Raw genomic sequence first — 115,343 nt, 5'->3', positions numbered from 1 at the left:
TCGCGAGACCTACCACGTCCCGCACGTGGTGGCCCGCATCTACGATCCGGGACGGGCCGAGATCTACCAGCGCCTGGGCATCCCCACGGTCGCCGCGGTCCGCTGGAGCTCGGACCAGGTGCTGCGCCGGATCCTGCCCGAACACTCGCTCAACGGGGACTTCCGCGAGGCCTCCGGACGGCTGATCCTCGGCGAGGTCAACGTCCACGAGGGCTGGTACGGCTCCGGGCTCGAGGAGCTCGAGGCCGCCGCCCCGATCCGCATCGCCTACCTCTCGCGCTTTGGCGAAGGGGTGCTGCCGGTGCCCGGCATGCGGCTGCAGCAAGGCGACATCGTGCACGCGATGATGCCGGTCAATGCCGACAAGGACATCGAAAAGGTCCTTTCCGTCGCCCCCAAGCCAACCACGGAGCAGAACGCACAATGAAGGTCATGATTGCCGGAGCCGGCTCCGTGGGAAGTTCCATTGCCAAGGAATTGATCACCAACGGGCACGAGGTGCTGCTCATCGACGAAAAGCCCGAGGTCGTCTCGCGGGCCGGGGTCCAGGGCGCGCGCTGGCTCTTCGGGGATGCCTGCGAGCTCTCGGTGCTCAAGGAGGCCAAGCTCGAGGAGGTCGACGTGGTGGTCTCGGCCACCGGCGACGACAAGGTCAACCTGGTCGTTTCCCTGCTGGCCAAGAGCGAGTTCGGGGTCGGTCGCACCGTGGGGCGGGTCAACAACCCGAAGAACGACTGGATGTTCGACGACGCCTGGGGCGTGGACGTCGCGGTGAGCACCCCGCGCCTGATGACCGCATTGGTCGAGGAGGCGGTGGAGATCGGCGACCTGGTGCGCCTGATGACCCTGCAGTCCGGGGTCGTGTCGATGGTGGAGTTCACCGTGCCACACGATTCCGCGCTGATCGGGCGCACCCTGGGCTCGGTGCCGTGGCCGGACGACGCCACGGTGGTGGCGATCCTGCGCGACGACGTGCCCCTGACCCCCAGCCCGGACGACGTCGTCGAGGGCGGGGACGAGCTGTTCTTCGTGACCACGATCGTGGCCGAGGACCAGCTGCGCGCGGTGCTGCGCAACTCGGATTCCGAACAGCCGTAGCCGGCGGCGGCGCCGCCCCGGCCTATGCGGCAGGGTCGGTGGCCGGGGTGCCGGGTTGCGGGCGGGAAACCATCCAGGCGACCCACAGGCCCGCGGCATACAGCGGCACGCCCATGGCCAGGCGCGCGGCGCCCAGCGCCGGGACGTTGTCGGCGAAATACAGCGGAACCTGCACGGCCAGGCGCGCGGCGAAGACCCCCACCACGATCCAGGTCGCCCAGGCGTAGGCCTTGGTGCGGGACTTGCTGGAGCGCCACTTCGTGTTTTCCGAACGGATGAACCCGAAGATCACGCCCATCAGCGGCCAGCGAACCAGGATCGACACGACCAGCGCGCCGCCGTAGGCCAGGTTCGTGTAGAAACCCGGGACGTAGTAGTCCTTGGCCTCCCCGGTGACGCGGGAGAAGATCGCGCAGATTGCCACGCCCACTAGCCCGGTCAACGCCTGGGTGAGGACTCCGCGGCGCACCAGCCGGGCCACGGTGAACACCACCGCAACCGCCACCGAGGCGATCAGCGCCGGGTTCAGCTGCTGCCAGAGGGTGAAGATGACCAGGAAAACCAGGCCTGGAAGCAGCGACTCGAGAAGCCCGCGCACCCCGCCAACGGTCTTGAGCACGTCGATCTGCCCGTTGTCGCGGCGTTCGATCCCGGCATTGGCACCGATGCGCCGGGCCACGTCCTCGGCGCTCGGGCCGCTGTCGGCGCCGGGGCCCTCGGGCTTGGGGGTGTTTTCGCTGTGCTCGCTCATGGCCTTGTGTTGTCCTTGGGTGGCGTGGTGCTGTGGATGGGGGCGCCGCCGGGTGCCCGCTTATTTGGCGGCGGTGCGTTCGGGAAGGATCTCGTAGCGCGGGTTGAAGATCGTGGGGACCAGGTCGATGGGCGCCACCATGCCTTCGTAGCGGATCCTTGACCCGGCCAGGAGCCCCGGCACCCGGCGCTGGCCCACGAAGACCAGCCGCAGGTGCGGCACCGCGTTGCGGCGGCCACCCGGGGGTGCGGGGTGGTCCACGATCGTCACGGTGAAGGCCGGGGCCTGCTGCGGGGGAAGGATCGTGATGGATTCGACATAGCCGCGGTGGGCGATGCGCCCGCGCACCGGAAGTTCGGCCAGCGAGGCCAGGCGCTGGAATCCGGTCTGCGGCATGACACCTGCCGCGGCCGCAGACGCGGCGGGTGCCGGCTGGCCCGGCTTGGCCTTGGGCGCCTTGTCCTTAGGCACGTCGCTAGCCGATCTGGGTGATTTCCGGGCCGCGATCGGGGCGCTCGGTGCCAGGGACCTGCTCCGCGGCATCAGGTGACTCGTTCGCGCGGGCCAGTGCGCCGGCGGGAACCGTCAACGGCAAGAGCTCGGTCGGGGGCATCGGGGTGTCTCCGCGCACCACCACGACCTGGGCCAGTGCATCCTCCATGGCCTTGGCTTCCTCGATGTCGGTCAGCGCGGCGCCGCCGATCACCGCACGCAGGAACCAGCGCGGGCCGTCGACGCCCAGGAAACGCAGCACCACATGGCCCTGGCGTCCGTCGGGAGCCACCTGCGGAACCCGGGCCAGCAGTTCGTTGCCGAAACGGCCCGGGACCATTTCGGTTTCCCCGCCCTGGTCGGCGATCCCGGTGGCGATCTGCGTGGAGATCCCCGGCCACAGCTCATCGGTCTTGGGTGCGGCAAAGACCTGCAGCTGCATGCGCGAGCCGCCGATCTCCAGGGCCACGGCGATGACCCGCTGCGTGGATTCCTCGACCTCGAGGCGCAGCTGCAGGCCGGGGACCGGCTTGATCAGCAGGGCACCGAGGTCCAGGTAGCCGTCGTGGTCCTCGAAGTCGTCCCCGTCAAAGGGGCCCTGGGCGGTGTCCCGCACGGCGGCCGGTGCCGCTGCGCTGTCCCCGGCCCCCGGGGCGGACGCAGGTTCGGCGGCGGCCGGGACCTCCGCGGCCGGTTCCTTGGCCTGCTCGGCCGCGGCATTGAGCTCGGCGATCGTCTGCTCGGGCTGCGCCTGGGCTTCGGCCTTCTTCTTGCGCTTGAAAATCATGGAAGTAGCTCTCTTGCTGTGTCGACCGCGGAGATTCGGCGGCCGTACCTAGTGGCTGGTGGTTGCGGTTTCAAAACCGCCGGTGGAGCCAAAGCCGCCGGCGCCGCGCGCGGTGTCATCAAGTTCCTGCACCTGGATGAACCGGGCCCGTTCGACCCGCTGGATCACCAGTTGGGCGATGCGGTCCCCGCGCTTCAGCACGATCGGGGTGGTTGCATCCGTGTTCAACAACGTGACTTTCAACTCACCACGGTACCCGGCATCGACGGTTCCGGGCGCATTGACCACGGTCAAACCGTGCTTGGTCGCCAGTCCGGAGCGAGGGTGGATGAGTCCGACGAAGCCCAGCGGCAGCGCCAGGGAAACACCGGTGGGAACCAAGGCGCGCTGCCCCGGCTCCAATGTGACGTCCTCGCGGGCGCACAGGTCGGCTCCCGCATCCCCTTCGTGTGCATAGCTTGGAACCGGAAGATCGGGATCAAGCATTTTCAGGGCGATATCGACACTCGATGCGGACATGTGTTTTCCACTCCAGGGGTTCGGGTTGGGGTGTGCGCGCCGTCGGTGCGAACGCGCGCGTTTCGCCATTAACTCTAGTCCCTTGCGGCGGTTTCCGATGGCCTCGGGACAACGGCCCACCGCCTATGCTTGTGGGTATGGCCGAGAACCCTTCCCCAACGCAACCCGCCCCCGTCCACTTCCGAGAAAAGCTGTGGCCCGCCTGGTGGATCTGGGTCGTGACGCTGGGCCTGGGCGGCACCGCCGCCGTCGCCTTCATGCCCATTGGCATCTCCTGGGGCGTGGTTGCCGGCATCGTCGCCCTGGGCCTGATCGCCTTCGCGCTGGTCATGAGCACCCCCGTCATCGAGGTTACCGACCACTCCGTGCGCGTGGGCCGGGCCACCATCGAGCGCGAGTTCGTGGGCGAGGTCACCGGCTACCGCGGTTCGGCCGCCTACCACCAGCGCGGCCCGGGCCTGAACGGCATCGCCTTCATGTGCATCCGCGGCTGGATCGACCCGGTGGTGCGCATCGAGATCACCGATGAGCGCGACTCCACCCCCTACTGGCTGGCGTCCACCCGCCGCCCGGAGGAACTCACCGCGGCCCTGGGCGGGCTGATGGTGCAGTTCCGCGAGGCGCAGGAGGCCGGGAACGAGCCCGGCAGCGCCCACACCCCGGACTCCCCCGCCGGGTCGGAAACGGCCTAGGCCCCACCGGTCCCCCGCGGCAGCCAGAAGCGCCCGCCGTCTCCGTCCCCCGCATAAACACGGGGCAAGCGGAAGCGGCGGGCGCTTTGTCGTTCGCCGAGGGACCCGGCCCTCGGCCTAGCCCTCGCAGTCGGTGCAGTACAGCAGCCCGTCCTTTTCCAGGGCGATCTGCGAGCGGTGCCGCACCAGGAAACAGGAGGCACAGGTGAACTCGTCGGCCTGCGCCGGAAGCACCATGACCGCCAGCTCCTCGCCGGAGAGGTCGGCGCCGGGCAGCTCGTAGCTGTCGGCCAGTGCCGCTTCGTCTTCATCAATGAGGTTCGAGGCATTGGTGTTCGTGTTGCGTTGCGCCTTCAGCTCGGGCAGTGCCTCGGGCTTCTCATCGTCTTCGGCATGCTTTCGAGGTGCATCGTAGTCGGTTGCCATAATTGCTGCTTCACACTCCGCTTGGTTCAAGCTGTCGTTCGTATCGGGGCTGCACGGGGGGCCATGTTGGTGCCCCGGTCAACCCGCGCGTTTGGATGCGCCTATGATTCAACGCAGAACAGGTCGTTTTTGTGCCCGGTTCCCCACGGCCTGATTATCATTGCACCTTCCGGCCCGTAGTCTGGATTTATTGCCCGGTTTTACCGGTTTTAGCGTTCCCTTGAGGGAATAATCATGAAGCCGCCGCGCGCCACACCAAGGCGCCTCTTAGGTATTTGGCGGTGCAGGTGGCAGAGTTTTACCCATAACACGACGGTTTGTGGAGGATAGTCATGCGTCAACTCCGACTGGTGGGCATCCACGAGAACGGTGAGAGCCTGCACCTGAGCAGCGAGGATGGCAACAGCTTTGTGCTGCCCATCGATGAAGCGCTGCGCAGTGCAGTGACTCGAGCTGCCCGCGCCGATCGTTCCCAGGAGCCCGTTGCCCCGCTGTCGCCGCGCGACATCCAGACCCGGATCCGCTCCGGGGCCACCGCCGAGGAAGTCGCAGCCGATTCGGGGATGCCGCTGGAACGCATCATGCGCTACGAGGGCCCGGTGCTGGCCGAACGCGAATACATCGCCGCCCAGGCCCGCAACGTCGAGGTCTCAGCCCCGCAAACCCACGACGGCTACCGCAGCATCTTCGGCGAAGAGCCGGCCAACCTCGGCGAAATGGTCGCCTACCGCATCCACTCGCTGGGCATCGACAACGAAACCCTTGCCTGGGATGCCTGGCGTGCCTCCGACGGATCCTGGGACGTGGTGGCCCGCTTCGAGCTGCCCGACACCGATGCGAGCATCGCCCTGGATTCCGGTTCCGAGGAATCGATGGCCAAGTGGGCCTTCCACCCCAGCCGCAAGTCGCTGCAGAACGCAAACCGCTGGGCCCAGGTGCTCAGCGAGCTCGAGCCGCTCGACGCCCCGGTCGGCGCCCGCCGCCTGACCGCCGTCGCCGACGCCCCCTTCGATGTCGAGGCCGACGGCGACGAGGTGGACTTCGAGTCCGCCGTGGCCGACTCCGAACAGCTTCTGGACGTGCTCAGCGCCCGTCGCGGGCAGCGCCTGGGCCTCGACGAGGAGGGCGACGACGCCCTGGCCGCGATGCTCTCCCGCTCCCCGCACCCGGACGACGACCCGCGCCTGGCCGGCCCCGCCCCGCTGGACGACGGGCTGCCGAAGCTCTACGACGGCATCAGCACCCGCACCACCTCCATCTCCCTGGTGCCCGGCCCCCGGCACGGCACCGACGAGGAGAAGGACCCGGAGAACGGGGCCGAGTCCGGCGAAGACGAGGCCGGCGGCAAGAAGAAGGCCAAGCGTTCCTCGGTGCCCAGCTGGGACGAGATCGTCTTCGGGCGCCGCAACAACAACGACTGATATCCCCGGGTTTCGCCCCGGCACCGTCCGGCGGACGGTCCCGGCGAGCCACGGACCGCACAGCGAAGGGCCCGGACCCGGCATGTATCCCATGCCGGGTGCGGGCCCTTGGCGTTGGTGCCGCTACTTCTTCGCGGGCTTCGCCAGCACCAGCAGCGGGACCTCGCACTCGGCGCGGGTCAGCGAGCCGTGCTGCCCGACCATCGCAAACGCCGCGGGCTTGACCCTGCGCCCGTCCAGGAACGCCACGTCCTCGGCGGCCAGGATCAGCAGGTCCCCGATGCGGTCGCGCACCGCCTCGGCCACCGGCCCGAACAGCCCGTGCGCAATGGCCTCGTCGCGGGAAAGGACCCAGGCCTTTGCGCCAAAGCGTTCGCGCCAGGCCTCGGCCACGGCCTCGCGCCGTTCTGCGGAGGTGCCGGCATCGAAGTGCAGCTGCACCCCGCGCGGTTCCCCGGCGGTCAGTTCCACCCCGTCGACAAGGTCGGGGAACCCGGAGTAGTCGATCCGCCACTTCTCCTCCACGTCGACCATCCCGTGGTCGGCGGTCAGCAGCAGCAGGGTGCCGGCCGGGACGCGGGCGGCCAGGGTCCGCATGAGCGAGTCCAGGTCCTCCAGCGCGTTGCCCCATTGCGCGGAGCCCTTGCCGTGGCGGTGCCCGGCCTTGTCCAGCTCGTTGAAGTAGCAGTAGACCAGGGCGCGCGGGTTGGCCGCCAGGACCTCGCAGGTGGCCCGCACGCGGGCGTGCGTGGATTCGGCCGGCATGAAGACCGGGCCGCGCAGCGCCGCCGCGGTCAGCGCCGAGCCCTTGAACTGGGACAGGGACACCGTGGCGGTGTGCACCCCGGCCTCGGCGGCCTTCTCGAAGACCGTCGGGTGCGGTTGCCAGGAGTGCGGGTCAAGGTCCTTGGGCCAGCCGCCGAGCTGGTTCACCACGCGGCGGCGGGCCGGATCCACGGAGTCGTAGCCGACCACCCCGTGTTGCCCCGGAGGCAGGCCGGTGCCCAGGGACGCCAGCGAGGCCGCGGTGGTGGAGGGGAAGGAAGACAACAGCGTCTGGGAGTTCTCCATGAGCTTGCGCAGGAACGGGGCGTGTCCCCCGCGCGAGCGCAGCAGCGCCTTGCCCAGCCCGTCGACCATCACCACGGCGATGCGGTTGGCCGCCGGAAGCCCCAGGTGGTTTTCGAAGCCCGGCACCCCCAGCGCGGCGGCGGCGCTGGGAAGCAGCTCGGCGATGGTCTTGCTGCCGTAGGGCGGGGCCGCCGGAAGTGCGGAGGCCGGGGTCTTGCGGGTGCTGGTTGCCAAGATGCGTGTGCCTTTCCGGGGCCTTAGCCCTGGTGGGTGTTGCGGCCGAAGCGCGAGCCTACGCGGCCGCGGACCTCTGCCGCGGGTGCCGGAAGGACGGTGCGCACCTCGGTGCCGCGCGGGGCGGAGGCCCGGCGCATGGCCTTGGCGAAGCTGCGGGCGGCGGTCACGGCCTTGACGCCGTCGGCCTCGGCGCTGACGCGCAGCACCAGGTCCTCCTGCTGGGAAGTGCCGGTGTAGCCGTGGTCGGCATCGCAATTGGGGTCCGCGCACCCGGCCGGGGCCAGGTCGATGCGCTGGGCGCCGGCCCAGGCGATGCCCAGGGTCAGTTCCTTGACCATGTCGCCGGTGCGGTAGTTCTGCGGCTGGTGGTAGACGTAGCTGGTGGCCACGGTGGCGACCTTGGACAGCTGGACCAGCTCGGTGGAGATCTGGGCCATGACTTCCTTGCCCTTTTCGTCGAGCTGCTGGTCATCGACGTGGGTGACCAGCAGGACGTCCTCGGCCAGCACCAGCACGGTGATGTGGCGGTGGACCTCGTGCTGGTCGAAGTGGGTCTCCAGGTGCACCAGGTGGCCGCCGGGTTCACGGCCGTCGAGGGCCTCGTCAATGACGTCCGCAACGATCTTAGGGTAGAAACCCGCGCGGTTGAGGTCAGCTTGCAGGTCCGGGTCCGAGGCAGAAGAAAGGGGGGTCATGCCCTCCAGTCTACCCAAGGGCGCCGACGGGTCAGTGGCTCATGGCCCGCCGGGCCGAATCGGTGCGTTGCTCCGCATTGCCCAGCCAGGTGTCCACGCCGAGCACCACCGTGCCGCTGGCGGTGGCCATGACCGGATTGATCTCCAGCAGGGACACCTCCGGGTGGTTGTCCTTCAGCGTCGCCACGCGGTTGACCAGGTCTTCGATCGCCGCCAGGTCCACCGCGGGAAGCCCCTGATAGCCGCGCAGCCGGGCCGCGGCCCGCGGGGTGCCCACCAGGTCCGAGAGGTCCGTGGTGGTCAGCGGCGGGATCCCGTGCGCCCAGTCGTCAAGCAGGTTCACCGCGTCCCCGGCCAGCCCGAAGGAGACCACCGGGCCCAGCAGCGGATCCTCGACGGCGCGGATGACGCAGCCCTGGCCGGCCGGGGCCATGGACTGGATCTCCAGGTCGGTGGCCCCGTAGGGGTCCAGGACCTCGCGCATGTGCGCGATGTTCGAGCGCAGCGAGGATTCATCGGTGATGTTCAGCCGGACGCCGCCCAGATCCAGGCGGTGGCGCAGGTGTTCGTCGCGGGCCTTGATGGCCACCGGCCAGCCCAGCCGCGCGGCGGCGGCAACGGCCTGGTCCGCGGTCTCGAATCCGGCGGATTCCAGCACCCGGATCCCGTAGTGGCCCAGCAGTTCCGCGGCCTGCGCCTTGGACAGGTGCAGCAAATCCACCCCGACCACCGCGCCCAGCGCGTCCTCGATGAAGTCCGCGGCCGCCGCCACGTCGATGCCCTCCGGGGCGATGACCTCCCCGTGTGCCCGGGCTACCCAGCGCGCATAGCGGACAATGGCCGCCAGCGCGTTGACCGCGACCCCGGGGCTGGAGTAGCAGGGCAGGCCGTAGCCGCGCCCGTGGGCATCCGTGCCGGCGTCGAGCAGCCCGTCGGCGGTGGACACCGGGTCCAGCAGGCCGGTGAACACGGCCACCACCGGCTTGCCCGAGGGTGCCGCGGCCTCGCGGATGGCCCCGGCCAGCATGGCGTTGGTGAGCCCGGGTTCGGGCAGCAGCGTGATGATCCCGCAGTGCACCGCCGGGTCGTCCAGCGCCCGCACCAGGGCCGCGGCCAGCCGCGGCAGGGCGCGGGAGGCCCCGTCGTGCAGGGCAATGTCCGCATCGGAAACAGTGACATCGAGCCCGTTCTGCCCGGCGGCGTCGGCGACCACCGAGGCCAGGGCCGCGGAGTTGGCCAGCACCGCGATCCCGTTACCCGCCGGCAGCGGCTGGGCGGCGACGACCTGGGCGACCTCCATCAATTCCTCGTTGGTGCGCACCCGGATCACCCCGGACTGGCGCAGCATCGCATCGACCGCGGCGGTGGGCGCCTGGGTGGTGCGCACCGCGTGGCCCGGGGGCAGGCGCAGTCCCATGACATCGGACTTGGCCACGATCACGGGCTTGGAGTGCGAGAGCCGGCGGGCGATGCGGGAGAACTTGCGCGGGTTGCCGAAGGATTCAAGGTACAGGCCGACCGCGCTCGTGGCGGTGTCGTCCTCCCAGAACTGCATGGCGTCGTTGCCCGAGACATCGGCCCGGTTCCCGGCCGAGACGATCGAGGAGACCCCGACGCCGCGGCGCACCGAGGCCGCATAGAGCAGCACGCCCACGGCGGCGGATTGGCTGAACAGCCCCAAGGTTCCGCGCTTGGGCATGGCCGGGGCCACCGAGGCGTTCATGGAGGTGGCCGGATCGGTGTTCACCAGGCCCAGGGAGGCGGGGCCGATCACGCGCATGCCGTTGGCACGGGCCAGGCGGACCAGGTCGCGCTGGCGCGCCAGCCCGGATTCGCCGTCCTTCTCGAAGCCGCCGGTGGCGATCAGCAGCCCCTTGGCACCCACCGCCGCGCATTCGGCGATGACCTGGTGGATGGATTCCTTGGGAACGGCAACCACGGCAAGGTCGATGGGTCCGGGTACTTCGGCCACGGAGGCGTAGCTGGCCAGCCCGCCGAGCTCGAAGGCCTGCGGGTTCACCGCGTACACGGTTCCGGTGTAGCCGCCCTCGATGATGTTGTGCAGCAGCGTGTGCCCGATGGTGCCCCATTCGCGGCTGGCGCCGATCACCGCGATGGAGGCCGGGGCCAGCAGCCCGGCCAGCGACTTGGCCTCGGCGCGGTGCTCGCGCGATTCCATCACCGCCCGGGATTTCTCCGTGGGGTCGATGGGGAACTCGAGCATCACCACGCCCTCGTCGAAGTGCCGCGCCACCGCATAGCCGGCCTCGGCGAAGACCGTGAGCATCTTCCGGTTCTCCGGCAGCACCTCGGCGGAGAAGCGCTCGATGTCGTTCTCGCGCGCCGCCGCGGCCAGGTGTTCGAGCAGGATCGAGCCCACGCCCATGCCCTGGTAGGCGTCGGAAATGTTGAAGGCGACCTCGGCCTCGGCGGGGTCGTCGAGCCGGTCGTAGCGGCCCACCCCGATGATGTCCTCGCCGCGGATCACCACGAAAGCGACCCGGTCCACGTGGTTCACTTCGGTGAAGCGTTTAAGCTCTTTGGCCGTTAGCGCGGATTTGTACGTAAAATAGCGCATGTAGACGGAGGATTCCGACTGGCTCCGATGCATTTTTTGCAAATTGTCGGCGTCGGTTGGTTGAATCGGGCGTAGATGTGCCGTCGAGCCATTGCGCAAGACAACGTCCGCTTCCCAATGGGACGGATATTCACCGGGTTTACGACCATCCACCATAGGCTTAGCCTAGCGGCCGCCGCGACTCGGGCACTTGGATCGACGCGCCGGAACCGCAGCACGACATGAAACCTGGCCTTGCCAAAGGCTGGGCATCAGTACCGAATCGAGGATTCACACCCAATATGGCGCGCAAAAAGCCTGAACCACTGCCCGCGGATTTCGTGGAACACATCGTTGACATCGATGTGACCAAGGAAATGGAAGGCTCCTTCCTGGAGTACGCCTACTCGGTGATCTACTCCCGCGCCCTGCCCGATGCCCGAGACGGGCTCAAGCCGGTGCAGCGACGCATCCTGTTCATGATGTCCGAGATGGGCTTGCGCCCGGAGCGCGGGCACGTGAAGAGCGCCCGCGTGGTCGGCGAGGTCATGGGCAAGCTGCACCCGCACGGCGACACCGCCATCTACGACGCGATGGTGCGCATGAGCCAGGGCTTCGCGCTGCGCCTGCCGCTGATCGACGGGCACGGGAACTTTGGTTCGCTGGACGACGGCCCGGCCGCCCCGCGCTACACCGAGGCGCGCCTGGGTGCCTCGGCGGTGGCAATGACCGCGAACCTGGACGAGGACGTCGTTGACTTCGTCCCCAACTACGACAACCAGTTCATGCAGCCGGCGGTGCTCCCCGCGGCCTTCCCGAACCTGTTGGTCAACGGCACCACCGGCATCGCCGTGGGCATGGCCACCAACATGGCACCGCACAACCTCGGCGAGGTCATCGCCGCGGCCCGGCACCTGATTGCCCACCCGGACGCCGACCTGGCGGCCATCATGAAGTTCATCCCGGGACCGGACATGCCCACCGGCGGCCGAGTCGTGGGACTTGACGGGATCCGCGACGCCTACCGCACCGGCCGGGGCACCTTCAAGACCCGGGCCAAGGTGGAGCTGGAGCAGATCACCGCGCGCCGGCAGGGCCTGGTGGTAACCGAGCTGCCCTACATGGTCGGCCCGGAAAAGGTGATCGAGAAGATCAAGGACGCGGTCAACGCCAAGAAGCTCACCGGCATCGCCGACGTGGTGGATTTGACCGACCGCAACCACGGGCTGCGCCTGGTCATCGAGCTGAAGAACGGCTTCAACCCCAACGCGGTGCTGGCCCAGCTGTTCAAGTTCACCCCGATGGAGGATTCCTTCGGCATCAACAACGTGGCCCTGGTCGAGGGCCAGCCGCGCACGCTGGGGCTGCTGGAGCTGCTCACCGTGTACGTGGAGCACCGGCTGCTGGTGGTGCGCCGCCGCACCAGCCACCGGCTGGCCAAGAAGCTGGACCGGCTGCACCTGGTCGAGGGCCTGCTCATCGCGATCGTCGACATCGACGAGGTCATCGCGATCATCCGCTCCTCCGACGAGACCGCCCAGGCCCGCGAGCGCCTGATGACCATCTACGACCTGTCCGAGCTGCAGGCCAACCACATCCTGGAGCTGCGCCTGCGCCAGCTGACCAAGTTCTCCCGGCTGGAACTGGAGAAGGAAGCCGAGGAACTGCGCGCGGCCATCGAGGAGCTCAAGGCGATCCTGGACTCCGACACCCTGCTGCGCGAGATGGTTTCCGGCGAGCTGGCTCAGATGAGCGAGCAGTTCGCCACCCCGCGCCGGACCGTGCTGCTGGAATCCGAGTCCGGGTCCCCGCTGAAGGGAACCGCTTTGCCGGCGGTGGCCACCACCGGCAAGGCCGCCCCGCTGAGCCTGGAGATCGCCGACGACCCGTGCCGGGTGCTGCTTTCGGCCACCGGCCAGGTCGCCCGCATGTCCTCGGCCGATCCGCTGGACGGCGCCGGGGCACGGGTGAAGCACGATGTGCTGGCCTCCGTGGTGGCCACCAGTGCCCGCGGGGAGATCGGCGGGATCACCTCCACCGGCCGGATGCTGCGCCTGCAGGTCGTTGACCTGCCGCTGCTGCCCCCGGCCCACGGATTCCCGCAGCTCACCGGCGGGGTGAAGGTCGACGAGTTCGCCCAGCTGGGCAAGGGCGAGAAGATGGTCGCCCTGGTGCCGCTGAACAAGGTCGTGGCGCTGGGCACCGCCAACGGCGTGGTCAAGCGGCTGGCCCCGGACTACCCGCTGAACCGCGACGAGTGGGAAGCGATCACGCTCAAGGACAACGACGCCGTCATCGGCGCCGCCGTGGGCGAGGACGATGCGGAACTGGTCTTCGCCACCCGCGGTGCGCAGCTGCTGCGCTTTGCCGCCTCCGCGGTGCGCCCCCAGGGCCGCACCGCAGGGGGCATGGCGGGGATCAAGCTGGGTGCCGATGACGCGGTGATCTTCTTCGGCGTCCTCGAATCCGACGCCCAGGCCCCGGTCTTCGTGTCCATCGCGACCGGGTCGAACACGTTGCCGGGCACCGCCTCGCACTCGGTGAAGGTCACCGACTTCGCCGAGTACCCGGCCAAGGGCCGGGCGACCGGCGGGGTGCGGGCCCACCGCTTCCTGAAGGGCGAGGACCACCTGGAGCTGGCCTATGCCGGTGCCGGCCCGGCGCGGGCCTCCTCCGCCGCCGGCGTGGTGCGGGCCCTGCCGACCGAGTACGCCAAGCGCGACGGCTCCGGGGTCCCGCTGGCCCAGGGCATCGACCTGCTCGGCGGCACCCCGGTGGCCGAGGGCAACGAGGCGAACGGCGCCGCGGCGCCGGAGGGGCAACTGCCGCCCCCCGGATCCTCGAAGCGCGCGCCGCTGGTCGCGCCCGACCAGGACTCCGTGCCCTTTGCCGATTCGGGCGTGGTCGAGGTCGAGCCCGCCCGCCGGGTCGCGATCCAGGACTCGCTGCTCGACGAGTAGCACCGCTGAACCGCCAACCGCGTGGTCCGGGGGCACGCCCTGGACCGCGTAGGCCTCCCCGGCCAGGTCGTGAAGGCCGGGAAACTCCCGGCGTTTGGGCCCCCGACAGATAGAGGTATCCCCCATGTCCGAAGACCGATGGATCCTGCTGGGGATCGTGATGTCCGTCGTGCTCCTAACCACTGCCGTGGTCCGGTGGTCCAGGCGCCGGCCGAACCGGGACCCGGACAACGCCGAAACGCTCCGCCTGCCGAAGATCACCGCCGTGGCGGGCTGGCTGGTAGCCCCGGTCGGGCTGCTGCTCATCCTCTCCGCCGGATCCGGCGCCATGGACCCGGAGGACCGGACGCCGATGCTCATCTTCGGCATCGTGCTGTTCCTGGTCGCGGCTCTGCTGGTGGCCGGCTACGTGAACTGGTACATCATCATCCGCGACGACGAGATCATCCAACGCACCGTCACGCGCAAACTGCGCACCATCCGCTACGACAACCTCGACAAATGCCGGAAGTCCAGCAACGGTGCGGCGTCGATGCTCAAGCTGTGGGGCTACGACGGGGTGGTGATCACGTTCAATGCCGGTGCCTTCGACGCCTCCCCGGTATTGGCCGCCCTCGAGCGGCGCCAGACCCCCGGCCGCTGAGGGTTCCCCCCCGCGCCCGGGCCGGCGGCCCGGATCACGCCGGGACCGGGGCCCGGTGCGCCGGATCCGCCAGGTCCCGGACCGTGTCGCCCAGCGCTGCCACCGCGGCATCGTGGGTGACCAGCAGCACCGCCTGCCCCGTCAGCGCGGCGCGCAGGTCGGAGACGAGTTCCACGGCCTCGTCCGCACCCAGGTGCGCCGTGGGCTCGTCCAGCAGCAGCACCCGGGCGCGGGCCACCACGGCGCGCGCCACGGCCAGGCGCTGGCGCTGCCCGCCGGATAGGTGGTGGCCCCCGGAGCCGATCCGCGAGTCCAGGCCCTGCGGCAACGTGGCCAGCCAGGGACCCAGTCCCACGCGGTCCAGCACCGCCTCCAGCTCCGCGTCCCCGGGCTGGTCCCCGCTGTCCCGGCCCAGGGCCAGGTTGGCACGCACCGAGGAGTCGAAGAGGTGCGCCTCCTGCGGGCACCAGGAAACCCGCGCCAGGTCGGCCGTGCGGGCCCCGGCCCAGTCCCCGGTCCCGCGCCGGGCTTCCAGGGTTCCGGACAACGGCTCCAGCGCGCCGAGCAGTGTCGCCAGCAGCGTCGATTTCCCCGTTCCCGAGGGCCCGGTCACGGACACCCAGCGGCCGGGTTCCAGCTCCACGTCCAGTCCCCGGAGGACCGGGCTGCCGGCGGCCCAGCCGATGTCCGCGCCGCGCAGTCGCAGTCCCAGGGCGCCAGCGTTGTCCGTCTCCGTGGTGTTCGTGTCCGTGCCCGCTGTGGCGGGGGCCGGCTTCCCCTCCGTGAGGTTTGACCAGACGCGGCGCAGCACCGCGTCGAGCTGCGGCAGCTGCTGGATGGAGATCGCGGTGTTGGCGATCGGCTCGCCGAGGGCCAGCAGCAGCAACCCGGCAACCGCCGCCTGCTCTCCCCCGGTGCCGACCATCAGCACGGCCAGCACGGCCGCCGCGGCGGACAGCAGCGCCGCGCCGCCCTGGGCCAGCCCGGCTCCGCGTGCCGCGGCCCGCAGCGATGCCGTGGCGGCGGAATCCACCGTGGTGAAACCGGCCAGCGCGCGATCCGTTGCCCGGTTGGCGCGCAGGTCCACGGCCGCACCCAGCAGCGTGGGCACCCGGGAACCGAGCCAGATGCGGTGTTCGGCCGCCTCGGTGGTGCTGCGCCGCTCCACGGCCAACACGGCCAGCGGCAACCCGATGAAGGCCGCAAGGCCGAGGCCGAGCGCCAGCGGCAGCGCGGCGGGCGCCCAGCTGCCGATGCCGATGGTGACGGCGGCCCAGGTGGCGATCCCGGCCACCGGTGGCACCAGCACGCGGGGAACGGCGTCGCGCACCTCGTCGACCTCCGCCACCAGATGGCCCAGCGCGGCACCGGAGCGGGTGAGCCGGCCCCAGCTGGTTGGCCGGGCGACCAGCGCGTCCCAGAGCCGCTGGCGGAGGTTCGAGGCGAAGCCCAGCACCGCGTCGTGCACGCGTAGTTGTTCGGCGTAGCGCAGCACGGAGCGGCCGATGCCGAAGGCGCGCACGCCCACGATGGCGACCATCAGGTGCAGCATCGGGGGTTGGTGGCTGGCGGTGACGATGAGCCAGCCGGAAACGCCGGTGAGCCCGGCACCGAAGATTGCCGCGGCCGCGGCCAGCAGCAGACCGCCGAGCATCCCGCGGCGGAACCAGGGCATGGACCCGAGCAGCCGCCAGTGCCCGCCGCGCCGGGTGCCCGCGGGCCGCGCGGCGGAGGCGGACGGGGCCGAGGCCGTCGGTGCCGTGCCCGTCCCGGCCCCCGGGCCCGGGTCCGCGGCGGCGCGGTGCCCGGCGGCCGGGAGCGCCCCGGTGTCCTGGCCGCGAAGCATGGCGGCCAGCTCGCGGTCGTGGGAGGCGACCAGCAGCGCGCATCGGGGGCGCAGTCCGGACAGCGCCTGGCGGATGCCGGCGGCGGATTCCTCGTCCAGGTGCGCCGTCGGTTCGTCGGCCAGCACCAGTTGGAGCCGTGGGTCTGCGGTGGCCCGGGCCAGCACCCGGGCCACGGCGACGCGGCGCAGCTCCCCGGGGCTGCAGTCCACCAGGTCCCGGGAGGCCAGGTGGGCGATGCGTGCGTCGTGCAGCACGCCGCCGAGCATCGCGGCGGTCAGCGGTTCCCCCGCGTGCAGGCGGATTTCCTGCTCCACGGTGGCCTCGGTGAACCGGGGGTGCTGGGAAATGTACGCGGTGCGGGAGTGGTCCACCCGAATCCGGCCGGTGGTTTCGGCCCCCGGTTCCAGCTGGCCGAGCACTGCATGCAGCAACGTGGTTTTTCCGCTGCCGCTGGCGGCATCCAGCACGTGCGCCGAGCCGGCGGCCAGCGCCAGGTCCAGGCCCTTGACCACCGGTTCGCTGCGTTCGGCGTGCCGGATGGAGAGGTTCTCTATTTCCAGCACCCGGGAGGTCTGGGCGGGGTCCTGGCCCGTGGCTTCGCGGGCATCGCCGGGTCCGCAGCCGATGAATCCCTCGCTGCGTTCCAGGGCCTGGACCCCGTCCTCGGAGGCGTGGAATGCGGCGCCCAGCGCGCGCAGCGGCAGGTAGCATTCGGGGGCGAGGACCAGGGCCAGCAGCCCGGCCTCGAGTCCCATGTGCCCGTAGACCAGGCGCACGCCGATGAACACGGCGACCACGGCCACGGAGATCGTGGCGATCAGTTCCAGGGCGAGCCCGGAGAGGAAGGCGGTGCGCAGCGTCGTCATGCTGGTGGCCCGGTAGTCCTCGGAGACCTTGGCCATGGCCCGGCCCTTGCCCTCGGCGCGGCGCAGCCCGATCAGCGCCGGCAGCCCCTGGGCCAGTTCCAGCAGGTGGTTGGAGAGCCGGTCCAGCCCGGCGGCGGCGGCCTTGATGCGGTCCTGGGTGTGCAGCCCGATCAGGATCATGAACACCGGGACCAGCGGGATGGTCAGCACCACGATGAGGGCCGAGACCCAGTCGGCCACCAGGATCCGCACCCCCACGACCGCGGGGATGACCGTGGCCGAGACCAGGGCGGGCAGGTACTTGGTGTAGTAGTTGTCCAACCCGTCCAGGCCGCGGCTGGCCAGGGCCGCCAGTGCCCCGTGGCCGGGGTCCTTGCTGCTGACGTTCCCGTTGAGGCCGGCATCCATGAGCCGGGAGCGCAGCTTTTCCTTGGCGCCCAGTCCGGCGCGCTGCGCGGCGAACTCGGTGGCCCACACCGCGCCGGCGCGCAGCAGCGCCCCGCCCAGTCCCCAGGCCAGCAGCCGGCGGGCATCGAGGTCGGTGCCGGCGGCCAGCTGGGCGATGGCCGTGGCCAGGGCATCGGCGATCAGGATCAGCCCGACGGCCTTGAGCGCCGCCAGCCCGGCGAGCAGCGCCAGCACAATACGCGATCCGGTTCCTGCGGGCAGTACGGGTTTCATGGTGTGGGTCTTCTCCTGCCGGTGGTCAGACAATCGGGGTCACGGCGTGGGCGTCGGGGATGTGGGCCTCGCTGATGCGCTTGCGGAACACCCAGTAGGTCCATCCCTGGTAGGCCAGCACCAGCGGCAGCCCGAACGCCGCCACGATGCTCATGAGCCCCAGCGTGTAGGGGCTGGAGGATGCGTTGGTGACGGTCAGGTTGTAGGCGGCGTCGATGGTGGAGGGCAGCACATTGGGGTAGGCGGCCACGAAGATCGCCGCCACGCCCGCCAGCAGGAAGATGCCCATCCCGGTGAAGGCCAGGCCCTCGTTGGTCTTGCGGGCATGGATCCAGGCGAACACCAGTGCGCACACGGCCAGTGCCAGCGGGGCCAGGGCCGTGGCGCTGTGGTTCAGCAGCACGACTGCCACCGCCCACGCGGCCAGCGGCAGCAGTGCCACCGGGAGCCAGCGGGCCAGGATCCGGGCGGCCCGCGTGCGGATCTCCCCGTCGGTCTTCAACCCGAGGAACGCCAGGCCCTGGACCAGGCAGAAGGCGACGACCCCGATCCCGCCCAGGACCGCATACATGTTGAACCAGGCGAAGGGCCCGCCGACGCGGTCCCCGTTGGCGTTCAGCGGCAGTCCGGTGGTGCTCAGCGCGAGCATCGCCCCGACACCGAACGCCGCGGTGAAGGAGCCGAGGCAGATCGCCCAGTCCCAGGCGTTGCGCGCGGTCCGGGTGTGGGCCTTGCCGCGGTATTCGAACGCCACGGCACGGAAGATCAGTGCCACGAGCACCAGCACCAGCGGGACGTAGAGGGCGGAGAAGAGCGAGGCATACCAGTACGGGAAGGCGGCGAAGGTCGCGGCGCCGGCGGTGATCAGCCACACCTCGTTGCCGTCCCAGACCGGCCCGATGGTGTTGAGCAGCACGCGGCGTTGCTTCTCGTTCCGGGCGAAGGTCTTCATGAGCATGCCCACGCCCAGGTCGAAGCCTTCGAGGAAGAGGTAGCCGCCCCAGAGCACGGCTATCAGGATGAACCACAAGGTGGGAAGGAATTCCACGGTAAGTGTCCTAACTCGTTGGTCGGCTGGTCAGTAGGCGAAGGACAGCACATCGGTGTCCTTCTGTCCGTCGTCGGGGCGGTCGTGCAGTTCGGGCATGGCCGATCCGATGCCGCCGCGCACGTAGCGGGTCAGCAGGACGACCTCGACCACGAGCAGGACCGCGTAGATCAGCGTGAGGACGATCAGCGAGAAGAGCATCTCCCCGGCGCTGACTCCCGGGGAGACTGCGGCGGCGGTGTACATGAACACCTGGTCGATGCCCTCGAAGCTCGGGTTGGGTGCCACGACGAAGGGCTGGCGGCCCATCTCGGTGAAGATCCAGCCGGCGGAGTTGGCCCCGAAGGGTGCCAGCATGCCAAACAGTGCCAGCCGGGAGATCCATTTGCTGTGCGGCACGGTTCCCTTGCGGGTCAGCCACAGGGCCACCGCGGCGGCTACCGCCGACAGGCCGCCAAGGGTGATCATCAGGCGGAAGCCCCAGTAGGTGACCTCCATGACCGGCAGGTAGTTGATTTCGGTTCCGGCGCGGTCGCCGTAGATCGGGTTGTCGGGCAGGTGGGTCCCGTACTTTTCCTGGTACTCCGGCAGGAGCGTGTTGACGCCCTTGACCTCGGTGGTGAAGTTGTCGTGCGCGAGGAAGGACAGCAGCCCCGGGATCTCAAACACCCCGACCACGTCGTCGCAGGTCGTTGCCCCGCCGCTGCGCAGGTCCCCGATGGACAGCAGGGAGAATCCGGTGCCGTCGTGGCATGCGGCCTCGGCCGCCGCCATCTTCATGGGCTGCTGCTGGATCATCAGCTGGGCCTGGGCGTGGCCGGAAAGGGCCACACCCGCAAAGGCCACCATGGCAACGACGGCACCGATGCGCAGGGACTTGATCCAGACCCTGTAATCGACCTTGTCGCGGTTCCTGCCCAGGGTGGCGGACTCCCCCACCACGACCTTTCCGTCGGCATCGACGGTGTCGATCCCGGAGTGGCGGCGCTTGTACAGGTGGTACCAGGAGATGCCAAGCAGGAATCCGCCGGCCACCGCGAAGGCGCCGAAGATGGTGTGGGGGAAGGTGACCAGGGCGGTGTTGTTGGTGAACACGGCCCAGGCGTCGGTCATCACGGCCCGGCCGTTGATTATTTCGGTGCCCACCGGGTGCTGCATCCAGGAGTTGGCCACGAGGATGAAGTAGGCCGAGAGGATGCTGGCCAGGGAGGCGATCCAGATGGCGGCCAGGTGGATGCGCCTGGGCAACCTGTCCCAGCCGAAGATCCAGAGCCCGAGGAAGGTTGATTCGACGAAGAATGCCAGCAGGGCTTCCATGGCCAGCGGTGCGCCGAAGACGTCCCCGACGAAGCGGCTGTATTCGCTCCAGGCCATGCCGAACTGGAATTCCTGGACGATGCCGGTGGCCACGCCCATGATGAAGTTGATGAGGAAAAGCTTTCCCCAGAACTTGGTCATGCGCAGGTACTCTTCCTTGCCGGTGCGGTGCCACGCGGTCTGCAGCACCGCGACCACCAGGCCCAGGCCAATGGTGAGCGGGACCATCAGGAAGTGATAAACGGTGGTGATACCAAATTGCCATCTGGCAATTTCCAGTGCATCCATGCCAAACCCTTCAATGCCGGAATTCGCGGGCGCAATGTCGGCCCGTCGCCCCAAGTTCTACGCATCGTAGAACTCGTTTCTACCCACTGTAGAACATTTGGGCCGAACACGGTAAACTGGGGCCTAACGGGAAGTACCGATGGTGCAGCCCGTCGGCCCCTGCGTTAGCTGCACGGGGCCTGGAACACTTTGTAAGGAATTAGATTGGCCACTCTTGGCGACCTTGAACGCGCAGTAATGGATCTACTTTGGGATGCCGAAACCCCGCTCACGGCCAATGAACTTCGCGACCTGCTTGCGGCGCCCGGCGGCGTCGACGGCAAGGAACTTGCCGTGACCACCGTCCTGACGGTTCTGGCCCGGCTGGAAAAGAAGGGCTTGGTGGCGCGCGAACGCGACATCCGCCCGCACCGCTACACCTCGGTGACAAGCCGCGAGGAACACACCGTGTCCTTGATGAACGAAGCACTAGGTACCGTGCTGGATCGCGAAGCCGTGCTGGCTCGCTTCATCGGCGGCATCTCCGCCGAGGAAGCCCAGTCCCTGCGCCTGCTCCTCGATACCCCACGTAACGCCTAGCGACGATCGGCACGGTCACCGAACGTGCTGCTGACGTCCTATCTCCTGGCGGGTCTAGCCTTGCTTCTTGCATGGCCGATACCCGTCGCACTTTCGCGCGCCCACTGGACCGCCAGATCCCCCTTTGCCGCGATGGTCGTGTGGCAGGCCATCGCCCTGGCCGGTGGACTGTCGATGATCGGCGCGCTTCTTTTTTGGGGCCTCGATCCGCTGGGCGACACCCTGATCGGCGCGCTCCGCGGCGGGCTCCAGCTGGTCCTGGGTGACCCCGAGGCCAACTCCCCCGGCACCATCCACATCTTTGCGCTGAGCACCGCGGCCCTGTTGGGTTTCCACCTGGTCCTCACCCTGATCCGGGCGGCCTGGCGCATCACGCGCCAACGGGCACGGCACCGGCACATCCTTTCGCTGCTCACCGAGGAATCCGCCGGCACCCCCGGCACGCTGGTCCTTGACCACGAGACCCCCATTGCCTACTGCCTGCCGGGCTTCACCGGCTCGGTCACGGTGCTCTCCCGCGGCCTGGTCAAGCGGCTGAGCCCCGAGGAGCTGCGCGCGGTCCTCGCCCATGAAAAGGCCCACCTGGAACAACGCCACGACCTGCTCCTGCTGGCCTTCGCCTCATGGAACGACGCCCTGCCGTGGCTGCCGACCTCGAAGTTGTCGCTGGCCGCCGTCCAGGAGCTGGTCGAGATGCTTGCCGACGACGCCGCCCTGCGCGAGGTCACGGCCCCGGTGCTGTTGCGGGCCCTGCTCACGGTTGCCACCGGCGCCCTGGGCGAACCGTCCGGCAAGTCCCCGGCTCCCCTGCCGGCCGCCGCAACCGGCGGCGCCCCGACCGAGGAGCTTTCCTCGCATCGCCTGCGCCGTCTGCTCACGCCCAAGCCCCCGCTGCCCGCGGCCCTGCGCGCCACGATCCTTGCGGCGGCGCTGCTGCTCCTGGCGCTGCCGACCACCATGCTGGTGGCCCCGGGCCTCTTCAGCTGACCACCCGGCCCCAAGCACCACCCATTAAGCAAAGGTCGGCGGACTCCCTCGAAGGGAACCCGCCGACCTTTGCTTGTTGCCCTAGGCGTCGATGCGATCGCGTTCGAGGCGTTCTGCACCGGAGATGATGAACTCCTTGCGCGGCGCAACATCCGAACCCATCAGCAGGTCAAAGACCCGCTCGGCCGATTCCGCATGCTCCAGCCCCACCCGGCGCAGCGTCCGGTGGCGTGGATCCATGGTCGTTTCCGCCAGCTGGTCCGCGTCCATCTCACCCAGGCCCTTGTAGCGCTGGATCGGCTCCTTGTAGCGCTTGCCTGCCTTTTCCAGGGCGGCCAGCACCTCGTGCAGCTCGTTCTCCGAATAGGTGTACACCATCTCGTTGTCCTTGGCACCGTGGTTGATGACCTCGACCCGGTGCAGCGGCGGCACGGCCGCGTAGACCCGCCCGGCCTCGACCATGGGGCGCATGTAGCGGAAGAACAGCGTCAGCAGCAACGTGCGGATGTGCGCGCCGTCGACGTCGGCATCGGTCATCAGCACGACCTTGCCGTAGCGGGCCGCGGATATGTCAAAGCTGCGTCCCGAGCCGGCCCCCACGACCTGGATCAGGGCCGCGCATTCGGCGTTGGAGAGCATGTCTGCCACCGAGGCCTTCTGCACATTGAGGATCTTGCCGCGGATCGGCAGCAGCGCCTGGAAATCCGAGGAACGCGCCAGCCGGGCGGTGCCCAACGCGCTGTCACCCTCGACGATGAACAGTTCGGTCTTCTCGGTGTCGGTGCTGCGGCAATCGGCCAGCTTGGTGGGAAGCGAGGAGGTTTCAAGGGCGTTCTTGCGCCGCTGGGTTTCCTTGTGGACGCGCGCGGAGATGCGCGACTTCATTTCGCTGACGACCTTTTCCAGGAGCATCGCTGCCTGGGTCTTGTCGCCCTTGGCGGTCGAGTTCAGCTTTGCCGCCAGGCTCTTTTCCACGACCTTGGCCACGATCTGGCGCACCGCGGAGGTGCCCAGGATCTCCTTGGTTTGGCCCTCGAACTGCGGTTCGGCCAGGCGAACAGTCAGCACTGCGGTGAGCCCGGCACCGACGTCGTCCTTCTCGATCTTGTCGTTGCCGACCTTGAGCTTGCGGGCATTGGCCTCGATGACCTTGCGGAAGGTCTTCAGCAGGGCCTGCTCGAAGCCCGTCTGGTGGGTGCCACCCTTGGGCGTGGCGATGATGTTCACGAAGGAGCGCAGGGAGGTCTCGTAGCCGATCCCCCAGCGCAGGGCAATGTCGACTTCACAGGTGCGCTCGACCTCGGTGATCCTGCTGTGGCCGGACTCGTCAATGACGGGCACCGATTCCTTGAACGTCCCCGAGCCGTGGAAACGCCAGATGTCGGTGACCGCTGCGTCGTTGGCCAGGTACTCCACGAACTCGGAAATCCCGCCGTCGTGGTGGAAAACCTCCTCGTAGGGGCCGTCCGCCCCCAGGGTGTCGGCCAGGCCGCGCTCGTCGCGCAGCGTGATCTTCAGGCCCGGAACCAGGAAGGACGTCTGGCGGGCACGGGCCTGCAGCTCGGTGTAGGAGAACTTGGCATCGGGCGTGAAAATCTGGCGGTCGGCCCAGTACCGCACGCGGGTTCCGGTGACCCCGCGCTTGGCCTTGCCCACCACGTCGAGGACCGAAGCCGTGGAAAACGACTCGAAGGTCGTGTCGGGCTTGGGCTTGCCCGAGTCGGTGAAGCGGCCGGGCTCGCCGCGGCGGAACTGCATCCCGTAGGTCTTGCCGCCGCGGTCCACCTCGACGTCCAGACGCGCCGAAAGCGCGTTGACCACGGAGGCGCCCACGCCATGCAGGCCGCCGGAGGCGGTGTAGGAGCCTCCGCCGAACTTGCCGCCGGCGTGGAGCTTCGTGAAGACAACCTCGACACCGGAGAGCCCGGTCTTCGGCTCGATGTCCACCGGGATGCCGCGGCCGTCGTCGTGGATCTCCACCGATCCGTCCGGGTGCAGGAGGACCTTGATGGACTGGCCGTGGCCGGCGAGGGCTTCATCGACAGAGTTGTCGATGATTTCCCACAGGCAGTGCATCAGTCCACGCGAGTCGGTGGATCCGATGTACATGCCCGGACGTTTGCGAACCGCCTCGAGCCCCTCCAGGACGGATAGGTGTCGGGCGTTGTAGTCAGCGCTTTTGGCCACGGTTGTTAAAACTCCTCAAATCGTCGGAACGACGCTATCCACAATAGTCTCTGGCCCCGACAAATCGCTGAAGCGTGCCGCCAGTGAGCGGTAGCTCACCCCGCCCGGGGCTACGCGGTCAGCGAAAGCGCAATTATTCAAGAAGAAAACGGCCGGATTGCTGGTTGTATTGGATACACATCGAATAAGGAGGTCATCATGACAACGACGACGGTAACCCGAGAGCTGAATGCACTCGATCGTTGCGACCGGTGCGGTGCACAGGCTTTCGTGCGCGCGGTATTGGAGACCTCCGGTGGTGAACTATTCTTCTGCGGACACCACGCACGCGCCGTGGAAGAAAAGTTGCGCCCCTTGACCAATGAATGGCAAGACGAAACGGCTCGCCTCTACGAGAAGCCCGTTTACGACGACGAGGACTAATCGGGTCATCGGCCACCGGCCGCATCGACCACTTCAGCGGGACCCCGGCATCGCGCCGGGGTCCCGCTGGCGTTAAGCCGAAAACACGTGTGCCAAGCACCTCTTGGTGAGTGGCCTCGCCCGGGTGAAACAAAAGGTGCCGGTGTCAACCCAGCAACGCTGGATGCAACACCGGCACCTTTTCTTGGCCCTGGGGCCGGGCTCTTAATCGAGGTAGTCGCGAAGGACCTGCGACCGCGACGGGTGGCGCAGCTTCGACATCGTCTTCGATTCGATCTGGCGGATGCGTTCGCGGGTCACGCCGTAGACCTTGCCGATTTCGTCCAACGTCTTCGGCTGGCCGTCGGTCAGGCCAAAGCGCATGGCCACGACACCGGCCTCGCGCTCGGAGAGCGTGTCGAGCACCGAGTGCAGCTGTTCCTGCAGCAAGGTGAAGGACACGGCATCGGCCGGGACAACGGCTTCGGAGTCCTCGATGAGGTCGCCGAACTCGGAGTCGCCATCCTCGCCCAGCGGGGTGTGCAGGGAGATCGGCTCGCGGCCGTACTTCTGGACCTCGACGACCTTTTCGGGAGTCATGTCCAGTTCCTTGGCCAGCTCCTCCGGGGTGGGTTCGCGACCCAGGTCCTGGAGCATCTGGCGCTGCACGCGTGCCAGCTTGTTGATGACCTCGACCATGTGCACCGGGATGCGGATGGTGCGGGCCTGGTCGGCCATGGCACGGGTGATGGCCTGGCGGATCCACCAGGTGGCGTAGGTCGAGAACTTGAAGCCCTTGGTGTAGTCGAACTTCTCGACCGCACGGATCAGGCCCAGGTTGCCTTCCTGGATCAGGTCCAGGAAGAGCATTCCGCGACCGGTGTAGCGCTTGGCCAGCGACACGACCAGGCGCAGGTTGGCCTCGAGCAGGTGGTTCTTGGCGATCTTGCCGTCATGCACGATCTGCTCGTAGTCCCAGCGCAGGCGCTTGTCCATCTTGTTGCCGGTGTCGGCAACGAGCTTCTCGTTGGCGAAGAGCCCGGCTTCGATGCGCAATGCCAGGTCGACTTCCTGTTCGGCATTCAGCAAGGCAACCTTGCCGATCTGCTTCAGGTAGTCCTTGACCGGGTCTGCGGTGGCGCCGGCGACCATGACCTGCTGCTGCGGGGCATCGTCTTCGTCGGCGGTGAGGACAAATCCCCTGGAGTTTTCGTCAACCGGCGGGGCCTTGGGAGTTTCCTCGGCATCTTCGTCCGTCTCGACCTCGTCGGTCTCGACTTCCTCGTCGGCCTTTGCGGCCTTGGCACGGGACTTTGCAGGAGCCCGCTTGACGGCAGGCTTCTTCGCGGTGGCGGCCTTTGCGACAGCCGGCTTTGCAGCTGCCTTATCCGTAGTTGCATCCTGCGGATCGGCGGCAGCGCTTGCTGCCTTGCCATTGGTGGTCGTCTCAGAAGACACGAAATACCTTTCTCACGGTTCGTCCGCGATGCCACCTACCGGTAACACCACTATGACCCTGTCAAGTCCGCGTCCCGCCGGATAAAGGCGAGTCGGGAATCAGGGTCCAATAAATGGAACGCCTTTTTCCCGCCATTTGTTCCCATCGAGAACCTCGATGGTGCTGGCTTGAGAGCCATGGAGCACGAACCCAACCGGGTCTGTTGATTAATAGTCTCTCACGTTTCGACCACACGGGGATTCATTTGACCCACGTGCCGGATGCAATGGGCCCGACCGGCACCGGTCTGTGCGGCTCAGGCGCTAAGCCGGCCTTCCAGCCGCAACCGCCAGGCGCGCTGCGGATCGGCCACCCACCCCGGCATCTCGCCGGTTTCCAACAATTTCTTCATGAGCAGTGCCAGCCGGTATTCCGGGTCCTTCCCGAGAGCCGCGACAAAGAGCGCCAGCGCGGAACTTCCCTTGCCCTTGGCCCAATTGATCCACCCCAGCAGGCACAGCAGCGCCGCGGCCTCCGTGCCCTCGGCGATTCCCAGCAGGTCCCGGCAGAAATACCAGAGACGATCGATCCGGGCCCAGTCCGGGGTGCAGGATGAGGTGCCCAGCAGGAAATCGGAGAAGTCCCGGGATGCGGGCCCGAAGTCTTCGGCACGGCTGACCTCCTTGAACGCCTCGACGGCACGCACCGCGCCACGTCCGGCCAGGAAGGGAAGGATGTCGCGGACCATCCGGTCGTCGAGCGATACCAGGAGCGAGGCGCAGAACGCCTCGTCGGTGCGCATCCTGCGTTCGGCGACCACGGGATCGGCTTCCAGCAGCTGGGCCCAGTCCCGGATCAGCGTTTCGCGCGGAACCTTTCCGTCGTACTCCTGCACCAGGATCCCCGCGAACTGCCGGATGGTTGCCTTGTTGGACCACGGGGCCACCCCGCTACCGTCCCAAATGGTCTCTTCGGGAGCCGATCCGGCCACGACCATCCTGAGGTGAGTCTCGGTCAGCGCCAGGTCCGGCAGGTCAAAGCCCTCGGCCGGACAGCAGTTTTCGCTGGCGCAGAAATAGCTGTGCCAGCGCTTGGCGCCCACGTACCACGCATCGCGAACGTGGATCCCGGAGCGCACCAGGGCGGGGGCGAGCCGTCGGACAAGATCGTGCTTGGGCAGCGAGTCATGCCCGTCCCCCGGGATTTGCCCCGTGTAGAGGGCCATGAACACCGCCGAGGCCTCCGGGACCTTGTGCACCAGCTGGACCAGCTGCTCTGCCCACTGGAGAGCTTGGTCCTGCCCGTTTTCGGGCCGCGGCAGGTCCACGCGCAGCGTCGCGGCCAGGCCCTGTCCCTGCATGATCAACAAGACCACCGCGTTGCGCGGGTAGAACCCCAAGGCGTGGGGAATGTATGCCAAGACCTCTTCGGGGCTGGCCAAGGAAAAGCTGGAAGCTGAAGGCGTAGTAGTCATGCACACCATGCTTCCCTCGTGGCGCAGGGCTCGGCAGGGGGCATCCGGGCATCTGTGGATGCCGCGGTTCCCGGCCCCCTGCTGCGTGTGCGGAACAGTCGAGGGACGGTCCGTTGGTGTCGGCGGGACCGGGGAAATCTGCTACTGGTTCCCGGAGATGTTGCCCTGGCGTCGTTGGCTGCGCGGCGTGTATTCGCCGCGCAGGGCCATGGCCCGGCGCGCCTTGTTGCGGGTGACCACCATGCCGATGATGCCGCCAAGCATCACCACGAACTGGAAGGACAGCGCCCACCTGAAGGCATCGAGGCTGTAGAGCTCGGCGCCTGCACCGGCGGCCCGCTGCTGGATGTCCAGCAGCCAACCCACCACGTAGACGGTGACCAGCGCGGCCAGGAACCCACCGACGTTCACGATCCCGGTTGCCGTGCCGATTACGTGGGCGGGATTGAAGGTCCGCACGAAGTCGAAGCCGATCATCGACGCCGGCCCGCCCAAGGCGACACAGACGATCAGGATGACCAGCATCCAGATCGGTGCCCGGCCGGGCCAGAGAATGACCACGAGCCAGGTCAGTGCGATCATCCCGATGACGTCGAACGCGATCGCCGAGCGTCGGTGGGGACGGCGGGCCACGGCCGCCCCGAGCAGCGGGCCGGCCAGCAGCGCAACCACCACGAAGATCGACAGCAGCCCGGAGGCGACCGCGGGGCTGACCCCCTGGCCCGAGACCAGGAAAGGGTATCCCCAGGTCAGCAAGAAGACGTTGGTGGTGAACTGCGTGGTGAAGTGCGTCCAGAATCCCAGCCGGGTCCCCGGTTCCCGCCAGGCGTCGGCCAGCAGCGTCCGGGCCTTGACCGGTGCCGGCCGGGCTTCGTCGGTGCGCGGCCCGTTGCTGACCAACACCAGCGCCAGGGCAAAGCCCACCACGGACAATGCGGCCAGGGAGAGGAAAGCAGGGGTCCAGCTCCACAGGTGGAGCAGCGCCACGAACGGGATCAGCGAGAGCAGCTGGCCCAATTGCCCGATCATGCCGGTTACCTGGGTGAGCATGGGGATCCGGTAGCCGGAGAACCAGATGGGCAGCAGCCGGATGACCGAGACGAACGTCATCGCGTCCCCGGCCCCGACGAAGAACCTGCCCACCAGGCCAGAGGCGACGGAATCGGCCATGGCCAGCAGGAACTGGCCGACGATCATCAATGCCGCTCCCCCGGTGATCATGGCCCGCGGGCCCCACCGGTCCACCAGGATGCCCACGGGGATCTGCAGCCCGGCGTAGACCACCAGTTGCACCACCGAGAAGGTGGCCAGGATCGAGGCCGAGGCGTCAAAGCGGTCGGTGGCCTCCAAACCGGCCACGCCAAAGCTGGTGCGCTGCGTGACGGCAATGAGGTAGGCGGCGAGGCTCGCTGCCCATACCACCCATGATCGGGCGGAGTCGAGATGTTCGGCCTTGGTCACTAGGATTCCTTGGCAGCCGTGCCACCTTGTTCGGGGAAGCCGGAGAGGAATGCCTCCGCGGCCAGGGCGAGTTCTTCGCCGTCGGGGACCTCGGCATCGGCGGTCACCAGCAGCGAACGCCGCTCGATTTCCGGGACGTGCTGGTCAAAGCGCGTTTCGAAGTTCTCCACCATCCGGGCCACGTCCGGGGTCGCGGCAACCTGCTCGGCGATCTGCGATTCGAGGTTGCGGCCGGCTTCGCGCAGCCGGTCCGTGGGAAGGCCGAGTTCCATGGCGGCTCCCACGTATTCCAGGATGCCGACGGCGACCTGCGGGTATTCTGCCTCGGAGAGGTAGTGCGGCACGTGGATGGAATATCCCACCGCGTCGCGGCCCGCCTCGATCAACCGGACCTCGATGAGGGCCGCCAGGCTCGCCGGCAGCTCCGCAGTGGGGGTCCAGGTGGAGATCCCCTCGATCAGGTCCTTGCGGTTGCCGTGGGCGGTGACGCCCAGCGGGCGGGTGTGCGGGACGGGCATCGGCACCGCGTCGAATGAAACGGCCAACCGCACATTGAAGGCCTTGACCAGGGCGATGACGGCGGCGGTGACCCGTTCCCAGGCCAGGTCAGGTTCGGGCCCGGTCAGGAAGAGGAAATCCCGTTCCAGCCCGTCGGTCAGCCGGTACAGTTCCAGGCGCGGCGGCTGGTAAGCAGCAAAGTGGTCGCCAAGGAAGGAAATCTGGGGGCGCCGTTCGCGGTAGTTGATCAGCTGGTCGATGTCGAAGGAGGCGATCAGCCGCGGTTCGAGCGAGTCCAGCAGTTCGGTGCGGACTTGGGACAGCGCGTGTCCGGCATCGGCGTGGCCGCGAAGGCCAATGAGCAGGTCAAGGCCCTGAAGCTCGAGTGAATCCAGGTCGTGGTCTTCGAACCTGATCAGGGATTGGGGGTCAAGCATTGCCGCTGCTCCTTTCAGGTTGCGTCATGGGTTCCGCCGGCCACACCGCCACCGTCGGCCAAGGCCGTCGTGCGGCCCTCGCCTGTTCCTTGCCGCAGCACCCGAATCGGTACGGTGCAAACCACAAGAAAGCCGGGGGCAGGTGCGGGGCCGGGTGAACCCGAAGATGATTCGTTTGGTTGCCTACTGACGTGGTCAACCTCTTCGGAAGGTATTTTCTTCCCGTGGCCCGCCTCCAATTCTAGGCCGGTTGCCACACCGATGCGCTGTGGGCTCGGTCTCAGCGATACGATCGATAAAGGCCAATCGGCGTTTGCGTCCCGGGAACCCCGGGAACACGCGGCCGTTTCGGCTCCTTCGGTGCATGGGCATTCGACGTGCATGTACACAACCAACGAACAGGAATCGTTTCGTGATCAACTCCATGGATCTCAAGCTGACCGCTGTCTCCACCGACATCAAGCGCATCAGTGCCGGCGCACTGGTTCTTGGTGTCGCCAAGGGCACCGACGGTCCGGTTCTGGTGGCTTCACCCTTCAGCGCCAAGGTCACCGAATCCCTCCAGGGTTCCCTGGCTGCCCTGAACATCACCGGTGCCGCCGATGAACTGGTCCGCCTGCCTGCCACCGCCGAGACCAAGGCCGAGACGCTGGCCTTCGCCGGCCTGGGCGCCTTCGAGGAATCCACGCTGACCGAGGAGGCCTTGCGCCGGGCCGCCGGCTCGGCCACGCGCCAGCTCGCCGGCGTCCCCACCGTGCTCTTCGCCCTGCCCGCGGCCACCGTGGGACAGGCTGCCGCCATCGCCGAGGGTGTGGCAATGGGCGCCTACCAGTTCAACAACCACCGCTCCACCCCGGCCAAGAAGCTGCCGCTGGGCGAGGCTGTCATCGCCACCGCGGCCTCCGCGGACAAGGACCTGCCGGCCGCGCTGAAGCGCGCCGCGATCCTGGGTCGCGCAGTGCGCGCGACCCGCGACCTGGTCAACGTCGCCCCGAACGTGCTCTACCCGGAGTCCTTCGCCCAGGCGGTCAAGGACAACGCCAAGGGCCTGCCGCTGAAGGTCACCGTGCTCGATGACAAGAAGCTGGAAAAGGACGGCTACGGCGGCTTGATGGGAGTTGGCGGCGGTTCCGAGCGCAAGCCCCGGATGGTCAAGGTCGAATACGCCCCGGCCAAGCCCGCCAAGCACCTGGCCCTGGTGGGCAAGGGCATCACCTTCGACACCGGCGGCATCTCCATCAAGCCGGCCGCCGGCATGCACGCCATGAAGTGCGACATGGCCGGCGCCGCCACCATCTTCCAGGCGATCGTCGCCATTGCCGAGCTCGGCCTGCCGATCAAGGTCACCGGCTGGCTGTGCCTGGCCGAGAACATGCCAGGTGGCGCCTCCACCCGCCCGGGCGACGTCATCACCATGTTCGGCGGCAAGACCGTCGAGGTGCTGAACACCGACGCCGAGGGCCGGCTGGTCATGGCCGACGGCCTGGTGGCCGCCAGCGCCGAGAAGCCCGATGCCCTCATCGACGTCGCCACGCTGACCGGCGCGCAAATGGTGGCCCTGGGCCTGCGCACCGCGGGCGTCATGGGCGACGAGACCCTTCGCAACGCCGTGGTCTCCGCCGCCGACAAGGCCGGCGAGGCCGCCTGGGCCATGCCGATGCCCGAGGAACTGCGTCCCACGATCGATTCGCAGGTCGCCGACCTGGCCAACATCGGTGAGCGCATGGGCGGGATGATGACCGCCGCGGTGTTCCTCAACGAGTTTGTCGGCGAGTCCGACGGAACCAAGATCCCGTGGGCGCACCTGGACATCGCCGGCCCGGCGTTCAACGAGCAGGCAGCCTACGGCTACACCCACAAGAACGGCACCGGCTCATCGGTGCGCACCCTGGTGGCACTGGCCGAGGAGATGTCCTCCGCCAAGTAGCGGGCACGAGGCCACCCGGCCGCATGGATTTCTACTTCTTGTAGTAGGAATCCGCGACCGCATGCGGCGGCGGCCCTTCACCCGCAAGGAAGGGCCGCCGCCGCTGTGCAACCGGTCACAGGCACGGGCAATCTGTCTCACCGTATGTGGCCGACCGCGTTTCGGGGGGATAAGGTAATCCTGATAGATCACTAGCATCACCGTATTTGTGCGAGCCCTGACCCGGGTTTGCAGGTACACCCCCAACAGACCCCTGGCCGTCCACGACGTCGGCCACAACTCATAACGAGGGAGCGTTCACGTGGCCGAATCGGCAGCAACGCAAGAATTCGACATCCTCATTCTCGGTGGCGGTTCCGCCGGCTACTCGGCAGCATTGCGCGCCGTCCAGCTGGGTTTCACCGTCGGCTTGATTGAAAAGGCCAAGCTCGGTGGCACCTGCCTGCACACCGGCTGCATCCCCACCAAGGCGTACCTGCACTCCGCAGAATTGGCCGAGAACGCTCGCGAAGGTGCGAAGTACGGCATCAACACCACACTCGATTCCATCGACCTGGGTGCAGTGCGCAGCTACAAGGACGGCATTGTCGCCGGCAAGCACAAGGGCCTGACGGGTCTGCTGAAGATGAAGAAGGTCACCGTTATCGAAGGTAACGGCCGCCTGGTCTCCCAGGACACCATCGACGTCGACGGCGTGGCGTACAAGGGCAAGAACATCATCCTCGCCACCGGCTCCGAGTCCAAGACCTTTGGCCTGGAAATCGGCGGACGCATCCTCACCAGCACCGAGGCGCTGAACATGGACACCCTCCCGAAGAGCGCCATCGTGCTCGGCGGCGGCGTCATCGGCGTCGAGTTCGCTTCTGTGTGGAAGTCCTTCGGCGTCGAGGTGACCATCGTAGAGGGCCTGCCCTCGCTGGTCCCGAACGAGGATCCGGCGATCATCAAGAACCTGGAGCGTGCCTTCAAGAAGCGCGGCATCAAGTTCAACACCGGGGTCTTCTTCGAAAAGGTCGAGCAGGACGCCAACGGCGTCAAGGTCTCCCTGGCCGACGGCAAGGTCCTCGAAGCCGAGATCGTGCTCGTGGCCGTGGGCCGCGGCCCGGTCACCGCGAACCTGGGCTACGAAGAGGTCGGAATCCCGATGGACCGCGGCTTCGTGCTCGCCAACGAGCGCTGCCACACCGGCGTGGGCAACATCTACGCGATCGGCGACATCGTCCCGGGCGTCCAGCTTGCGCACCGCGGCTACCAGCACGGCATCTTCGTCGCCGAGGAAATCGGCGGCCTGAACCCGGTGGTTGTCGAGGACATCAACATCCCGAAGGTCACCTTCTGCGAACCGGAGATCGCTTCGGTTGGCTACTCTGAACCGGCCGCCAAGGCCAAGTTCGGCGACGACCAGATCGAGACCACTGAGTACAACCTGGCCGGCAACGGCAAGTCCTCCATCCTGGGCACCTCCGGCCTGATCAAGATGGTTCGCGTCAAGAACGGCCCGATCGTGGGCGTTCACGGCATCGGCGGGCGCATCGGCGAGCAGATCGGCGAAGCACAGCTGATCGTGAACTGGGAAGCCTACCCGGAGGATGTTGCACAGCTCATCCACGCACACCCGACGCAGAACGAATCGCTTGGCGAGGCCGCCATGGCCTTGGCCGGCAAGCCGTTGCACGGTTAGTCACAAATGCTTAACCGGGCACGCGCACCGCGAGGTGCGCGTGCCCGGTGCACTAAGCTCGGAGGCACTGACCTCCAAACGGGATGTGCGGGAAACCGCGGATCTCTCGCACACAAATTTTTTTAGTTTTAGGAGAACGGGAACAAGATGTCTGAAACCGTGAACTTGCCCGCTTTGGGTGAAAGCGTCACCGAAGGCACCGTTACGCGTTGGCTCAAGCAGGTCGGCGACCGCGTCGAGGTCGACGAGCCGCTGCTGGAGGTTTCGACCGACAAGGTTGACACCGAAATCCCTTCGCCGGTTGCCGGCGTCATCGAGGAAATCCTCGTCGCCGAAGACGAGACCGCCGAAGTTGGAGCCGCACTGGTTCGCATCGGTGATGGCTCGGGCTCCGGCTCGGCACCTGCCGAAGCCGCTCCGGCCGCAGAGGCACCCGCCGCACCCGCCGAGGCACCGGCACCCGCCGCAGAAGCCGCTCCGGCTGCTCCGGCCGCCGCTGCAGCACCGGCATCCGGCACCGAGATCACCCTCCCGGCACTGGGCGAATCCGTGACCGAAGGCACCGTCACCCGCTGGCTCAAGGCCGTGGGCGAGGAAGTTGCCGTTGACGAGCCGCTGCTCGAGGTCTCCACCGACAAGGTCGACACCGAGGTCCCGTCCCCGGTCGCCGGCGTCCTGCTGGAAATCCGCGTTCCGGAAGACGAGACCGCCGAGGTCGGCGCCGTCCTGGCCGTCATCGGTGCCGCCGGCGCCGCTGCACCCGCAGCCCCTGCCGAGGCAGCACCGGCCCCGGCCGCCGAGCCCGCACCGGCTCCGGCTGCCCCCGCCGCCGCTCCCGCGCCTGCTCCTGCAGCACCGGTTGCCGCCCCGGCAGCACCCGCAGCTCCCGCCGCCCCGGCCCAGGAAGCTGCACCGGCCGCAGCACCCGCAGCTCCGGCTGCAGGCAACGACGGCTACGTCACCCCGCTGGTTCGCCGCCTGGCCAACCAGAACAACGTCGACCTGTCCACCGTGACCGGCACCGGCGTTGGCGGTCGCATCCGCAAGCAGGACGTCGTCGATGCCGCTGCCGCGGCAAAGACCGCGCCTGCCGCAGCAGCTTCGGCTCCGGCAGCAGCACCGGCAGCCAAGGAAGCGGCACCCGTCGTGGCATCCTCGCTGCGCGGCACTGTCGCCAAGGCCCCTCGCATCCGCCAGGTCATTGCCCGCCGCATGCGCGAGTCGCTGGAAATCTCCACCCAGCTGACCCAGGTCCACGAGGTCGACATGACCCGCGTCGCCAAGCTGCGCAACGCCGCCAAGAACGAGTTCGCGGCCGTCAACGGCTCCAAGCTCACCTTCCTGCCGTTCATTGCCAAGGCCGTGGCTGAGGCTCTGAAGCAGCACCCGAAGCTGAACGCCGAGTACGACGAGACCAAGCAGGAGATCACCTACCACAACGCCGAGCACCTGGCGATTGCGGTCGACACCGACAAGGGCCTTTTGGTTCCGGTCATCTCCAACGCCGGCGACCTGAACCTTGCCGGCCTGGCCGGCAAGATCGCCGACGTGGCAAAGCGCACCCGCGACAACAAGATCGGTCCGGACGAACTGTCCGGAGGAACGTTCTCGATCACGAACATCGGTTCGGTCGGCGCGCTCTTCGACACCCCGATCATCAACCAGCCGCAGGTCGCCATCCTGGGCACTGGCTCCATCGTGAAGCGTGCGGTCGTCGTGACCGACGCCGACGGTGACGACACCATCGCCATCCGCCACATGATGTACCTGTCGCTGACGTACGACCACCGCCTGGTCGACGGTGCCGATGCAGGCCGCTTCCTGCAGACGCTGAAGGCACGCCTTGAAGAAGGTGCCTTCCAGGCAGACCTGGGTCTCTAGGACTTGGTTGGAGGGGGCGTCCACTGCTTCTTGGCGGTGGGCGCCCCCTTTGCTATGTCCTGCGCCACCTTCGGCCGGGCAAATTCTTGATGGTGTGCAGTTTCCATTAGGCTTGCGGCATGACCTTTTTGACTGCAATCCTGGTATTCCTGCACGTTTTAGGTGCAGCGGCAATCTTTGGCGGCTGGCTCGCCAACTTCAAGACCCCGACGGTCAACATCTGGCAGTGGTACGGCTCCATCGCCCAGCTGGTGACCGGGCTGCTTCTCGTCGGCATGCTCGAGATGCGCGATCTCGAAGTGAACAACATCAAGATCGGCGTCAAGCTCCTGCTGGCCATCGGCGTCTTCGTCGCAGCCCTGCTGGGCCGCAAGAAGATCAAGAACGGACTTGAGGTTCCCACCGGGCTGGCCCACGGAACCGGCGGCACCGCCCTGATCGCCATCGCCGTGGCCACCCTCTGGGTCTAGTCCACCCGGAACGCACCTGCCGGAGTCTTGCCGGCGCACAGGCGGCCTGCCACCAGCAATGCTGGTGGCAGGCCGCTTCGTCGTTCCCCGGGGTCTCTTTGGTTCCCCAGCCGGTGCCCCTAGGATGGGCCTTGAGGGCGCTCGCCTTCGTCTCGTTGCAGATCAGAGGAGTCATCACCATGGCATTCACAAGAAGCGCAAGCACCGTTTGGAGCGGAGACCTGGCTTCCGGAAGCGGGGAAACCACCTTCGAGACCTCGGGCATCGGCACATTCCCGGTCACCTGGCGCGCCCGCACCGAGGCGTCCGAGGGCAAGACCAGCCCGGAGGAATTGATTGCCGCGGCCCATGCCTCATGCTTCTCGATGGCGCTGAGCAATATCCTCAAGGGTGCCGGACACGTCGCCGAGAGGCTGGAAACCACCGCGGAGGTGGACTTTGACACCAGCGACGGCGCCAAGATCAGCGAAATCCGGTTGTCGCTCAACGCCACCGTCCCGGGCTTGACCGAGGAAGAATTCCAGACGCATGCGCAGGCAGCCAAGGTCGGTTGCCCGGTGTCCGCCGCCTTGGCAGCCGTTCCGTCCATCACCCTCGATGCCCGCCTGAGCCAATAATCGCGTTGCCGGTGTGCCGAGAGGAGGCACACCGGCACCCCGCTGGGTCAGCCGGCGGCGGTCACCTCCCAGATCCGCCACGATCCCTCCGTGAACCGCAAGACCATGCGTACACGCTGGCTGTCCTCTTTCATGGCGCTCACCACGGTCTTGCCCTTGTCATCGACGTAGCGGTAGCCGCCTTGCACGCTGAAGGCTTCGAGAACCGCTTGTCCCGGCGTGCTCCCCGGCAGCACCTCGACATCGCTCAGCCGAGTTTCCAGGGCTTCCAGGTGCAGGCCGAGCCCACGCATCCGGGCCACGACCCTTCCATCCACATCCAGCGCCGGCGAGCCGGCAACATGGACGTCTTCGAGTAGCTCCATGTTCCGGCTCATCAATCCCTTGTCGCGACGCACAGCCAGCTCGGCCGCCACCAGCATCAGTTCCCGGGACGATTCGGCCTTTCCTTGGCGGGCAGGGTCGCCTGCGGGGGAAGACGTTGCTACCGGTTCCGCGGCCGCCGGGTCGCCGCTGGCCCTGAGCAGGCCCGCTCCCCCGGCCGCCACGGCAACCAAAAGCACTCCGGCGGCAACGGCCACCGCGACCCTGCGGTTCCCGCGCTTCAGGCCGTGGACCCGATGCGCCTGGGTCCACTGCCGTTCCCCCTCGCCCGGATCCGCTCCGGGCGCCGCGGCCGCCGCATCAAGTCCGAACGCCGCCCGAAGCCGGCGCGGGACCGGCCTTTGCTGCGCCTTGATCTGCGCCTTGCGCTCCCTGAGCAGTTCCCTGTCGGCGGCCGTGGGGTTCCCCCTGTTCCGGCGCCCGCCCAGAAGACCGGCCGGTGTGGGCTCCTGCCGGGTGGTGAGCATGTGCTTGAGTGCCCCTGGCTCGACCGCCTCGCTCAGCTCCACGGGAAGCGGCTCCCCGGCAACGAAGATCCGTTGCCCAAACTGTTCCGCACTGGGTCGCTTCACCGCTTCTTGGTCAAGACACTGCTCGAGCAACTTCGCGAACTCGTCATTGACCTCCGGAACCATGGAACCCAACGGGACCCTGTTGGCAGTCGCATTGGGTGGCCGCCCGGTCAGAAGGTACCAGGTGCAGGCGGCCAAGGCGTACACATCGCGAGCAGGTTCGAGCTGGCCGGATTCGGGGCCGTTGAAGGTTTCCGGGGCACAGAAGCCCTGGGTTCCAAGATCCCCCGGCAACTGGCCCACCATGCGGTGCGTCCCGAAGTCCCCCAGCTTTGGCTTGCCCTCGGCCGTGAACAGGATGTTGCGCGGCGACAGGTCCCCGTGGGTCAGGCCCCGCGCATGCAGGTACGCCAGCGCCCCGGCTATCGGGGCGACCACGGTGATGGTCTCCCCCACGCTCAGCGGGCCACGCACCGCCACGACCTGCGCCGCGGAACCGGCCGGGCAATACTCCATCAGGATCCCGGGGCCCTGGGATGTCTGGAGGATCCCGAGCGCTTCAACGAGGAATTCGTGGTCCAGGTCCAGCGCTTCGGTTGCGGCGGCATCCTCGGGAGCATCCTGGCCGAGGATCTTCACGGCCAGTTCGTCATGTGTCGACTCGTCTTCAACGACCCAGACACTGCCGCCCGAGCCCGCGTCCAGGTGGCGGATCGTGCGGTACCCCTCGATCCGCGGGAAAGCCAACGGCTCTTCATTGAATTCCATGATTCATTTCTACGCCGGAGAGAAATTCCGTGCTTAAGTTATCCACAAGAAACAAACGGTTAGCCAATTCGAGGGCCTCCCGATAGACGGCGTACTGTTATCGCCATGACCATCAAATTCGAGCGAATTGGCCATGCCCCCGAGCTGGTCGATTACCGCATCGCGTGGGACATGCAGCGCCGCGTTCACCATGACGTGACCGAAGGCGTGGCTGGCCCCGTTGTATTTCTCCTGGAACATGCCGCCGTATACACGGCCGGACGCCGTACCGAGCCGGAAGACCTCCCGGTCGACGGAACCCCCGTGATCGATGTCGATCGCGGCGGCAAGCTCACCTGGCACGGCCCGGGGCAGCTGGTCGGCTACCCGATCGTGCGCTTGCGCGACATGAAGGGCATCCGCGAGTACGTCACGACCCTCGAAGAAGCCCTGATCAATGTTGCGTTGGATTACGGCATCGACGCCGTGCGCATCAAGGGTCGCAGCGGCGTTTGGGTTGCCGGAACCAACGGTGGCCAGGACCGCAAGCTCGCCGCGATCGGCATCCGCGTAGACCATGGCGTGACCATGCACGGATTCGCGTTGAACTGCTCCAACGACCTCGCACCCTATTCACAAATCATCCCCTGCGGGATCACCGACGCCGGTGTCACAAGCATCAGCGAAGAAACTGGAACCACCGTCACTCCAGCCGACGTCCTCGACCGGGTCGAGCAGGAACTCGAAACCTTGCTCAGCCCGATTGTGTCGTTGACCGCTACTACCCCCGAAGGAGCCCGATCATGAGTGCCGCCCCCGAAGGTCGCCGCCTGCTGCGCATCGAGCAGCGAAATTCCGAAACGCCCGTCGAGCGCAAGCCCGAGTGGATCAAGGCAAAGATCAACATCGGCCCCGAGTACGTGGGGTTGAAGAAGCTGGTCAAGTCCGAGGGCCTGAACACCGTCTGCGAAGAGGCTGGCTGCCCGAACATCTTTGAATGCTGGGAAGACAAGGAAGCAACCTTCCTCATCGGCGGCTCCGAATGCACCCGCCGCTGCGACTTCTGCCAGATCGACACCGGCAAGCCGCAGGCCATCGACCGCGCCGAACCGTTCAAGGTTGCCATGAGCGTGAAGAAGATGGGCCTGCGCTACGCCACCGTCACCGGCGTAGCCCGCGACGACCTCGCGGACGAGGGCACTTGGCTCTACGCCGAGACCGTGCGCCGCATCCACCAGCTGAACCCGGGCACCGGCGTGGAGCTGCTGATCCCCGATTTCTCCGGCAAGCCCGAATACCTGGACGAGATCGCGGCATCCGCCCCCGAGGTGTATGCACACAACCTCGAGACGGTTCCCCGCCTGTTCAAGTCAATCCGCCCGGCATTCCGCTACGACCGCTCCCTGGATGTCATTACGCAGGGCCGCGCCAACGGCATGATTACCAAGTCGAACCTGATCCTGGGCATGGGCGAAACCCGCGAGGAGATCTCCGAGGCCATCAAGGACCTGGTCTCGGCGGGCTGCGACCTGCTGACCATCACCCAATACCTGCGCCCCACCGAGCGCCACCACCCCGTCGAGCGCTGGGTCAAGCCACAGGAATTCGTGGAGCTGCAGCAGGAAGCCGAAGAGCTTGGCATCCTCGGCGTCATGAGCGGCCCGTTGGTGCGTTCCTCGTACCGTGCGGGCCGGTTGTGGGCGGGGGCCATGCGCAAGAAGGGGCTCCCGATCCCGGAGGCGCTGGAACACATCGCCAGCTCCGGCGACACCCGCCAGGAGGCTTCCTCGCTGGTCGGCTCCTAGCCGGTGCCCGATCGCGTAGAATTGAATCACTATGGCCAAAAACACCGATAACGCCTCGTCCGAGGCTGCAAGTCCTAAGCGCGGACTGTTCTCGCGCAAGCCGAAGGCCGAAAAGGCCAACAAGGAACCGGGCCGGCTGAAACAGCTGGGCCAGGTCTTCCAGATGACCCGCAAGAACGACCCGATGGTCGTCTGGCTGATGCTTCTGGCTGCCCTGGGCATCCTTGTTGTGGGCCTGATCATCGGCCTGCTGATCAACAACTGGATCACGGCGGTGCTGATCGCGCTTCCGCTGGCCCTGTTGGCTGCGACCATGATCCTTTCGCGTCGAGCCGAGAAGGCCGCCTTCAAGCAGCTCGAGGGACGTCCCGGCGCTGCCGGCGCGGCCATGAGTGTGTTGCGCCGCGGCTGGATCCTGAAGGACGAGCCGGTGGCGGTGAACCCGCGCACCAAGGACCTGGTGTTCCTGGGTATTGGCCGCGCAGGCGTCGTGCTGGTCACCGAGGGCCCCAACGTCCGCGTTCGCACGCTGGTTGATGCAGAGCGCAAGCGCATGGGCCGGGTGCTTCCGAACGTCCCGATCCACGTGATCAACGCCGGAAACGAAGAGGGCCAGACCCCGCTTGCCGAAGTCGGCAAGAAGATGAAGAAGCTTCCGAAGTCGATCACCAAGCTGGAGATCGGCGCCGTGGACAAGCGCCTGAGCACCCTGGGCAGCGCCAAGCTGCCGATCCCGAAGGGCATCGACCCGAACCGGGCACGGCCCAACCGCAAGCAGATGCGCTAACACCAGGCAAAGCATTCCTTAAACAGCAAGGTGGGTGTTGGAACCAATTGGTTCCAACACCCACCTTGCTTGCTTAATCCGGCAGCTGCGTGCGGTGCACCGGGCCCGCGGCCCAGGCTCGGCGCCTATCCGAAGCGCTAGATGCGCACCAGGATCGTCTTGCCCAATCGGTCGTGGTAGCCACGCTGGTCGGAGTCGCTGAACAGAACCGGAACCACCAGGCAGATCAGCAAGGTCCGGACGATGCCGGTCAGCGGCTTCACCGCACTGCCATCCAGCCCCTGGACCTGCATGCCAAAGACGCGGTGTCCGATGGAGTGTCCGGTCACGCCTACAAACAGCATCTGGGTGGCCGCGAAGATGATCAGGTTGGCGGTCGGGTCGGACTTGAAGAAGAAGAACGAGATGAGCATCGCAATCCCCCAGTCCAACAACAACGCCGCGACACGCCGGCCGATGCGTGCGACCGATCCGGGTCCCTTTTCGGGGCGCCCCAACCGCTTGCCGGGCCATTCCTGGTTGCTTAGCTGCGGCGGGCCCTCGAGCCACGAGCCAAAATCTTTTCTTTCCACACCCCCAGCCTACCGGGGCAAACACCGGGCGTCGGCGCCCAAAGCCAGCCTTTCGCACCCGGCCAAGCACCCTCCGTCACACTTGGGGCAGGTGATGTGATTTAGCCAACACCCGATTGGCTGGATTCCGCGTCCGTGTAACGTAACGGAAACAATCGAGACACAGGAGAGTAATCGCTGGGGGCTAGTGTTGATAACACAGGAAGAAAACGTTGGTAAACGTTTCACGGCACGGCACGCTAGTCGTCACAGCAGAAACCCCACACAGGAGTCCCTGACCATGTTCAAGAGTCCCGAAGAAGTCATCGCATACATTGCCGAAGAAGACGTCAAGTTCGTTGACATCCGCTTCACCGACCTTCCCGGCATCCAGCAGCACTTCAACGTCCCGGCACGCACCGTCGACGCGGATTTCTTCATCGACGGACAGCTGTTCGATGCGTCCTCGATCCGCGGTTTCGCCGGCATCTCCGACTCCGACATGCAGCTGATCCCCGATGTCACTTCCGGCTACATCGATCCGTTCCGCCTGGAGAAGACCCTCGCGTTCAACTTCTCCATCGTGAACCCGCGCACCGGAGAGCCGTACCACCGCGATCCGCGCGGCGTGGCCGAGCGCGCCGAGTCCTACCTCTCCTCGACCGGCATCGCCGACACCGCTTTCTTTGCCCCCGAGGCAGAGTTCTTCATCTTCGACAACGTGCAGTACGAGTCCAAGCCGCAGGGCTCCTTCTACAAGGTCGACTCCGTCGAGGCCCCGTGGAACACCGGCAAGAAGGAAGAGGGCGGGAACCAGGGCTACAAGACCCCCTTCAAGGGCGGTTACTTCCCGGTTTCCCCGACCGACAAGCAGGCCGACCTGCGCGACGCCATCTGCCTTGAACTCGAAGCTGCCGGCCTTGAGGTCGAGCGCTCCCACCACGAGGTCGGCGCAGCTGGCCAGGCCGAGATCAACTACAAGTTCAACACGCTGACCCACTCGGCCGACGACATCCTGAAGTTCAAGTACATCGTCAAGAACGTGGCCGATGCCTGGGGCAAGTCCGCAACCTTCATGCCGAAGCCGATCTTCGGTGACAACGGCTCGGGCATGCACTGCCACCAGTCGCTGTGGGCCAACGGCGTTCCGCTGTTCTACGACGAGAAGGGCTACGCCGGCCTGTCCGACACCGCCCGCTGGTACATCGGCGGCCTGCTGAAGCACGCCTCCGCCGTCCTGGCCTTCACCAACCCGACCGTGAACTCCTACCGCCGCCTGGTCAAGGGCTACGAGGCCCCGGTCAACATGGTGTACTCGCAGGGCAACCGCTCCGCAGGCATTCGCATCCCGGTGACCGGCTCGAACCCGAAGGCCAAGCGCATCGAGTTCCGCGCACCGGATGCCGCGTGCAACCCGTACCTGGCCTTCGCCGCACAGCTGATGGCCGGCCTGGACGGCATCAAGAACCGCATCGAGCCCGCGGACCCGATCGACAAGGACCTCTACGAGCTGCCCGCCGAGGAAGCCAAGGACATCCAGAAGGCCCCGGCCTCGCTGGACGAGGCCCTTGAGGCCCTGGAGAACGACTTCGACTTCCTGCTCGAGGGCGATGTGTTCACCGAGGACCTGATCCGCACCTGGATCGAATACAAGCGCGAATACGAAATCAAGCCGCTGGCACTGCGCCCGAACCCGTACGAGTTCGAGCTGTACTACGGCTGCTAGGTAGGGTGTCGGGACTCGCCGGCACCGACTAGAAAAGTCCGCGTGGACGCCGTTGCTTCAGAGTGAAGCTCCGGCCCCGCGCGGACTTTTCTGCTTTCTGCGATGGGCAGGCAATCGGCTAGGACTTCTTCCCGTAACGCTGGTGCACGGCCTGGCGGCTCACGCCCAATGCAAGCGCGATGGCCTCCCAGGAGAAGCCCTCGGCACGCGCGCGGCGCACCAGCACGGATTCCTGGCGCCTGGCGTCCTGTTGAAGGTCGGACACCGCGCGCAAGGCGCCAATCGTTCCGTCCTCGCCCTGCTCAAGCTTTGTCTTGGTCATCGAACACCTGCCTTCCAACGTCAATCTATCTTGACACTGTCGGCTCGTCAAGGTTTATTGACACAGGGCTTGGGCATGCGACGGTCCGAGGTCAACCCGCCAACGACGTGAGCAGGAAGGCACAGTCCTCGTTTGCCACGACGTTGTGCACGGCATCGGGCAGCACGAACAGCCCCCCGTGCTCGATCGTCTTGGACTCGCCTTCCCAATTGACCACGATGGACCCGCGCAACACCTGCAGGGTCGCTGCTTCGGGCTTTTCATGGTCGTTCAGCGTGGACCCGGCCAGCAGAGTGATCAGGGTGTGGCGCAGGCGCCCATCCTTGAGCACCGCGATGGCGCTGCGGCCATTGTTGGAAGCCGTTGCCTTGTCCCATTCCTTCGTGACAAGTTGATCAAGTTCGGCGCTGGTAACGTGCATGGTACTTTCCCTGCCCTTTCAATGACAACCACAAACACCTGGTCTAGCCCACCTTACGTTCGCTTCACGCGCTTCGGTCCTCGAACCCGTAGAAGTAGCGCTCGAAGACCTGCCGTGCCCGCCGGGTGGCCTTGAGGTAATCATCCTCCATCACCGAGGCCTCCCCCGGTGCGTAGCCGCACCAGCGGGCCACCGCTTCCATGTCACGCCAGGAATTGGGCAGGACGTCGCTGACCCGCCCGGTGCAAATCAACCCGGCGCTCCTGATCCTGGTTGCCAGGGACCATGCATGGTCCAGCAGCGCCACGTCCTCGGCCGGGATGATCCCGGCCTCGGCGATGGCTGCCAGTGCAGGGCGCGTGGAGGTGGTGCGCAGTGCCGGATGGTCCTTGGCGTGGCTCAGCTGCATCAGCTGCACCAGCCATTCGACGTCGCTGAGGGAGCCGCGGCCCAGCTTCAGGTGCCGCTCGGGCTCCGCGCCGCGGGGCAGGCGTTCGGCCTCAACGCGGGCCTTGATCCGGCGGATCTCGCGGATTTGTTCCTCGCCCATGACCTGTTCGTAGCGCAGCGGATCGATCATGGCCATGAAATCGGCTGCCAATTCCTCGGACCCCGCCATGGGCGTGGCCCGCAGCAGCGCCTGTTGTTCCCAGATCTGGGACCAGCGCCGGTAGTACTCCTCATAAGAAGCCAGGGAGCGCACCAGCGGGCCGCTCTTGCCCTCAGGGCGCAGCGCCGCATCGATTTCCAGCCGGGGTTCGGCTTGGATGGCCGGCACCATGGGCCTGCCCAGCAACGAGCCGAGGGCCGTGGCGATGCGCATCGCCTGTTCCTGGGCGCCCTGCTGGTCGGCCTCGTCGAAGGCGCGCTGCACGAACATCACGTCCGCGTCCGAGCAGTAGCCGATCTCATGCCCGCCTTGCCGGCCCATGGCCATCACCAGGAACTCGCCCAGCTGCGGGGTCGCGGCATATTCGGTGCGCTGGGCCACCTCCAGGGCCCCGCGCACGGCGGCCCTGTCGTTGTCCGCCAGGGCCCGTCCCACGGTGTCCTGGTCGATGACCGCGGCGCCGTCCGCCAGGGCGATGCGCAGGATCTCGCGGCGCCTGATGACCCGGATCAGCCGGATCGCCTGGTCGGGGCCGAGGTTCCGCTTGAGCTTCGAGGAGATCTCGCCCCATAGCGCCTCGTACCCTAGGGGCTGCAGCGACTTGCTGGACCCCAGCCACGCCGCCGATTCCGGGGAAACCTCCAGCAGGTCGGTGATGAAGCGGGAGTTCGACAGCATCTTGCACAACCGCTCGGCCGCCGCGTTGGAGTCCCGCAGCATGCCCAGGTACCAGTGCGACTCGCCCAGGGACTCGCTCAGCCGCCGGAAGCCCAGCAGCCCGGCATCCGGGTCAACGCCCTCGGCGATCCAGCCCAGCAGCACCGGCAGCAGCTGCCGTTGCAGCGCGGCGCGCCGGCGCACTCCCCCGGTGAGCGCCTCGATGTGGCGCATGGCGGCCTTCGGGTCCACATAGCCCAGGGCACGCAGGCGCGATTGCGCGGCCTCCGGCGAGAGCCGCACCTCGTCCGCGGAGAGGTTGGCGGCGTTGGACAGCAGCGGGCGGTAGAAGATCCGCTCGTGCAGAAGCCGCACCAGCTTCTTGGTCTCGCCCCAGCGTTCCAGCAGCGCGGCGGCGGTGGACAGCTCGACGCCCAGGGTGGAGCGCAATGCCCGGGCCAGCACGCGCTGGCCCGATTCCTTGTGCGGCATCAGGTGGGTCCGGCGCAGGTTCACCAGCTGGATGCGGTGCTCGAGCACGCGCAGGAAGCGGTAGGAGCTGTCGAATTTCTTGGCGTCGTCGCGGCCGATGTATCCGGCCAGTGAAAGCGCGGCGATGGCCCCGGTGGTGGAGCGCACGCGCAGCGTCTCGTCGACCCGGCCGTGGACCAGTTGGAGCAGCTGGACGGTGAATTCGACATCGCGCAGCCCGCCGGGGCCCAGCTTGATCTGGTGCGCCAGCTCGGCCGGCTTGATGTTTGCGGTGACCCTCCGGCGCATCCGCTGCACGGACTCGACAAATCCGTCGCGTTCCGAGGCACCCCACACCAGCGGTGCGATCATGGCCTCGTAGGCGGCGCCCAGCTCGGCATCCCCGGCGATCGCCCGGGCCTTGAGCAGCGCCTGGAACTCCCAGGAGGCGGCCCAGCGCCCATAATAGGCGGCATGGGATTCCAGCGTCCGGCTCAAGGCACCGTCCTTGCCCTCCGGGCGCAGGTTGGCATCGACTTCCCAGAGCCCCGGTTCGGTTCCCGAAGCGTCGATGGCCCGGGAGATCCCGGAGGCCAGTTCCGTGGCCACGGTGTGGGCCAGCTCCTCGTCGAGGCGCTCGGACGAGTGGACGTAGATGACATCGACGTCCGAGACGTAGTTCAGTTCGTGGGCACCGCACTTGCCCATGCCGATCACCGCCAGCCGCACGTCGGCGACGTCCTCGACGGAAAAGCGTGCGGAGGCCTCGGCCCGGCTGATGGCCAGGGCCCCTTCGAGGGCGGCGGCAGCAAGGTCGGCCAGTTCCCGGCCGACCTCCGGCATCGCCTCGAGCGCATCGGCGGCGCCCAGGTCCCGGTGGACCAGCGACAGCAGCGCCTTGCGGTAGGCCACGCGCAGCACGCGGTAGCCCTCTTCGCCGGAGACGCCCGCCACCGGAGGGATCCCGGAGGCCGGATCAGCGCCCACCGCGCGCAGCAACTGGGCACGCAGTTCCATCGCGTCGCGGCCCGCCATGCGGTCGGGGGCCGGGGTCCGGAAGACCTCCAGGCACCCGGGTTCGCGGATCATGAAGTTCGCCATGGCCCCGGAGGCGCCCAGCAGGCGCAGCAACCCCGGGGCGGTGCGTGGGTCGGCGGCCAGTTCCAACGCCGCGGGGGCATGCGGAACCAGGCGGATCAGCGACAGCAGCGCCTGGTCCGGGTCCGCGGCGTATGCCAAGTGGCGCACCAGCGCTGCATGGTCGATGCCGGCCAGTTCCCTGTCGCCCAGGAAACGCTTGGCCCGCTCCAGGTCGTCGAACCCGGCGGAAATCAGCTGCCGCGTGGAGATCTGCAAGGAATTCGCTCCCCCGCCGGCCTAGAGGATCCCGAGGTAGCGGCGCAGCTCGAACGGGCTGACGTTCTGCCGGTAGGCCTCCCACTCGTCGCGCTTGTTGCGCAGGAACGAGGTGAAGACCTGCTCGCCCAGGATCTCGGCGACCAGCTCGGATTCCTCCATGGCGCGGATCGCGTCGTGCAGGGAGCCGGGCAGCGGGTCGTGCCCGGAGGCGCGGCGTTCGGCGCTGCTCAGGCCCCAGACGTCTTCCTCGGCCTGCGGCTCGAGCTCGTAGCCTTCCTGGATGCCCTTCAGCCCGGCGCCCAGCAGGCAGGCGTAGGCCAGGTAGGGGTTGGTGGCCGAGTCGATGCCGCGGTATTCCACGCGGGCGCTCTGGCCCTTGCCGGGCTTGTACAGCGGGACGCGGACCAGCGCCGAACGGTTGTTGTGTCCCCAGGACCGGTGGCTCGGGGCCTCCCCGCCGCCCCAGAGGCGCTTGTAGGAGTTCACGAACTGGTTGGTCACGGCCGTGAATTCCGGGGCGTGGTGCAGGATCCCGGCAATGAACTGGCGGGCCGTGTCCGAGAGCTGGAATTCCCGCCCGGCCTCGAAGAACGCGTTGGTGTCGCCCTCGAAGAGGGAGAAGTGGGTGTGCATGCCGGACCCGGGTTCGTCCGAGAAGGGCTTGGGCATGAAGGTGGCGTAGATGCCCTGCTGGATCGCGACTTCCTTGATCACGGTGCGGAAGGTCATCACGTTGTCGGCGGTCTGCAGCGCATCGGCGTAGCGCAGGTCGATCTCGTTCTGGCCCGGACCGCTTTCGTGGTGGCTGAACTCCACGGAGATCCCTACGGCCTCGAGCATCGTCACCGCGGTGCGGCGGAAGTCCTGGGCCACGCCCCCGGTGACGTGGTCGAAGTAACCGCCCCGGTCAACCGGGACCGGGTAGCCGTCGGGGCCCAGCTCGGAGGAGCGTAACAAATAGAATTCGATTTCCGGGTGCGTGTAGCAGGTGAAGCCCATCTCGGAGGCGACCGCCAGCTGGCGCTTGAGCACATGGCGCGGGTCTGCGGCGGCCGGCAGCCCGTCGGGGGTCAGGATGTCACAGAACATCCGCGAGGTCGGCTCGACCTCGCCGCGCCACGGCAGGATCTGGAAGGTGGAGGGGTCCGGCTGCAGCAGCATGTCCGATTCGTAGATGCGCGACAATCCCTCGATGGAGGAGCCGTCGAAGCCCAGGCCCTCCTCGAAGGCGCCCTCGACCTCGGCTGGGGCCAGCGCCACGGATTTCATGGAACCAACCACGTCCGTGAACCAAAGCCGCACAAAACGCACGTCTCGTTCTTCAATGGTTCTTAGGACGAATTCCTGCTGGCGATCCACGGCGGGTTCCTTCCACAAGGGGTTCTCTGGCGGCGGTTCCCGCCCCCACTAATTCACTTTATACGTTTTTGCGTTCATGACACGGAACGACTGCTTCACCTGGATGTGCATTAGTCTCTTGCCCATGAGTGCTCATCCTTCCACACCAGCAAATCCAGCCTCCCCCGGACCTGCATCCACCGCCCGCATCCGGCTGCACCACCTGCAGTCGGCCAAGGTCCAGGGTGCGAAGTTCGCGATGCTCACCGCCTACGACACCATGATGGCTTCCATCTTCGATTCCGCCGGCATCGAGGTGCTGCTGGTGGGCGACTCGGCGGCAAACACCGTGATGGGATACTCCTCCACGTTGCCGATCACCCTTGACGACATGGTTGTCTTCGCCAAGTCGGTGGTTTCCGGGGCCAAGCGCGCCCTGGTGGTGTGCGACCTTCCGTTCGGTTCCTACGAGGTGTCGCCCGAACAGGCCGTGGCCTCGGCGGTGAAGCTGATGAAGGAGGGCGGGGTCCAGGCGGTCAAGCTCGAGGGCGGGGCGTATTTCGTCCCGCACGTGCGGGCGCTGGTCGCCGCCGGCGTGCCGGTGATGGCGCACATCGGCTTCACCCCGCAGTCCGAACATGCCCTGGGCGGCTACCGGGTGCAGGGCCGCGGCGATGCGGCCGACGCGATGGTTGCCGACGCCCAGGCGCTGGAGGCCGCCGGCGCGTTTGCCGTGCTGATGGAAATGGTTCCCACCGAAACCGCAGCCCGGGTCGATGCGTCCCTGCACGTTCCCACCGTGGGCATCGGTGCCGGCGGCGCCACGACCGGGCAGGTGCTGGTGTGGCAGGACATGCTCGGGCTCGGCGCGGGCAAGGGCGCCCGCTTCGTGAAGAAGTACGCGGACCTGCGCTCGGTGGTGGCAGGTGCCGCCGCCGCATACCACGACGAGGTCCTCGGCGGCGTCTTCCCGGGACCGGAACACGAGTTCGGGCAGTAGCGGGGCCCGCCCGCTCCCTTCCCTACTCTTCGTCTTCCTCGTCGGCCTCGTCCCACTGTTCGTTGCGTTCGCGCACCTTGCTCATGGCAAGTTCGGCCTCGGCCCGCGACTTGTAGGGGCCCAGGAGCTTAGACCAATCCCCCTGCGGACCGGACTCCACCTGGCCTGTGGTGATGTTGAACCAGAATTCGCCCTCGCCGGGCAATGCTCCACTCATCGGGACTGACCCACCTTTCGTTCCTGCATCGTGACTCGGTATGCCACCACCCTACCGCCGGGAGGCCGCGCAGCGCCGTGCGAAACGTAAATGCGCCGTGGCTTGGGGTCCCGTCACACCGCTAGAATGGAAACCATGCCTTTAGCTTCAACCGCGCCCATTGGTTCCCTGGTTCCAGGGACCCCCACTCCGCAACGCACCGTCCCCGCCTCGATCCCCCGCCCCGAATACGTCGGGCGCCCCGCACCGCGAAAGTCCGATGCCCCGGAAGTCCGCTCCCCGGAGATCATCGCCAAGATGCGCGTGGCCTCCAAGATCGCGGCCCAGGCACTGGCCGAGGTCGGCCGTGCCATCGTCCCGGGTGTCACCACCGACGAGCTGGACAGGATCGGGCACGAGTTCCTGCTGGACCACAAGGCCTACCCCTCGACCCTGGGGTACCGCGGCTTCACCAAGTCATTGTGCGCCTCGATCAACGAGGTCATCTGCCACGGCATCCCGGACACCACCGTGGTGCAGGACGGGGACATCGTGAACATCGACATCACCGCGTTCATCGGTGGGGTCCACGGCGACACCAATGCCACGTTCCTGGCCGGGGACGTTGACGAGGAATCCCGGCTGCTGGTCGAGCGCACCGAGGAATCCCTGCGCCGGGCCATCAAGTCGGTCATGCCGGGCCGGGAGATCAACGTCATCGGCCGCACCATCTCCGCCTACGCAAAACGCTTCGGCTATGGCGTGGTGCGGGACTTCACCGGCCACGGCGTGGCAGAATCCTTCCATACCGGCTTGATCATCCCGCACTACGATGCCGCACCGGCCTACAGCCAGCTCATCGAAGAGGGCATGACGTTCACCATCGAACCCATGCTCACCCTCGGCACCATCGAGTGGGACATGTGGGACGACGGCTGGACCGCCACCACCAAGGACCGCAAGCGGACCGCACAATTTGAACACACCTTGCTCGTCAACGAGGACGGCGCCGAAATCCTGACCCTGCCCTAGCGCAGGTCACCACCCGCCCCGTCAAGAACCCGTTCGAGAAGGAAACCCCACCGCATGACACACAGCGCCTCCACCCCGACTCCCCTGGCCATCGGCATCGACATCGGTGGCACCGGCATCAAGGGCGGCATCGTCGACCTCTCGATCGGGAAGCTGGTCGGCGAACGCGTCCGCATCGATACCCCGCAGCCCGCCACCCCGGCCGCGGTGGCCGAGGTCGTTGCCAAGATCGTGGCCGAGCTCGATGCCCGCGGGGATGCCCCCGGCGCCGGGACCCCGGTGGGCGTCACCTTCCCGGCGATCATCCACCGCGGCGTGGCGCGCTCGGCGGCCAACGTGGACCAGTCGTGGATCGGCACGGACGTCGATGCGCTGTTCACCGAGCAGCTGGGGCGCCCGGTCCATGTCATGAACGACGCCGACGCCGCCGGACTGGCCGAGGTGCACTTCGGTGCGGGCGCCGGTGTCGACGGGACGGTGCTGGTCATCACCCTGGGCACGGGCATCGGCTCGGCCCTGATCCACAACGGCGTTCTGGTTCCCAACGTGGAACTCGGGCACCTGGAGATCGACGCGGTCATCGCCGAGGCCCGCGCCTCGGCGTCGGCCCGCGAGCGCGAGGGCTTGTCCTGGGACGAGTACGCGGTGCGCCTGCAGCGTTTCTTCTCCCACGTGGAGTTCCTCTTCTCCCCCACCCTGTTCATCATCGGCGGCGGGATCTCCAAGCGCGCCGACGACTACCTGCCGCAGCTTTCGATCGCCACCCCGATCACCACGGCGAAGTCCAAGAACAATGCCGGGATCGTCGGTGCGGCATTGCAGTCGGCGCTGTCCTAGACCTTACGGGCGCAAAAACAACGGCGGGCCCCCTGCCATCCCCATTCACGTTTCGGTGGAGGGAATGGCCAGGCGGCCCGCCGTTTGCGGTTGATGCCACGGGCCCCTGCGGGCCTTCCGTCCTAGCGGGCGCCGAGCGGGCGCTGGTGCCCCACCGGCCGGGTCTCGCGTTCGGCCCGCAGCTTGGCGATGGCCAGCTCGAAGTCCTCGAGCGACTTGAAGTCCTGGTAGACGCTGGCAAAGCGCAGGTAGGCCACCTCGTCGAGGCGCTGCAGCGGGGCAAGGATTGCCAGCCCGACCTCGCGGGCGTTGATTTCCGCCGCTCCGCTGGAGCGCACCGCTTCCTCGACCTCCTGGGCCAGCATGGCCAGGTCGTCGTCCGTGACGGGCCGGCCCTGGCAGGCCTTGCGCACGCCGTTGATGACCTTCGCGCGGCTGAACGGCTCGGCCACCCCGGAACGCTTGAGCACGTTCAGGCTGGTGGTCTCGGCGGTGCTGAACCGGCGTCCGCAGGCGGCGCACTGCCGGCGGCGGCGGATCGCGGTGCCGTCGTCGGTCAGCCGGCTGTCCACGACGCGCGAATCGGTGTGCCTGCAATAGGGACAGTACATGGCACCCCTTTCTCGGGTCTTTTTGCCGGGCACATACGTGCCCGGGATCAGTTTAGGGCCATATATAGCCTAATCACAACAATGTGATTACCACATGTTGTGGTCGTACTCACAATCAGGCACCATTGCGGCCGGGTTGCCCCGGGCGCCTCACGGGAAGCGGATGGCCACCGCGTCCCCGTGGGCCGGCAGGTCCTCGGCGTTGGCCAGCGCGATCACGTGCGGTGCCACCGTGGCCAGGGCGGCACGGTCGTAGTCGATGACCTGGATGGCCTTCAGGAAGGTGTTCACGTTCAACCCCGAGGCGAAGGCCGCGGTGCCGCTGGTCGGCAGGACGTGGTTGGAGCCGGCGCAGTAGTCCCCCAGGCTCACCGGGGCGTTGGGCCCGACGAACACGGCACCCGCCGCGGTGATCCTCGCGGCGTCGGCTGCCGCGTCGGCCGTGTGGATTTCCAGGTGCTCGGCGGCGTACACGTTGCACACGGCGATCCCGGCGGCGACGTCGTCGACCAGGATGATCGCCGACTGGTTCCCGCCCAGCGCGATGCGCACCCGCTCGGAGTGCTTCGTGGTGGCGCACTGGTTTTCCAGCGCCTCGCGCACCGCCTCGGCAAGCGCCGGGGAATCGGTGACCAGCACCGCGGCGGCGTTGGGGTCGTGCTCGGCCTGCGAGACCATGTCGGCGGCGATGAAGGCGGGGTTCGCCGTGGCGTCGGCAAGGATGGCGATCTCGGTGGGCCCGGCCTCGGCGTCGATGCCGACCACGCCCTTGACCAGGCGCTTGGCGGTGGCCACGAAGAGGTTCCCGGGACCCGTGACCACGTCCACGGGCTCGATGGCCAGCGCCGGGTCCATTTCAGCGCCGGCCGGGACGCCGTAGGCGAAGGCGGCAATGGCCTGGGCCCCGCCGATGGCGTGGACCTCGCCGACGCCCAGCAACTGGGCGGCGGCCAGGATCACGGGGTGGGGCAGCCCGCCGAACTCCTTCTGCGGGGGCGAGGCGATGGCCAGGGAGCCGACGCCAGCGGCCAGGGCCGGCACCGCGTTCATGATCACCGAGCTGGGGTACACGGCCAGCCCGCCCGGGACGTACAGGCCCACCCGGCGCACCGGGACCCAGCGCTGGGTGACGGCGGCACCGGCGCCGTATTCGACGCGGGTCTCGCCGGGCACCTGGGCCGCGGCAAAGACGCGGGCCCGGGCGATGGATTCCTCCAGGCCCGCCCGCACCTCGGGGTCAAGCTCCGCCAGCGCCCGTTCCATGGCGTCTGCCGGGACCCGGGTGTGGTCCTGCTGCACGCCGTCGAACTGCTCGGCCAGCTCGGACAGCGCGGAGAATCCGTCGGTGCGCACGCGGCGGATGATCGATTCGACCGCTTCTGCCGCGGTGGCGAAGTTCAGTTCCGGGCGCGGCAGCACCGCCTTGAGGCTGGCATGGTCCAGGGCGGCACCTCGCAGGTCGAGGTCCTGGAGCGCGGAAAAGGTCTGGGGGCGTACGTTGGAAGTCACCATGCCAGTTTATCGCGAGCCGGGCCCGGGTGCGGCAGCCGAGGCCGCAGAGGACTCCGGCGTCGTAATCCCGGTGCCACCGGGCCCATGTTCCTGTCCGCCGCCGTGCCCGGTGGCCTAGGCTTCTTCCAGGACCAAACCATCGATGGGCAAAGGAAACAATTCACCATGCGCGAGGCAAACGGATCGACACAATTGCACGAGGGCAAGTCCCGGATCGTCATCACCCGCTCCGTGGAGGTAACTCCGCAGCGGCTTTGGGAAACCTTCACTGACGCCACCGCCCTGGCCGGGTGGATCGGGGTGCTGCGCACCGACGAGGCCACCGGCAAGCGCACCTTCTCCATGCTCGAGGGCGGGCAGGAATCGGATCCCGAGGAATTGGACATCACCCGGTGCCGGGCGCCGCACGAACTCGAGTACACCACGACCAGCAAGTTCGGCGGCTGGGGCATGGGCCTGGTCATCCGGCCGGCCGCCGGCGGGTGCGAGCTGGAATTCCACCAGGTGCTCGGTGATGCGGACGACCCGCGGAACATGGGGCCGGGCTGGGAATACTACATGCAACGGGCTATCGCCCACACCCTGGGGGAAGACCCGGACGAGGTGGCGTGGGACGAATTCTATCCCGCGCTGGCCGACGCCTACGCCCCGGCGCCCGGGCAGCAGTAGCCGCGCCGGTGCCGCGGCCGCGGCGCAGCGGGGACCAGGGCCCTAGCCGTCCAGGCAGGTGGGGCCCAGCAGCACCTTGAGGTCCCCGAAGAGCGCGGAGTTCGGGTTGACCCGGTATTCCATGCCCAGGCGCACCAGCGAGGTCCCGCGGGTGCTGTGCAGCTTCACCCGCACCTCGGTGGTGCCCTGGTGCACGCGCAGCACGTCGCCGAGGGCGGAGATGACTTCCTCGGTGGCCTTGTGGTTGGCCATGGAAATGACCACCGGCCCGCCCTCGCCGTCCTCGCTGATTTCCGGGACCGTGAGCTCCTGGGCGTTGAGCGTGATGGAGCCGTCGTCGCGTTTCTGCACCCGGCCCTTGACCACCACGATCAGGTCCTCGGCCAGCACGTTGGCGATCGGGGCGTAGGCGTTGCCGAAGAACATGGTTTCCATGGACCCGGAGAGGTCCTCGATCTCGCAGCGCGCGTACGGGTTGCCGGACTTCTTGGCGATGCGGCGCTGCAGCGAGGTGATCATGCCGCAGATGGTGACGGTGTGCCCGTCCTGCGGCCCGTCGTCGGAGAGCACCTGGGTGACGGACATGTCGGCGTTTTGGGCCAGCAGCCCGCCCAGTCCCTTGAGCGGGTGGTCCGAGACATACAGGCCCAGCATGTCGCGTTCGAAGGCGAGCTTGTCCTTCTTTTCCCAGTCCGGCAGGTCCGGGACCGCGACGGTCATGCCGGCCGCGGCGGTCGGGTCGTCGAACGCGCTGAAGAGGTCGAACTGGTTGGCGGCCTCGTTGCGTTTGACCGCGATGACCGAGTCCACGGCCTCTTCGTGGATGGCGACCAGGGCGCGGCGCGCGTGGCCCATGGAGTCGAAGGCCCCGGCCTTGATCAGCGATTCGATGGTGCGCTTGTTGCAGACCACCGCGGGGACCTTTTGCAGGAAGTCCGCGAAGTTCTCGAAGTTGCCCTTTTCGGCCCGGGCCTCGACCAGGGCGTTGACGACGTTGGCGCCGACGTTGCGGATGGCCCCCATGCCGAAGCGGATGTCGGTGCCGACCGGGGTGAAGTTCAGCGCCGATTCGTTCACGTCGGGCGCCAGCACGGTGATGCCCATGTGCCGGCATTCGTTCAGGTACATGGCCGTCTTGTCCTTGTCGTCCGCGACGGACGTCAGCAGGGCAGCCATGTATTCGGAGGGGTAGTGGGCCTTGAGGTACGCGGTCCAGTAGGAGATCACGCCGTAGGCGGCCGAGTGCGCCTTGTTGAAGGCGTAGTCGGAGAAGGGAAGCAGGATGTCCCACAGGGCCTTGACGGCCTCCATGCTGTACCCGTTGTCGATCATGCCCTGGGAGAAGCCGGCAAACTGCTTGTCCAGTTCCGATTTCTTCTTCTTGCCCATGGCGCGGCGCAAGATGTCTGCCTGGCCCAGCGAGAAGCCGGCCAGTTTCTGCGCGATGGACATGACCTGCTCCTGGTACACGATCAGGCCGTAGGTGGTTCCCAGGATCTCCCGCAGCGGTTCCAGGAGGGTCGGGTGGATCGGGGTTTCTTCCTGGAGCTTGTTCTTGCGCAACGCGTAGTTGTTGTGCGAGTTCGCGCCCATCGGGCCCGGGCGGTACAGCGCGAGCACCGCGGAGATGTCTTCGAAGTTGTCCGGGCGCATGAGCTTGAGCAGCGAGCGCATGGGCCCGCCGTCGAGCTGGAACACGCCCAGGGTGTCGCCGCGGGCCATCAGTTCGTAGGCACCGGCGTCGTCGAGTTCCAGGCGCTCCAGGTCCAGGTCAACGCCCTGGTTCGCCTTCATGTTTTCCAGGGCGTCGGAGATGATGGTGAGGTTGCGCAACCCCAGGAAGTCCATCTTGATCAGCCCCAGGCCTTCGCAGGTCGGGTAGTCGAATTGCGTGATGACCTGGCCGTCCTGGATGCGGCGCATGATCGGGATGACGTCGATGATCGGGTCCGAGCTCATGATGACCCCGGCGGCGTGCACGCCCCATTGGCGTTTGAGCCCCTCCAGGCCCTTGGCGGTCTCGAAGACGCGCGCGGCTTCCGGGTCGGTGGCCACCAACTGGCGGAAGTCCCCGGCCTCGGAGTAGCGCTTGGACTTGGGGTCCTCGATGTCGTTGAGCGGGATGTCCTTGGCCATGACGGCCGGGGGCAGCGCCTTGGTCAGCTGCTCGCCCATGGAGAAGGGGTAGCCCAGCACGCGCGAGGAGTCCTTCAGCGCCTGCTTGGTCTTGATCGACCCGTAGGTCACGATCATGGACACGCGTTCGTCGCCGTACTTCTCGGTGACGTACCTGATCACTTCCGAGCGGCGCCTATCATCGAAGTCGACGTCGAAGTCGGGCATGGAGACGCGCTCGGGGTTCAGGAAGCGTTCGAAGATCAGCCCGTGGTGCAGCGGGTCGAGGTCGGTGATGCGCATGGCGTACGCGACCATGGACCCGGCGCCGGAGCCGCGCCCGGGTCCCACGCGGATGCCGTTGTCCTTGGACCAGTTGATGAAGTCGGCCACGACCAGGAAGTAGCCGGGGAAGCCCATCTTGATGATGACGTCCAGCTCGTAGTCAGCCTGGCGTCGCACGTCGTCCGGGATGCCGTTGGGGTAGCGGTAGTGCAGCCCGGCGTCGACTTCCTTGATCAGCCAACTGGTCTCGTCCTCCCCAGGCGGGCAGGGGAAGCGCGGCATGTAGTTGGCGCTGGTGTCGAAGGAGACCTCGGCGCGCTCGGCGATCAGCAGGGTGTTGTCGCAGGCATCGGGCATTTCCCGGAATAGGTGGCGCATTTCGGCCGGGGACTTGAGGTAGTAGCCGGAACCGGAGAAGGCGAAGCGCGAACCGCCCTGGTCGTACGTCGGCTCGTCCAGCGTGGACCCGGAGTTGATGGCCAGCAGCGCCTCGTGGGCCGGGGCGTCGTGCTCGTGGGTGTAGTGCAGGTCGTTGGTGGCAAGCCGCGGGATGTTCAGTTCCTTGGCCAGGCGCAGCAGGTCCTGGGTGACCCGGCGTTCGATGTCCAGGCCGTGGTCCATGAACTCGCAGAAGTAGTTTTCCTTGCCGAACAGGTCCTGGAACTCGGCGGCGGCCGCCTTGGCCTCGTTGTACTGGCCCAGGCGGAGCTTGGTCTGCACCTCTCCGGACGGGCAGCCGGTGGTGGCGATGATGCCCTCGTGGTAGGTGTTCAGCAGGTCGCGGTCAAGGCGCGGGTACTTGCCGAAGACCGAGTCGAGCGAGGCGATGGAGGAGGCCTTGAACAGGTTCTTCATGCCGGTGTTGTTGTAGCTCAACAGCGTCATGTGGGTGTAGAGGCCACCGCCGGAGACGTCGTCGCGGCGCTGGGACTCGTCGGTGCGCCACTTCACGCGGGTCTTGTCGTCGCGCGCGGTGCCCGGGGTGACATAGGCCTCGATGCCGATGATCGGCTTGACGCCGGCGGCGGTCGCCTTGGACCAGAAGTCGAAGGCACCGAACAAATAGCCGTGGTCGGTGGTGGCCAGGGCGGTCATCCCGAGCCGGTTGGTCTCTTCAAAGAGTTCTGTCAGGCGCGCAGCACCGTCAAGCATTGAATATTCGGTGTGCGTGTGAAGGTGTACGAATCCATCGCGATTAGAGCTAGCCACCGATCCAGTCTAGGCCGTTGAGTCAAGCAATGCTGGCCAATCGAACCGGATGTGAATAGCGGCACCCGAAGCCGTGCCGCGGGTGCCGCCGAAGGTCCTAGAAGGTGCCGTCGCGCAGCATTTCCAGGGCGTTGTTCAGATCCAGCGGGTATTCACTGGTGTATTCGACCCATTCGCCGCTCACCGGGTGGAAGAAGCCCAGCCGCTGGGCGTGCAGCCACTGCCGGGTCAGGCCCAGTGCGGCGGCCAGCTTCGGGTCGGCCCCGTAGGTCTGGTCCCCTGCGCAGGGGTGGCGCAGGGCGGAGAAATGCACGCGGATCTGGTGGGTGCGCCCGGTTTCCAGGTTGACCTCCACCAGCGAGGCCCGGCCGAAGGCCTCGATGACCTTGTAGTGGGTCACCGAGTCGCGGCCGTCCTCGACGACGGCGAACTTCCAGTCGTGGCCCGGGTGCCGTCCCAGCGGGGCGTTGATGGTGCCCTCGAGCGGGTCGGGCAGGCCCTGGACCACTGCGTGGTAGATCTTTTTCGGGGTGCGTTCCTTGAAGGCGCGCTTGAGTGCCGTGTAGGCGCGTTCGGTCTTGGCGACGACCATCAGGCCGCTGGTCCCGACGTCCAGGCGGTGGACGATGCCTTGCCGTTCGGAGGCGCCGGAAGTGGAAATCCGGTAGCCCGCGGCCATCAGGGCCCCGACGACGGTGGGCCCGACCCAGCCCGGCGAGGGGTGTGCGGCGACCCCCACGGGCTTGTCGATGACGACGTAGTCATCGTCGTCGGCAATGATCTTGAGGTCTTCCACGAGTTCTACCCTGATTTCTAGTGGGTCCGGACGAAGCGGGATGAAGACTTCGATGGTTGCCCCCGCAGGGGCCTTGCGGGACTTCCCCAGGGCCTTCCCGGCCATGGTGACGTTGCCTTCGCTGCACAGCAGTGCCGCCTGGCCACGGGAGATGCCCAGCCGTTGGACCAGGAAGGCATCGATGCGCGTGCCGGCTTCTTCCTCGGAGACCTGGAGTGTTTCGGTGCGTTCGCCGTTCACGGCTTCTCCTGCGTATCGGTCCCGGGCTTGTTCTTGGAGCCGGACCTGCTGCCGTCGAGCTCCCGGCCGGTGAACAGCAGGAGGCAGATGGCGACCATCGAACAGACGATGAACATGTCCGCGACGTTGAAGATGGCAAAGTTGGGCAGGGCGATGAAGTCGACCACGTGTCCGTGCCCGAAGGACGGCGGACGGAACAGCCGGTCGGTGAGGTTTCCCGCGACCCCGCCCATCAGCCCGCCCAGGGCCAGTGCCCAGGACCAGACGCGGACCTTGCGCACCAGGAAGATCGCGACATAGAGCAGCACTGCGGCCTGGATGATGGTGAAGATCCAGGTGACGCCCTCGCCCATGGAGAAGGCGGCACCGGAGTTCTTGATGAAGTACCAGCGCAGCAGCGGCGGGAAGACATCGATCACCTGGCCCTCGTACATGCTGGTTTCAACGATGCGCTTGGTGAACTGGTCGAGGACCAGCGCCAGGACGGCCAGGGTGCTCGTGGCGAGCACCAGGTGGCGCCGGGTGGCGCTGCCTGCCGCGGGCTTGGCGGCACCCTGTGGTGCCGGTGGTACGGAGCTGTTTTCCATCATGTCCTTTAACGCATTGTTGGCGGCCGGTAACCCGGCCGCCAACAATCTTAAGCCATCAATATGCGAGGCAAGTGGTGAAGCAGATTAGCCGTTGTCCTTGGCGTCTGCCGTGTCCATGGAGCCCTTGGCTTCGAGGTCGCGAAGCTGGCCCTCGATGTAGGTCTTCAGGCGTGCACGGTAGTCGCGTTCGAAGCCACGCAGCTGCTCGACCTTGCGCTCCAGGACAGTTTTCTGCTGTTCCAGGGCGGAGAGGGTCTTGCGGCTCTTCTCCTCGGCCTCGGAAACGAGGCTGTTGGCCTCGACCTGGGCTTCGGCGATGATCTTGTCACGCTGCTCGACACCCGCGGAGACGTATTCGTCGTGCAGGCGCTGGGCCATGGCGAGAACGCCTGCGGCCGATTCGGCGGTGGAGGCCTGGGCGGGAGCTGCTGCCGGGGCTGCTGCAACAACCTTGGCCGGCTCTGCCGCCTTGGGCGCTTCGGCTGCCTTGGGCTCTTCCTTCTTGACCTCGGGAGCCTTGGCTTCCTTGGGCTTGTCGGCCTCGGCAGGCTTGGCTGCCGGTGCGGCCGCCACAGGGGCAGGAACGGACTGTTCGCCTTCGCTGATGCCGGCTTCCGACAGGCGGCGACGCAGTTCGTCATTCTCCTGCGTCAGACGACGTAGCTCGACAACGATCTCGTCTAGGAAATCGTCAACCTCATCCTGATCGTAGCCTTCACGAAACTTCGTCGGCTGAAATCGCTTGTTGACTACATCTTCTGGCGTGAGAGCCATCTGGTCACCTCGATACTTGGTTCTCTCCTCGAACCGCTGAAGTGCGGCTCGAGTACACTTACCGTTTATTGGTGCGCAACCCGGTGCAGTCGTTGCGCCTAATGTGACAACACTATAACGACTGGGCCGGTAAAGGCTAAAGGCAACGCACTTTCTTTCTGAAAGTCTCTTGTCTTGGCCCTTGTCGCACCGTAATTCATGCCTCTCTCAAGGCCTATCCCTGCACCGTGGCCATGCCCAGGTTGTTCACAATAATCTTGAGCACGATGACGGCGAAGAACAAAATGATGAACGCCAGATCCAGGCGGATTCCCCCGAGATCCAGCGGTTTTATGCGCGAGCGCAACCAGCGCATCGGCGGGTCGGTGGTCTTGGCGATCAGCGAGACCGCGACCAGCGCCATGCCGCGCGGACGCCACGAGCGCGCAAACGACTCCGTGACATCAAGCACTATGCGCAACAGCAACATGACTTGCAGCACCGTCAGCACCACATACAGCAGTGCGAAAATTAGCTCCACTATTCCTACGAACCCTTGGACTTAGCTCTGGTTGAAAAACGTGGCCTGGTCTTCGGACTGTTTCTTGTCCTCACCCAGGACCTCGACCGTGGAGGGTGAAAGCAGGAACACCTTGTTGGTGACGCGCTCGATGCTGCCGTGCAGGGCAAAGACCAGCCCCGCGGAGAAATCAACCAGGCGCTTGGCGTCTGCTTCACCCATGTCCGTGACGTTCATGATGACGGGGATGCCATCACGGAAGTTCTCGCCAATGATTTTTGCATCATTGTAAGAACGTGGATGAACGGTGGTGATCTGACGCAATGAAGAGTCCTCGTCCCGTGCAGAAGGTGCGCGCTTGATGGGTGTTACCGGAGCCCGGTATTCGTTTTCGATGACAGGGCGGGGTGCCACTGGTGCTACCGGAGCAGGCTGTGCGGCAACCGGCTCTTCGCGGACCGGCTCGACAACACGCACTTCTTCACGCGCTTCAATGTCGTGCTTCTCGGCCTCGAAGTTCTCGTCACCCTCGGCGAGTCCCAGGTAGATCATTGTCTTGCGCAATGCGCCAGCCATGGTCTTCTCCTTTTGATCGTGCGCGGTCGGCGGTTTACCGAACCGCAAGTCTCTCCGCTAACTAGACGCTACAGCACCATTTGGCGGTGCCGGAGGACATTGGGGCGAATTGCGCGGTGTGTCGCACCGCGGGGGTTGTGCACGGGGCCCCGGAAGGCGGTGCCCGGGGTGGCCCGCGGCCTAGCGCCGTGCGCCCGGTCCGGTTTCCGGCGAACCCGGGGTGGCGGTGTCCCACACCAATCCGGCCAGGCGGCCGGTGCCTGGATCCCTGCGGTAGGAAAAGTAGTCCTCGTTCTCCAGGGTGCAGATCCCCGATTCGGTGACGCCGACGCCAAGGTCGCGTAGTTCGGCCGCCGCGGCGTGCGGCAGGTCCAGCCCGGTGGTTCCCTGGCGGGTTCTGGATCCGATCCCGGGGCGTTGCCCGCAGGCCTCGGCGGCCATGGCCTCGGGAACCTCGTAGCAGGACCCGCAGATGGCCGGCCCGATCCAGGCCTCGAGCTGCCGGGCCCCGGCCGCACGCAGGCGTTCGGCGGTGGCGCCCAGGATGCCGTCGAGCAGTCCGCGTCGTCCGGCGTGTGCGACCGCGCTGAGCGCGCCGTGCTCCCCGGTTCCGACGAAGACCACCGGAACGCAGTCGGCGACCATCACGGCCAGCGGCGACGCGGCGTCCGGGGAGAAGAGGGCGTCGCAGGTGAGAATCCCGGTGTCCCGGGATCCTTCGGCCACCTCAAGCACCGTGGCCGAGTGGATCTGGTTCATGTAGCTGAACCGCTTCGGGCCCAGGCCCAGGTCCTGTTCCAGATCGCGACGCCGCAGCAGCACGGCGTCGCGATCGTCCGGAACGTGGACGGCAAGGTTTCCTTCGGCCACGGAAGTGAATGCAATGTGCACGCTCGGGGCGAGCGTCGATTGGTATCGCAACATGGTGGGCCTTGAAGGATCCCTCTCCGGCGGTTTCCCGCCTACTTCAGGAAGTCGGGGACATCCAGGTCGTCGTTGGTGGCCGAGAGGTCCGGCTCAACGATGGCAGGGAGTTCCTCGAAGCCCGGCTCGGCCGTGGCAACCGCCGCGCGAACTTCCTCGCGCGCCGCAGCCGGTGCAGCCATCGGGGCGGCGGGTGCCGCTGCCGGGGCCGCAGGGGCGTTGCGGACCGCCGGTTGCACGGTCTGCGGGGCGCTGGTGGCGTCGACCTGGTCGAAGCCGGCGGCGATCACCGTTACGCGTGCCTCGTCGCCCAGGGCGTCGTCGATGACGGCACCGAAGATGATGTTGGCTTCCGGGTGTGCGACTTCCTGGACGAGGCGTGCGGCCTCGTTGATCTCGAACAGGCCGAGGTCCGAGCCGCCCTGGATGGACAGCAGGACGCCGTGGGCGCCGTCGATGGAGGCCTCGAGCAGCGGGGAGGCGATGGCGAGCTCGGCGGCCTTGACCGCGCGATCCTCGCCGCGTGCCGAGCCGATGCCCATGAGTGCCGAGCCGGCTCCCTGCATGACCGACTTCACATCGGCGAAGTCGAGGTTGATCAGGCCCGGGGTGGTGATCAGGTCGGTGATGCCCTGGACGCCGGAAAGCAGCACCTGGTCGGCCTGGCGGAAGGCGTCCAGGACCGAGACGTTGCGGTCGGAGATCGAAAGCAGGCGGTCGTTGGGGATGACGATGAGGGTGTCGACCTCGTCGCGCAGCGCCTCGATGCCGTTGTCGGCGCTGGTGGCGCGGCGACGGCCTTCGAAGGTGAACGGACGGGTGACCACGCCAATGGTCAGTGCGCCCAGACCGCGGGCGATGCGTGCGATGACCGGCGCGCCACCGGTACCGGTGCCACCGCCTTCACCGGCGGTGACGAAGACCATATCGGCCCCGCGCAGCACTTCCTCGATTTCCTCCGCGTGGTCCTCGGCTGCCTGGCGACCCACATCGGGGTTGGCACCGGCACCCAGGCCACGGGTAAGTTCGCGTCCCACATCGAGCTTGACGTCGGCATCGCTCATGAGCAATGCCTGCGCATCCGTGTTGATTGCAATAAATTCGACGCCTCGCAGGCCAACTTCGATCATGCGGTTGACGGCGTTGACGCCGCCACCGCCGATGCCGACGACCTTGATGACGGCGAGGTAGTTCTGTGGAGCTGCCACGTCCTGATTCCCTTGTTCGATGTGCTGCTGACCGAGGAAGCTCAACCGGACCAACGTTAACCCTCAACTCGAAGGTTATAGTTATGTCAAGCAACCGCTATTAAAACGCTATGTTTCGTGGTTCGTACATGCAACGACCAAGGCAGCGTGTCGCCCCTAAGTCGTTCTTTTTTCTTGTAATTATGCCTTTGGCGGACCGTTAACGGGCCACCGGGTGCTGCGGGCTGGAAATGTCGTACACCTTGATCGGTGCCTTCTTGTCCTTCGGGGCCCCCAGAAGTGCTTCAAGAACCTTTGTCTTGAGCGCCGAATCCTGGTCGTTGCCCCAAATCACCAGTGTCCCGTCGTTGAGCTTGAGCTCGACAAAGTCCTTGCTGGTGGCCGTTGCATGATCCACCGTCGCCAACAGCTTATCGGGTAGTTCTGAGAGAACCCGGGTGAGCATCGCAAACACCTTGGGATCCTTGGTCACCTTCGAGGAGCGGATGGTCGGAAGCTTCGGCTTGTCCTTGGCACCCAGCTTCGCCAACCGCTGCCCCTCGGGGCCCACCAGGGAACGCTGCTTGCCTTCCAGCAGCACCGCCACCGGAACGAATTCCACGACCTGGACCTGCAGCGTGTTGTTCGCCTCTGCCTGCACGATCGCGTCCTTCACCGCCGGCTCCCCCGCCAGCAGCTCCATGACCGTGCCGGTCCCGACCCGCGAGAGCGGGACCCCGTGCAGCGGTTCCAGGGCCTGCTGGATCTTCTTCTCGCTGACCAGCTCGTTGCCCGAGACCGTGATCGACTTGATCGCCAGGATCGGGGAAAACGTCAGCACCAGGACCAGTGCCACGACCAGCGCGGCGACCACCGCGCCGCCGATGAGCCAGCGGTTCCTGGCGCGCACCGCGGGGTCCTGCGGCAGGTCAAGGACGTTCGATTCCCCCGGCCCCGCCCCGGTGTTGCCCCGCATCAGCTGCCCGGGCGTTCTTCCAGGGCGGCCAGGATGGCGCTGCCCTGCTCGGTGACGTCCCCGGCTCCGATGGTCATGATGACGTCGCCGGCCTTCGCGGCCGCGGCCAGCACCCCGGCGGCCTGGCCCATGGACACCAGCCCGCCGGCGGTGTTCAGCTCGCGGGTCACCAATTCGCTGGTCACCCCGGGGATCGGGGTTTCGCGCGCCGGATAGATCTCCAGCACGTAGGCCGAATCCGCCAGCGAGAGCGCCGCGGCGAACTCGCGGTGGAATTCCTTGGTGCGGGAGAACAGGTGCGGCTGGAACAGCACGTGGACCGCCCCGTCGCCGGCCACGGCGCGGGCGGCACGCAGCGCCGCCAGCACCTCGGTGGGGTGGTGGGCGTAGTCGTCATAGACCCGCACCCCGGCGGCCTCGCCGCGGAAGTCGAAGCGGCGCGCCGCCCCGGTGAAGGCACCGAGCCCGGCCACCGCGACCTCGGGATCCAGCCCGCAGTCCAGGCCGACGGCGAAGCCCGCCGCGGCGTTGAGCAGGTTGTGGTTCCCCGGCAGGGCGAGCTCCAGCTCCGCGGTTTCCCCCGCGCCCCATTCCAGGGTGCAGGCGAAACGCTGTCCGCGCGGGTGCGCATCGGCCAGCCGGCGGTCGGCGTCCTCGGAGAATCCGTAGGTCTGAACCCGCAGGTCCGGGCGCTCGCGGCGCATCCGCTCGGCCAGGGCCAGCGACCCGGGGTCGTCGGCGCAGCAGATCAGCAGCCCGTCCTCGGGCAACAGGGAGGCAAAGGCGTAGAAAGCCTGGTGCACGGCCTCGACGGAACCGTAGTGGTCAAGGTGGTCGGCCTCGATGTTGGTGACCAGCGCGACGTCCGGGGAGTAGTTCAGGAACGAGGCGTCGGATTCGTCGGCCTCGGCCACGAACACCCGCCCCTGCCCGTACTCGGCGTTGAACCCCAGCGAACCGATGTTCGCCCCGACGGCGAAGGTCGGGGAGATCCCGGCCTCGCGCAGCATGAAGGCGATCAGCGAAGTCGTGGTGGTCTTGCCGTGGGTGCCGGCCACGGTGATGACCCGGTGGCCCTCCATGGTGGCCGCCAGCCCCTCGGAGCGGTGCAGGATCCGCAGCCCGCGGGCCACGGCCTCGTCGTACTCCGGGTTTCCGGCCTTGATGATCGAGGAGATGACCACGGTGTCGGCGTCGCCGAGGTTCTGCGCGGCGTAACCCACGCAGATCCGCGCCCCGGCCTCGCGCAGGTCGTCCAGGACCGGCAGCTCCTTGGCGTCGGATCCCGAGACGTTCAGGCCGCGGGCCAGCATCAGCCGGGCCACCGCGGAGACCCCGACCCCGCCGATGCCCATCAGGTGGACGTTGCCCAGGTTCTCAAGTGTGTGTAGTTCCTGCATGTCCCTTAGCTTCCCGTGGTGGTTGGTGGCGGCGTCGTGCGGCCCAGGCCCTGGCGGATCATTGCGGCCATGACCGCTGCGGCATCGGTCTTGCCCTGGGTCTTGGCGGCAGCCCCCATGGCGGCCAGCGCCTCCTTGTCGGCCAGCAGCGGCAGCAGCGTATTGGCCAGGTACGAGGTGGTGAACTGCGCGTCCTCCACCAGCAGCGCTCCCCCGGCGGCGACCAGGTCGGCGGCGTTCAGGCGCTGCTCCCCGTTGCCGATGGGCAGCGGGACCAAGACCGAGGGGGTCCCGGCCACCGCGAGCTCGCACACCGTGCCGGCCCCGGAGCGGGCGACGATCAGGTCGGCGGCGGCATAGGCCTGGTCCATGGAGTCCACGTACTCGACCTGCCGGTAGCCCGCGGCGGACAGCGGCTTGCCGTCCGGCGCGAGCACCGCCTTGCCGCGGCCGGTGATGTGCAGCACCTGCACCCCGGCGCGCGCCAGCAGCGGCAGCGACGCGGCGATTGTGGCGTTGATCGAGGCGGCCCCCGAGGAGCCCCCGGTGACCACCAGGGCCGGTGCATCCCCGGTGAAGCCCAGGGCCTCGCGGGCCGCATCGCGCTGCGCCGCCCGGTCCATGGTGGCCACGAAGCCGCGCATCGGCATGCCCACCACCTTGGCCCCGGGCAGCCCGGTGCCGCTGAAGGCCGTCCCGACGCCGGCGGCGAAGCGGGCGCCGACCCTGTTGGCCAGCCCGGCCCGGGCGTTGGCCTCGTGGATGAAGATCGGCAGCTTGCGCTTCCTGGCGGCGAGGTACACCGGGGTGCACACGTAGCCGCCGACCCCGAGCACGGCCCGGGCCCCGGCGTCGTCCAGGATCCTCCCGGCGGCCTTGATCGCGGCCAGGAAGCGGAAGGGCAGCTTGAGCAGGTCCACCGAGGGACGGCGCGGCATGGGCACCTTGGCGATGGTGCGCAGCTCGTAGCCGGCCTCGGGGACCAGCCTGGTTTCCAGGCCGTCGGCGGTTCCCACCGCGGTCACGGCGGCGTCCGGGTCCGCCTGGCGCAGGGCGTCGGCGATCGCGATCATGGGGGTGATGTGTCCGGCCGTGCCGCCGCCGGCGACCACCACGGCAAATGCGTCAGTCATGGGCAAGGTGTGCTGCTTTCGAAGGTGTGTCAAGTGGTTTCAGCGTTTGGACCGCGCCCTGGCCAGCAGGGCCGCGAGCCCGCGCGCGGTTCCGGCCGGTTGCAGCCGAACGCGTTGTTCCCGGGCAAAGGACAGTACCACCCCGACGCCCAGGAACGCGGCAAGCAGGGCCGAGCCGCCGGAGGAGATGAAGGGAAGCGGGACCCCGATCACCGGCAGCAGGCCGGTGACCATCCCGATGTTGATGAAAGCCTGCCCGATGAGCCAGGCCATGATGCCGCTGATGGCCACCCGCCCGAAGATGGTCCCGGTGCGCACCGCAATCCGGTACATGGCCACCGCCAGCATCGCGTAGAGCACGATCACGAAGATGGTGCCCAGCAGGCCCAGTTCCTCGCCGAGCACCGCGAAGATGAAGTCGTTCTGCGCCTCGGGGATGTGTGACCACTTCTGCCTCGACTGGCCCAGCCCCACGCCGAACCAGCCGCCGGAGGCCAGAGCGAACAACCCCTGCTGGGCCTGGTAGCAGTAGTCGTTCAGGTCCCCGCAGGCAATGCCCAGCCACGCCAGGATGCGGCCCATGCGGTTGGGCGCCACCAGCACCATCACCAGGATCCCGACCACGCCCAGCAGCCCGGCCAGCACGAAGAGCCTGGCCTTGGCGCCGCCGACGAACATCACCACGGCCAGGATCAGCAGCAGGATCAGCGCGGTGCCCAGGTCGTGGCCCAGCAGCACCAGCCCGACCACCAGCAGCCCGAAGGGCACCAGCAGCGGGATGACGGCGTGTTTCCACTGGTCCATCAGGTTGGCCTTGCGTTCGACCACCCAGGCGCCCCACAGGGCCAGGGCGACCTTGGCGAACTCCGAGGGCTGGATGGAGAAGGACCCGATGTAGATCCAGTTCTTGTTGCCGTAGATCTCGGTGCCGAAGGCCAGCACGGCCATCAGCAGAATCGCTGCGACGCCCAACGCCGGCCAGGCCAGCTTCTTGAGGGTCCGCAGCGGCAGCATCTGCATGCCGACCATGGCCGCGACCCCGAGGATCGCCCACATCGACTGCCGGGAGAAGTCGCCGAAGGCGGACTTGTTCCGGGCGATGGCCTCCACCGAGGAGGAGGAAAGCACCATGATCAGGCCCATGAAGGTCAGCGCCAGCGTGGTGCCCAGCACCACGTAGTAGTTGATCTGGGCGCCGCGCAGCGAGGGGTCCTCGAGGCGGGTGAACCAGGCGGAGGGCCCGCGGGGCTCGCGTCCCCGGCCGCGCGCGGGGCCCGGGGTGCCGGCCTTGGCGCCCTTGCCGCGCGGGGTCCGGGAAGTGCCGCTCACGGTCGCTCCTTACTTGCTTGTCTCCCCCATGAGCGCACGGACCGCGTCGATGAAGGCATTGCCGCGTTGTGCGTATGAGGTGAATTGGTCCATTGAGGCTGCTGCCGGTGCCATGAGCACGGTGTCCCCGGGCTCGGCGATCCCGGCGGCTTCGGTGACGGCCCGGGCCATCACGGCCCAGCCGGCTGCCGAGCCGGTTGTTCCGGCCGCGGTCTCCCGTTCAGTTTCGCGCACGCCGGGCCCGATCACGGGCACCAGTGGCGCGTGTCGTTCAAGGGCTTCGCGCAGCTTGGCGGTGTCGGTGCCGATCAGCACCACCGCCTTGAGCCGGGTGGCGTGCGCCGAGACCAACTCGTCGTATTCCACGCCCTTGGACAGGCCCCCGGCGATCCAGATGACCGAGGAGAAGGCGCCCAGCGAGGCGTTGGCGGCGTGCGGGTTGGTGGCCTTGGAATCGTTGATCCACAGCACGTCGTCGCGGCGGGCCACGGCCTGGATGCGGTGGTCCCCCGCGTCGAAGCCGGCCAGGCCCCTGGCGACCGCGTCGGGTTCGACCCCGTAGGCGCGGGCCAGGGCGGCAGCGGCCGCGGCGTTGGCGGCGGTGTGCCGGGGCACGACCTCGCCGATGTCCTTCAGGGCGATGAGTTCGGCCGCCGAGTTCCTGCGGTCCTCCAGGAAGGCGCGGTCCACCAGCAGGTCCTCGACCACCCCGACCATGCTCACCGCCGGGACCCCGGTGGTGAAGCCGATGGCGCGGCAGCCCTCGATGACGTCGGCGTTCTCGACCATGGCCTCCACCACGGGCTCCTCGGCGTTGTAGATCGCCGCGACGCGGGTCCGCTCGTAGATCTTGGCCTTGTCGGCCTTGTAGTTTTCGAACCCGCCGTGCCAGTCCACGTGGTCCTCGGCGATGTTCAGCACCACGGAGGCCAGCGGGGAGATGCTGTGGGTGAAGTGCAGCTGGAAGCTGGAGAGTTCCACGGCGATCACGTCGAAGCCCTCCGGATCCCGGATCGCATCCAGGATCGGGGTGCCGACGTTGCCGGCGGCAACCGCGCGCAGGCCTGCGGCCCTGAAGATCGCCTCGGTCATCCCCACCGTGGTGGTCTTGCCGTTGGTCCCGGTGATGACGACCCATTCGGCGGTCTTGCGGCCCGCCTTCTCGCGCACGCGCCAGGCCAGTTCCACGTCGCCCCAGATCTCGATCCCGGCCTCGGCGGCCGCGGCGAGCATGGGTTGGCGCGGGTTCCAGCCCGGGGAGGCGATGAGCAGCTGCGGGGCCGCCCCGTCGATGAGCGGCAGCGCGTCGGTGTGCGCGGGGCCCAGCAGCACGTCGGTGGCGCCGACGATCTTCAGCGTGTCGGCCCGCGAGCGGTTCACCTCGGTGTCGGCGCCGTCGATGACCACGACCTTGGCGCCGAGTTCGATCAGCGTGTCGGCGGCGGAGAAGCCGGACAGGCCCAGGCCCGCCACGACGACGCGCAGCCCCGCCCAGTCCGATTCCCAGCGGACCAGGTGCCCAAGATTGACAGGTGTCACAGTCCAACGACCCATTCGGAGTAGAAGATGCCCAGCCCGGCGGCCACGAACAGCCCGCCGAGGATCCAGAAGCGGACCACCACGTTCTCCTCGGCCCAGCCGGAGAGCTCGAAGTGGTGCTGCAGCGGCGCCATCTTGAACACGCGCTTGCCGCCCGAAAGCTTGAAGAACCCGACCTGGATGATCACCGAGAAGGTGATCATCACGAACAGCCCGGCCAGCACGACCAGCAGCACCTGGGTGCGGGAGAGGATGGCGAAGGCCGCCACGGCGCCGCCGATGGCCAGCGACCCGGTGTCGCCCATGAAGATCTTGGCCGGCTTCGCGTTCCACCAGAGGAACCCGATCAAGGCGCCGCAGAGGATCGCGCCGAGCAGGGCCAGGTCCATGGGGTCGCGCACGGTGTAGCAGACGTTGGCAGCCTCGTGCAGGGCACAGGCCTGGTTCTGCTGCCAGATCCCGATGATGGTGTAGGCGCCGAAGACCATGATGGAGGCGCCGGTGGCCAGCCCGTCCAGGCCGTCGGTGAGGTTCACGCCGTTGGTGGCGGCGGTGACGATCAGGTTGGACCAGACCACGAACAGCACCAGGCCCAGGACCGGGCCGGCGAAGGCCAGATCGATGTTGGTGTCGCGCAGGAAGGAGATCGCGGTCGAGGCCGGGGTCAGGCCCTTCTCGTTGGGGAAGTTCAGCGCCAGCACGGCAAAGCCGATGCCCACCGCCGCCTGCAGCACGATCTTTTCCCAGGCGCGCAGGCCCAGCGAGCGTTTTTTGGCGATCTTGATGAAGTCGTCGAGGAACCCGACCACGCCCATCCCGCCGAAGAGCAGCAGCAGCAGCAGCCCACTGGAGGTCACCCCGGCGGAGGGCCGGCCCATCAGGGACAGCAGGCCGTGGGTGGCGAAGTAGCTCAGGATCACCGCGGCGATGATCACGACCCCGCCCATGGTGGGGGTGCCGGACTTGGTGGCGTGCGAGGTGGGTCCGTCGTCGCGGACCACCTGGCCGTACTGCCGGCGCTTGAGCATGCGGATGAACAATGGCATGGTGACCATCGTGAAGATCAAGGCGATGCCTGATCCCATGATTAGAGCAATCACAGTGCGGTGCCCTCCTTTGCGGCGGGTGCGCCGTTGTTGGTTCCGGCAATCTGGTCGCCCAGGTGCCGCAGGCCGGCACCGTTGGAGGACTTGAACAGCACGATGTCCCCCGGGAGCAGGTTTTCGTTCAGGATGCGGGCGGCGGCCTTGGCGTCCTCGGCGTAGTACGCCTCGTCGCCCCAGCTGCCCTCGAGCACCGCGGAGTTGTAGGCCAGCTTGGCCCCGCGCCCCACGACGAGCAGTTTCTTGATGTTCATGCGCACCGCGATGCGGCCCAGCATGTCGTGTTCGTGGCGGGATTCCTCGCCGAGTTCGAGCATTTCGCCCAGCACCGCCCAGGTGCGCCGGGCGTTGCCCTGCGCGTCGGGCAGGCCGAGTTCGGCCAGCGTGCGCAGCGCGGCGCGCATCGAGTCCGGGTTGGCGTTGTAGGCGTCGTTGATGATGCTCACCCCGTCGGCCCGTTCGAAGCGTTCCATCCGCCAGCGGCTGGCCGGGCCCAGGCCCTGCAGGGTCGCGGCGATCTTCGCCGGTGCCAGGCCCAGGTATTCGGCCACGGCGGCGGCGGCCAGGATGTTGGCCACGTGGTGGCGCCCGATGAGCCCGGAGGTCACCGGGTGCTCGGTGGCGTCGGACGCCACGAGCGTGAAGACGGGGTGGCCGTTGGCGTCGACGTCCAGGTCGCGGGCCCAGACGCCGGCGGCGTCCCCCGCGGTGCGCTGGACGCCAAAGCGCAGCACCGGCGCAACGGTGCGGGTGTGCATGGCCGCGACGAGGTTGTCGTCGTTGTTCAGCACCGCGAGCCCGGTGGCGGGAAGCGCCTCGACCATTTCGCCCTTGGCCTTGGCGATGTTTTCGATGCCGCCGAATTCCCCGGCGTGGGCCGATCCGACGCCCAGCACGACCCCGACCTCGGGGTGGACCATGTCGGTGAGGTAGGTGATGTGGCCGATGCCGGTGGCACCCATCTCCACGACCAGGTACTTGGTCTCCGCGGTGGCCCGGAAGACGGTCAGCGGGACGCCGACCTCGCCGTTGTAGGAGCCCAGCGGGGCGATGGTCGGGCCGAGTTCGCCCAGCAGCGCGGCGAGCAGGTCCTTGGTGGTGGTCTTGCCGGCCGACCCGGTGATGCCCACCACGCGCAGCCCGTTGGAGGCCTTGAGTCGCTCGACGATGGCCGCGGCGATCTGGCCCATGGCGATGACGGCGTCGGGGACGATGATCGCCGGGTGGACGGTGCCGTCCTGCGCCACGGTTTCGCGCTCGGCCAGGGCCAGCACGGCACCCTGCTTGAGGGCGGCGTCGATGAAGTGGTGTCCGTCGGAGGACTCCCCGGGCTTGGCCACGAAGAGCCAACCGGTTTCACAGGCACGCGAGTCGGTGTCGACCCCGAGGACGGAGGTGTCGGCGCTGGCCGAGGAGGTGAGTCGCCCGCCGGTGATTTCGGCGATTTCGGCGGAAAGAAGATCAATCATGGCAACTAGGACTTTACCCTTCATCCGCGGGATCGGTGGAACCGGAAGCCGGTTCCAGGGGGTGGAAGCCGTTGGCGAGCAATGCCCGGCGCAGCTCCTGCCGGTCGTCGAGTTCCAGGTTCACGCCCATGACTTCCTGGAAGACCTCGTGGCCGCGCCCGGCGACCAGGATGGTGTCGTGTTCCCCCGCCATCGCCGCCGCGGCGGCAATTGCGGCCGCCCGCGGGTGGATCTCGTGGACCTCGGACCCAAGCCCGTTGGCGAGGATTTCGGCCCGCGCGCCGGCGGCGACCGCCTCCCGGATCCCGGAGGGGTCCTCGGAGTGCGGGTCGTCGTCAGTGACAATGACCACGTCTGCGTGTCTGGCGGCCACGGCGCCCATGACCGGGCGCTTGGTCGCGTCGCGTTCGCCGGTGGCCCCGAAGACCACGATGACCCGGGAACCCGGCTCGGTGGAGCGCACCGAACCCAGGGCCCGGGCCAGGGCGTCTGGGTTGTGGGCGAAGTCGACGATGGCGGCCGGGGATTCGGCGATGACCTGCATCCGGCCGGGCACCTGGACGGTCAGCGGGTTGGCGGCATCCAGGGCCGCCTGCAGCTGCCCCGGTTCGACCCCGGAGGCCAGCACCATCACCACGGCCAGGGCGGCGTTGGAGACGTTGAAGTCCCCCGGCAGGCCGGTGACGGCGGTGAGCACCTGCTCCCCGGGGCCGTGCAGCTCGAAGCGGTGCCCGAGGCCGGCCGGGCGCACGTTGGCCACGACCCAGTCCGCGTCCGTTCCGGTGCCGGTGGTGGCCAGGGTCCAGACCTCCGCCGTGGCCTGGGCGGCCATGGCACGTCCCCAGTCATCGTCGACGGTGATCACGGCGCGGTCGCTGCGTTCCAGGTCGAAGAGCTCGGCCTTGGTCGCAAAGTATTCCTGCATGCTGCCGTGCAGGTCCAGGTGGTCCTGGGTGAGGTTGGTGAAGCCGGAGACCGCGAAGCGCAGCCCGTCGACCCTTCGGTAGGACAGCGAGTGGGAGGACACCTCCATGGTGGCGGAGGTGACGCCCAGTTCGCGCATGCGGGCCATCAGGCCGTGCAGCTGCGGGGCCTCGGGGGTGGTGAGGATGCTGGGGATCGGGGTCTGCCCGGCGGAGATCTCGATGGTGCCCACCAGGCCGGTTTCCCGGCCCAGGGCGCCGAGCACCGAGCGGATCATGTAGCTGGTGGTGGTCTTCCCGTTGGTTCCGGTCAGCCCGAACAGCTCGGGGCAGTCCTCGTCGGTCCCGTAGATGAGGGCGGCCAGTTCCCCGACGACCTCGCGCACATCCCCGGCCAGCAGCACCGGCAGGCCAGGCGCCGAGGCGGCGGCTTCGCCCTCGATGTCGGTGAGGATCGCGGCGGCACCGGCCTGCGCGGCGGCGGCGGCAAATTGCGCGCCGTGGAACCGGGCCCCCGGAGCGGCGACATAGAGGTCCCCGGGCAGCACGGCGCGGGAGTCCAGGCAGATGCCGGAGACCTGCGCCTCGCCGTTTCCGATGATGTTCGCACCCCGCCCGGTTTCGTGCAGGTATTCGAGCATGGCTCGCAGGGTGGTGGTGCGTTGTTTCAGCGGGCGCAGCAGCGCTTCCGCCGCGCGGGGTGTGAGGGCTTCAGGCATTACCAGGATTTCTTTTGTTCGGATCCGATGAACACGTCGTACCCGTTGGGCTTCGAATTGCTCGGCGGAACGTTGTAGGCGTTCAGGGTCTTGCCCATGACTTCGCTGAAGGTGTCGCCCACGGACCAGGACTTCCAGTCTCCCTTGGGGCGGTACATGGTGACCACGACGGCGATCTGGGGGTCGTCCAGCGGGGCGACCCCGGCGAACGAGTTGGTGTAGCCGTCGTAGCCGCCGTTTGGCCCGGCGGCCTGGCCGGTGCCCGACTTGCCGCCGACGCGGTAGCCGGACACAGCCATCTTAGTACCCGTTCCCTCCAGGACCACAGTCTCCATCAAGCGCAGCATCTCCTTGGAGGTCTTCGCGGAAACCACGCGCTCGGACTTGGGTGCCGCGGGCTTCTCGATGGTGCCGTCGGGGTTGACGTAGGAATCGATCAGCGTCGGATCGATGCGCACCCCGCCGTTGGCGATGGCCTGGGTGATCTGCGCGGTGTGCAGCGCGGTCTGGGTGTAGGCCTGGCCGAACATGGTCGCGTACTGCTGGCGCCGTTCCCAGTCCTGCGGCTTGGCCAGGATGCCCTGGCTGGCCCCGGACAGGCCGATGTTGATGGCCTTGCCGAGGCCGAACTTCTTCATGTACTTGTAGCGGGTCTCGTTGCTCATCTTGTTGCCGATCATGACTGTGCCGGTGTTGTAGGAGCGGGCGAAGATGCCCGCGACGGTCATGTCGTAGGTGGAGTGCTTCAACGAGTCGTTGATGGTTTCCTTGTTGATGGTGTACGCGTTGGGGACCTTGAAGGCGTCGGTGGGCTTGACCACGCCCTCCTCGAGGGCCGCGGCGAAGGTCGGGACCTTGCCGGTGGATCCCGGTTCGAAGGCCTGGGTGATGGAGGCCGAGCGGCGGAACGTTGCCTCGGTGGCGCTGGGGTCGTTGGGGTCAAGCTGGTTGGAGTCGCCGATGGCGATCAGCCGTCCGGTCTTGACCTCGCTGACGATCACCGAGACCCATTCGGCGTTGAACTGCTTCTGCTTCTTCAGCGCCTCTTCCTGGGCGATGAAGTTGATGTCCGCGTCCAGGGTCAGTTTCACGTCCTGCCCGTCGACCGCGGGGACCTCGGTGGTCTCGGCGACGGGGATCCGCACGCCGTCGGCGCCGACCTCGTAGGTCCGCGTTCCGGGGGTTCCGGTCAGGCGCTTGTCCTGGCTCATTTCCAGGCCCTCAGCGCCCTTGAGCGACTGCTGGTCGTCGGTGTTCATCACGAAGCCGATCAGCGGGCCGGCCACCACCCCGTTGGGGTACTGGCGTTCGCTGCGCAGCTGTCCGGTCAGCGTGGGGATGCGCAGTTCCATGACCGAGTTGCGGACCTCGGGGGTCACTCCCTTGGCCACCACGGAGTAGGCGTTCTTCTTCGCCCCTGGATCGCCCACGATCGCGGTGCGCACGGTGTCGATGTCCTGGTCGATGAGCTGTGCCAGCTCGCCCACGGCCTGCTCGATGCTTACCGATTCCCGGGTGGTGCCGCCGGAGAGCTTCTTGCGCACGATCGGCTTGTCGGCATCGACCTTCCGCTGGTCGATGACCAGGTCGTAGCGATCGACGCTGGTGGCCAGGATCGTGCCCTTGGAATCCAGGATCTGGCCGCGCTTGGGTTGCGTTTCCTGGACCCGGGTGCGATTGTCCACCGCTTCGGCGGCCACGGCCTTGGCGTTGAGCGACTGGACGAAAAACAGCCGTCCGCCGGTGATCAGCAACAGCACCAGGGAGATCGCCACCACCATGCGCAGGCGCAGGTGGGTCGTTCCGGTGGTTGGGGATTTTGGTGGCATTCGGTCCTCAGCTCAATACCGGGTGGGCGTGGTGGTGCGTAGCGGGGCCTGGTGCGGCCCCGGTTCCGGGGGTGCTACTGTCCCGGGGTCTTCAGGCTTGGTGCGGGGATCGTCCCGCCATTGAGTTGGGCCGGGGAGAAGTCGGGGCGCGAGCCGTCCGCCGGCACGGGGGTCCGGGCGACGGTGGACTTCGGCGGCACCTCGGCGGCCACCGGGGGTTCGGTCGCGGCGTCCCTGGCTGCCGGTTCAGCGGTCTTGCCCTTGGCCTCGGTCGTGGTTGCGGGCTTGGCCGGGGCTTTTAGGATCCCGCTCTTGGCCTTGTTCTCGGCGCTTGGCTTTTCGGCCGCCGTGGCGGTCCCGGCGACCTTGCCGGTGTCCAGGTTGATGGCCGCGGGCGCGCCGGGCTTGACCATGCCCAGGTCGGCAGCCTTCTTGGCAACCACCTGGGGGGATCCCAGGTACAGCGCTTCCTGGCGCAAGGCCTCGTTTTCCTGGGACAGCGAACGTTCCTGTCCGCGCAGGTCCACCGCGGTGTACTGGCCGTTGGCGATGTACACGTTGATCAGCAGCACCGCCACGACCGAGGCGATGACCAGGACGAAGATGGAGACGATGAATGGAACCCGTCGCTTGGCCCCCAGCGCCGGCACCACCGAGAGGGTGGTGCGGCGCTTGGCGGATGTTTCCTCCGGGCGCGAGGCCGGTATGGGCTGCGGGGCATGGCTGAGCGCGTTGGCACCCTGTGTTGCGGGTAGCTCGATGACGCGAGAACGTACGCGGTGGGGTGTCCGGTTGCTCATACTCAGTTCCTCTTCAGGATGCGTTCCACGGCTCGCAGCTTCGCTGAGGCTGCTCGTGAGTTTTCGGCGATTTCTTGGTCGGTTGGCTTCTCGGTTCCTCGGGTGAGGACCTTGAATTGCGCCTTGTGTTCTTCAAGCTCCACGGGAAAACCCGCCGGGGCCGATGACTTGGATCCGGCGGCGAAGTGCCGCTTGGTGATCTTGTCTTCCAGCGAGTGGTAGCTCATCACCACCACCCGTCCCCCGACATGCAGGGCGCCCATGGCCGCGGGAATGGCCCGATCGAGCACGTCCAGTTCCTCGTTCACCTCGATGCGTAGCGCCTGGAAGGTCCGCTTGGCCGGGTGGCCGCCGGTGCGTGCTGCTGCGGCGGGGACGACCGACCGGATGGCCGTCACCAGTTCCTCGGTGGTGCTGAAGGGCTTGGCCTTGCGCGCCTCGACGATGGCCGAGGCGATGCGTCCGGCGAATTTCTCTTCGCCCCAGGCACGGATGATGCGCACAAGTTCGGTTTCGCTGTACTCGTTGACGATGTCGGCCGCAGTGGGTCCGCGCGAGGTGTCCATGCGCATGTCAAGCGGGGCGTCATAGGAGTAGGCGAAACCGCGATCGCGTTCATCGAGCTGCAGGGAGGAAACCCCGAGGTCGAAGAGGACCCCGTCGATTCCGTCGAACCCAAGGTCCTCGACGACATCGGCGATTTCGTCGTAGATCGCATGGACAAGGTCCGTGCGGTTTGCGTATGGTTCCAACCGGGCACCGGCGAGGGCCAGGGCTTGCTCGTCGCGGTCAAGGCCGATGAGGTGGACATCCGGGAAGCGCCGGAGCAAGGCTTCCGAGTGGCCGCCCATCCCCAGGGTGCAGTCAACGACCACGGCACGGCCCCGTGCGGCGATTCCGGCTTCGATGCCAGGTGCCAAAAGCCCTACGCATCGTTCGAGCAGTACTGGAACGTGGCGTTCCGAGGCGGGTCGCTCTGCGTTGCCGTCGATATTCACCGCTCCCCCTTTCGCGTGGGCATTTTGCCTCATCTGTTGGCTGAGACCAGATCCCCCTCCGACCCGCTGCTGCCCAGCCTGGCTCCGGGGAAGTGGAGCCAGGATGTGCGTGGCACGGGCGGCTGGAGATCTCGTCCAAGCCACTGACCGGTTTCCAGTCACCATGTGGTGCCTAGAATCCCGGAAGTACTTCGTCATCCGTTTCGGAGAACGAATTCTCCTGTTCTTCGAGGTAGGTATTCCACGCCGTGGAATCCCAAATCTCGACCCGGTTGCCCGCGCCGATCACTGTGACCTCACGGTCCAGCCCCGCATATGAACGAAGCATGGACGGAATGGTGACCCGCCCCTGCTTGTCCGGCAATTCATCCGAAGCGCCGGAGAGAAAAACACGCGCATAGTCCCTGGCCTGGCGTGATGAGATCGGAGCCTGGCTCATTTGCTCATGCTGCTTCTCGAATTCACGTTGGCTAAAGACGTAGATGCAGCGCTCCTGGCCACGAGTCAGAACTAAACCATTGGCTAATTCGTCACGATATTTCGCCGGGAGGATTAATCGCCCTTTCTCGTCCAGGCGCGGTGTATACGTTCCTAGGAACACACAGACCGCCTCCCGGTTGAAAGAAGCAACTTGCCCCATTCCCCTCTATTTCGCTCCACTTTACTCCACAAGCCTCCACTGTCAACGACCATTCCGGCATTTTGAGATGAAAAGAGAACGAAAAGTGTTGATTTTCCGCGGCATTCCGGCGTGGGGGCGAAGTGGAGGGATTTGGATTCAGACCAAACTCCCAGAAAGCGGGATGTGGCGGGGCCCACATTCGGGATTCTGGGAATTCCCGGATTCACAAGGATCTTTAGAACCTGGATGCGAAAATGGCAGGGAAGCCGCCCGCTGCGGTGGGGGCAAGTGGAGGGATTCGGGCAGCGCGCGCGGGCGTGCGGGATCCACCGCCGGAATAAAATTTACGGCGATTGGGCATACTCGGCGCGTCGCCGTGTCGCGCACCGGCTGCGGGGTTGGCCTTGCCTGGCGGCGGCCGACCGTGGCGATCGCCAGCGGCCCGTCCAGACGGCATGGGGCCGCATGCCTCCAGGCGGAGGGCCGGTCCTTAAAAAGGCAAAGGCCCCGCACATGCTGCGGAGCCTTGGCTGGAGTAAGCGGAGGCGGAGGGTCAGGCCTCCGGGCCGCCGGTCAAAGGTGGCTTATCAGGAACCGTGCTCGTCACGCTTGCGCTGTTCCCACCTGTTTTCGAGGTCGCTCATGAATCCCGATTTCTGGGGATTCTTGCCCGCACCGGGCACGCCGCCCTTCTTGGAGCCGCCCTTGCGCGAAAGGGCCAGGTACACGCCGCCAAACATGATGATGAATCCCAGCACGCCCACGATGATCAACTGGCTTGAAACGCCATAGATCAGCACCCCAAGCCCCACGATGCCGATCAAAGCACCCAAGGCAAGATTGCGCGTTGAGTAGTTCCCCGCCGTCGACGCGGATTTCATCGTCGATGCGAAGCGATGGTCTTCGTGTAGCTGCTTTTCCAGCTGCTCCAGAAGACGTTGCTCATGCTCGGAAAGTGGCATCGTCTCTTCCCCTTCACTTCACGGTCCCGGCTCTCGCCTTTACCTACTTGAACGTAATACGCCTTGGCAATGTTCCCGGCCGATACGGCTAGCTAACTTCTACTTCCAGAATAGTCCCGAATCCTGCTAATAAGGTAGTCAGGATTCAACTCGCAGCAGACTCACGGCGAATGTGTCAAGAAGGCTGGTCCGGTTTTTTCTCTTTTTGCCCACGTTCGAGCAGGGAAGCCGGGCGAAGCGCCCCGGCCGGGAACCGGGAACGGATCAAATCCATCGTTGCCTCGGTTTGCCGCCAGTTGTCGTCTCGCGGATCGATGCTCAATTGCATCCCGCCGCCGGCGTCAGCCAGCTTCTCCGCCCGGATACCCACAAGTCGCACGGCCTGGGGCCGCCGGCCAAGCTTTTCAAAAAGTCCCTCCGCGGCAGCGACCAGGTCGCCGGCCGCGTTGCTGGGATACGGCAGGGTCCGGCTGCGCGAGAGCGTGGAAAAATCGCTGTAGCGCAGCTTCAAGGCCACGACGCCCGCCACTTTTTCGGCCTCGCGCAGCCGCGTGGCCACGCGATGGCCGAGGTGGAGTATTTCGCGGCGCAATGCTTCGTCATCCCAGATGTCGATGGCGAATGTCTCCTCGGCACCGATGCTTTTTTCCTCGCGCTCGGTCTCCACGGACCGGTCGTCACGCCCCCAGGCCAGGTTGTACAGGTGGATTCCGGTCGCTCCCAGTCGGCGGCTGAGTGTGTTTTGGGGTGTGTGGGCCAGCTGGGCCACCGTGGTGATCCCCATTTCCCGCAGCACCAATGCGGTTTTGGCCCCCACTCCCCACAGCGCACCCACCGGCAGGGTGTGCAGGTAGGCCAGTGTCTGCTCGGGGCGGATCACTAACATGCCATCGGGCTTGGCCCGTGTGGAGGCAACCTTGGCCACGAACTTCGAGGCGGCGATGCCCACGCTTGCGGGCAACCCCAGCTCGGTGCGCAGCCGTGCGCGAATCATCTCGCCGATCGCCTCTGGAGGTCCCAGCCGCCGGATGCTTCCGGTCACGTCCAGGAATGCCTCGTCCACGCTGAGCTGTTCCACCAGCGGCGTGACCTGGTGGAAGATTTCCATGATCCTGGCGGAATATGCGGAATACAGCCCCTGCGTCGGCGGAATCACCACCGCATGCGGGGCCATCCTCATCGCCACGGCCATCGGCATGGCCGATTTCACTCCCAGTGCCCTGCATTCATAGGACGCCGAGAGCACCACGGAGCGTTCACCCGGATGACCCACGATCACTTGTTCCCCCGCCAGCTCGGGGCGCGTGAGCAACTCGACGGACACGAAAAAGGCATCCATGTCGACATGCAATATCGCGCGCACCTTGCCTTGGGCCATGCACTGAAGTCTAGCCAACGACTCCGACAATCCAGCTGGGGGCAACTGCACGGCTAGAGTTAAGGAAACACCACGTTGCGCAACCTATGGATGGGAATCATGACACTTTATGCTGCGGACACCTCCGACCCCGAAAAGGCACGAGACCTTTCCGCAGACTTCTCGGAACGGCTCGAGACCTTGCTGTCGGAATTCCTTGCAGAACAACATGAAGCCATCTCCGACATCGCCCCAGCGGCGGCGGAAATCGTCACCGCGATCGACGAGCTGACACGCGGCGGCAAACGCTTGCGTCCGCTGTTCGCCTTCTGGGGGTACCTGGGGGCCGGCGGCGATGCCCAGGCCACCGACATCGTGCAGGCCGGCGCCGCACTGGAACTCTTCCAGGCCGCCGCCCTGATCCATGACGACCTCATCGACCGCTCCGACACCCGCCGAGGCCAGCCCAGCATGCACCGACGCTTCGAGTCGCTGCACCGCGCCTCGGGCTGGCACAGGGACGCCCCGCGCTTTGGCGAGGCCGCCTCGATCCTCGCCGGGGACCTCTGCCTTTCGCTGAGCGAGCAGCTCTTCGCCACCATCCAGCCGCTGGTGCCCGAGGCCCGCACCATCTTTGACCGCATGCGCGCGCAGGTGATGGCCGGACAGTACCTTGATGTCCTGGAGGAGTCTGCAGGGCCGGCCTACGGGCCTGCCGAGGCGGTCAAGCGCGCCCGCACCATCGTGCGCTACAAGTCCGCCAAGTATTCCGTGGAAAATCCCACGCTGCTCGGCGGCGCGCTGGCGGGGGCCTCCTCCGACCTGCTGGAACAGTATTCCCGGTTTGCCCTGCCGCTGGGCGAGGCCTTCCAGCTGCGCGACGACGTCCTGGGCGTCTTTGGCGATCCGGCGATCACCGGCAAGCCGGCCGGCGACGACCTGCGCGAGGGCAAGCGCACCGAGATCATCGCGCATGCCCTGACCCTTGCCCCGCCGGCCGACCAGGAATTCATCCAGTCGCGCCTGGGTGCCGATGACCTGCGCGAGGACGAGGTCACCCGCATGAGTGCGTTGCTGGAGTCGTGCGGGGCGCTGGCGGCCACCGAGGCCTCCATCGCCGAGCTCTCCGAGCAGGGCCTGGCCGCCCTGGACCGGCTCACCGTCACCCCGCTGGCACGGCACGGTCTGCGCACCCTGGGCCTGGCGGCAATCCGCCGGACCTCGTAGGAGTAGGCAGGAACGAGAAAAGCGACGGCCCCCACCCCGGATCATCCGGAGGGGGGCCGTCGCTTCTGGTTTGGGTTCGGGGCTATGCACCGGGCAGGTGCAACACGCTGCCTGCTACCAGCTCAACGCCTGGGCGCGGCGGCGGATCTCGGTCTTGCGTCCGGCGCGCAACGCATCCATGGGCGTGCCGTTCAGGGACTCGTCGGGGGTGAAGAGCCACACCAGCAGCTCCTCGTCCTCGTAGCCGGAGTCAACGAGCACCGAGATCGTGCCCTTGAGGCTCTCGACGATGCCCCCGTCCATCACGAAGGCGGCGGGTACGCTGCGGATGTTTCGCTTGCCCACGCGCACGGCAATGATGGCGCGTTCGTCGATCAGGCTATGGACCCTTTTGATGGAAACGTCCAGCGCTTCGGCAAGGTCGGGCAGGGGCAGCCAGTCGGCCACTAGGTTCTCAAGATTGCTCACCATTCCAGCGTGCCACATCCTTGGATGGTTCAGGAGCCATATGAACGATTTCTTGGTGGGATCTTTCACAAATTCCACTCCGTGGTGTAAATTCACATTAGTCACACCTGCACCATGAGTCACAACACGCACATGGGCCACAATCCATGTGCGTTCTTTTGCGACCGAACGATTCGTCCTTGCCCCAACCCAAAGGATCGCTCCATGTCCCTTGCACATAACAATCGCGTCAGAGCCATTGGCAGCGCCGTGGCCACGGTCGCAATCCCTGCAGTTGTCCTCGGTTCCCTCGCACTCCCGGCCGAGGCAGCACCGCTGCCCACCCGTGATGCCCTGACACCCAAGGCCGCCACCCCCGCCATGGTCAAGGCAGCCGAGGCGCGAATCAGCGCCCACCTGGTGGCCTCCCACGTTCCCGGCTCGGTGGTGCCCCTGGCCAAGAAGAGCGGAACCGTCACCGTCAAGAAGAACGACACGCTCTCGCACATCTCCGTGCGCACCGGGGTCTCGGTGTCCGAGCTCAAGAAGATCAACAAGCTTTCCTCCGACCTGATCAAGCCCGGAGACGTGCTGCGCCTGGGCGGCAGCGACGCACGCGCCGCATCGCCCAAGGCCTCCACGAACAACGCAGGCACCTCCGCCAAGCCGGCACAGACCTACAAGGTCGTCAACGGCGATGTCATGGGCGCGATCGCCAAGAAGCTTGGCGTTTCCCTGGACGAGGTCCGCAGCGCCGCCGGCAACCCCGCCAGGGACACCATCTACGTCGGCCAGGTGCTGCACTTCGGATCCAAGGGCTCATCGTCCCCGTCCAAGTCCGCGCCCAAGGGCAACAGCGCCTCCGCGTCCGGAACCTACACCGTGAAGTCGGGCGACTCCCCCTCGATGATCGCCATCCGCCACAACATGTCGGTCTCCGCCTTCATGAAGCTGAACAACCTGTCCAACGGCGACATCATCCGCCCGGGCGACAAGCTGAAGATCAGCGGCGCCTCGAGCGCACCGTCCGCGCCGTCGTCCCCCAAGGCATCGGCTGCACCCAAGGCCCCATCCGGCGGCTCCAGCTACACCGTGGTTTCCGGCGACACCCTGGGACATATTGCGTTGAAGACCGGGACGCCGCTGAACACCATCCTGCGCCTGAACCCGTCGGTGACGTATTCCACCGTCCTGCAGATCGGGCGGACGCTGAAGGTCAACGGCAACGGCACCTCCGCACCGAAGTCCTCCTCGGACGTGAACCCGACCAGCTCGAAGCCGCTGGTGGGCAACACGTTCCTGGGCCGCACCTACAAGAGCGACGTGGTGGGTTCGGCGAACGACAACAAGCGCGAGCTGCTCTCCCGCAACCTGCCCTCCCCCGCGGCCATGCAGGCCATGGTGGCCAGCACCGCCCGCCAGATGGGCGTCGACCCCTCCCTGGCCCAGGCCCACGCCTTCCAGGAGTCCGGCTTCCGGATGAACGCAGTCTCCCCGGCGAACGCCGTGGGCGTCATGCAGGTCATCCCCTCGGCCGGGGAATGGGCCTCGGGGCTGGTGGGGCGCAAGCTCGACCTGCTGGACCCGCAGGACAACGTCACCGCCGGTGTCGCGATCATCCGTGCGCACCAGCGCTCGGCGCCGTCGGTCGAGCTGGGCATCGCCTACTACTACCAGGGCGCAACCGGAGTGAAGCGCAACGGCATGTACGCGGACACCAAGAACTACGTCGCCAGCATCCTGGCACACCGCAAGAAGTTCTAGGCGCTCCGTAGCACCACACAGGCAGGTGGGGCCGGTTCCTTTCAGGAACCGGCCCCACCTGCCTGTCGTTGGCCTGCCTGGCCTCAGCGCCGGGCGGCGACCGGCAACTCGATCACGACCCGGGTCCCGGGTCCCGAGCGGTCCTCCCAGTGGATGTTCCCGCTCAGCTCGCTGGTGACCAGGGTGCGCACGATCTGCAGCCCCAGGCCCTCCGTGCGCGGGCCCGCGGGCAGTCCCACCCCGTCGTCGGAAATGGCCACGCGCAGGATGTCCTCCCCCACGGCGTTGCGCTTGCGTTCGGCGGCCAGCTGGACGGTGCCGTCGCGCTCGGCCAGCCCGTGCTCCACGGCGTTGGTGACCAGCTCGTTGATGACCAGCGAGAGCGGTGTTGCCAGCTCCGCCGGCAGGTGCCCGAAGGCCCCGGACTTCTCGGTCATCACCTTTTGCCCCGGCGAGGCGATTTCCACGATCATCCGGAACTGCCGGTCGATGAGCTCGTCGAAGTCCACGTTCTCGCCCAGCCCCTGCGAGAGCGTCTCATGCACCGCCGCGATCGTGGCGACCCGGCGCATGGCCTGGTCCAGGCCCGCCCGGCCCTCCTCGGACTTCATCCGGCGCGACTGCATGCGCAGCAGCGCCGCCACGGTCTGCAGGTTGTTCTTCACCCGGTGGTGGATCTCGCGGATGGTCGCGTCCTTGGACACCAGTTCCTTTTCGCGGCGGCGCAGCTCGCTCACGTCGCGGCACAGCACCAGGGCGCCGTAGCGTCCCTTGGCGTTGCGCAGCGGGATCGCGCGCAGCGACAGCGTCACGCCCATCGACTCGATCTCGGTGCGCCAGGGCATCTTGCCGGAGACCACCAGCGGCAGCGCCTCGTCGGTCAGCCGGCGGTCCTTGACCAGGGACATCGTCGCCTCGGAGAGCGAGACGCCCTCCAGGGTCGCAGCGGCCCCCAGCCGGCGGTAGGCCGAGACCGCGTTGGGGCTGGCGTACTGGACCACCGCGTCGGCATCCAGCCTGATGAACCCGTCGCCCACGCGCGGGGCGCCGCGCCGGGAACCGGTGGGCGTGGCGAAGTCCGGCCACAGCCCGCGGGTGCACATGCGCAAAAGGTCCTCGGCGCATTGCCGGTAGGTCAGCTCCAGCCGCGAGGGCAGGCGCGAGCCGGAGAGGTCGAAGTGCACCGAAAGCACCGCCAGGGTGCGCCCGTTGCGGACCAGCGGCACGGCCTCGATGAGCATCGAGTGCTCACCGGGCCGCACCGTGCCCGCGTCCGAACGCACGATGTCCTGGGTCTGCCAGGCCTGTTCGACCAGCGGCTTGAGGTCCTTGCGGATCCGCTCCCCGACGAAGTCCGTGTGGAACACGGTGTGCGAGGTGGAGGGACGCACATGGGCCAGGGCCTTGTACGTCCCCTCCGGGACCGGGAACCACAACACCAAATCGGCGAACGCCAGGTCGGCGATCAGTTGCCAGTCCCCCACCAACAGGTGGATCCAATCCTCATCCCCCGGACCAAAGTCGGCGCTCTGGCGTAGCTGGTCCGTGAAGATGGCCATGGATATTACCTCCGTACGATGGAACGCAACAGCCGCAGCGCGACCGACAGGGACGCCATGTCATCGCGTTCCAGCCGGTTCACTTCCGCGAACATGTTCTGTGCACGATCAAGGTTAGCCGCGTTCGCCTCCAACCACGCAGCCACACGCACGGCCGGGTCGCTTTCCCCCGGATCGGTGACGGCAACGACGTCGCGGGTGAAGTCGATGATGGTCGAGTACAGGTCGTCGCGCAGCGCGGCGCGGGCCAGTGCCTTCCACCTGTCGTCGCGCGGCAGCGAGGTGATCCGCTCCAGCAGCGAGTCGACGCCGAAGCGGTCGTAGAGCACGTAGTAGACCTTGGCCAGCTCGGTCGCATCGGCCCCGGTGCGGGCCGCGGCCGTGGCGATGTCCAGCAGCGCGAAGGACTCGAACTGGACGGCCCAGCGGGTCGCCAGGGACTCGTCCAGGCCCCAGCCCTTGCCCTGGATCGCCCAGGCCGCGGCGCGCTCGGCGTCGACCCCGCGCAGCAGCGACCCGACCTCCGGGCGCAGCGCCCGCACGGTCGGGGCCAGTGCGGCCACGGCGTCGTCCACGTCCTGTTCGCGGTCCACGTGGTGGACGTACCAGCGCGTGGCGCGGTCCAGCAGGCGGCGCATGTCCAGGTGCAGGCGGCACCAGTGCGTCGAGTCGAAGGAAGCCGGCAGCGCATTGATCGCGTCGATCTCGGCGTCCAGCGAGTAGATCTCGCGCAGCGCCACGAACGCCTTGGCGACCTGTGCCTCGTCGGCCCCGGTCTCCTCCATCACGCGGAACGCGTAGGTGGTGCCGCCGATGTTGACCATGTCGTTGGCCACCACGGTGGCGATGATCTCGCGGCGCAGCGGGTGGGAGTCGAGGTCCGCCCCGAACTGCTCGGCCAGCTGCACCGGGAAGTAGTTGCGCAGCGTCGCGGCGAAGTGCGGGTCGTCGGGCAGGTCGGAGGCGGCCAGCGCGCCGGCCAGCTGGATCTTCGCGTAGGCAACGAGCACCGCCAGTTCCGGGGCTGTCAGCGTACCCCCGGCCGCCAGGCGCTCCTCGAGCACCTCGGTGGAGGGCAGGAACTCCAGCTTCCGGTCAAGGTCCGCATGCTCCTCGAGCCAGTCCATGAGGCGTTCGAACGCCGGGGACCAGCTGCTGAGCTCCTGCTTGTCGTTGAGCAGCAGCACGTTCTGGTCGAAGTTGGTCTTCAGCACCAGGCGGGCAACCTCGTCGGTCATCGAGTGCAGGAATTCGGCCCGCTTGGAGGCCTCCAGCTTCCCGGCCACGACCATGCGGTCCACGAAGATCTTGATGTTGACCTCGTGGTCCGAGCAGTCCACGCCTGCGGAGTTGTCGATGGCGTCGGTGTTCAGGATGACCCCGTGCAGCGCCGCCTCGATGCGGCCGCGCTGGGTCATGCCCAGGTTGCCGCCCTCGCCGATGACCTTGGCGCGGATCTGCTCGCCGTTGACGCGGATCGCGTCGTTGGCGCGGTCCCCGACTTCGGCGTGGGACTCGTCGGCGGCCTTGACGTAGGTGCCGATGCCGCCGTTGTACAGCAAGTCGACCGGTGCGCCCAGGATGGCCTTGAGCAGTTCGTTCGGGGCCATGGAGCTGACCGTGGCGCCCAGGCCCAGCGCCTCGCGCACCTCGGGGGAAATCGGGATGGACTTCAGCGCGCGGGAATGCACCCCGCCGCCGGCGGATATCAGGTCCTTGTTGTAGTCGGCCCAGGAGGAACGCGGCAACTCGAACAGGCGCGCGCGCTCGTCGAACGCGGCCCCCGGCTCCGGGTTCGGGTCCAGGAAGATGTCGCGGTGGTCGAAGGCGGCCAGCAGCTTGACGGTGCGGGTGCGCAGCATGCCGTTGCCGAATACGTCCCCGGACATGTCGCCCACGCCCGCGGCGGTGAACTCCTGGGTCTGGGTGTCCACGCCGAACTCGAAGAAGTGGCGCTTGACCGACTCCCAGGCGCCGCGGGCGGTGATGCCCATGGCCTTGTGGTCGTAGCCCACCGACCCGCCGGAGGCGAAGGCGTCGCCCAGCCAGTGGCCGCGCTCGGCGGAGATGGCGTTGGCGGTGTCGGAGAACGAGGCGGTGCCCTTGTCGGCGGCGACCACCAGGTAGGTGTCGTCCCCGTCCAGGCGCACGACGTTGGCCGGCGGCACGACCTTCTCGCCGTCCTCGTCGACCACCAGGTTGTCGGTGATTTCCAGCAGCGAGCGGATGAAGATGCGGTAGGAGGCCTTGCCCTCCTCCATCCAGCCGGCGCGGTCCACGGCCGGGTTGGGAAGCTGCTTGGCGTAGAAGCCGCCCTTGGCGCCGGTGGGCACGATCACGGCGTTCTTGACCATCTGTGCCTTGACCAGGCCCAGGACCTCGGTGCGGAAGTCCTCGCGGCGGTCACTCCAGCGCAGCCCGCCGCGGGCGACCTCGCCGAAGCGCAGGTGCACGCCCTCGATGCGCGGGGAGCAGACCCAGATCTCGTACTTGGGGCGGGGGAAGGGAGCGTCGGTGATCTTTCCGGGCAGCAGCTTGAAGGCCAGTGCCGCCGGATCGATGTAGTAGTTGGTGCGCAGCGTGGCCTCGATGAGGTTCACGAAGCGGCGCAGCAGCTTGTCGGCATCGAGCGTCGGGACCTTGTCCAGGGCCTCGTTGAGCACCTTGTGGGCGACCTCGATGGCGGCGGCGGATGCCTCGGGCGTCAGTGCCGGGTCGAAGGTGCCCTCGAAGAGCGCGATGATCCCGTGGGTGACCTCCGGGTTGGCGACCAGGGTGTCGGAGATGAACGTGTAGGAGGTGGAGACACCCAGCTGGTGCAGGTAGCGGGAGTAGGCGCGCAACAGCCCGACCTGCTTCCAGGAGATCGATTCCAGCAGCACCAGGCGGTTCATGTGGTCGGATTCGGCCGCGCCGGTGACCACCGCGGAGTAGGCGTCGGCCAGCAGGGCCTCGGCGTCCATGGGGTCGATCCCCTCGGGGAACTTCAGGCCCAGGTCGTAGAGGTAGCGCGGCTCGGCGCGCGAGGGCGTCACGGCGAAGGGCCGTTCCTCGATGACTTCCAGGCCGAGGTTCTGCAGCACCGGCAAGATCCGCGACAGCGAGAGCGGCGCGGTGAGGTAGAGCTTCATCCGGGCGTTGACCTCGGAGTCCTCATCCTCTTCGGGGACATAGAACTTCACCACGGGGCCGATGTGGGTTTCGTCCTCGTACTTGCCGAAGCGCTCGATGTCGGCCAGCGCGTCCTCGACCTCGAACTCGACGCGGTAGGCGGCGGGGAAGGCCTCGGACCAGCCGGCGGCCAGCGCGGCGCCCTTGTCGTTGCCGTAGAGCTCGTTGGCGGCCACGGTGATGCCCTCGGACCAGGAACGCACTGCGGCGACCAGACGGGTTTCCAGCCCGGCGCGGTCCACCACGGGGGTCAGCCCGTGGCGCTGCAGCCGGATCCGGTAGAACAGGCGCACCAGCGAGGACTCGGACATGCGGACCTCGAAGTCCATCGACTCGGCGTTGAACGCCTCGGTCAATTCCTTCTCGATACGCAGGCGCACCCCGGTGGTGTAGCGGTCGCGCGGCAGGTAGACCAGCGCGGACATGAAGCGCCCGTAGACGTCGGGGCGCAGGAAGAGCGAGGTGCGGCGGCGTTCCTGCAGGCGCAGGATCCCCAGCACGGTGTTGGTGAGGTCCTCGACGGAGATCTGGAAGAGCTCGTCGCGCGGGTAGGTCTCCAGGATCGTGACGATGTCCTTGCCGGAGTGCGAATCGGGGGCGAAGCCGGCGAGCTTGAGCACGGCCTCGACCTTCTCGCGCACGACCGGGACGCTGCGCACCGAGGAGGTGTAGACGCTGGAGGCGAACAGGCCGATGAAGCGGCGTTCGCCGTTGACGTTGCCGGCCGCGTCGAAGCGCTTGACACCCACGTAGTCCAGGTAGACCCCGCGGTGCACGGTGGAGCGGGAGTTGGCCTTGGTGATGACCAGGGCGCGCTTGTCGCGGGCCATGGCCCGGCCGCGCTTGGTCAGGTGCTGGGTGTCGCGCGCCGGGATGGCGTTGCGCATCAGGCCCAGGCCCGATTCGGTCTGGATCCGCAGCACGTCTTCGTTGTTCTCGGTGATCAGGTCGTACTCGCGGTAGCCCAGGAAGGTGAAGTTCCCGTCGTCGAGCCAGTGCAGCAGGTCGATGGCGGCGTCCAGGTCGGGGATCTGCTCGGCGCCTGCGACCGTGGCCAGGGAGTCGGCGATCTCGTGGGCCTTGTTGCGCATCGACGCCCAGTCCTCCACGGCGGCGCGCACGTCCTTGAGGATGCGTTCGAGGCCGGCGACCAGTTTGGTCAGGGCCTCGTCGCTCGGGTCCCCGCCGAGTTCCACGGAGATCCAGGATTCGATGGCGGTGTCGCGGTTTTCGGCGACCAGCGCGGAGATCTGCGGCAGGGCGGCGGTGTCGCCGCTGGCCAGGTGCTCGTTGGCCGGGACCGTGTCCAGGGCGGTGATGTGTCCGTCCTCGGCATCGCGGCCGACCACGAAGGTGGGGTGGACCACGACGTTGATGGCGTGGTTCTGCCGCACGATCTCGGCGGTGACCGAGTCGACCAGGAACGGCATGTCGTCGGTGACCACGTACACCATGGCCATGGCGGCGTGTCGGGTGATGGCCACGCGGGGCGTCTTGGGTTCCCGTATCCAGCCGACGGCCAGGTGGGCTCCCACCCTGGATTCAAGTTGCTGCGGCGTGTAGGCCGCCGCGTCCTCTGGTGCCAACTGCCCGTAGTAGGTTGCCACCAATTCGGGCGTGAGTGTCTCAGCGATGAATGTTTCGGACATGCTGGACTCCGACGAGTTCAAAAGAACGCCTCCGTGGATCGAGTGTGCGTGGCGCTCCGTTGCGCGACGCTGGTGCTACAACACTATCCCGCCGGGTTACCGACGTCACTTCGACGGGGCCAAACGGCGCAGAAACGGCGCCCTGCCCCTGATCCGTTGCCCGGCGAGGGCGGCGATGGCCACCCGCAGGGCCGAATGCGGGGCGATCTCCGCCAGCGCGCTTCCGGCCAGCAGCGCGGCGTCCACCGCAGCGGGGTCGCGGGGCAGGTAGCCGGCGATCGGCAGTCCGGGCCCGAACCGCGCCCAGGTCTCGGCCAGCCCCTGGCGCGGGGAGGCCCCGGCGTTGGCCGCGGAGACCTTGTTGAAGAGCACCGTGACCGGCAGTGCCCCGAGCACCTCGTGCATTTCCTCCAGGCCCCTGATCAGCCGCGGGACCCCGATGCTGTCGGCCGCCCCGACGGCATGGATCTCGTCGGCGATGCGCAGCATCGCGGCGGTCACCCCGTTGCGTTGCGGGGCGGCGGTGTCGAAGGAAAGCTCCTCGTCGAGTTCCAGCGGCGCCGCGACATCGATCACGATCGTGTCGCAGGCCTCCTGCAGCGCCAGGACCGCACGGCGCAGCGCGGTGGGGCGCAGTTCGGGCCAGCGGCTGGCCCGCGGCAGCCCGGTGGCCACGCGCATCCGGGCCCCGGCGATCAGCACCGGTGCACAGATCCGCTCGAGCTTCGCCGCGTCGAACCGCCCGGAGTCCACGGTGCGGCAGATCTGCGCGATGCCCGCGGCCTCGTCGAGCAGGCCCAGCTGCACGGCCTGGGAGGCCCCGTAGGTGTCGGCATCCAGCAGCACCACTTCCTGGTCCCCCAGCGCGCACTCCACGGCGTAGTTCAGCGCCAGCAGGGAGCGGCCCGGGGAACCCACGGGGCCCCAGAAAACCACCACGCGCGCCCGCTTCCGGGCCGGTGTCCCCGGCTCTTCGCCGGCAGCGGCCGGAACGGTGCCGCGCTCACGGTGCCCCAGCTCGGCCCGGGCCCGGGCGACCAGGGTGCCCAGCTCCGGGGCGGTGCAGCCGGTTCCCGCCACGTAGGCGCCGGCCGCCCCGAGCCGCTTGCCCTGGGCCGCGTCGTCGCAGAGCACCAGCACGGGGACCCCGCGCTCGATCATCGCATCGATGTCGTGGGTTTCGACCTCCACCGGCGGCCCGGCCAGGATCGCCGCGTCGGCCAGCCCGGTCTCGCAAAGGGCGATGGCCTCGGACATCTCGGTGCAACTGCGGGCCACCGTGAGCACCCCGCGGTGGCTCTCGAGCCTGTCGACCACCGTGCCGTCGTCCCCGTGCACCACGACCGAGATGTTCATGAGGCACTGGCCCCGGGGTTGAAGACCACGGTGATCCGCGCGTCGTTGGCCATGGCCTCGAGCAGGTCCGCCAGCCCGCTGTCAACCACCAGGATCTCGACCAGCGTCCCGGCCGTTCCGCCGAAGCCGGTGGCCCGTTCGGTGCGGCCGGTGACCTCGGCGGAGGGCAGCAGCAGGGTCGGCGGGGCGTAGGCATTGGCGGTCCGGTCCTTCAGCGAGACCCAGACATCGACATGGGCCCCGGAGGTGATCGCCGCCGGCAGGGCATCGGGCAGGTCGATGGACACCGGGCGGCGGTTGGTTCCGTCGTCCAGCCCCAGGGAGCTGCGCGGGAGCAGCTGCCCGGCGCGGACCAGCGAGTTGGCCCGCGTGCCCTCAAGCAGGGAGGGATCCGCCGGCACGTAGCGCTCCTCGAGCGCGTCGAGCTTCACGTTCACCACGTTGAGCTTCTCCGCGGTGATTTGCTCGCCCAGGGAGATGTCGGCCTTGGCCGAGTACATGGGCGTGGTGCGGTCCAGGGAACTGGTCAGGGCCACGACCCCGACGCAGGAGGCCAGCACGATCAGGATGCCCAGCAGCAGCCGCGGGTCCTTCCAGCTGGGTCTTCCCAGCCTGCTGGCCGCTGCCGCCACCGCTTCGTGGGCCTTGTCCATGTCGAATATCCCCCTCCGCCATGACCCCGCCGATGCGCGGCCGGGGAGTCTTCCGCCTGGCTGCGCAGAAACGCGGGATGCTTCATCGGCGGAGGCACGAGCCCCGCCGTTGTCCTTGGGGGCCACCATACGCCGTGGCGGCCGTGCGTGAGAAGGGGGCGAGCCCGGCTGTGGACAACCCCGCCGGGGGCCTCATTCCTCGCGGCGCACCCTGGCCACTGCGGAAAACGGGATCACGCACCGTCCGTGGATGGCAGGTGCGCGGCGGAATTCGTCGCGCTCGTGCAGCGCCACCTCGACGAAGTCCTGGCCCACCTGGTCCAGGGTTCCGCTGGCCAGCTGCTGCCCGTCGGTTCCGCCGATGCCCACCCTGGCCCGGTCCCGCACCAGCACGCGCAGGGCCTGGGAGAAGCCGACCCGCCGCTCCCCCGGCTCCGGGTTCCTGCCCGGCTCCCGCCCGGACCACCAGGCCAGCGCACGGAAGGGAACGAGTTCCTCGGTGCCGCCGTGGCGCAGCATCAGCCAGTCCCTGCCGAGGGAGGAAAGCTGTCCGCCCAGGCGTTCGGCGCCGAGCAGCTGCACATCGACCCGCGTGTCCAGGTGCCGTGCCAGGCGCTGGACCAGCGTCTGGCGGGCGCGTTCGATCCGGACAAATTCCTGGATTTCGCTGGCCTGGTCGCGGGCGGCCTCGGCCTCGAATTGTGCTTCCAGGTCGGCGAAAAGCGATTCCCATCTCATGGGCCCACCCTAGATGCCCAAAAGTTTCGCGCCTACCCCTAGATTCCCCGTGCACGAAGTGTCATCATGCTGTTACAAACAGATGCAAACAACATCAAATGACATCAAAGAAGGCCAATATGCGTTCACAACCAGCCCGCGACGCCCTGGCACTCGTGGCCGCGGCCGTCCTGTCGCTGGGCATGCTCGGGGCCAGCATCGTGCTGTGGCGCTCACTGCAGGAGCGCGCCGCCACCGGCACCCGGCTCGATGCGTGGTCCCTGGAACGGCTCACCGGCCTGGCCATCGGATTGCTGGGCGCGGCGTCGGTCGCCTGGCTGTTGTTGTGCCTGGCCCTGGCCCTGGCCGCCCGTCTCCTCGCCGCCAGCGGGCACCGGCGTCGCGGTGCGGCCCTGGCGGCACTCGTTCCCGGATTCGTCGCCCGGGTGCTGCTGGCCGGGTTCGGCGGTTCCCTCGTGCTGGCCGGATGCGCCGCGGGCGGCGCCACCGCCGCGGCCCCTGCGGCCCCTGCGACCGTTGCCGCGCCGCTGGCACCGGCCCAGCACCTTCAGGCCGCGATCGCCGGGCAACACGAGCGCCAGGCCGGCCCGCGACAGCCGGAGGCCACCGGGCCGAAGGGCACCGAAACCGAACTCCTCAGTCCCGGATTCATCCCGCACCGGGTCCCGCTGCCGCTGGCCCGGCTGGCCGGCGGAACCACCCGCACCCTTGAGGAGGTCGTGGTCCGGCCTGGAGACAGCCTCTGGGCCATTGCCGCACGCCACCTGCCCTCGAGCGCCGGCCCCGAAGACATCGCCGCGGCCTGGCCGCTATGGTTCGCCGCGAACCGCCGATTGATCGGCCCCGACCCCGACAGGCTCGAGGTCGGCATGGTGCTCCAGGCACCGCGGCCCGCTTCCCAGAAGCCCTGAAACCGATTGCACACACCGCCCTCCACCGTCGAAGCCATCCGCCCACCAGGAGTCCACCATGTCCATCACCGCCCTCGAGCCGGCCCCTTCCAACACCGCGCCGACGCTCGTCCAAGCAAACCGCTTCACCGCACCGGCCCCCGCCGCAGCGGAGCCGACCCCCATACGGAGGTTTCCGAAGGCCTTCGGCCCCGGTCCGGACAGGCGCGGGAAGCGCTGCCCGGGCCAGGAACCGGGCACCGAGACTCCGGCGCGCAGCCTCCCGGAGCAGGTTCGGCTCGACGAGGATTTCCGCGCGGACACCGAACACGATTTTGCCGACGGGCTGCGTCCCAAGCCGCCCACCGCCGCCGCCCGGGCAGTTGCCGAGAAGCTCTTCCCGCCCATGGACGGGCTGCTGGCCCCGGCCGAATCCGTGGCAGCGGTTGTGCACGCGGCCGCACCGGCGGTGCTGGAGGTACTGGCCGGAGCACGGCCCGCACGCCAGCTGCTGCGCGCCCTGAGCCCGGAGTGCATGCTGAAGCTCGACCACCACATGCGTCTCGGCGCGATCCAGCGCCCCGACCCCACCTCCTGCTGCTATTCCAACCCGCGGGTGCTGCGGATGCGCATCACCCAGGTCCTGCCCCTGGTCTTCGAGGCGGCGGTGATCATCCGGGACATGCAAAACGTCCGTGCCGCCGCTCTGAGGATCGAACGGTGGCACGGACGTTGGCAGGTTACTGCACTGGAGATCGGCTAGCGGCGCTTGCCCTTTTTCTTCTTGTTGTTGCCGCCGGCAGCCTTCGGGGCCGCCGCACCGGGGGTGCGCTCGATGTGGGTCGAGGCCTCGCCGCTTTCCTCGGGTGCCGTGTAGCGCAGCGTCGCCGGACGGGCCGGGGCCTCGAGGCCCGGGGTGTTCAGCACCGGCTCGGTGGTCACCGATCGGCCGTCGACGACGCCCGGCAGGGACATTTCCGGGGCCTGACGGGTCTCCACCTCGATGTTGAAGAGCATGCCGATGCTTTCCTCGCGGATGGATTCCATCATGGTCTGGAACATCAGGAAGCCCTCGCGCTGGTACTCGACCAACGGGTCGCGCTGGGCCATGGCGCGCAGGCCGATGCCCTCCTTGAGGTAGTCCATTTCGTAGAGGTGTTCCTGCCACTTGCGGCCGATCACCGAGAGCACCACGCGGCGTTCGAGCTCGCGCATGTTTTCCTCGCCGACCGCTTCCTCGCGTGCGGCGTACTGCAGCCGCGCGTCGGAGAGGATTTCGCGCTCCAGGAGTTCCGGGGTGATCGCGTCGCGGTGGCCGGCTTCCTCCGCAACCTCGTCGAGGGTGATGGAGATCGGGTAGAGCTGCTTGAGGTTTCCCCAGAGCCGCTTCAGGTCCCAGTCCTCGGAGTGTCCCTCGCCGGTGGCCTCGGCGACCATGGCCTTGACCACGTCTTCGAGGAAGTGCCCGACCTTCTCTTCCAGGTCGCCGCCCTCGAGGATGCGCCGGCGGTCGCCGTAGATGGCCTCGCGCTGGCGGTTCATCACGTCGTCGTACTTCAACACGTTCTTGCGTTGCTCGGCGTTGGTGCCCTCGACCTGCGCCTGTGCGGTTTCGATGGCCTTGGAAACGATCTTCGATTCCAGGGCCACGTCGTCGGGCATCGAGGGGTTGTTCATGATCCGCTGGGCCGCGCCGGCGTTGAAGCGGCGCATCAGCTCATCGGTCATCGAGAGGTAGAAGCGGGACTCGCCCGGGTCCCCCTGGCGTCCGGAACGGCCGCGCAGCTGGTTGTCGATGCGGCGTGACTCGTGGCGTTCGGTGCCCAGCACGTAGAGTCCCCCGGCGTCGGAGACTTCCTTCGCCTCGCTCGCGACCTGCTTCTTGGCGGTCTCGAAGACGGAATCCCAGACGCGCTCGTATTCCTCGGAGTTCGTTTCCGGGTCAAGTCCGCGGCGTTCCATCTCGGCGACGGCCAGGAATTCGGCGTTGCCGCCGAGCATGATGTCGGTGCCGCGGCCGGCCATGTTGGTGGCGACCGTGACGGAACCCTTCTTGCCGGCCTGGGCGACGATGGCTGCCTCGCGTGCGTGCTGCTTGGCATTGAGCACCTCGTGGCGGATGCCCTGCTTGGCCAGCAGGCGGGCCAGGTATTCGCTCTTTTCCACGCTGGTGGTGCCCACCAGCACCGGCTGGCCGGTGGCGTGGCGCTCGGCGATGTCCTGGACCACGGCGTCGAACTTGGCGATCTCGTTCTTGTAGATCAAATCCGCCTGGTCCTTGCGCAGCAGCGGCTTGTTGGTGGGGATCTCCACCACGCCGAGCTTGTAGGTGCCCATGAATTCCCCGGCCTCGGTCTGCGCCGTGCCGGTCATGCCCGCAAGCTTCTTGTAGAGGCGGAAGTAGTTCTGCAGGGTCACGGTCGCCATGGTCTGGTTCTCGGCCTTGATCTCCACCCCTTCCTTCGCCTCGATGGCCTGGTGCATGCCCTCGGAGTAGCGGCGCCCGGCCAGCGACCGCCCGGTGTGCTCATCGACGATCATGACCTCGCCGTTGATCACGACGTAGTCCTTGTCGTTCTTGAACAGTTCCTTGGCCTTGATGGCGTTGTTCAGGAACCCGATGAGCGGGGTGTTGGACGCCTCGTAGAGGTTGTGGATGCCCAGGTAGTCCTCGACCTTTTCGATGCCGGGTTCCAGCACGCCGATGGTGCGCTTCTTCTCGTCGACCTCGTAGTCGGTGTCGAGGCTCAGGCGGGTGACCAGCTTGGCGAATTCGGTGTACCAGCGGTTGACGTCGCCGGAGGCCTGCCCGGAAATGATCAGCGGGGTGCGGGCCTCGTCGATGAGGATCGAGTCGACCTCGTCGACGATCGCGAAGTTGTGGACGCGCTGGACGAGCTCGTCGGAGCTCCAGGCCATGTTGTCGCGCAGGTAGTCGAACCCGAACTCGTTGTTCGTGCCGTAGGTGATGTCCGCCTCGTATTGCTTGCGGCGTTCGGCTGGGTCCTGGTTGGACAGGATGCAGCCGTTGGTCAGGCCCAGGAAACGGTAGACGCGGCCCATCAGGTCGGACTGGTACTCGGCCAGGAAGTCGTTGACGGTGACCACGTGGACGCCCTTGCCCGTCAGGGCGTTGAGGTAGGCCGGCGCGGTGGCGACCAGGGTCTTGCCTTCGCCGGTCTTCATCTCGGCGATGTTGCCCAGGTGCAGGGCGGCGCCGCCCATGAGCTGGACATCGAAGTGGCGCATGCCCAGGGTGCGGTCGGCGGCTTCGCGGACGGCGGCAAAGGCCTCGGGCAGCAGGAGGTCCAGGGACTCGCCATCGGCAATGCGTGCCTTGAACTTGTCTGTTTCACCACGCAGTTCCGCATCGGATAGGGCACGGAATTCGCCATCAAGCACGTTGATGGCGTCGGCGTATCCGCGCAACCTCTTCAGCGTCTTCTTGTCGCCGGTACGCAGGATACGTTCAAGCAGTGATGCCACGAGGCAGCTCCCAAATCTCTAGCACAGGATTTCTGGCGTGTTCAGTCTACGTGAGAGATTGGTTTCACTTGTGGCTTTTAGCTGGATTCGGGCGAGCTTAGTGAAAACTCCAAGGCTGCTGCCAGATTCCCGTGTGCCGAAACCACGACTTCGTCGAGCCCCAGCCAGCGCGCCATGAGCCGCAATTCGGCCGCCAGCTCCGCCGCGGTGTTCCCGGGCGCGCCGGGCTCGGCGAAGGCGCCACGGACCAACAGCCTGCCCGTGGCCCGCTCTGCCTTCAGATCCACGCGGGCCACCAGCGCCTCGCCCAGCAGGAACGGCAGCACGTAGTACCCGTAGACGCGCTTGGCCACGGGCGTGTAGATCTCCAGGCGGTAGGTGAAGCCGAACAGCTTCTCGATCCGGCGGCGGTTGAAGACCATCGAGTCGAAGGGGCCCAATAGCGACCGGGCGTGCGAGCGACGGGGAATGGCGGTTCCGGGCAACAGGTAGAACGTGTCCTTCAGGCCCGCCACGCCGACCGTTTCGAGGGCTCCGCCGGCGGCGAGGTCTTGCAGGACCGCGGCGCTTTCACGCAACGGGAGCCGGAAGTAGTCGGCCAGGCAATGCACGCTGCCGATGCCGTGCGCCCCGGCGGCAGCCAGCAGCAGCCGCTCCATGCCCTGGCGCCGGTCGTTCCCGGCCGGGGGTACGGCTGCGGGTACGGCTGCGGGTACGGGTGCTTCGGGGAACACCTGGTGCAAGGCGGTGTAGCGGCGCTCGAATGCGCCGTTGCGGCCCTCGGTGCTGATCATTCCCTCGGCAAACAATGCCTCCAGGGCGCGCTTGACCGCGGACCAGTTCCAGCCCCACGAGTCGTTGTCTGAGGTCTGTTCGTGGCCCAGTTCGGCGGCGGCTTCCCGGGAGGTGCGGGGCCTGCCGTCGGCAAGCAGCCGAAGGATCCGGTGGGCCAGGACACGCCCGTCGTCGTCAATGGTCTTCATGCTGCCGGGCCAGGAGCGCTGCTGCCACGGGACCAGGTCCCTGAAGTGGTCGCTGCGCACCAGCGAGGCCTCGTGCGCCCAGTACTCAACCACCCTGCGCGGTTTTTGCACCGCGAGTGCGTCCAACAGCTCCGGGGCGTAAGGGCCCAGCCGCGAGAAGATCGGCAGGTACTGGGCCCTGGTGACGACGTTGACGGAGTCGATCTGGATCAGTTCCAGCCGGGCAAAGGCCCGGCCCACCGCACCAAGATTCACTGGTGCGGCGGGCCGGGGACGATGCAGCCCCTGGGCTGCGATGGCGATGCGACGGGCTTGCGCTGCGGAAAGAATCCTGCTCATGGTCCCATCGTATGCGCCGTTGGATCAGGCGTTGACTGGTTGCGGATCCGGGTCGCGGTAGCGACGGGTCTCCAGGGTGGATTCGTCGGTGGCCTCCGGATCCAGGGTGATGGTTCCGTAGGAGTACTGCTGGTTGCCCTTGGACTTCCGGGCGTAGACCACCGAGTGCGCCCCGGTTGCCGCGTCCACGAAGAGGTAGAAGGGGTGTCCAATCATTTCCATGCGGTCAACGGCGTCGTCGACGCTCATCGACTCCGCCGGGAAGACCTTGCGGCGGATCTCGATCGGCGGTGCGCCGTTCTCGGAGGCCTCGGCGGCCTGCCGGGTTTCCTCTTCCTGCTGTGCCAGACGCGTTGCCTCGTGCAGCGGAAGCGAGCTGTTGGCCGGCTCCAGTCCGCTGGTTGCCTGGTGAACGGCCTGGGGCGTCCGGGTGCCGTGGTGGACCTTGCGGCGGTCCCGGGCCTTGCGCAGACGCTCCAGGAGCTTGGCGAATGCGGTGTCGAAAGCAGCGAACTTGTCCGCGGCCTTGGCCTCGGCACGGATCGCCGGTCCCCGTCCCAGAACCGTCAATTCGACGGTCAGGGCAGTCTCCGCATTGCGTGCGTGCTGCTCCTTGGTGACCTTGATGTCCAAGCGCTGGATCTTCGTTGCAAGCTGATCGACCTTGTCGATCTTCTCGTCCACGTATTCGCGGAAGCGATCCGTAACACTGACATTGCGCCCGTTGATCGTCATCTCCATGGTGTCCTCCATCATTGCTCAGGTGACACGACAGCGACCGAAGAAGTCACTCCTTCCGGTCGCTGAAGATGGGTTCCTTTCCCCTTGCGGGGTGCCCATACCTCACCCTATGACAGATGCAACGATAATCAAGGATGTTCGGATTATTACTTCATCGCGTTGCGCGAACGTGGCTTTTTTCATCCGGTGCGGGTGTTGCCGCAAGCACCGCCGCCCCGCACACCCGCAGCCCGGACCCGGCCAGGGCGCGGTTCGCCTCGGCCAAGGTCGCCCCGGTGGTGAGCACGTCGTCGACAAACAGCACCTGGGTGCCGGCGGCCGCGAGCCGTGCCAGCTGCGGCGTCACCGGTGCATGCATCGTGCCGCGCACCGCGCCCCGGGCGCGCCTGCCCTTGCCTTTTTGCGCGGAGGTGAACTGCCTGGCCACCCGGTACCGGACCAGCTGCGCCACCTCCACGCCGGCGGGCAGCACCCGGGCCCGCCGCAACCTGGACAGCAGCAATCCCACCGGGAAGTACCCGCGCCGGGTCCTGGCCCGCAGCCGCGTGGGCACCGGGACCAGCACCACCGGGCGGCCCTGGTCAGCCAGGGTGTCCAGCACGGCCAGCACCGCGCGGGCCAACGGCGGCACCAGGTACCTGCCCAGGGCCGGCATCTGGTGGTTCTTGAAGGCCAGGACGACGGCCGCCAGCTCGTGCTCATAGGCTCCCGCGGCAACCACCGGCATCGGTCCGAGGCACCCGTCCAACGGCAGCGCCTCGGCCCGGAGTTCGACCCTCCGCGGGTGCAGGCAGGAGGCACGCAACGCGCGGGCGCAGGAACCGCACACCACGGCGTCCGGACGCCGGCAACTTACGCAGTCCACCGGGAACAGCAGTGCGGCGGTGCCGTGCAGGCCCGCCCGCACGGCCCGGGCAGCGCGGTGCCACCAGAGCGCATCAAGGAGCCGGGCCCAGGAACGTGCCGGGTCGCTGCGCGGAGCGGGCGGCCTGCGGTAGACGGCATCCGGGTCCTGCCGGATCCAAGGTTTCATGCCCTCCAGCATGCTCCCCGGGCCAGGCCCGTTCGAGGCCCGGCGGACCTGCTGTGGAGAACCGCGACCGTCGACCGGCCACTCAGCCCGGGTAGGTCAGGTCCCGGACCATGATTTCCATTTCATGCCAGGAGCTGCCCACGCGCGTGTAGATCTTGTCCTTGGTCTCGGCGTACACCGGGCGGCGTTCCCCGGGACCGGCCGACAAATCGAGCATGCCCAGCAGTGGCAGGTACGTCACCCGGGTGCCGGTCAGGCCGATTTCCTCCGCCGCCACCTTTTCGTTGGTGCTGGTTGCTGAGACGATGACCGAGACATCGGAGTTCCAGACGGCCTGGGTCACCGGAACCTCCGGATACAGCCTCTTGGGCGGGGCGAAGCCGCGCGGCGCGCCGTCGGCATCGCGCAGGATCCCGCTGATCGTCACGCTGGTTTCCCCGTCCTTCGAGGAGACGATCAGGGCGCGGGCCCCGTCCCGGGACACGCGCAGCGAGGAGACCTTGGCGTGCTCCAGCCAACCGGCGGTGATCGGTCGGACCTTTCCGCTGAGCACCGTGTCTTCCGGCACCGCCAGGACGCTGGTGGTCGAGGAATTGTCGACGGTCCAGGTCCAGCCATGGGCATCCATGGAGGGCCGGACCAGGTCCGTCCCGGTGGCGACCACCGAGCTGCGGCCCTCCTCGTCGATGGCGACGAGCTTGGTCAGCGAGCCGTTCAGGAACGCATAGCGGTTCCCCTGCGGGCTCATCGCCGGCAGGCGCGGGTCGTAGCCGGAGATGTCCCCGATGCCGCCGACCAGCCGCAGCGACTTGCCCTTGAGGTAGTACAGCGCCTTGTCCAGGACGCCGATCTGGGTGTCGGGGACCGGGGCGTTGACCTCGGCGACCTGGAAGTCGGGGTCCTTGGGCCCGATCTTGACCTCGGACTGCTCGTCGGTCATCACCACCGAGCGCACGGTGCCCAGCCCGCCGAGGCTGAGTTCCAGCTGCTGCTGCATCTGCTGGCGGGTAAGCTCCGTCGAGTCCAGGAAGGTGGCGGACTTCAAGTCGACGGTGGCCCGCTGCGATTCGATCGGCACCGAGGAGCGCACCAGAGAACTGCCCGGCGGGAACGCCGAAACCACCGCGTTTTCCAGGTACGGTGCCGGGCCGGCCAGCAACGCCTCGACCATTACCGCTGCCACGCCCGTGCGGGTGGGGAACCAGCGCACGTCGGGCACCGCGTAGTGGTAGCTGACGTCGTAAAAGTAGAGGGTCTGCGGGGCGAAGACGTGGCTGAAGCTGGCCTTGTCGAGCATGATGCCGTCGGGCAGCTGGGAAATGCGCCATTGGCCGTCGACCTTCTCCAGCGCCACGTCGACCGCCCGGGTGGTGTGCGCGGGCAATTCCGTCATGATGCCCGCGGCATCGACCTCGGAGACGACCTCCATCTGGATGGTGAAGGTGTTGGGGTTGCTGCCCGGGATCACCGAGGGGCGGGCGTCGTAGACCAGGGTCCGCACCGAGCCCTTCCAGACCCCGCCCTGCTTGGGGTCCAGGAATTGGCGGGCGGTCTTGTAGTCGTCCTGGGCGGCGATGCCGGCCTCGATGAACCCCTCGACGATCTCCCGGGGGGTGGCGTCGGGGGTCGGGCCGGGCAGGTTGAACTGCACGTTTCCGTCGGCATCGGTGCCGGAGCCGTCCAGTGCAATGGACTGGACCGGCGAGTTGCGCGGGATCTGCGAGCACCCGGTGAGCACCAGCACGAAGCCCAGGAGCACTGCCAGCAGCATCCGGGGCGTTGGGCGGTTCCTAGTCATGCGGGTGGTGCCTTCCTGGGGTGTGGCCGCCGGTGCCCGGAGCCGCGGTGTCCGGGTGCTCCTCGGGGATCAGCGGCGGGGCGGGCTTGAAGCCGATCGCGGGGATCTCCCCGGTCAGCGGGAAGGAGACGACCATGCCGCGGTCGAACACCGCGTCGGCCAGCACGATGGGCTCCAGCGGCAGCGGGGAGGCGATGATGGTGTCGCCCAGGATCCGCGGCAGGGTCAGCCGGAAGCACGAACCCACGCCGCGCTCCCCCCAGGCCTCCAGCCGGCCGGAGTGCAGCCGGGTGTCCTCCATGGCGATGGACAGCCCCAGGCCGGAGCCGCCGGTGGTCCGCGCCCGGGCCGGGTCGGCGCGCCAGAACCTGTCGAAGACGCGGGTGCTGGCCTCGGGGCTCATGCCGATGCCGCGGTCGCGCACCGTGATCGCCACCGCGTTCTGGTTGCCGGCCACGGTGATGTCGATGGGGTTGCCCTCGCCGTGCTCCACCGCGTTGAGCACCAGGTTGCGCACCACCCGCTCGATGCGCCGCGCATCCATCTCGGCCACCGCGCCGCCGGCGGGGGTGCCCAGGCGCAGCACCGAGCCCATGGCCTCGGCATGCGGTGTGGCGGTGTCGATCACGCGCCGGGCCACGGAGACCAGGTCGGTGGGCTCGGCGTCGAGCACCGCGACCCCGGCGTCGAAGCGGGAGACCTCCAAGAGGTCGTTGAGCAGGATCTGGAAGCGCTCGACCTGGTTGTAGAGCAGCTCCGCGGAGCGCTTGTTGATCGGGTCGAAGTCCTCGCGGGCGTCGTGCAGCACCTCGGCGGCCATCCGCACGGTGGTCAGCGGGGTGCGCAGCTCGTGGGACACGTCCGAGACGAAGCGCTGCTGCATCTGCGAAAGCATGGCCAGCTGGTTGATCTGGTCCTGCAGCGAGGCGGCCATGTGGTTGAAGGAGTTGCCCAGCCGCGCGATCTCGTCCTCGCCCGAAACGACCATGCGTTCCTCCAGCTGCCCGGCGGCAAGCTTCTCGGAAACCTGCGCGGCGGCGGCCACGGGGCGGACCACCAGGCGGGTGACGTACCAGGTGATGCCGCCGACCACCAGCAGCAGCAGCCCGCCGACCAGGCCCATGGCCCGGTTGATGAAGTCCAGGGTCTTTTGCACGCTGGAGAGGTCGTAGACCAGGTACAGGCCGTATTCGCGGCCCGGCGGCAGCGTCACCTTGGTGCCGAAGATCAGGCCCGGGCCGGCGCTGGCCCCGGCGTTGACCTCGATGGACTGCCAGTAGGTGGCGTTGGACTCCTGGACCTGGGCGGTCAGGGCCTCCGGCACGATGCGGGAGGTCAGGTTGCCGCTGGCGGTGGGCCCCACGTAGAGGTTGTCGTCCCCGGAAAGCGGGACCAGCACGAAGTCGCGAGGCACCAGGGCGGTGTCGCCCTCGAGGATCTTCAGCGTGCTGGTCACCAGCGAGCGGGTGCTGGTGCGGTCGGTGGTGGCCGCGGAGTCGAAGATGGCGCGCACCTGGTTCAGCCCGCGCAGGGACTCGGACTCCACCTGGTTGAAGCGCTCCTGGAACAGGCCCGTGGCAATCTGGTTGGACAGGAACGCGCCGGCGCCCAGCAGGGCCAGGGCGGTGAGCAGCACCGCGGAGGTCACGGTGCGGAAGAGCAGCGAACGGGTCCAGCGCGAGCGCACGGTGTTGCGCGCACGCACCAGCCAGGCCAAGGCGCGGCGGTGCCAGGGCCGCTGGTGCTCCGGCTCCGGGACCCGGGTTTCGTCCGGGGCCGGTTCGACGGTGTTCATGCTGCCCGTCACCTCCAGGCTCAGGCCTGGCCCGCCTTGTATCCCACGCCGCGCACGGTCAGCACGACCTCGGGGCTTTCCGGATCCATCTCAACCTTGGAACGCAGGCGCTGGACGTGGACATTGACCAGCCGCGTGTCGGCGGCGTGGCGGTAGCCCCAGACCTGCTCGAGCAGCTGCTCGCGGGTGAAGACCTGCCACGGCTTGCGGGCCAGGGCGACCAGGAGGTCGAATTCCAGCGGGGTCAGGCCGATCGGCTCGCCCTCGCGGGTCACCCGGTGGCCGGCGACGTCGATGCTCAGGTCCCCGATCTTCAGGGTTTCGGGGGCGTGCTGTTCGCCGGGGCGCAGCCGGGCGCGCACGCGCGCCACCAGTTCCGCGGGCTTGAAGGGCTTCGGGACGTAGTCGTCGGCGCCGGATTCCAGGCCGCGGACCACGTCGGCGGTGTCGGACTTGGCGGTGAGCATGACGATCGGGACATCGTCCTCGGCGCGGATGAGCTTGCAGACCTCGATGCCGTCCAGTCCCGGAAGCATCAGGTCAAGCAGCACCAGATCGGGCTTGACCTCGCGAAAAACACCCAATGCCTTGGCACCGTCGTAGCAGAACACGGCCTCGAAGCCGTCGTTCTGCAACACGATGCCGATCATTTCGGCCAGCGCCTCGTCGTCGTCGACAACCAGGATGCGTGCCTTCATAATCTGCCCTTCCGTAGCCTTGCGCTGGGCGCCGCGATAAGCATGCGCCCGGATACCTCAAGAGTACATGAGCACACCGGGCAAATCGCCGCGGAAACGGCAATCCACCACATCGTTTGTCTCGCATTCCGGCGCGGCTAGACTGGCCGCATGAGGGCGGAGCGCAACGGCCCGCACCGTTCGCCGCCCCGGAGCCCCGCCAAGGATTGAGGTCGTTTCCCGATGCCAGCCGATTCCCAGGTCCCCGAACCGGGGCAGCCCGATCCGCACCCGGCCTGGGGCCCGCCCCCGTCCGGGTGGGACGGGCAGCCGGCAGCGGCATCCGGCACCGGCCCGGACCCCGCGCACCGCTTCGGGCCGCCGGCGAAGCCCGGGGTCCTCGAGCTGCGGCCGCTGGGGTTCGGGGACCTGCTCGATGCGACATTCGCCGTCATCCGGCTCGCGCCGATCCCCACGTTGCTCAACGCGGTGCTGGTCCAGCTGCTGCCGGCGCTGCTCGCCCTGTGGCTGTTGCTTCCCTGGTTCACCGGCTTCGAGGTGTCTTTTGACCCGGGCCAGTCCTCCCCCGCCGAGGTGGTGCAGGGGCTCGAACGGACCTGGCCGTCACTGGCCGCGGGGCTCGGCGGCTACCTGGCGGTGCAGCTGCTGGCCGGGGTGCTGGTCATCGGGCCGAGCACCGTCGCCGCGATGCGCGCCACCCTGGGGCTGCGCACCGGATGGGGAGCATCGCTGGCGTTGAGCTCGCAGGCCATGCTCCGGCTGGTGGCCTGGAACCTGCTGGCCGGCGCCGCGGTGCTGCTGGTGCTGGCACTCTCGGTGGCCGGCGCCGCGGCCCTGGCACGCCCGCTGGGGCCGGCCGTCGCGGGAATCCTGCTGGCCCTCTGGCTTGTGGCGTTGTTGCCGCTGTATGTGTGGCTGGCCATCAAGCTCTGCTTCGGGCCGGTCGAGCTGGTGGCCAGGTCCATGGGCATCGGCTCGGCGATCGCCTCCTCGTGGAGGCTGGTGTGCGGATCCTGGTGGCGGATCCTGGGGATCCTTTTGGTGGTCGCCATCGTCCTAGGGCTGCTCTCGGGGCTCGTGGTCCAGATCCTGGATGTGGCCACGGGCCAGTTCGTCTCCGGCTCCAACACGGCCCTCGGCGTGGGGGTCGGAGTTGCCGCCCAGGCGGTCGTGGGCGCCTTGTCCATGGTGCTGGGCCAGGTCATGGTCACGCTGCTGCATGTCGACGCGCGGATCAGGCACGAGCGCCTGGACCTGGTGCTGGAGGCCGAATCCCGCACAGCTCCCGCGCACCCGATCCCCGGGCACGGGGCACGCCCCGTCCGGCAGCCCCGGTAGGCCGGGGCCCGGTAGGCCGGGGCCCGGGGAGCTAGCCGTCGACGCGAACCTGGTTCAGCGCCTCGGCGTAGGACGCCAGGCGCCCGAGCACCGCAGTCGCCTGCGCCGGGGGCAGCTCGGCCAGGCCGGCCGAAGGCATCAGCACCAGGGCGCCGAGCGCCGCATCGGGCAGCCCGAGCTGGCGCCACGGGCGGCGGATGGCGCTGACGGCCTCCACGACGCCGGGAAGCTTCGCTCCGGCGTCAACGGTGCCGAGCCACAGGCGCGTGCCGGATTCCACCGCCCCGGCAATCAGCTCCCACCCGGGCACGGTCAACGAGGCGGCGTTGGCGCCCAGCGCATCGGCACCCGCCTCGAGCGCGGTGGCCGCAAGGCTCGTCCAGGTTCCGGGTTCGGCCTCGGCGCCGATGACGACCTCCGCCGCGCCGGCGCCCTGCAGGGCCTCGACCAGCTCGCTCCACCAGCCGCGCAACTCGGCGGCGGGCACCGAGCGCAGCGTGCGGTAGCCGCTGGAGGTCGGCAGCGTCCCGTTGAGCACCGCCCCGGCGTCGGGTTCGTCGATGTACACGGTGATCCTCTGCCCGCCGGTCATCCGGGAGACCGCCTCGAGGTGCCGGGCGGCCCCCAGCGCCAGGGACTGGGCCAGGTCGCGGCGCGCCCCGTGGTCGGAGACGGCGCGTTCGCCGTGGTGCAGGTGCAGGTTTGCCGCCAGCGTGGCGGGACCCGGGAACTGGATCTTCAGCTCGCTGCCGCCGGATTCCTCGGCGCCGATGGCATCGGCCAGCACGTTCAGGTCGGTGCGCAGCGCCGAGGCGGCCCGCCGGGCATCGATGCCGGCGGCCGGGGCCAGCCGCCAGCCGTATGGCTGCAGGTCCACGACCATTTCCTCGAGCAGCTGCGCGCCGCGGCCGATCGCATCGGAGCCGACGCCGCGGTCCGGAAGCTGGTGCAGGTGCGGCAGGTTCGGCGCGCCGATCTCGCCGCGGATCACCAGCACCGATTCCATCGGGTCGGTGCCGGGCATCGGCCCGTGCGCGCTGGCCTGGACCTGGAGTGCCGCTGCCCGCGTGCCGGATTCGGGTTCCTGATCGGGGTGGGTGCCGGGGCGGATGTCGGGTTGCACGCTAGTTGCCGTTCTCCGCGTGCGTCGCCGAGATCGTCTGGTGGTGCCTGATGACCTCGGAAATGATGAAGTTCATGAACTTCTCGGCGAATTCCGGGTCCAGGTGCGCCTCCTGGGCGAGGCGGCGCAGGCGCTCTATCTGCGCCTTCTCCCGGCCCGGGTCGCTCGGCGGCAGCGCATGCACGGCCTTGAGGTGGCCGACCCGCTGGGTCGCCTTGAAGCGTTCGGCCAGCAGGTAGACCAGCGTCGCGTCGAAATTGTCGATGCTGCTGCGGATGGACAACAACTCCTCCATGACCTCTTTTTCGACGGTGTCGGCCAGGGAACTGGCGGCGGGGTCGTAGGCGCCGGTTTCGGCGTTGTCTGGCACCTGTGCGTTGTTCTGTTGGCTCATGAACCCAAGTCTAGGGTTGCGCGCTTGAATGCACCCAACCGTGACACGCGCGCCGCGGACGGCAACGATTGCACGGCGCGGGACCTCGGCGGGGACGGCAAAGGGGGCGGCCCACCGTGGTGGACCGCCCCAGTGCCGCGCACCCGCCGGAGCGGGAACCCGCGGGGCGAAACCGCTTGGCCTAGACGGCCTTGAGGAACGCCTCGCGGCGAATGGCCTGCTCCACCGGGTCCGGCACCGGCAGCGAGGCGATCAGCCGCCGGGTGTAGGGATGCTGCGGGTCGCCCATGACCTGGTTGCCGATGCCCTCCTCGACGAGCTTGCCGCGGTAGAGCACCCCCACCCAGGTGGAGAGCATGTCCACGACGGCCAGGTCGTGGGAGATGAACAGGGCCGCGAAGCCCAGTTCGGCCTGCAGCTCCTTGAACAGCTCCAGCACCTTGGCCTGCACCGAGACATCCAGCGCGCTGGTCGGCTCGTCGGCAATCAGCAACTTCGGGTCCAGCGCCAGGGCCCGGGCCAGCGAGGCGCGCTGGCGCTGGCCGCCGGAGAGCTCGTGCGGGAAGCGCGCGGCAAAGGCCGCCGGCAGCTGCACCGCCTCGAGCAGCTCGTCGACGCGCTTGCGCGCGGCACGGGCATCAAGGGAGCGGTGCACGATCAGCGGCTCGGCCACGCACTCGCCGATTGACAGCTGCGGGTTGAAGCTGGCCGCGGGGTCCTGGAACACGAACCCGATGTCCTGGCGGACCTTCTTGAAGCTGCGCTCCTTGAACCCGAGCATCTCGTGCCCCAGCACCTTCAGCGATCCGCCGCTGACCTTGTTCAGCCCGGCAATGGCCCGGCCGATGGTGGTCTTCCCGGACCCGGACTCCCCCACCAGCCCGTAGACTTCCCCGGCGCAGATCTGCAGCGACACGTCGTCCACCGCGGTGAACGACGGGGACCCGAGGCGCCCGGGATAGGTGATGTTCAGGTTGGTGGCCTGCACCAGCACCTCCTTCTCCTGCCCGGACCGCGAGACCATGCCCGCGGAGGCGGAGTTGCGGCCCAGATGCGGCACCGCGGCCAGCAGCGCCTTGGTGTAGTCCTCGCGCGGGGCGGCGAAGAGCTCGGAGCTCGGCGCACTCTCCACGATCTTGCCCTGGTACATCACCACCACCCGGTCCGCCAGGTCCGCGACGACACCCATGTTGTGGGTGATCAGCACGATCCCGGTGTTGAAGTCGTCGCGCACCTCGCGCAGCAGCTCCAAGATCTCGGCCTGCACCGTGACATCCAGCGCCGTGGTCGGCTCGTCGGCGACGATCAGCGCCGGGTTCAGCGCGAGCGCGGCGGCGATGATGACGCGCTGCTTCTGCCCGCCAGAGAATTGGTGCGGATAGTGGTTCACCCGCTTCTCCGGTTCCGGGATGCCGACCTTGCGCAGCACCTCGATGGCGCGGGCCTTGGCCTCCTTCCTGGAGACCTTGCCGTGGGCGCGGATGCCCTCGGCGATCTGCCAGCCCACGGTGTACACGGGGTTCAGCGCGGTGGAGGGCTCCTGGAAGACCATCGCCACGTCGTCACCGCGCACCGCACGCAGCTCGCGTGCCCCCAGGGTCAGCATGTTGTTGCCCTTGAGCACCACGGCCCCGCGGGCCACCGCGGTCTCGGCCAGCAGGCCCAGGATGGTGCGGGCGGTCACGGACTTGCCGGACCCGGATTCGCCCACCACCGCGACGACCTCCCCGGCGGCGACATCGAAGCCGACCCCGCGCACCGCGGGGACCTGGCCGGCGTCGGTGGTGAAGGTGACCTCGAGGTCCCTGATTTCCAGGACCGTGCCGTCGGCGCGGCCGATCACGTCCTTGCGGTGCGCATTCATGCTGTGGCCTTTCCGCCGCGACGCCTTGATTTTCGGCGCATCCGCAACCGCGGGTCCGCCAGGTCGTTCATGGATTCGCCGACCAGGGTCAGCCCGAGCACCGTGAGCACGATGGCCGCACCCGGGAAGACCCCGGTCCACCAGATGCCGCTGGTCGCATCGCTCAGCGCGCGGTTCAGGTCGTAGCCCCATTCGGCGGCCTTGGTCGGCTCGATGCCGAAGCCCAGGAAGCCCAGGCCCGCCAGCGTCAGCAGCGCCTCGGAGGCGTTGAGCGTGAAGATCAGCGGCAGCGTGCGCGTGGCGTTCCTGAACACGTGCTTGAACATGATCCGCCAGGTCGAGGCGCCGACCACCTTCGCCGATTCGACGAAGGGCTCGGCCTTCAGTCGCACCGTTTCGGCGCGGATCACCCGGAAGTACTGCGGGATGAAGACCACGGTGATCGAGATCGCCGCGGCCAGGATGCCGCCCCAGAGGTCGGACTGCCCTCCGGTGATCACGATCGACATGACGATGGCCAGCAGCAGCGACGGGAAGGCATAGATGGCGTCGGCCAGCACCACCAGGATGCGGTCCAGCCAGCCGCCGAGGTAGCCGGAGACCAGGCCCAGGAAGACGCCCAGGAAGATTGAGGCGATCACCGCGATGATGATGACCAGCAGGGCGGTCTGCGCTCCCCACAGGGTGCGCGAGAAGACGTCGAAGCCGCCCACGGTGGTGCCCCAGATGAACTTTCCGCCCGGGGCGGCCTGGGTGGGGAATTGGCCGTCTGCGTCGGAGATCTGGGCGAACCCGAAGGGCGCAAGCACCGGCGCGAGCGCCGCGGCCAGCACGAACACCACGGAGAGCACCAGTCCCGCCACGAGCATGCCGCGCTGCAGCCCGGCGCTCATCCGGTAATGGGAAATGATCGGCAGCCGTGTCCACAGCGGCTTCTTGGCCCCGAGGGCCGTCACGGTTGTTGCACCCATGGCTAGAACCTCACTCGCGGGTCGATGAGCGCGGCAATGATGTCCACGATGAAGTTGGTGACCGCGACGATGACCGCCAGCAGCACCACGATGCCCTGCACCGCGACGAAGTCGCGTGCCGTCAGGTACTGCGCGAGCATGAAGCCCAGGCCCTTCCACTCGAAGGTGGTCTCGGTGAGCACCGCGCCTCCGAGCAGCAGCGCGATCTGCAGGCCCATCACCGTGATGATCGGGATCAGCGCCGGGCGGTAGGCGTGCTTGGTCAGCAGCCGGTACTCGGAGACGCCGCGCGAGCGCCCCGCTTCCACGTAGTCCCGTCCCAGGGTGCCGATGACGTTGGTGCGCACCAGCCGCAGGAAGACCCCGGCGGTGAGCAGGCCCAGTGCGACGGCCGGGAGGACCGCGTGCTCGATGACGTCGGAAGCGGCGGCCATGTTCCCGGAGCGCAGTGCGTCGAGCAGGAAGATGCCGCTGGGGTTCTGCAGGGACGTCAGGGCCAGCTCGGCGTTGATGCCGGCGCGCCCGGCAATCGGCAGCCAGCCGAGCCAGACCCCGAAGATGAGCTTGAGCAGCAGGCCGGCGAAGAACACCGGGGTCGCATAGCAGAGGATCGCGAAGACGCGCAGGATCGCATCGGGCCAGCGGTCGCGCAGCTTGGCCGAGACCAGGCCGAAGGGAATGCCGATGAGCAGTGCGATGACCAGCGAATTGAAGGCCAGTTCCGCGGTGGCCGAACCGTAGGTGGTCAGCACCTCGGACACTGCCCTGTTGTCGGAAAGGGTGCGTCCGAAGTTGCCGGTGAAGACCTGCCCGAGGTATTCGAGGTACTGCACCAGGACCGGGCGGTCGTAGCCGGCCGCGGCGATGCGCTCGGCCAGCTGGTCCGGGGTGAGGCGGCCGCCGAGGGCCGCGGTGATCGGGTCTCCGGTGACGCGCATCAGGAAGAAGACGAGCGTGACCAGGATGAAGATGGTGGGGAAGATCAGCAGGAAGCGGGTGACGAGGTAGCGTGCAAAGCTGCCCCCTGCCTTGGTGGGCGCCGTGATCGGCGACAGTGGTGCCGAGGGTTCATCGGCTGGTTCGGTGGTGATGACCATGGGATGGTGGAGTCCTAGCTGGAGAAATCAATTTTCCGTGGCGGCCGCAGGCCTGCGGGAGCACGATCCGCCGGATGGCGAAGGGTGCTCCCGCAGGCCTGGACGCGCCGGGTGGTGCGGTGTCCCGCGGGGGTGGTGCCTACTTCGACACGACACCCAGGCGGAACTTGAACGAGGCATCCAGCGTGGATTCCACGCCCTTGACGTCAGCACCGGCCACGGCCACCTGGGCACCCTGCAGCAGCGGCAGCGTGGAGAGGTCGCCGGCGACCTTGGTCTGGATTTCCTCGATCAGCGCGGTGCGCTTGGCGCGGTCTGTTTCCACGCGCTGTTCGTTGATCAGCTTGCCGACCTCCGCATTGTCATATCCGTTGCCCAGGAAGTTGTCCTTGGCGAAGAAGGGCGAGAGGAAGTTGTCGGCATCCGAGTAGTCCGGGAACCAGCCCAGCTGGTACGCCGGGTAATCGGTGACGCGGGACTTCTGGTAGGTGACCCATTCGGTGGATTGCAGGTCGACCTTGAACAGGCCGCCCTTTTCCAGCTGGTTCTTCACCATCGCGTACTCGTCGCCGGAGCTCGGGCCGTAGTGGTCCGGGTTGTACTGCAGCTTCAGGTTGATCGGGGTGGAGACGCCCGCCGCCTCGAGCACTGCCTTGGCCTTGTCCAGCGACGGGCCGCCGTCCTGGCCGTACATGTCCTTCAGGGGTTCGATGGCTCCGGTGAAGCCCTGCGGCACGTAGGAGTACGCCGGAATGTAGGTGTCCTTGTAGACCTGGGTGGCGATGGCCTGGCGGTCCAGCAGGTTGGCCGCGGCCTGGCGAACGGCCTGCGACTTCTTCGCATCCGCATCGGAGGTCTTGGCGCCGAAGGGCATGATGTCGAAGTTGAATACGATGTAGCGCAGCTCGCCGCCGGCACCCTTGTGCACGGCCACCTTCGAGTCCTTGGACAGGTCCTCGACGTCGGTGGGCGAAAGCGAGCGCCAGGCGACATCGATGTTCCCCTGCTGCACGTCCAGCTTCAGGTTGTTGGAGTCTGCGTAGTACTTGATGTTGGCTGCGGAGTTGGCCGGCTTGCCCAGCAGGCCCTGGTATCCGTCAAAGGCCTTGAAGGAGACCAGTGAGTTCTTGGCATAGGACTCGATGGTGTACTGGCCGGCGAAGGCCTTGCCCTTGATGATCGCGTCGTCGTCAAGCACCTTGTCGGCGGGGAACAGCTCGTCGTCGACGATCGGGCCGACGGGGCTGGTGAGCACCTGCGGGAAGGTCTGGTCGTTGCCGCTCTTGAGCTTGAAGACCACGGTGGTGGCGTCCGGGGCCTCCACGCTGGCCAGGTTGCCCAGCAGCGAGGAGGGGCCGTTCGGGTCCGCGATCTTCACCTGGCGGTCGAAGCTGGCTTTGACGTCCTTGGAGTCAAGATCGGAGCCGTTGGCCCACTTGAGACCCGGCTTGAGCTTGACGGTGTAGTCAGTGGGCGTGGTGAACTCGGCCGATACGGCCATGTCGTTCTCCGGCTCGGCGGATCCGGGCTTGGAGTTGAGCAGGAACGGGTAGATCTGGTTCATGACCATGAACGAGCCATTGTCATACGAGGCTGCCGGGTCAAGGGAGGTGACCTTGTCGGTGGTACCCAGGGTGATCGGAGCACTTGTGGTGCCCGTCTCGCCCCCTTCACTGCCCCCGGGGGTGGCGGCCGGACCGGTGCAACCGGTCAGGGCCAGGGCGGAGATGCCGATAACGGCAGCGGCGAGCCGCATCCCGTTCTTCTTGCGGGCCATGAGCAATCCTTAATCTGTCTGCGAGCACATGATGTGTGAGTGAACCCACACGCCATACAGCCTAGGTGATCCCCGTCACCGAATGCCACTATCGAGTGATTCGGCGCACATTGGAATGCAAATGTGATCCTTGGCCTCCGTCAATGCCGCAGCCCGGCCAGGCGGCGCCCGCCCTACGTCGGCACCGCAGGCACAAGTGGCCTAGGGTTAAGCACGATGATGACACGTAGAGACGCAGCGATTGCGTTGGATATCCCCATGGAAATGGCCAAGCGCCACGGCATCCCGGCGCGGATGAGCGAAGCCGAATTTGCCGAACTGAACGCCAATCCCCCGGCCTGGCTGATCCAGTCGCGCGCCAACCGGACCGGCAAGCGCCCCGTATGGGTCCAGCTGACCTGCGCCGTGTGCGGATTCACCGAGGCCGAGCGGCCCAAGAAGTGGTGGCCGGAATTCGACTTCGTGCATTGCGTGGAGCACGGCCCGGCACAGCTGCCGCGGCTCGAGGAAGGCAAGACCCGCCTCGAGTACCTGGACATTTCCACGCGCATGTACGGCATCGTCGACGAAGCCAAGGCGTAGCGAACCGGCCCGCCCGGCCCGCGATCCCGCCTGTCGCCCGCATTCCGCGGCCGGCAGGCGGGATTTTTGCGTGTGAGCGGCCCGAACTCCGATGGACATGCCTCCATCCGACCCGGGCGCCTCGCGGGCATCGGTCCCGGGTCACGAGTGGACCGCGGCAGCTGCCTCCCACGCCCGAAGGTTCGGCCACGCGATGGCTGCGCAGCCGACGAACACCAAGGATCCCGCCAGAAACGGCACAGCGAGATCGAACACCGTTGCGAGCAGGCCGCCAAGACCGGCGCCGATGGCGAGCCCGGCGAGTCCGAACAACTTCGACACCGCATTGACCCGTCCGCGCAGCCGGTCCGGCACCAGGCGTTGGCGCAGGGAACCGACGCAGACGCTGAAGACCACGGCGTGCAGGATGTAGGTGGCCAGGAACAATCCCGCCACCCACGGGACATCGGCCAGGAAGATCGCCAGCAGGCTGGCCGCGCCCACCAGCAGGCTGCCGGCTGTGGTGGCGGCATACCCGATCCTCCGCCGCAGCGGCGCCACCATGGCCGCCCCCGCGAGCCCGCCGAGCGCCGACACCGAGAGCAGGATCCCGTAGCCGGCGGAGCCCAGGCCCAGGACGTCCCGCGCGAAAAGGACAAGGATCGAGAACGGCATCATGTACGCGACGCTCGCCAACCCGCCGACGACCGCCAGCGAGCGCAGCAGCGGGTGCCGGGCCAGCCATGTAGCACCCTCGAGGACGTCCCGGTGCAGCGTCGTCCGGCGGCCGGGCCGCCGCGCGGGACGGAAGCTGCCCGCCAGGCCAAGGAAGAGCAGCGCCGCCGCCGCGTACGCCCCGGCGGTGGCGGCGAGGGGCAAGGCCATCGCCGCGGCGAACATCAACCCGCCAAGCGGCGGACCGACGAACTCGTCGGCGACCAGTTGGGTGGCGGAAATCCGGCTGTTGGCCCGGTCCAGGTCCCTGCCGCCCACCAGCGACGGGAGGATGGACAGTGCCGTGTTGTCCGCTGCCGTTTCCAGGAGCCCGATCAGGGCAAAGGCCACGTACAGGGCGGGCATCGACTCCGTTCCGGTGGCCACCAGCGCGGCCAGCGCCGCCATCAGGGCGCACCTGCCCAGGTTGGAGAGCCAGAGGATGCTTCGTCGGTCCATCCGGTCGACGATGGCGCCAACGGGCAGGACCACCAGGATCTTGGCGGCCGAGTACACCATGGACAGCCCCGCGACCAGCAACGGGTTCGTCGTCAGCGCCGTCGCCAACAGCGGAATCGCGACGTAGCTGATGCCGTCGCCGAAGTTCGAGGCGGCATTGCCCGCCCACAACCGTCCGTATCCCCGCCCCAGCGACATGGTCTCCGATCCTACAGGCGGTTCCGCCGCCCGGCGCAGGGAATGGTCCCGCTGGTCGGCGGTTGCTGGATACTGGAGCGATGACATTGGATGATCGGCTCGAGGGGATCTTCGAGGCCCGCGACCGGAACAACATGCAGCCCACCATCGATGCGCTGTTGCCGATCCTGGAGCGGCACCCGGC

96 protein-coding genes (2 of these 96 cut by a window edge) are annotated in these 115,343 nt (G+C 67.5%); 29 read left to right on the top strand and 67 right to left on the bottom strand.

Features of this window, described 5'->3' with window-relative positions:
- Both FPY90_RS01265 and FPY90_RS01260 read left to right on the top strand, forming a co-directional pair.
- Nucleotides 1–427, top strand: partial view of a potassium channel family protein gene (locus FPY90_RS01265; RefSeq protein ID WP_498683399.1) — the 3' portion only. The gene continues 260 nt to the left of window position 1, outside the view; 427 of the gene's 687 nt are visible here — the last part of the coding sequence; its start codon lies off the left edge, out of view; the stop codon is at nt 425–427.
- Nucleotides 424–1,098: a potassium channel family protein gene (locus tag FPY90_RS01260; RefSeq protein WP_071213396.1), complete on the top strand. Its 675-nt coding sequence runs from the start codon at nt 424–426 to the stop codon at nt 1,096–1,098. Before FPY90_RS01265 ends, FPY90_RS01260 begins: the two co-directional genes overlap by 4 nt.
- A 22-nt stretch (nt 1,099–1,120) precedes the next feature.
- Here FPY90_RS01260 and FPY90_RS01255 read toward each other — a convergent pair whose 3' ends face one another.
- Genes FPY90_RS01255 through dut form a run of 4 tightly spaced genes read right to left on the bottom strand, consistent with a single transcriptional unit; the run spans nt 1,121 to nt 3,647 of the window.
- The gene (locus FPY90_RS01255) at nt 1,121–1,849 is read right to left on the bottom strand and encodes a DUF3159 domain-containing protein (RefSeq protein WP_498683396.1); all 729 of its coding nucleotides are present in this window, start codon (nt 1,847–1,849) and stop codon (nt 1,121–1,123) included.
- A 60-nt stretch (nt 1,850–1,909) separates the two neighbouring features.
- A complete protein-coding gene (locus tag FPY90_RS01250) occupies nt 1,910–2,320 on the bottom strand; it encodes a hypothetical protein (RefSeq protein ID WP_083410992.1) in 411 nt (136 codons plus the stop codon).
- A gap of 4 nt (nt 2,321–2,324) precedes the next feature.
- Nucleotides 2,325–3,128, bottom strand: a complete 804-nt coding sequence (locus FPY90_RS01245) for a DUF3710 domain-containing protein (RefSeq protein ID WP_498683394.1) — start codon at nt 3,126–3,128, stop codon at nt 2,325–2,327.
- 48 nt (nt 3,129–3,176) lie between these two features.
- Nucleotides 3,177–3,647, bottom strand: a complete 471-nt coding sequence (gene dut, locus FPY90_RS01240; protein ID WP_071213400.1) for a dUTP diphosphatase — start codon at nt 3,645–3,647, stop codon at nt 3,177–3,179.
- Between the two features lie 137 nt (nt 3,648–3,784).
- Between dut and FPY90_RS01235 the strand changes: the two genes are divergently transcribed.
- On the top strand, nt 3,785–4,339 hold the full coding sequence (locus FPY90_RS01235; protein WP_498683393.1) for a DUF3093 domain-containing protein: 555 nt from the start codon (nt 3,785–3,787) through the stop codon (nt 4,337–4,339).
- 117 nt (nt 4,340–4,456) lie between these two features.
- Here the strand turns inward: FPY90_RS01235 and FPY90_RS01230 are convergent, their stop codons facing one another.
- Nucleotides 4,457–4,765 carry a DUF4193 domain-containing protein gene (locus tag FPY90_RS01230; RefSeq protein ID WP_498683392.1) on the bottom strand — a complete coding sequence of 103 codons (309 nt, stop codon included), beginning with the start codon at nt 4,763–4,765 and terminating at the stop codon, nt 4,457–4,459.
- A 332-nt stretch (nt 4,766–5,097) separates the two neighbouring features.
- On the opposite strand from FPY90_RS01230, the gene sepH reads away from it, so the two are divergent.
- Entirely contained in the window at nt 5,098–6,186 is a 1,089-nt protein-coding gene (gene sepH / locus FPY90_RS01225; RefSeq protein WP_498683391.1) for a septation protein SepH, read from the top strand.
- A gap of 123 nt (nt 6,187–6,309) precedes the next feature.
- Here the strand turns inward: sepH and FPY90_RS01220 are convergent, their stop codons facing one another.
- Genes FPY90_RS01220 through FPY90_RS01210 form a run of 3 tightly spaced genes read right to left on the bottom strand, consistent with a single transcriptional unit; the run spans nt 6,310 to nt 10,923 of the window.
- Nucleotides 6,310–7,491, bottom strand: a complete 1,182-nt coding sequence (locus FPY90_RS01220) for an alkaline phosphatase family protein (RefSeq protein WP_498683389.1) — start codon at nt 7,489–7,491, stop codon at nt 6,310–6,312.
- Between the two features lie 23 nt (nt 7,492–7,514).
- Entirely contained in the window at nt 7,515–8,189 is a 675-nt protein-coding gene (locus tag FPY90_RS01215) for a DUF5998 family protein (RefSeq protein WP_071213405.1), read from the bottom strand.
- A 31-nt stretch (nt 8,190–8,220) separates the two neighbouring features.
- Entirely contained in the window at nt 8,221–10,923 is a 2,703-nt protein-coding gene (locus FPY90_RS01210) for a bifunctional acetate--CoA ligase family protein/GNAT family N-acetyltransferase (protein WP_498683387.1), read from the bottom strand.
- 125 nt (nt 10,924–11,048) lie between these two features.
- On the opposite strand from FPY90_RS01210, the gene FPY90_RS01205 reads away from it, so the two are divergent.
- Nucleotides 11,049–13,706, top strand: coding sequence for a DNA gyrase/topoisomerase IV subunit A (locus FPY90_RS01205; RefSeq protein WP_071213407.1), 2,658 nt, complete (start codon nt 11,049–11,051; stop codon nt 13,704–13,706).
- A gap of 124 nt (nt 13,707–13,830) precedes the next feature.
- A complete protein-coding gene (locus FPY90_RS01200; protein ID WP_498683384.1) occupies nt 13,831–14,349 on the top strand; it encodes a hypothetical protein in 519 nt (172 codons plus the stop codon).
- 34 nt (nt 14,350–14,383) lie between these two features.
- On the opposite strand, the gene cydC is transcribed toward FPY90_RS01200, so the two are convergent.
- Genes cydC through FPY90_RS01185 form a run of 3 tightly spaced genes read right to left on the bottom strand, consistent with a single transcriptional unit; the run spans nt 14,384 to nt 20,396 of the window.
- Nucleotides 14,384–17,743: a thiol reductant ABC exporter subunit CydC gene (gene cydC / locus FPY90_RS01195; protein ID WP_498683383.1), complete on the bottom strand. Its 3,360-nt coding sequence runs from the start codon at nt 17,741–17,743 to the stop codon at nt 14,384–14,386.
- A gap of 25 nt (nt 17,744–17,768) precedes the next feature.
- Entirely contained in the window at nt 17,769–18,791 is a 1,023-nt protein-coding gene (cydB, locus tag FPY90_RS01190; RefSeq protein ID WP_071213410.1) for a cytochrome d ubiquinol oxidase subunit II, read from the bottom strand.
- A gap of 30 nt (nt 18,792–18,821) precedes the next feature.
- Nucleotides 18,822–20,396: a cytochrome ubiquinol oxidase subunit I gene (locus FPY90_RS01185; RefSeq protein WP_498683381.1), complete on the bottom strand. Its 1,575-nt coding sequence runs from the start codon at nt 20,394–20,396 to the stop codon at nt 18,822–18,824.
- A 204-nt stretch (nt 20,397–20,600) separates the two neighbouring features.
- Here FPY90_RS01185 and FPY90_RS01180 point away from each other — a divergent pair, with 204 nt between their 5' ends.
- Both FPY90_RS01180 and FPY90_RS01175 read left to right on the top strand, forming a co-directional pair.
- Nucleotides 20,601–20,975 carry a BlaI/MecI/CopY family transcriptional regulator gene (locus tag FPY90_RS01180; protein WP_071213470.1) on the top strand — a complete coding sequence of 125 codons (375 nt, stop codon included), beginning with the start codon at nt 20,601–20,603 and terminating at the stop codon, nt 20,973–20,975.
- Between the two features lie 24 nt (nt 20,976–20,999).
- Nucleotides 21,000–21,962, top strand: coding sequence for a M56 family metallopeptidase (locus tag FPY90_RS01175; protein ID WP_498683379.1), 963 nt, complete (start codon nt 21,000–21,002; stop codon nt 21,960–21,962).
- An 81-nt stretch (nt 21,963–22,043) separates the two neighbouring features.
- Here FPY90_RS01175 and FPY90_RS01170 read toward each other — a convergent pair whose 3' ends face one another.
- Nucleotides 22,044–24,149 (bottom strand): DNA gyrase/topoisomerase IV subunit B, encoded by a 2,106-nt coding sequence (locus tag FPY90_RS01170; protein WP_498683378.1) that lies wholly within the window; start codon nt 24,147–24,149, stop codon nt 22,044–22,046.
- Nucleotides 24,150–24,347: 198 nt separating this feature from the next.
- On the opposite strand from FPY90_RS01170, the gene FPY90_RS01165 reads away from it, so the two are divergent.
- Complete coding sequence (locus FPY90_RS01165; protein ID WP_071213473.1) at nt 24,348–24,572, top strand: DUF7455 domain-containing protein; 225 nt, start codon at nt 24,348–24,350, stop codon at nt 24,570–24,572.
- Between the two features lie 204 nt (nt 24,573–24,776).
- Here the strand turns inward: FPY90_RS01165 and FPY90_RS01160 are convergent, their stop codons facing one another.
- From FPY90_RS01160 to FPY90_RS01145, 4 genes are all read right to left on the bottom strand, one after another.
- The gene (locus FPY90_RS01160) at nt 24,777–26,009 is read right to left on the bottom strand and encodes an RNA polymerase sigma factor (protein ID WP_071213474.1); all 1,233 of its coding nucleotides are present in this window, start codon (nt 26,007–26,009) and stop codon (nt 24,777–24,779) included.
- Nucleotides 26,010–26,305: 296 nt separating this feature from the next.
- Entirely contained in the window at nt 26,306–27,463 is a 1,158-nt protein-coding gene (locus FPY90_RS01155; protein ID WP_498683376.1) for a DUF4192 domain-containing protein, read from the bottom strand.
- 141 nt (nt 27,464–27,604) lie between these two features.
- Nucleotides 27,605–28,924, bottom strand: coding sequence for an MFS transporter (locus FPY90_RS01150; protein WP_498683375.1), 1,320 nt, complete (start codon nt 28,922–28,924; stop codon nt 27,605–27,607).
- Nucleotides 28,924–29,859, bottom strand: a complete 936-nt coding sequence (locus tag FPY90_RS01145; protein ID WP_071213477.1) for a proteasome assembly chaperone family protein — start codon at nt 29,857–29,859, stop codon at nt 28,924–28,926. Before FPY90_RS01145 ends, FPY90_RS01150 begins: the two co-directional genes overlap by 1 nt.
- Before the next feature lie 412 nt (nt 29,860–30,271).
- On the opposite strand from FPY90_RS01145, the gene FPY90_RS01140 reads away from it, so the two are divergent.
- The 5 genes from FPY90_RS01140 to FPY90_RS01120 all read left to right on the top strand — a co-directional run bounded on the left by FPY90_RS01140 (nt 30,272) and on the right by FPY90_RS01120 (nt 36,435).
- Nucleotides 30,272–31,786, top strand: coding sequence for a leucyl aminopeptidase (locus tag FPY90_RS01140; protein ID WP_071213478.1), 1,515 nt, complete (start codon nt 30,272–30,274; stop codon nt 31,784–31,786).
- Between the two features lie 301 nt (nt 31,787–32,087).
- On the top strand, nt 32,088–33,467 hold the full coding sequence (gene lpdA / locus FPY90_RS01135; protein WP_071213479.1) for a dihydrolipoyl dehydrogenase: 1,380 nt from the start codon (nt 32,088–32,090) through the stop codon (nt 33,465–33,467).
- A 147-nt stretch (nt 33,468–33,614) separates the two neighbouring features.
- Nucleotides 33,615–35,348 (top strand): 2-oxoglutarate dehydrogenase, E2 component, dihydrolipoamide succinyltransferase, encoded by a 1,734-nt coding sequence (sucB, locus tag FPY90_RS01130; RefSeq protein WP_498683372.1) that lies wholly within the window; start codon nt 33,615–33,617, stop codon nt 35,346–35,348.
- A 119-nt stretch (nt 35,349–35,467) separates the two neighbouring features.
- Nucleotides 35,468–35,818, top strand: coding sequence for a hypothetical protein (locus FPY90_RS01125; protein ID WP_071213481.1), 351 nt, complete (start codon nt 35,468–35,470; stop codon nt 35,816–35,818).
- Between the two features lie 179 nt (nt 35,819–35,997).
- Entirely contained in the window at nt 35,998–36,435 is a 438-nt protein-coding gene (locus tag FPY90_RS01120) for an OsmC family peroxiredoxin (protein ID WP_071213602.1), read from the top strand.
- Between the two features lie 47 nt (nt 36,436–36,482).
- Here FPY90_RS01120 and FPY90_RS01115 read toward each other — a convergent pair whose 3' ends face one another.
- Nucleotides 36,483–38,099, bottom strand: coding sequence for a serine/threonine protein kinase (locus tag FPY90_RS01115; protein WP_071213482.1), 1,617 nt, complete (start codon nt 38,097–38,099; stop codon nt 36,483–36,485).
- A gap of 105 nt (nt 38,100–38,204) precedes the next feature.
- On the opposite strand from FPY90_RS01115, the gene lipB reads away from it, so the two are divergent.
- From lipB to FPY90_RS01100, 3 genes are read left to right on the top strand one after another with little or no spacing between them, the layout of a single operon-like run.
- Complete coding sequence (gene lipB, locus FPY90_RS01110) at nt 38,205–38,885, top strand: lipoyl(octanoyl) transferase LipB (RefSeq protein ID WP_071213483.1); 681 nt, start codon at nt 38,205–38,207, stop codon at nt 38,883–38,885.
- Nucleotides 38,882–39,883, top strand: coding sequence for a lipoyl synthase (gene lipA, locus FPY90_RS01105; protein WP_071213484.1), 1,002 nt, complete (start codon nt 38,882–38,884; stop codon nt 39,881–39,883). The genes lipB and lipA overlap by 4 nt, the downstream gene beginning before the upstream one ends.
- 31 nt (nt 39,884–39,914) lie before the next feature.
- Entirely contained in the window at nt 39,915–40,670 is a 756-nt protein-coding gene (locus FPY90_RS01100) for a DUF4191 domain-containing protein (protein ID WP_071213485.1), read from the top strand.
- 137 nt (nt 40,671–40,807) lie between these two features.
- Here the strand turns inward: FPY90_RS01100 and FPY90_RS01095 are convergent, their stop codons facing one another.
- On the bottom strand, nt 40,808–41,242 hold the full coding sequence (locus FPY90_RS01095; protein WP_071213486.1) for an RDD family protein: 435 nt from the start codon (nt 41,240–41,242) through the stop codon (nt 40,808–40,810).
- A 280-nt stretch (nt 41,243–41,522) separates the two neighbouring features.
- On the opposite strand from FPY90_RS01095, the gene glnA (FPY90_RS01090) reads away from it, so the two are divergent.
- The gene (gene glnA / locus FPY90_RS01090; RefSeq protein ID WP_071213487.1) at nt 41,523–42,947 is read left to right on the top strand and encodes a type I glutamate--ammonia ligase; all 1,425 of its coding nucleotides are present in this window, start codon (nt 41,523–41,525) and stop codon (nt 42,945–42,947) included.
- A 118-nt stretch (nt 42,948–43,065) separates the two neighbouring features.
- On the opposite strand, the gene FPY90_RS01085 is transcribed toward glnA (FPY90_RS01090), so the two are convergent.
- The 4 genes from FPY90_RS01085 to glnA (FPY90_RS01070) all read right to left on the bottom strand — a co-directional run bounded on the left by FPY90_RS01085 (nt 43,066) and on the right by glnA (FPY90_RS01070) (nt 48,146).
- Nucleotides 43,066–43,269 (bottom strand): transcriptional regulator, encoded by a 204-nt coding sequence (locus FPY90_RS01085; protein ID WP_071213488.1) that lies wholly within the window; start codon nt 43,267–43,269, stop codon nt 43,066–43,068.
- A gap of 91 nt (nt 43,270–43,360) precedes the next feature.
- Nucleotides 43,361–43,690 carry a cupin domain-containing protein gene (locus tag FPY90_RS01080; RefSeq protein ID WP_071213489.1) on the bottom strand — a complete coding sequence of 110 codons (330 nt, stop codon included), beginning with the start codon at nt 43,688–43,690 and terminating at the stop codon, nt 43,361–43,363.
- A gap of 64 nt (nt 43,691–43,754) precedes the next feature.
- Entirely contained in the window at nt 43,755–46,784 is a 3,030-nt protein-coding gene (locus FPY90_RS01075) for a bifunctional [glutamine synthetase] adenylyltransferase/[glutamine synthetase]-adenylyl-L-tyrosine phosphorylase (RefSeq protein WP_498683366.1), read from the bottom strand.
- A gap of 21 nt (nt 46,785–46,805) precedes the next feature.
- Entirely contained in the window at nt 46,806–48,146 is a 1,341-nt protein-coding gene (glnA, locus tag FPY90_RS01070; protein WP_071213490.1) for a type I glutamate--ammonia ligase, read from the bottom strand.
- Between the two features lie 124 nt (nt 48,147–48,270).
- Here glnA (FPY90_RS01070) and panB point away from each other — a divergent pair, with 124 nt between their 5' ends.
- The gene (gene panB, locus FPY90_RS01065) at nt 48,271–49,125 is read left to right on the top strand and encodes a 3-methyl-2-oxobutanoate hydroxymethyltransferase (protein ID WP_071213491.1); all 855 of its coding nucleotides are present in this window, start codon (nt 48,271–48,273) and stop codon (nt 49,123–49,125) included.
- 22 nt (nt 49,126–49,147) lie between these two features.
- On the opposite strand, the gene FPY90_RS01060 is transcribed toward panB, so the two are convergent.
- Nucleotides 49,148–49,342, bottom strand: a complete 195-nt coding sequence (locus FPY90_RS01060; RefSeq protein ID WP_071213492.1) for a hypothetical protein — start codon at nt 49,340–49,342, stop codon at nt 49,148–49,150.
- 135 nt (nt 49,343–49,477) lie between these two features.
- Here FPY90_RS01060 and map point away from each other — a divergent pair, with 135 nt between their 5' ends.
- Nucleotides 49,478–50,353 (top strand): type I methionyl aminopeptidase, encoded by an 876-nt coding sequence (gene map / locus FPY90_RS01055; RefSeq protein WP_071213493.1) that lies wholly within the window; start codon nt 49,478–49,480, stop codon nt 50,351–50,353.
- 54 nt (nt 50,354–50,407) lie between these two features.
- Nucleotides 50,408–51,190 carry a polyphosphate--glucose phosphotransferase gene (gene ppgK, locus FPY90_RS01050; protein WP_071213494.1) on the top strand — a complete coding sequence of 261 codons (783 nt, stop codon included), beginning with the start codon at nt 50,408–50,410 and terminating at the stop codon, nt 51,188–51,190.
- A gap of 122 nt (nt 51,191–51,312) precedes the next feature.
- Here ppgK and nrdR read toward each other — a convergent pair whose 3' ends face one another.
- Nucleotides 51,313–51,801, bottom strand: a complete 489-nt coding sequence (gene nrdR, locus FPY90_RS01045) for a transcriptional regulator NrdR (protein ID WP_071213495.1) — start codon at nt 51,799–51,801, stop codon at nt 51,313–51,315.
- A gap of 150 nt (nt 51,802–51,951) precedes the next feature.
- Complete coding sequence (gene hisD, locus FPY90_RS01040) at nt 51,952–53,313, bottom strand: histidinol dehydrogenase (RefSeq protein ID WP_071213496.1); 1,362 nt, start codon at nt 53,311–53,313, stop codon at nt 51,952–51,954.
- 165 nt (nt 53,314–53,478) lie between these two features.
- On the opposite strand from hisD, the gene FPY90_RS01035 reads away from it, so the two are divergent.
- Nucleotides 53,479–53,982, top strand: a complete 504-nt coding sequence (locus FPY90_RS01035; RefSeq protein WP_498683364.1) for an SRPBCC domain-containing protein — start codon at nt 53,479–53,481, stop codon at nt 53,980–53,982.
- A gap of 42 nt (nt 53,983–54,024) precedes the next feature.
- Here FPY90_RS01035 and dnaE read toward each other — a convergent pair whose 3' ends face one another.
- From dnaE to dinB, 22 genes are all read right to left on the bottom strand, one after another.
- On the bottom strand, nt 54,025–57,534 hold the full coding sequence (dnaE, locus tag FPY90_RS01030; protein WP_071213498.1) for a DNA polymerase III subunit alpha: 3,510 nt from the start codon (nt 57,532–57,534) through the stop codon (nt 54,025–54,027).
- A gap of 154 nt (nt 57,535–57,688) precedes the next feature.
- Complete coding sequence (locus tag FPY90_RS01025; protein ID WP_071213499.1) at nt 57,689–58,627, bottom strand: RluA family pseudouridine synthase; 939 nt, start codon at nt 58,625–58,627, stop codon at nt 57,689–57,691.
- The gene (gene lspA, locus FPY90_RS01020) at nt 58,624–59,214 is read right to left on the bottom strand and encodes a signal peptidase II (RefSeq protein ID WP_083411000.1); all 591 of its coding nucleotides are present in this window, start codon (nt 59,212–59,214) and stop codon (nt 58,624–58,626) included. Before lspA ends, FPY90_RS01025 begins: the two co-directional genes overlap by 4 nt.
- A gap of 87 nt (nt 59,215–59,301) precedes the next feature.
- Entirely contained in the window at nt 59,302–59,991 is a 690-nt protein-coding gene (locus FPY90_RS01015) for a DivIVA domain-containing protein (RefSeq protein ID WP_071213500.1), read from the bottom strand.
- A gap of 214 nt (nt 59,992–60,205) precedes the next feature.
- Complete coding sequence (locus FPY90_RS01010; RefSeq protein ID WP_071213501.1) at nt 60,206–60,511, bottom strand: YggT family protein; 306 nt, start codon at nt 60,509–60,511, stop codon at nt 60,206–60,208.
- Between the two features lie 21 nt (nt 60,512–60,532).
- A complete protein-coding gene (locus FPY90_RS01005) occupies nt 60,533–61,066 on the bottom strand; it encodes a cell division protein SepF (RefSeq protein ID WP_071213502.1) in 534 nt (177 codons plus the stop codon).
- Between the two features lie 180 nt (nt 61,067–61,246).
- The gene (locus FPY90_RS01000) at nt 61,247–61,990 is read right to left on the bottom strand and encodes a purine nucleoside phosphorylase YfiH/LACC1 family protein (RefSeq protein WP_071213503.1); all 744 of its coding nucleotides are present in this window, start codon (nt 61,988–61,990) and stop codon (nt 61,247–61,249) included.
- Between the two features lie 38 nt (nt 61,991–62,028).
- Nucleotides 62,029–63,198 carry a cell division protein FtsZ gene (gene ftsZ / locus FPY90_RS00995; RefSeq protein ID WP_071213504.1) on the bottom strand — a complete coding sequence of 390 codons (1,170 nt, stop codon included), beginning with the start codon at nt 63,196–63,198 and terminating at the stop codon, nt 62,029–62,031.
- Between the two features lie 199 nt (nt 63,199–63,397).
- Nucleotides 63,398–64,153: a cell division protein FtsQ/DivIB gene (locus FPY90_RS00990; protein ID WP_071213505.1), complete on the bottom strand. Its 756-nt coding sequence runs from the start codon at nt 64,151–64,153 to the stop codon at nt 63,398–63,400.
- The gene (murC, locus tag FPY90_RS00985; RefSeq protein WP_498683361.1) at nt 64,153–65,553 is read right to left on the bottom strand and encodes a UDP-N-acetylmuramate--L-alanine ligase; all 1,401 of its coding nucleotides are present in this window, start codon (nt 65,551–65,553) and stop codon (nt 64,153–64,155) included. The genes FPY90_RS00990 and murC overlap by 1 nt, the downstream gene beginning before the upstream one ends.
- Before the next feature lie 5 nt (nt 65,554–65,558).
- Nucleotides 65,559–66,686 carry an undecaprenyldiphospho-muramoylpentapeptide beta-N-acetylglucosaminyltransferase gene (gene murG, locus FPY90_RS00980; RefSeq protein WP_498683359.1) on the bottom strand — a complete coding sequence of 376 codons (1,128 nt, stop codon included), beginning with the start codon at nt 66,684–66,686 and terminating at the stop codon, nt 65,559–65,561.
- 39 nt (nt 66,687–66,725) lie between these two features.
- Nucleotides 66,726–68,015, bottom strand: a complete 1,290-nt coding sequence (gene ftsW, locus FPY90_RS00975; RefSeq protein ID WP_071213508.1) for a putative lipid II flippase FtsW — start codon at nt 68,013–68,015, stop codon at nt 66,726–66,728.
- A 9-nt stretch (nt 68,016–68,024) separates the two neighbouring features.
- Complete coding sequence (murD, locus tag FPY90_RS00970) at nt 68,025–69,569, bottom strand: UDP-N-acetylmuramoyl-L-alanine--D-glutamate ligase (protein ID WP_071213509.1); 1,545 nt, start codon at nt 69,567–69,569, stop codon at nt 68,025–68,027.
- Nucleotides 69,551–70,654: a phospho-N-acetylmuramoyl-pentapeptide-transferase gene (mraY, locus tag FPY90_RS00965; protein ID WP_071213510.1), complete on the bottom strand. Its 1,104-nt coding sequence runs from the start codon at nt 70,652–70,654 to the stop codon at nt 69,551–69,553. The genes murD and mraY overlap by 19 nt, the downstream gene beginning before the upstream one ends.
- A complete protein-coding gene (locus FPY90_RS00960; protein WP_498683354.1) occupies nt 70,651–72,126 on the bottom strand; it encodes a UDP-N-acetylmuramoyl-tripeptide--D-alanyl-D-alanine ligase in 1,476 nt (491 codons plus the stop codon). The genes mraY and FPY90_RS00960 overlap by 4 nt, the downstream gene beginning before the upstream one ends.
- A 13-nt stretch (nt 72,127–72,139) precedes the next feature.
- Nucleotides 72,140–73,768, bottom strand: a complete 1,629-nt coding sequence (locus tag FPY90_RS00955) for a UDP-N-acetylmuramoyl-L-alanyl-D-glutamate--2,6-diaminopimelate ligase (protein WP_498683353.1) — start codon at nt 73,766–73,768, stop codon at nt 72,140–72,142.
- Nucleotides 73,768–75,597, bottom strand: coding sequence for a peptidoglycan D,D-transpeptidase FtsI family protein (locus FPY90_RS00950; protein WP_498683351.1), 1,830 nt, complete (start codon nt 75,595–75,597; stop codon nt 73,768–73,770). Before FPY90_RS00950 ends, FPY90_RS00955 begins: the two co-directional genes overlap by 1 nt.
- Nucleotides 75,598–75,671: 74 nt before the next feature.
- Nucleotides 75,672–76,397 carry a cell division protein FtsL gene (gene ftsL, locus FPY90_RS00945; protein ID WP_071213514.1) on the bottom strand — a complete coding sequence of 242 codons (726 nt, stop codon included), beginning with the start codon at nt 76,395–76,397 and terminating at the stop codon, nt 75,672–75,674.
- Nucleotides 76,398–76,399: 2 nt separating this feature from the next.
- A complete protein-coding gene (gene rsmH / locus FPY90_RS00940) occupies nt 76,400–77,428 on the bottom strand; it encodes a 16S rRNA (cytosine(1402)-N(4))-methyltransferase RsmH (protein ID WP_071213515.1) in 1,029 nt (342 codons plus the stop codon).
- A gap of 139 nt (nt 77,429–77,567) precedes the next feature.
- Entirely contained in the window at nt 77,568–77,996 is a 429-nt protein-coding gene (gene mraZ, locus FPY90_RS00935) for a division/cell wall cluster transcriptional repressor MraZ (protein ID WP_071213605.1), read from the bottom strand.
- 608 nt (nt 77,997–78,604) lie between these two features.
- The gene (locus FPY90_RS00930; RefSeq protein WP_071213516.1) at nt 78,605–78,979 is read right to left on the bottom strand and encodes an SCO2097 family morphological protein; all 375 of its coding nucleotides are present in this window, start codon (nt 78,977–78,979) and stop codon (nt 78,605–78,607) included.
- 175 nt (nt 78,980–79,154) lie between these two features.
- A complete protein-coding gene (dinB, locus tag FPY90_RS00925) occupies nt 79,155–80,357 on the bottom strand; it encodes a DNA polymerase IV (protein WP_498683349.1) in 1,203 nt (400 codons plus the stop codon).
- Between the two features lie 99 nt (nt 80,358–80,456).
- On the opposite strand from dinB, the gene FPY90_RS00920 reads away from it, so the two are divergent.
- Complete coding sequence (locus tag FPY90_RS00920; RefSeq protein WP_071213606.1) at nt 80,457–81,563, top strand: polyprenyl synthetase family protein; 1,107 nt, start codon at nt 80,457–80,459, stop codon at nt 81,561–81,563.
- A gap of 114 nt (nt 81,564–81,677) precedes the next feature.
- Here FPY90_RS00920 and FPY90_RS00915 read toward each other — a convergent pair whose 3' ends face one another.
- Entirely contained in the window at nt 81,678–82,034 is a 357-nt protein-coding gene (locus FPY90_RS00915) for an Rv2175c family DNA-binding protein (RefSeq protein ID WP_175475388.1), read from the bottom strand.
- 201 nt (nt 82,035–82,235) lie between these two features.
- On the opposite strand from FPY90_RS00915, the gene FPY90_RS00910 reads away from it, so the two are divergent.
- Entirely contained in the window at nt 82,236–83,774 is a 1,539-nt protein-coding gene (locus FPY90_RS00910) for a LysM peptidoglycan-binding domain-containing protein (RefSeq protein ID WP_498683347.1), read from the top strand.
- An 83-nt stretch (nt 83,775–83,857) separates the two neighbouring features.
- Here FPY90_RS00910 and FPY90_RS00905 read toward each other — a convergent pair whose 3' ends face one another.
- From FPY90_RS00905 to FPY90_RS00885, 5 genes are all read right to left on the bottom strand, one after another.
- On the bottom strand, nt 83,858–85,333 hold the full coding sequence (locus tag FPY90_RS00905) for a sensor histidine kinase (protein WP_498683345.1): 1,476 nt from the start codon (nt 85,331–85,333) through the stop codon (nt 83,858–83,860).
- Nucleotides 85,334–85,338: 5 nt separating this feature from the next.
- Nucleotides 85,339–90,153: an NAD-glutamate dehydrogenase gene (locus FPY90_RS00900; protein ID WP_498683342.1), complete on the bottom strand. Its 4,815-nt coding sequence runs from the start codon at nt 90,151–90,153 to the stop codon at nt 85,339–85,341.
- A 105-nt stretch (nt 90,154–90,258) separates the two neighbouring features.
- On the bottom strand, nt 90,259–91,509 hold the full coding sequence (locus tag FPY90_RS00895) for a CpaE/TadZ family protein (RefSeq protein ID WP_071213521.1): 1,251 nt from the start codon (nt 91,507–91,509) through the stop codon (nt 90,259–90,261).
- Nucleotides 91,506–92,162: a CpaB family protein gene (locus FPY90_RS00890; RefSeq protein ID WP_071213522.1), complete on the bottom strand. Its 657-nt coding sequence runs from the start codon at nt 92,160–92,162 to the stop codon at nt 91,506–91,508. Before FPY90_RS00890 ends, FPY90_RS00895 begins: the two co-directional genes overlap by 4 nt.
- A gap of 192 nt (nt 92,163–92,354) precedes the next feature.
- On the bottom strand, nt 92,355–92,900 hold the full coding sequence (locus tag FPY90_RS00885; RefSeq protein WP_071213523.1) for a hypothetical protein: 546 nt from the start codon (nt 92,898–92,900) through the stop codon (nt 92,355–92,357).
- A 119-nt stretch (nt 92,901–93,019) separates the two neighbouring features.
- On the opposite strand from FPY90_RS00885, the gene FPY90_RS00880 reads away from it, so the two are divergent.
- Together FPY90_RS00880 and FPY90_RS00875 are read left to right on the top strand one after the other, a co-directional pair.
- Nucleotides 93,020–93,811: a LysM peptidoglycan-binding domain-containing protein gene (locus FPY90_RS00880; RefSeq protein ID WP_498683336.1), complete on the top strand. Its 792-nt coding sequence runs from the start codon at nt 93,020–93,022 to the stop codon at nt 93,809–93,811.
- Between the two features lie 58 nt (nt 93,812–93,869).
- Entirely contained in the window at nt 93,870–94,553 is a 684-nt protein-coding gene (locus FPY90_RS00875) for an Rv3235 family protein (protein ID WP_071213525.1), read from the top strand.
- Here the strand turns inward: FPY90_RS00875 and secA are convergent.
- From secA to mtrA, 7 genes are all read right to left on the bottom strand, one after another.
- Nucleotides 94,550–97,276, bottom strand: coding sequence for a preprotein translocase subunit SecA (gene secA / locus FPY90_RS00870; protein WP_071213526.1), 2,727 nt, complete (start codon nt 97,274–97,276; stop codon nt 94,550–94,552). The two genes, FPY90_RS00875 and secA, sit on opposite strands and share 4 nt — an antisense overlap.
- A 77-nt stretch (nt 97,277–97,353) precedes the next feature.
- Entirely contained in the window at nt 97,354–98,598 is a 1,245-nt protein-coding gene (locus tag FPY90_RS00865) for a winged helix-turn-helix domain-containing protein (RefSeq protein ID WP_498683334.1), read from the bottom strand.
- Between the two features lie 24 nt (nt 98,599–98,622).
- On the bottom strand, nt 98,623–99,339 hold the full coding sequence (gene hpf, locus FPY90_RS00860) for a ribosome hibernation-promoting factor, HPF/YfiA family (protein WP_139194720.1): 717 nt from the start codon (nt 99,337–99,339) through the stop codon (nt 98,623–98,625).
- A gap of 151 nt (nt 99,340–99,490) precedes the next feature.
- On the bottom strand, nt 99,491–100,372 hold the full coding sequence (locus FPY90_RS00855; RefSeq protein ID WP_071213609.1) for a ComF family protein: 882 nt from the start codon (nt 100,370–100,372) through the stop codon (nt 99,491–99,493).
- An 82-nt stretch (nt 100,373–100,454) separates the two neighbouring features.
- Nucleotides 100,455–102,170 carry an LpqB family beta-propeller domain-containing protein gene (locus FPY90_RS00850; protein WP_083411004.1) on the bottom strand — a complete coding sequence of 572 codons (1,716 nt, stop codon included), beginning with the start codon at nt 102,168–102,170 and terminating at the stop codon, nt 100,455–100,457.
- On the bottom strand, nt 102,163–103,965 hold the full coding sequence (mtrB, locus tag FPY90_RS00845; RefSeq protein ID WP_498683332.1) for an MtrAB system histidine kinase MtrB: 1,803 nt from the start codon (nt 103,963–103,965) through the stop codon (nt 102,163–102,165). The genes FPY90_RS00850 and mtrB overlap by 8 nt, the downstream gene beginning before the upstream one ends.
- A 20-nt stretch (nt 103,966–103,985) precedes the next feature.
- The gene (gene mtrA, locus FPY90_RS00840) at nt 103,986–104,663 is read right to left on the bottom strand and encodes an MtrAB system response regulator MtrA (protein WP_071213530.1); all 678 of its coding nucleotides are present in this window, start codon (nt 104,661–104,663) and stop codon (nt 103,986–103,988) included.
- Between the two features lie 222 nt (nt 104,664–104,885).
- On the opposite strand from mtrA, the gene FPY90_RS00835 reads away from it, so the two are divergent.
- A complete protein-coding gene (locus FPY90_RS00835; protein WP_498683329.1) occupies nt 104,886–106,001 on the top strand; it encodes a hypothetical protein in 1,116 nt (371 codons plus the stop codon).
- Nucleotides 106,002–106,032: 31 nt separating this feature from the next.
- On the opposite strand, the gene FPY90_RS00830 is transcribed toward FPY90_RS00835, so the two are convergent.
- The 6 genes from FPY90_RS00830 to FPY90_RS00805 all read right to left on the bottom strand — a co-directional run bounded on the left by FPY90_RS00830 (nt 106,033) and on the right by FPY90_RS00805 (nt 113,227).
- Nucleotides 106,033–107,124: a uroporphyrinogen decarboxylase/cobalamine-independent methonine synthase family protein gene (locus FPY90_RS00830; RefSeq protein WP_498683327.1), complete on the bottom strand. Its 1,092-nt coding sequence runs from the start codon at nt 107,122–107,124 to the stop codon at nt 106,033–106,035.
- A gap of 1 nt (nt 107,125) precedes the next feature.
- Nucleotides 107,126–107,518 carry a chorismate mutase gene (locus tag FPY90_RS00825; RefSeq protein ID WP_071213532.1) on the bottom strand — a complete coding sequence of 131 codons (393 nt, stop codon included), beginning with the start codon at nt 107,516–107,518 and terminating at the stop codon, nt 107,126–107,128.
- A gap of 181 nt (nt 107,519–107,699) precedes the next feature.
- Nucleotides 107,700–109,382, bottom strand: coding sequence for a dipeptide ABC transporter ATP-binding protein (locus FPY90_RS00820; RefSeq protein WP_498683325.1), 1,683 nt, complete (start codon nt 109,380–109,382; stop codon nt 107,700–107,702).
- On the bottom strand, nt 109,379–110,353 hold the full coding sequence (locus tag FPY90_RS00815; RefSeq protein WP_498683324.1) for an ABC transporter permease: 975 nt from the start codon (nt 110,351–110,353) through the stop codon (nt 109,379–109,381). The genes FPY90_RS00820 and FPY90_RS00815 overlap by 4 nt, the downstream gene beginning before the upstream one ends.
- Before the next feature lie 2 nt (nt 110,354–110,355).
- A complete protein-coding gene (locus FPY90_RS00810; RefSeq protein WP_286135262.1) occupies nt 110,356–111,450 on the bottom strand; it encodes an ABC transporter permease in 1,095 nt (364 codons plus the stop codon).
- Nucleotides 111,451–111,589: 139 nt separating this feature from the next.
- Nucleotides 111,590–113,227, bottom strand: coding sequence for an ABC transporter substrate-binding protein (locus FPY90_RS00805; protein ID WP_071213535.1), 1,638 nt, complete (start codon nt 113,225–113,227; stop codon nt 111,590–111,592).
- Between the two features lie 216 nt (nt 113,228–113,443).
- On the opposite strand from FPY90_RS00805, the gene FPY90_RS00800 reads away from it, so the two are divergent.
- A complete protein-coding gene (locus FPY90_RS00800) occupies nt 113,444–113,809 on the top strand; it encodes a hypothetical protein (protein WP_498683322.1) in 366 nt (121 codons plus the stop codon).
- A 141-nt stretch (nt 113,810–113,950) separates the two neighbouring features.
- On the opposite strand, the gene FPY90_RS00795 is transcribed toward FPY90_RS00800, so the two are convergent.
- Nucleotides 113,951–115,159, bottom strand: a complete 1,209-nt coding sequence (locus FPY90_RS00795) for an MFS transporter (RefSeq protein WP_498683321.1) — start codon at nt 115,157–115,159, stop codon at nt 113,951–113,953.
- Nucleotides 115,160–115,239: 80 nt separating this feature from the next.
- On the opposite strand from FPY90_RS00795, the gene FPY90_RS00790 reads away from it, so the two are divergent.
- On the top strand, nt 115,240–115,343 hold the 5' portion of the coding sequence (locus tag FPY90_RS00790; protein WP_498683320.1) for a tetratricopeptide repeat protein. 421 nt of this gene lie beyond the right edge of the window; 104 of the gene's 525 nt are visible here — the first part of the coding sequence; the start codon lies at nt 115,240–115,242; the stop codon falls past the right edge of the window.

The organism is Arthrobacter sp. C2 (assembly GCA_024207135.1).
GTDB lineage: Bacteria > Actinomycetota > Actinomycetes > Actinomycetales > Micrococcaceae > Paeniglutamicibacter.
The sequence above is the reverse complement of the archived record's forward strand: the minus strand, read 5'-3'. Positions and strand labels throughout refer to the sequence as shown.

Bases quoted from the DNA above. Each gene is read 5' to 3' on its own strand.
- FPY90_RS01260 (WP_071213396.1), top strand. From the start codon at position 424: ATGAAGGTCATGATTGCCGGAGCCGGCTCCGTGGGAAGTTCCATTGCC.
- FPY90_RS01255 (WP_498683396.1), bottom strand. From the start codon at position 1,849: ATGAGCGAGCACAGCGAAAACACCCCCAAGCCCGAGGGCCCCGGCGCC.
- FPY90_RS01245 (WP_498683394.1), bottom strand. From the start codon at position 3,128: ATGATTTTCAAGCGCAAGAAGAAGGCCGAAGCCCAGGCGCAGCCCGAG.
- dut (WP_071213400.1), bottom strand. From the start codon at position 3,647: ATGTCCGCATCGAGTGTCGATATCGCCCTGAAAATGCTTGATCCCGAT.
- FPY90_RS01235 (WP_498683393.1), top strand. From the start codon at position 3,785: ATGGCCGAGAACCCTTCCCCAACGCAACCCGCCCCCGTCCACTTCCGA.
- FPY90_RS01230 (WP_498683392.1), bottom strand. From the start codon at position 4,765: ATGGCAACCGACTACGATGCACCTCGAAAGCATGCCGAAGACGATGAG.
- sepH (WP_498683391.1), top strand. From the start codon at position 5,098: ATGCGTCAACTCCGACTGGTGGGCATCCACGAGAACGGTGAGAGCCTG.
- FPY90_RS01215 (WP_071213405.1), bottom strand. From the start codon at position 8,189: ATGACCCCCCTTTCTTCTGCCTCGGACCCGGACCTGCAAGCTGACCTC.
- FPY90_RS01210 (WP_498683387.1), bottom strand. From the start codon at position 10,923: ATGGTGGATGGTCGTAAACCCGGTGAATATCCGTCCCATTGGGAAGCG.
- FPY90_RS01205 (WP_071213407.1), top strand. From the start codon at position 11,049: ATGGCGCGCAAAAAGCCTGAACCACTGCCCGCGGATTTCGTGGAACAC.
- FPY90_RS01200 (WP_498683384.1), top strand. From the start codon at position 13,831: ATGTCCGAAGACCGATGGATCCTGCTGGGGATCGTGATGTCCGTCGTG.
- cydC (WP_498683383.1), bottom strand. From the start codon at position 17,743: ATGAAACCCGTACTGCCCGCAGGAACCGGATCGCGTATTGTGCTGGCG.
- FPY90_RS01185 (WP_498683381.1), bottom strand. From the start codon at position 20,396: ATGGATGCACTGGAAATTGCCAGATGGCAATTTGGTATCACCACCGTT.
- FPY90_RS01165 (WP_071213473.1), top strand. From the start codon at position 24,348: ATGACAACGACGACGGTAACCCGAGAGCTGAATGCACTCGATCGTTGC.
- FPY90_RS01155 (WP_498683376.1), bottom strand. From the start codon at position 27,463: ATGACTACTACGCCTTCAGCTTCCAGCTTTTCCTTGGCCAGCCCCGAA.
- FPY90_RS01145 (WP_071213477.1), bottom strand. From the start codon at position 29,859: ATGCTTGACCCCCAATCCCTGATCAGGTTCGAAGACCACGACCTGGAT.
- sucB (WP_498683372.1), top strand. From the start codon at position 33,615: ATGTCTGAAACCGTGAACTTGCCCGCTTTGGGTGAAAGCGTCACCGAA.
- FPY90_RS01125 (WP_071213481.1), top strand. From the start codon at position 35,468: ATGACCTTTTTGACTGCAATCCTGGTATTCCTGCACGTTTTAGGTGCA.
- FPY90_RS01120 (WP_071213602.1), top strand. From the start codon at position 35,998: ATGGCATTCACAAGAAGCGCAAGCACCGTTTGGAGCGGAGACCTGGCT.
- FPY90_RS01115 (WP_071213482.1), bottom strand. From the start codon at position 38,099: ATGGAATTCAATGAAGAGCCGTTGGCTTTCCCGCGGATCGAGGGGTAC.
- lipB (WP_071213483.1), top strand. From the start codon at position 38,205: ATGACCATCAAATTCGAGCGAATTGGCCATGCCCCCGAGCTGGTCGAT.
- lipA (WP_071213484.1), top strand. From the start codon at position 38,882: ATGAGTGCCGCCCCCGAAGGTCGCCGCCTGCTGCGCATCGAGCAGCGA.
- FPY90_RS01100 (WP_071213485.1), top strand. From the start codon at position 39,915: ATGGCCAAAAACACCGATAACGCCTCGTCCGAGGCTGCAAGTCCTAAG.
- glnA (WP_071213487.1), top strand. From the start codon at position 41,523: ATGTTCAAGAGTCCCGAAGAAGTCATCGCATACATTGCCGAAGAAGAC.
- FPY90_RS01085 (WP_071213488.1), bottom strand. From the start codon at position 43,269: ATGACCAAGACAAAGCTTGAGCAGGGCGAGGACGGAACGATTGGCGCC.
- FPY90_RS01080 (WP_071213489.1), bottom strand. From the start codon at position 43,690: ATGCACGTTACCAGCGCCGAACTTGATCAACTTGTCACGAAGGAATGG.
- panB (WP_071213491.1), top strand. From the start codon at position 48,271: ATGAGTGCTCATCCTTCCACACCAGCAAATCCAGCCTCCCCCGGACCT.
- FPY90_RS01060 (WP_071213492.1), bottom strand. From the start codon at position 49,342: ATGAGTGGAGCATTGCCCGGCGAGGGCGAATTCTGGTTCAACATCACC.
- map (WP_071213493.1), top strand. From the start codon at position 49,478: ATGCCTTTAGCTTCAACCGCGCCCATTGGTTCCCTGGTTCCAGGGACC.
- ppgK (WP_071213494.1), top strand. From the start codon at position 50,408: ATGACACACAGCGCCTCCACCCCGACTCCCCTGGCCATCGGCATCGAC.
- nrdR (WP_071213495.1), bottom strand. From the start codon at position 51,801: ATGTACTGTCCCTATTGCAGGCACACCGATTCGCGCGTCGTGGACAGC.
- hisD (WP_071213496.1), bottom strand. From the start codon at position 53,313: ATGGTGACTTCCAACGTACGCCCCCAGACCTTTTCCGCGCTCCAGGAC.
- FPY90_RS01035 (WP_498683364.1), top strand. From the start codon at position 53,479: ATGCGCGAGGCAAACGGATCGACACAATTGCACGAGGGCAAGTCCCGG.
- dnaE (WP_071213498.1), bottom strand. From the start codon at position 57,534: ATGCTTGACGGTGCTGCGCGCCTGACAGAACTCTTTGAAGAGACCAAC.
- lspA (WP_083411000.1), bottom strand. From the start codon at position 59,214: ATGGAAAACAGCTCCGTACCACCGGCACCACAGGGTGCCGCCAAGCCC.
- FPY90_RS01015 (WP_071213500.1), bottom strand. From the start codon at position 59,991: ATGGCTCTCACGCCAGAAGATGTAGTCAACAAGCGATTTCAGCCGACG.
- FPY90_RS01005 (WP_071213502.1), bottom strand. From the start codon at position 61,066: ATGGCTGGCGCATTGCGCAAGACAATGATCTACCTGGGACTCGCCGAG.
- FPY90_RS01000 (WP_071213503.1), bottom strand. From the start codon at position 61,990: ATGTTGCGATACCAATCGACGCTCGCCCCGAGCGTGCACATTGCATTC.
- FPY90_RS00990 (WP_071213505.1), bottom strand. From the start codon at position 64,153: ATGCGGGGCAACACCGGGGCGGGGCCGGGGGAATCGAACGTCCTTGAC.
- murC (WP_498683361.1), bottom strand. From the start codon at position 65,553: ATGCAGGAACTACACACACTTGAGAACCTGGGCAACGTCCACCTGATG.
- murG (WP_498683359.1), bottom strand. From the start codon at position 66,686: ATGACTGACGCATTTGCCGTGGTGGTCGCCGGCGGCGGCACGGCCGGA.
- murD (WP_071213509.1), bottom strand. From the start codon at position 69,569: ATGGGTCGTTGGACTGTGACACCTGTCAATCTTGGGCACCTGGTCCGC.
- FPY90_RS00960 (WP_498683354.1), bottom strand. From the start codon at position 72,126: ATGATTGATCTTCTTTCCGCCGAAATCGCCGAAATCACCGGCGGGCGA.
- FPY90_RS00955 (WP_498683353.1), bottom strand. From the start codon at position 73,768: ATGCCTGAAGCCCTCACACCCCGCGCGGCGGAAGCGCTGCTGCGCCCG.
- FPY90_RS00950 (WP_498683351.1), bottom strand. From the start codon at position 75,597: ATGCCACCAAAATCCCCAACCACCGGAACGACCCACCTGCGCCTGCGC.
- ftsL (WP_071213514.1), bottom strand. From the start codon at position 76,397: ATGAGCAACCGGACACCCCACCGCGTACGTTCTCGCGTCATCGAGCTA.
- rsmH (WP_071213515.1), bottom strand. From the start codon at position 77,428: ATGAGGCAAAATGCCCACGCGAAAGGGGGAGCGGTGAATATCGACGGC.
- FPY90_RS00930 (WP_071213516.1), bottom strand. From the start codon at position 78,979: ATGCCACTTTCCGAGCATGAGCAACGTCTTCTGGAGCAGCTGGAAAAG.
- dinB (WP_498683349.1), bottom strand. From the start codon at position 80,357: ATGGCCCAAGGCAAGGTGCGCGCGATATTGCATGTCGACATGGATGCC.
- FPY90_RS00920 (WP_071213606.1), top strand. From the start codon at position 80,457: ATGACACTTTATGCTGCGGACACCTCCGACCCCGAAAAGGCACGAGAC.
- FPY90_RS00915 (WP_175475388.1), bottom strand. From the start codon at position 82,034: ATGGTGAGCAATCTTGAGAACCTAGTGGCCGACTGGCTGCCCCTGCCC.
- FPY90_RS00910 (WP_498683347.1), top strand. From the start codon at position 82,236: ATGTCCCTTGCACATAACAATCGCGTCAGAGCCATTGGCAGCGCCGTG.
- FPY90_RS00905 (WP_498683345.1), bottom strand. From the start codon at position 85,333: ATGGCCATCTTCACGGACCAGCTACGCCAGAGCGCCGACTTTGGTCCG.
- FPY90_RS00900 (WP_498683342.1), bottom strand. From the start codon at position 90,153: ATGTCCGAAACATTCATCGCTGAGACACTCACGCCCGAATTGGTGGCA.
- FPY90_RS00895 (WP_071213521.1), bottom strand. From the start codon at position 91,509: ATGAACATCTCGGTCGTGGTGCACGGGGACGACGGCACGGTGGTCGAC.
- FPY90_RS00890 (WP_071213522.1), bottom strand. From the start codon at position 92,162: ATGGACAAGGCCCACGAAGCGGTGGCGGCAGCGGCCAGCAGGCTGGGA.
- FPY90_RS00885 (WP_071213523.1), bottom strand. From the start codon at position 92,900: ATGAGATGGGAATCGCTTTTCGCCGACCTGGAAGCACAATTCGAGGCC.
- FPY90_RS00880 (WP_498683336.1), top strand. From the start codon at position 93,020: ATGCGTTCACAACCAGCCCGCGACGCCCTGGCACTCGTGGCCGCGGCC.
- FPY90_RS00875 (WP_071213525.1), top strand. From the start codon at position 93,870: ATGTCCATCACCGCCCTCGAGCCGGCCCCTTCCAACACCGCGCCGACG.
- FPY90_RS00865 (WP_498683334.1), bottom strand. From the start codon at position 98,598: ATGAGCAGGATTCTTTCCGCAGCGCAAGCCCGTCGCATCGCCATCGCA.
- hpf (WP_139194720.1), bottom strand. From the start codon at position 99,339: ATGGAGATGACGATCAACGGGCGCAATGTCAGTGTTACGGATCGCTTC.
- FPY90_RS00855 (WP_071213609.1), bottom strand. From the start codon at position 100,372: ATGAAACCTTGGATCCGGCAGGACCCGGATGCCGTCTACCGCAGGCCG.
- FPY90_RS00850 (WP_083411004.1), bottom strand. From the start codon at position 102,170: ATGACTAGGAACCGCCCAACGCCCCGGATGCTGCTGGCAGTGCTCCTG.
- mtrB (WP_498683332.1), bottom strand. From the start codon at position 103,965: ATGAACACCGTCGAACCGGCCCCGGACGAAACCCGGGTCCCGGAGCCG.
- mtrA (WP_071213530.1), bottom strand. From the start codon at position 104,663: ATGAAGGCACGCATCCTGGTTGTCGACGACGACGAGGCGCTGGCCGAA.
- FPY90_RS00835 (WP_498683329.1), top strand. From the start codon at position 104,886: ATGCCAGCCGATTCCCAGGTCCCCGAACCGGGGCAGCCCGATCCGCAC.
- FPY90_RS00825 (WP_071213532.1), bottom strand. From the start codon at position 107,518: ATGAGCCAACAGAACAACGCACAGGTGCCAGACAACGCCGAAACCGGC.
- FPY90_RS00820 (WP_498683325.1), bottom strand. From the start codon at position 109,382: ATGAATGCGCACCGCAAGGACGTGATCGGCCGCGCCGACGGCACGGTC.
- FPY90_RS00815 (WP_498683324.1), bottom strand. From the start codon at position 110,353: ATGGGTGCAACAACCGTGACGGCCCTCGGGGCCAAGAAGCCGCTGTGG.
- FPY90_RS00810 (WP_286135262.1), bottom strand. From the start codon at position 111,450: ATGGTCATCACCACCGAACCAGCCGATGAACCCTCGGCACCACTGTCG.
- FPY90_RS00805 (WP_071213535.1), bottom strand. From the start codon at position 113,227: ATGGCCCGCAAGAAGAACGGGATGCGGCTCGCCGCTGCCGTTATCGGC.
- FPY90_RS00800 (WP_498683322.1), top strand. From the start codon at position 113,444: ATGATGACACGTAGAGACGCAGCGATTGCGTTGGATATCCCCATGGAA.
- FPY90_RS00795 (WP_498683321.1), bottom strand. From the start codon at position 115,159: ATGTCGCTGGGGCGGGGATACGGACGGTTGTGGGCGGGCAATGCCGCC.